The organism is Bifidobacterium sp. M0399 (assembly GCF_016100595.1).
GTDB classification, from domain to species: Bacteria; Actinomycetota; Actinomycetes; order Actinomycetales; family Bifidobacteriaceae; genus Bombiscardovia; species Bombiscardovia polysaccharolytica.
This window is the reverse complement of record NZ_JACFSD010000001.1, coordinates 633,636-748,204: the sequence shown is the minus strand read 5'-3', so window position 1 is coordinate 748,204 and position 114,569 is coordinate 633,636. Positions and strand designations below refer to the sequence as shown.

The window sequence follows — 114,569 nt, the reverse complement described above, 5'->3', positions numbered from 1 at the left end:
CGACGAGGGGCACATCGCTGGAATCTCGGCGGGGGGCATGCCCAAGCGGGTCAAGTGCCTGCATGCTCTGACCGCACAGTCTCTGGTTATGGGCCTTGGGGTTAATCCTTTGGGCGACCGTGCTCTTGGTTTGGTGCGTCAAGTATTCGATCCCCAGGTCTGCAGGTGCGTTCGGCCTTGGACTGAGGCATACCGAGAAGAGAACCGATGAAGGGGGTTTTATGGATCAGGTAACGGTGGCGGGTGTGGATTGCGGCACTAACTCCATACGTCTGCTGATTGCCCAGGTGGACCGGCAGGGGCTCCATCCGGTGGCCCCCAGACTGATGCGGGTCATCCGGCTGGGGGAGGGCGTGGACCGCAATCACCGCTTCTCCGACCAAGCTCTGGAGCGCGCCTTTGAGGCTTGTTGGCTCTTCGCCCAGCAGCTGCAGGAGCATCCGGTAGATGGACTGCGCTTTGTGGCTACTTCAGCCACCAGGGATGCCGACAACCGAGAAAAATTCGAGGCGGGAGTGCGCTCCATCCTAGGGGTCACGCCCGAGGTCATCAGCGGCTCCCAGGAGGCCTCGCTGAGCTTTCTGGGAGCGGTCAGCGTGCTGGAGCAGCGAGGCGGCGCCGACATGCCCCCTGCGCCATACCTGGTGGTCGACCTGGGTGGCGGCTCCACCGAGCTGGTCCTGGGCGGGGACGGCAGCGATTTGCCTGTTGACCATGTCAGGGCCTCCTACTCCATGAACATCGGCTCCGTGCGGATGACTGAGCGCCATCTGCTGAACGATCCTCCCAGCCAGGAGCAGATTGACCAGGCGCTTGAGGATGTTGACGGCTGGATCGACCGGGCCTTCGACCAGGTCCCTGTAGCCGGAGTAGGCAGTGTGATCGGAGTCTCCGGCACGGTCACCACCATGAGCGCCTTGGCCCTGGGGTGCGAGGTCTACAATCGCCATGCCGTCGATGGTCAGTCCATTTCGGTTGATGCGGCCTGCCGGGTTGATGACCGGGTGCTGAACATGAGCCGGCAGGAGCGTAGGGAGCTCAAGGCCATCCATCCTGGGCGTGTGGATGTGATTGGCGGCGGCGCCCTGATCTGGAGCCGCCTGTTGGAGCGTCTGGGCCAGGCCAGCCCGAGTGCGTTGGCTTCGGGAACCTATGTGGCCAGCGAGCATGGCCTCCTGGACGGCCTGGTCCTGGACTACGGTCGGACCCTCCTGCGCGAATGATATACTAAGGCGTTATGGGTCATGGCCCCGGTGGCGAAATGGTATACGCATCGGACTTAAAATCCGCCGCCTTCACCGGCTTGTGGGTTCGATTCCCACCCGGGGCACCAAGGCCTCATCGGCTTGGACGGCAGTGTCGCGACTTGTCACCCGGCCGACGAACCGATACTCTGGTACGCAAGAAAACTAAAGGAGTTGTCATGAGTGACCAATCCATGCCCGAGGTGAACGCCGAATTCGGCGCCACGCCGACCATAACCTTTCATGGTTCGGCGCCCAGCGGGCTGCGCGCCGTGGAGCTGGTCGAGGGGGACGGGCCAGTCGTCCGCAAGGGTGATACCGTCACCGTCAACTATCACGGTGTAGTTTGGGGTTCCGATCAGGTCTTCGACTCCAGCTTCCAGCGTCATCAGCCAGCCAGCTTCGGCATTGGCGTGGGGCAGGTCATTCGCGGCTGGGACCAGACGGTGCCCGGCCACAACGTGGGGTCCAGGTTGGTGGTCTCCATTCCGCCGGAGTACGGATATGGTCGTCAGGGGATGCCCCAGGCGGGCATCGGCGGCGACGATACCCTGGTTTTCGTGATCGACATCATATCGACACGGTAGACAAGGGTCTCCAGGCGCCGGTGAGGGCCGGCGCCTTTTTCATACCCTTGACTTTGCAGTTCAGGTCGGGCCACGAGACAAGTGCATTAAACAAGGAGGAATCACATGGCTGAGGAAAAGACGATTCTGCTGACACAGGCCGCTTACGACAAGCTGAAGGAGGAGCTTGACCACCGTCAGGGCGAGTACCGCGACGAGATTACCGAACGTATCGCGGCGGCTCGGGCCGAGGGTGATCTGAGCGAGAACGGCGGCTACCAGGCTGCCCGCGAGGAGCAGGGCAAAAACGAGGGGCGAATAAACGAGCTGATCGTCAAGCTTCGCAACGCCAAGATCCTCAAGGCTCCTAAGGCTGGCACGGTGGGCAACGGATCCCTGGTGACCTTGACCATGGCCGGCAACGAAATGGTCTATGTGCTGGGTTCCAGGGATTTGACCGTGGCCACCGACTATGATGTCATCAGCCCCGAGTCGCCTATCGGCGCGGCCCTCATGGGCGCCAAGAAAGGCCAGACCGTGACTTACAAGGCTCCCAATGGCAAGGATATCTCGGTCACCGTCAAGGATGCCCAGCCCCTCAAGTAGCGGGACGGCCCCTCACCGTCCCAGCTCGGCCTGAATGAAGCCGCTCCCCGCCATTGTCGACGGGGGGCGGCTTCGTCTTTGAATGAGTGCTCTGTGAATGACTGTTCGACTCTTGCGATAGGCCGATGGTCTTAGTTGAATGGTCTTTGTGATGAAAAGGCTATGGGGCTGGCGAGTCACTCAGCGTAGGTTGCAGACAACTAGATAAATGGCCACGATGTGGCAGGCGTAACCGATGACCGTGCCGCAGTGGAAGATCTCATGGAAGCCGAAAACCCGGGGCCAGGGGTCCGGCCGACGCAGACCGTAGACAATCGCCCCCAGAATGTAGGCCAGTCCGCCGGCCACGATCAGCCAAACCACCGGCGGACCGGCCATGGGGGAGTCCCAGAAGAGTTTCAGAAAGCCCACTCCCGAGACTCCGAAGACCACGTAGACAAGGGTGTAGAGCCAGCGGGGAGCATCGATCCAGAAGACGTGGACGATCATGGCCACCAGGCTGGCCCCCCACATGCCCAGGATGATGACCCGCCGCCAGAAGGGGTCCAGTGCAAAGGAAATCGGCGTGTAGGTGCCGGCGATGAGCAGGAAGATGTTGACGTGGTCCAGGCGGCGCAGAACGTCCGTGGTCCCCGGGGTCCAGTCGCCCAGATGGTAGAGGGCCGAGTTGCCGAAGAGGGCCAGTGAGGCGACCATGAAGACCGCACATGCCAGCTTGAGGCCAGTGCTGTGGGCCAAACAGATCAGCACGATGCCGGCGGCCAGGGCCAGCGGGGCGGCCACGGCGTGAATCCAGCCACGCAACAGGGGCTTGGGGCGGCCGTGCACATCCAGGCGGACCTTGCGTTCGATCTCCATGTCGGGGATGCCCTCGATTCGTGAGGCTTTGATCTCGGCCTTGGCCATGATCCGTGCAGCCTTGGCCTTGGCTTTGGCGCGCACCGCATCGGCCTTGGCCTGCAGATGGGCCTCATGGGCCACCTCTGCGTCCCTGCGCAGGTAGGTCAGCTCCTGGCGGCGCTGCTGGCGACGGCGCTCGAGATCAGGATCGACCTCCTGGTCCTCAGGCGGTCTGCCGTCCTCGCTGGTCCTGGTTGCCATGGCCCTCCCTTGGCCCCTTGACTGGTCCGGGCCTGTCGGGTCCGGTAGCCGGGGCGAAACATCCGTGAACCACCCTACCCCAGACCCGTGTATTGGACGCGCATGTCATCATCGCCCTGGGCATGACCCGCCTATCTGCTTCCGCGGGCCCTTTGTATGATGGAGGACATGGCTGATTTTTCCGAGATTCTGGCATCCTGCGACGACTGCAATGAGGAGGACCGCGAGTGGCTCCACCACCTGGTGGCCGACTGGCAGGTCATCGCCGATTTAAGCTTTGCAGACCTGCTGCTCCTGCTGCGTACCGGCGAGGGGGAGTTCACTGTGGCTGAGCAGTGCCGGCCCTCAACGGTCATGTCTTTGCGCACCGAAGATGTGGTCGGAGAGCATTTCCCGACCGATCGCAGCGAGGAGCTGGAGGCGGCCATGCAGTCCAAGGGGGTGCTGCGATCCAACAAGCTGCGGACCATCGGCCGCGCCACGGTCTGCGATGTCTATGCCCCTATCCGTCACCAGGGCAAAACCCTGGGCTTGGTGGTCCGCGAGACCAACATGGCCACGCGCGAGTCCAATGGCCGTTACGAGAGTGAGAGCATCAACGCGGGCAAGGAACTTTTCGAAATGATCACCCGCGGCGAGTTCCCATACGCGGATTCGGTGCTCAACCAGCGGCACAACGCCAGGGTGGCCGACGGTTTCTTTGTGTTGACGGCAAGCGGCGTAGTGCGTTATGCCTCACCCAACGCCATCAGCTGCTTCCGCCGACTGGGCTCAGTGGAGACCATGATTGGCCAGTACCTGAGCGAGATTGGCACCTCCCTGCTCAAGGAGAACGATCCCGTGCCCGACTCTTTGCCGTTGGTCTTATCGGGCAAGGCGGCTGTGGACTCGGAACTAGATGCCAACGGGTCGGCAGTCTCCATGCGCTCCCTGCCCTTGTACGGCAAGCAGGGCAGGACCGGCGCCATCGTTCTCTGCCGGGACGTGACCGAACTGCGCCGCCGGGAGAAGGAGCTGCAGACCAAGGATGCCACCATCTCCGAGATTCATCACCGCGTCAAGAACAACCTTCAGGCCGTGTCAGCCCTGCTGCGACTGCAGGCCAGGCGCACCAAGTCAGACGAGGTCCGCAAGGAGCTGGAGGAGGCTCAGCGCCGCGTCCAGACCATTGCCGTGGTTCACGAGGGCCTCAGCCAGACCGCTGACGAGATTGTGGACTTCGATAAGGTGATTGCCAACCTGCTGAAGATGAGCGTGGACCTGGCCACCACCAGCGACCAGCACATCACCATCTCCTACGTGGGCAAGTTCGGGATGATGCCAGCCCAGGATGCAACACCCTTGTCCCTGGTGCTGACCGAGCTGGTCAACAATGCTGTCGAACACGGTTTTGAGGGCCGTGACGAGGGGCATATCACCATATCGGTAGGCCGGGGGGGCAACAACCTGAATGTGGTGGTCGAGGATGACGGCAACGGCTACAGCACCGAGTCGGATCAGGGACAGGCTCGGTCCACCGGGTCCGGGCTGGGCACGCAGATCATCAATACCTTCGTCACCAACGACTTCGGCGGTACGGTCAAGTGGGAGCCACGCCGGGATGGGGGCACCCGGGTGGTCATCAACATCAAGTTGCGCGTGGCGCAGGACGTTTGATATCCCGAAAACCTATTAGCGAGGGGTGCTTTTCAGGAAAAGAAAGGGGCGGTGGCATCCAAGCCATCGCCCCTCAACTGTTCGGTGCAATCGGGAAGGAATCAGGACTGCATCTGCATGGCCTGGGACCTGCGCGCACGCATGGCCCGACGCTTGAGAGCCCTGCGTTCGTCCTCGCTCAGTCCGCCCCAGACGCCGTAATCCTGATTGGTGTCCAGGGCGCACTTCAGACAGGCGTCAATGACCTTGCAGGTCCGGCAGACAGCCTTGGCCTCCTCGATCTGCTGATAGGCTGCACCTGTGTTGCCGACAGGGAAGAACAGCTCAGGGTCCTTGTCACGGCAAGCAGCCTTGGCGCGCCAATCAAACGCATTACTCATCTACCTAAGCCTCCAAGAAGTTTTTATCTGTGCTTTATCACTACCCTATGCAAGATAAGCACGATGGGTGACTTTTTTCAAGGGTGCATTTGTTTTACGGCTAAAGAGAACACCTGTAGCGGAATGGCGTGACCCGCCTCCAGAACCAGACACCGTCCAGGAATGGCGCTGGCCCGGGTGGATAGGGCGGCCAGCTGATCGCCGGGGATGCCAGCCGCCAGATCGGCCCCCCGTTCGCCACAGGGGAACACCAGACGACGGCTGAAACGCTCAGGTCTGCGCAGGGCACTGGCCGCATCCACAGCTAGAATCACCGTGGTTCCCTCCTGTCCCAAAGCCTCCTGCAAGAGCGGGGACAATGGATCCCGGCAGAGCGGATCCAGCAGGTCTTGGGCATCGTCAACAATCCAGACCAGCCCCCGGTTGCCACGTTGATGACCTTTGGGCGTTGTCGGCACCGGACCTGTCGAGTCCTGGCTGCTGTAGCCCTGGCCTGTTCGCCGCGTGATGCGCAAATCAAAGCTGGGTTCTGGTCGGGCTCCCGGCTTCATCAGGGTAAGCAGGGAACGAAACAGTAGGGCTAGAAGGGTGCTCTTTCCTCGGCCTGGCGGTCCAATCACAGCCGTATGACCTTTGAGGGGCAGGTGGTAGAGGTGCAGCAGGACCCCGTCGTCGGTGCGCCCCAAAGGTATCAGGGGCCGCCCTGATTGCCAAAGAATCTTTCCGCAGGCCGGATCACGCTCTGGCAGGGGAGGAGAGAAGAGCGGTGCTGGCGGTCGGCTGCCGCAGAAGCGACTGGCTTTGATGATCTGTTCCACCAGGGTTTGTGGGTCAGCTGCTGGGCAGGTGCGGAAGGCCTGGGGGCCCCGACCTTGCTCCAGGAAGCCCAGACCTGGACAGGCAGGGTCAATCGCCGTGGCGCAGGAGGACCCCAGCAACTCTTTGGACTGCAGGGGGTCGCGCACGCGCAGACATATGCCCAGGTTCATGTTGGCACGCATCTGGGCGCTGACCTGCCCCATGGTTTGCTGGGTGCAGGCCACTAGGTTCATACCCAGGGACCTGCCCTGAGATGCCAGGGCGGTCAGTTTGTCCAGATAGTCGGGCAGGAGTTGGCGCAGGGCCTGGAACTCGTCAATGACCACCACCAGGCGCGCTGGTGGATCGGACATCAGGGCAGTGTCTTCCACCCCTGCTCTGGCAACCAGGCGCTGACGGCGCTCCAATTCCCGCTGAAGGCCGTTCAGCGCCCGTACGGCCTGGTCCAGATCCAAATTGGTCACGCAGCCCACGGTGTGTGGCAGTCGGGCCAACAGGCCGAAGCCGGCACCGCCCTTGAAGTCCAGCAGGACCAGATTGAGCCGGTCTGGAGGCTGACTGGCAGCCAGGGCCAGACACCAGGTCTGAAGAAAAACCGACTTGCCTGATCCCGTTGTACCTGCCACCAGGGCGTGGGGTCCGTCACGCGGCAGATCGATGACCAGCGGTCTGTGATCGGGACGGGCACCGATGACTGCCGGCGCTGTCTTCCCTGATGCGGCAAGCCAGGCATGAACGATGCTCTGCCAGAGCAGACCATGTGCTTCCGAAGCCGCTGATCCCAACAGCCGGGACTCCAGCCGAGGGCCTGGGTCGGAGGCCAGCTGAGCCAAGTCCTGCCGTGTCTGGTCCTCTGTGCTTGTCGATAGGGAAGCACGATTCGATGCTATGCCGTATTCCAATTGTGCGTGGGCGGGGAGAGATGACGGTGGCTGTTGATGCGCTCGCAGCAGGCTCAAAAGCAGCATGGCCAGGGTACCTGTCAGGCTGGGCAACAAGAGAAAAAGCAATATCCAGCGGCCCTGGCCGACTGCGTACCAGATCATGCCCGCCTGGGCCAGGGCCGGAGCCGCTTGGGCGACCAGGGTCAGAATGACCTGGATCCTTCTCTTTTTGGCCTTTCGCTCTTTGAGACTGGCAGAGTGCCAATCGCCTGCAACCTGGTTAGAGACTTTCGGCCCGGCTGCTGATATCGGAAATGCAGCTGCTGATGAATTGGCCTTTATCATGTCTTCAGCATGAAGGGCCCGGCTGGGGAGTGCCAGGGCAAATCTGGCATGTGGTCGAATGTGGAATCTGGCTGGGATAGGCGGACGGTGCTACATGCCGCCGACGGTTCCGGGGGCATGACTGCCCTGCGCAAGCTTGTTGAACAGATCGGTGTTGCGGGCTTGATCCAGCAGAACGGTGGAACCGAGACCCCAGCCCGGATAGTAGTCAGGATCCGCCCAGTAGACGCTTCCGGTGATGCCTTTGCTGCTGCTGGCACTGCGGAAGGCCAGGACCATGCGCACAAGGTCTATGGGGTTGGTCCGCTCATCCACCACCAAGGCATCCAGACCCGCCGAAAGGACCTTTCCGGCCGTCGACGGGTTGAGTATGACCGAGGGCTGGAGCGCCTTGGCAGTGATGGCTGAGATGGCCTGACGCTGGCGTTCGGCACGCCCGAAGTCCCCCTTGGGATCCGAGTAGCGCATACGGGTGAAGGCCAGAGCCATGCCGCCGTCAGCCTGATGACAGCCACGGGACCAGACCATGCCTGAGTTGGGGTCGTTGACGTCTGCGTCGTAGCAAAGCCTGACACCGCCCAGAGCGTCGACCACCTTACTGAGGCCTCCAAACCGGATCAAGGCCACGTGATCGACCTTATGGCCGGTGATGTCCTCAATCTGGCCGGTCAGGGCCCGGTAGCCCGATGTGTAGGCCACGGCGTTGATTTTCATGTAATCCCCGTCCTGCTTGACCAGGGAATCCCGGGGGATTGAAATCAAGGAGGCGGCTCCATGCCGGGGCTTGGTCAGTACCAGGATGGTGTCGGTGCGGAAGCCGGTGATGCTGGCATCCTGTCCGGCCCCCGGAGAACCGTCTCGCTGGTCCGATCCCAGAAGGAGCCATGTGGTGGCCTCTGAACCAGGGGCTTCGGTCAGCATTTTGTCGCGGGTAAGCTTGCCATTGATCCAGAACCATCCTCCACCCGCCAGTACGACCAGTGCCAGCAGCAGGACCAAAAGCAGAATGGTTATAAATCTGCGCAAGGGGTGTTTGTGGACGAGGGCAGTGCCATTGCGCATGTTTCGACTGCTTCTGTTGCTCCAGTCGTTTCCAACAGGTGCAGCCGTGGCCCTTGGCGGGGGTGTGGTCTTCGATGATCCGCTGGTGCGTCTGGCCTTCCGGGCCCCGCTGGTCTGTGCCGGCTGATGCCCAGTCCCGGAGGAGGGGGAAAAGCTGGGAGGCGTCTGGCTACGGCTGTGTCTAGCCTCGGTACCCGGGGTTCCGAGGTCGGCCGCCGGGCGATGATGACCGGAGGGCATGAAGCTAGGAGGCTCCTGTCCCTGTCCGCCTTGGTCTGATCCAGTCCGCATACCCTTAACCTCCGTAGCTTTGACCGACTAGGTAAGCAATAGCATGCTTGAACGACCCAGCGGCTTAATCGGCTATCTCTGCGCCGGAACCGCACAGACCGTAGCGAACAGGTAGCGGTCCGCCATACCGATGTACTGTCCGGTGTTTGCATCCCTGATGGTTCCGTCGTCCGGATCGACGATTCCGCCCGTGTTCGGATCTATCAGGGTCTTGTCAGGCATGGTGATCAGTCCAGTGCGGGGACTGGGCTTGGGTGGAGCAGCGGCGGACGCAGATGGGGATTGGGTGCCGTCCTCTGTGTCAGAGCCGTTGCCCGCTGTCTGAGTAGCACCCTGTGTGTTTTGGACACTCTGGGCATCCTGATCATTACTGGCCTGCTTGTCTGATGAAGATGCTGACTTTGCAGCCTCATTGGCCTGGGTCAAAGGCTTCCCTTCTCGGAGCAGTTGCCAGATAGTGTCGGCCTCATCCGTCCATACCACTCGGTAATTGTCCTGGGACCATTCCTCGACAGGTATGGTACGGGCGTAGATATGTTTGGTGTCTATGTGCTTGAGCGAATTGCCCAGACCCAGCAGGGTCTGGAAGTTGCCCAGGCCCTCGCTCAGCTGCAGGGTGGACATGGAGGTGGTGGCCAGACGGTAGGCCTTGGGCAGGTCGGAATAGATATTGACGGTCTTGGCTTCGTTGACCAGACTCTTGATCAGATACTGCTGGCGGGTGGTGCGCATAATGTCCGACCCGTCGGCGGCGGTTCCATGGCGCATGCGAGCGTACTCGGTGGCTTGGGTTCCGTCCAGATGCCGCAGGCCGCGCTTCAGGTTGATGCCGGTATAGCCGTCCCAGGTATCCTTGGGGATGCACACGTCGACCCCGCCCAGGGCGTCGATGATGGACTTGAAACCGTTGAAGTCAGCCACCGCAAACTGTTGAATGTCCAAGCCGGTCAGTGAGCGGACCGCAGCCAGAGAGCAGCTGGCGGCCGAATTCACATCGCCGCCCTGGCTGTAGCCTTCGGCGAAGATGGAGTTGAACATGACCTGGCGGCGGGCCGGAATGGTTTCCCCCTTGCTGGTGGTGCAGGCCGGGGCGTTCACGATGGAGTCCCTGGGAATGGAGACCACATTCACGTAGGAACGGTCTGCGGCGATCTGGACCACCATGGCCGTGTCCGACTGGTGATTCTCCTCTAGGCCGTCGCCGCTGCCGCCCACATCGGCATTGCCCTTGCCGTCCCGGGTGTCCTGTCCCAGGACCAGGACGTTCAGGGTTTTGCCTTTGTAGATGTCTTCCGGGGCCTTGTTGCTTTGAGCAAGGGTGACGGGCTCCAGCACGTGCATGTGACCGTTGATGTCGGTCCAGAAGGCCGCCACTGTCGAGGCTACGAAACAAAGAATGAAGGTAAGGGCCAGACAGATGCCCGTGCGCAGACGGTGGCTGTTGCGAAACCCACCGCTGTGCTGGGGCTTGCCGTTCCTGCCCGCCTTGATGTTGGGCAGACCCATCTTTCTGGTTGGGGACGTCAATGGTTATGCCTTCCTCATCGGCTGTCGCTGTAGGGGTCATTCCGGCGGGAAGAACCGGGATGACGGTAAAGCGTGCTTGAACCAGTCATAGTATAGTCTGACCCTCATCCGCAGCTCCTCTTCGGGCGATATGGCCTCCTCTACGTGTTGCTCAGTTGCGCTTGCAGGCATGTAGGGGTTGACAGAAGACCTCCGTAGCGGCTGTAATAAAAGTGTGTAAACACACTAGGGACTGGGGGGTCGCTATGAGTGGTTTTATAGACACTCGATACAGCAGTACAACTAAAAACAGGCTGACGCCGCTGATGCAATGGTTCGAGGTCAACATCGGACCATCCTGGCGGAGCGAGGCGCTCTGTGCACAGACAGACCCGGAAGCATTCTTCCCAGGCAAGGGAGGCTCCACTCAGGAAGCCAAGCGGGTCTGCGCCGACTGCACCGTCCGAAAGCAGTGCTTGGACTGGGCGGTCGAACACGACGAACGCTTTGGCATCTGGGGCGGCATGAGTGAACGGGAGCGCCGCCGTTACAAGAAGAGGATGCGCGCGCAGCATCAGGTCTGAATCGCCGCAGGTGCCCGAGCGAGGCATCCGGTGACCTCGATTGCGTAGACTGGAACGCATGAGTTTCGTCGCGCCTCAAGCCCAGGATGTCCGGCAGGTCCTCTCTGCAGTTATGAACGCATGTTCGCCTGCTGCCAGCCCTCATGTGGAGGATGCCGTGGCGGCGGTGATCACGGTCGAGCATGACCTGACTTACCTGTCTGATACCCTGCGTGCCCTCTTGCGACAGAGCCTCTTGCCTAGGGTCATAGTTATCGCGGACTGCTCGGGGGTCACTGTGGAGCCTCTCTATGCGCAGTTCCCGGTGGACGGGCCAGCGCGGGTGGAAGTGCAGGTGGTTCGCGCCAAAGGCGCCTCTTCCTTCGGCGATGCCGTGGACAAGGCACTTGGCTATGCCCGTCTGCCTGGTCGAATCCGTGCCCTTTGGCTTCTGCACGACGACTGCCGTCCGATGGATGAGCATTGCCTAGACAGGCTGGTGGACACCTGGCACAGCAATCCCACTGCTTCCCTGTTGGGCGCCAAGCAGTATGACTGGCAGGGCGAGGGACTGCGGGATGTGGGTCGGTATGCCTACCATCACCGAACGGTGAGCCTGGTAGTGGACAGCGAGCCCGACCAGGAGCAGTATGACGCACGCCAGGATGTTTTCGCGGTGAGTCTGGCTGGTGCCCTGGTGCCCATGCAGACTATGAAGGATCTGGGTGGACCAGGTGCCTGGGCTGGAACTTTCGGCCAAGCCGACGACCTTTGCCGCCGCATCTGCCTGTCAGGGGGGCGCGTGGTAGTGGTGCCCAGTGTCCGGATGGCCCATGCCAGCGCACGGATGAGCGGATTGCGCGACCGGAATGGGCGGCCGGTGCAGCCCGACCGTCCCTTGGATGCCTCTATGGGGCCCATACTGGCTCGGGAGCGTTACCTGCTGACTGACTTTGCCTTGCCCTGGTGGCCGCTGGTCTGGCTCTGGCGAGTTCTGGTGGCACTGTGGCTCATGGCCCTTGATCTCATCGGCAAACGGCCCTACAGGGCCCTGTGCCGTCTGTGTGCGCCCTGGCGGATTCTGACCCGTCCTGCGGCCTTGCTGACCATGCGTCGCCGTCTGACTTCCGCCTGCCATGGTAGTCCACGCCGATTGAACATTCTTCAGGCCAACAGTCAGCAGATCCGGCAGTGGCGGCAGCGCAGGCAAGCTTTCCGTGATCAGCAGGAACATCCCATGCTCAGCCACCTGGCCCTGGCTCATTTGCGCCAGCAGTTCCTGCGTCGCCTGGCCTGGGCATCGGGGATGACCATAGCAGTCTTGGTGGCTCTGGTGGCCACTCACTGGCCACTCTGCCGAGCCATTTTCTCAGGAGGTGCCATCCACGCGCCCTTCCTGCCCTCGTCAGGAGCCGACTGGTCCCGCCTGCTGGCGGCGGCCACCACCTCCTGGTCCTGGGCCGGGGGCGTGGGACAGCCTGCAGTTCCTGCCCCCTTCCTCCTGGTGCTCCTGCCCTTCGCCCTGTTGACTGGCGGTCATGTGGCCCAGGCCATGGCCTTGATGCTCCTGGCTGAAACGGGACTGGCCGCTCTGTCTTTCTGGGCCCTGGCCGGCGTGGTCACCAGGTCCAATCCCATCCGCTTCCTGCTGGGGCTGCTCTGGACTTGTCTGGCATTCGCCCTGGGCATAGTGGATGGTCTGCAGTTGCCCATGCTGACGGTCATGGCCTTCATGCCTGCCGCCTTTGCCTTCGTTTTCAAGGCCGTGGGGCTGTATCAGACCGAGGCTCCCGTGCACCCCAAGGCTTCGGTGCAGCAGGCGGCTCTGGCCTCCATCTGCTTCCTGCCGGTCCTGGTAGCCGAACCTCAGCTCATATTGGCCATGATTCCGCTCTTCATCATGGCAATCTGCCTGGTGTCATCCCATCGGATAATGCTGTTGCTGATGCCCCTGCCTTCGGTGCTGGCCCTGGCGCCAACCCTGGTCAACTCCCTGCATCATGCCAAGGACGGGCTTTGGAGGCAACTTTTCGCAGATCTGATGGTGCCCTCGGTGGATCTGACCGGTCAGCCTCGAACCGGGAGCCTGGGGGAACTGCTGGCCCGCCTGTTGGGCCTGGATGCTTCGGCCCTATGGCCCACCAGGTGGCGACCTGAACTCTGGCGTCCTGCCACGCTGGCCTGCTGTCTGCTGGCGGTGGTCCTCCTGGCCTTTGTTACCTTGATTGTGCCTCGGGTGCTCAAGGCGGCCAGGATTCTTTGGATCACGGTCCTGTTGGGCCTGGTTCTGGCGCTGGTCTCGCAGGCGGTCTGCACTGGCCTGGATGAGACCGGTCCAGTGGCTGGTTCAGTCCTGCCCGGCATGATGATGGCATTCATGGGTCTTCTGGCCTGCCTGGGTCTGCTGGCTGGCAGGGCTGTACGCCCCTTCTCGCCTCTTGCTCCCGGGCATGATTCGGCCCCTGCCAACGATGCCGATCGTCCGCCCCTGCCTCCTGCGCAATCCTCTTCAACCTCTGCAATTCCAATCAACGGTGGCGGACGTGTTTTCAGGCTCTTGCTGGTCCTGGTCCTGGGCCTAGTCACTGTGGGTGTAGCAGTGAACGGTCTCGCGGTGCCTGTCGGCGGCCCCTTATCGGCTGACGGCCGACAGCTTCCGGCTGTGGCGGTGGACTACCTGGAGAAGAATCCATCCCATCGGGTGCTGGTGCTGACATCGCCCTCCCATGGTCGCGTGGCCTACACCGGTCTGCACACCTCACGAGGAGAGCTAATTGATGCCTCACCTGCCCTGCGCGTCCAGAGGGTGAATGGCATTCAGCTGGCAGGCGAGGATGTCCTCTCGCATTCAGCAGCTGCTCTGATGGCCAAAGCTGACTCAAAAGCCGTAGCTGCGGTGACTGACCTGGGTTTCGGCGGTATCTATGTGCCAGTCGATCGTTCCGGATCAGCTGGTTTGGGGTCCACGCCCAACGATGACCTGGTGTCCAACATCACCGCCAGCGATGGTGCCCAGCAAGTGGTGGCCAATGCACAGGGAACCTATTTCCGTTTGAACTCACAGTCCGGCAAGGACGTGGGCGTTGACATGACTGGTGTCACACGAGCAGAGGCCAGCACTTGGAGGCGGGTCTGGCTGTGGACCCTGGGCCTGGTCCTGCTGGGATACTGCCTGGTGGCTCTGCCGCGTCCGGGCTACTTTGGAGGGGAGCAGCTATGAGTGCACGAAGCAAGGGATCCCTGGTGGCCGCTCTGGTCACGGCGCCCCTGGTGGCGGTCCTGATTGCCGTTCTGCTGATCTGGGCACCTCCAGCCTCATTGGCTGATGGTGCCCGAGGATCTACAGCCGTTTCCAGCCGGGTCAGTCAGCGAGAGGCAGCGGCCTACTGCCCGGCTCGAATGACGGTAGCGGACGAGGATAAGGTCGGTGATGACCAGTTCAAGGCATCGGAGGGCGATCTGAGCTCCCGCGTCACGGCCGCCGCCTTCGGATCCATTGGCAGTTCCAGCCTGACCCCAATGGGAAGTGGGCGACACACCACGTTGACTGATCCCGATCTCTTGGACGGGCAGAAAGTCATGGCCGCTTCGCTCGACCCCGGCGCTTCGGCCACTGCCTTCGATTCCCGGATGCTCAAGTCCCAGCCGGGTACGGGGGCTGCTGCCGGTATGGTCTCCTGGGCCACAAAGGGTGATCTTAGAGGAATCCAGGCGTTGGCTTGCCCCCGGGCCGTCATGGATGCCGACTTCCTGTTGCCCGCCACCAGCAGAGGGAATACCCAGCGGTTGGTGGTCTACAACCCGTCATCCAAGGCCACGGTGATCAGTCTCGAGGTCCAGGGTTCGCACTCCTCAGGTAGGCTGCCCCTGGAGACAAGCAAGACCATGACCGTGGCTCCTGGCGGCCATGCCTCATATGATCTGTCTGCGGCGGCTCCTGGTCAGCAGGCCATCTACGTCCGGGCTCGCAGCTCACAGGCTCCGGTAGCCATGTCGGTCTCCGTCAATGTTATGGCCGGACTTAATCCACGCGGGTCTGATCAGATGACTACATTGGCGGCTCCCGGCCGTGATCTGGTCATTCCCGGCCTGCGCGGGGCTGACCAGGCCACTCTGCTTCTACAGGGATCCCATGCCACGGCGGTGGACCTGTTCTGGGTGGATGAAGGCGGTCAGCAATCCTTGCGGCGGGTGGATCTGCGGGGCTCTCATGCCACGGCGGTGAATCTGGGTGGTGTGCCCGATGGCAAGCTGGCTCTGCAGGTGCATGCCGACCGGCCCGTCCGTGCAGTCCTGCAGGTGACAGGCCAGGGCAGCCAGGACCAGTCACAGTCCGACCTGGCTCTGATTCCCGCGGGGACTGCTGCTGCCTCCTCGGCCCTGACTATATCCCAGCCTGCCCAGGCCGCGCTGACGCTGGTCAATCCATCGACGAATCAGATCAAGGCCGAACTGGTTGGATTCGACGAGAAGGGCAACAAGCTGGGGGAGCGCTCGCTGACCATAGAAGCAGGTCGTGCCCATGAGCTTTCAACCCACGATTTGGGCGACCATGTGGCCGCCGTGCGGCTGAATGAGGCTTCCGAGCATGGCTCCTCCCGGTTGATCTGGAACGCACGCCTGAGTGTGGACGCGGTCAAACAGGCTGGCTTGGCTGGTCTGGCGATCATGACTCCTGACGGGCTCATGCCCACGACTACCGTGATCCGCTCCGGCCCAGACTCCACTGTCCTGCCCTAAGATTCGGCCCTCAGCGTCCCCACATGGGGTCGATCTCTTCGGGGTCACGCCCGTACAGGTCAGCCAGCTGCAGGACAAGCTCGTCGCGGATGATCAGCTCCAGCTCCGTGCGGTCTCGGGTCTTGCTCTGGATGGGCATTCGGTAGAGAACGATCCTGGCGGGGATGCCGCGGCCTGCCGGAAAACTGCGTGAGAAGAGGTCTGACTGGTCCTCCCATGGGGTGGGGTCGGAGGGCGGTACATCCTCGACCGCGAATTGGACGGGCTTGACCAGTTGTGGCCAGCCGGAGCCCAACCGCCGAATCTGGGCTGCGGTCAGATCGTCGAAGATCCCGCATCTGGTGCGATAGCGGGGCAGGCGGGTGCCGAAGGTGGGCCGACGAATCCCCCGGCCATGACTGTCCCTGTAGACGCTACGGGACCAAGGCGGCTGATCGTTGATCATGACACTCACCATAGCCCCCAACCCGGAGGCATTTTTCGATTCAGGGTGTCTTGTAGCATGGAGCGATGATCGACAAGCGGATGGGAGCAATCATGGCGGAGGATGGTGCGGTGAACGTGGCCTGGTGGGGCAGCCAAGACATAAGGTCCATCTGCGCACGGGCACGGGTGCTGGCCTTCGATCTGGACAACACCCTGGCGCTGTCCAAGACCCGCATGGACCAGACCATGGCTGTCCATTTCGCTGCCCTCACCCGGTTCCGGCCCGTGGCCATCGTCTCTGGCGGGCGGTTCAGCCAGTTCCGCGACCAGGTGTTGGATGCCCTGCCTGAGGATACCTGTTTCAATCAGCTGCATCTGATGCCCACCAGCGGCACCCGCTACTACCGCTGGCAAGATGGGAACTGGGATTGCGTTTATGCCCACGATCTGAGCACCCAGGACCGGCAGGCAGCCGAGGCCAGCCTGGAGCGCAGGGCCAAGCAGCTGGGAGACTGGGAGGAGCAGGTCTGGGGGCCGCGCATCGAGGATCGCGGCAGCCAGATAACCTTCTCCGCCCTGGGTCAGCAGGCCCCCGTCCAAGCCAAGGAGGCCTGGGATCCGGACAACAGCCGCAAGGATGCCCTAGCCCGGGCCGTGGCCGCAGACCTGCCCCACCTGCAGGTGCGATCCGGCGGCTCCACCAGCGTGGACATCTCAGCCAAGGGCATCGACAAGGCCTATGCTATGACCTCCCTGGCCAAGATACTGGGCGTGGATGTCGGTCAGATCGCCTTCGTGGGCGACCGGATGGATCCGGACGGCAACGATTATCCAGCTGCTATGGCCGGGGCCATGGCTCTGCGTGTGCATAATCCGGCCGATGCCCTGGACCTGATCCGGGCCCTGGAGGCAGATCTGGCCTGAAGCTGCTGAACCTGTCCGCAGACAATCCTGTGAACGGATGGTCTGTTCATGCACATGGCTCTGTCCTGCTTTCCTATCCTCAATGTTTGAGGGTTGACTAGGCGTTATGTGCAACCTTTCATTGGCATCCGGCCGGTTCCGACAGGCCGCTTGTACTGTCGCCTCAGCCTTGGCTAGCTCGGCGCTGGACTTGCTGGCTCCTCGATCCTGCGCCGGCTGTGATCGCCCCGATCTTCTGCTATGCCCCACTTGCAGATCCCTGCTCTTCCGGCCCCTGTCGGTGCCTGCGCCCGCCTATGCCATGGGCCTGGCTCTGGCCTGTGCTCCATATCGAGGACCTGTCAGGCGGATCATTCTAGCTTGGAAGGATCACGACAACCGGCCCTTGGACGCACCCTTGGGCCAGGTCATGGCCGATCTTGCTCCAGTCCTGGCCAGACTGATCGATCCTCTGCTCCGGTCCAAGCCTGCGAAGGCGATCCTGGTGGTTCCCGCTCCATCCTCGTCCGCATCCCTGCGCAGGCGGGGGAGGGTTCATCTTCAACCGATCCTTCTGTCTCTGGTCCAGGCCCTGCAGCAGCAGGGCCTGACTGCCCGTGTGGAACCGGCGCTGATCATGAACTCCGTCAGAACCAAGTCCGTCCAGGCGGGCGGCCGTCGGAACCGTTCACGTCGGCTGGCGGACCGGATCGCAATTGCGGATCCCCCACGCCTGGCTGGCCATCCCGTCCTGGTGGTGGACGACATCATCACCACAGGATCCACCATCCGCCAGTGCGCTTGTGCCCTGGAAACCGCAGGTGCCCTGCCGTTGGCTGCCTTAGCTCTAGCGGCCGTTTCTCCAGGCCATGAGGATCTCTAGCGGGCCTGGACCACGGCCATCTCATCCCAGCGGGTGGTGGACCGGGGGGAGAGCATGCCCCGGTTCATGGCCCAGTCGGCCCCTGTATCTTCGTCGCCTCGGCCCTTGCCGCGGATGCCTCCGTAGCCTACGCCTACCCGGAAGGGGCCGAAACGACGGGTGGCATCCTCTAGGACATCCCCCAGACCATGGGTGTCCCGGGCTGCGTCCAGGCCTTCCAGGGTGTGGAAGTGGTCGGCATCAGTCAGGTCCAACAGAACCACCCCGGCTCGGATCCAGCGGGCGTGCGGATCCACTCGACCCTTGAGCGCCCGGCTGGCTGCGCCGGCGATGACCAGGGGGTCGTCGCTGGGATCCTCCAGGACGACAGTCCGGCCGACTGCGCAGAACTGCTGGGGCGCATAGGGACTGGTGGAGCAGAAGACCCGCACCTTGCCGCACAGGCCGTGCTGTCGACGCAGACGGCGGCAGGCCTTCTGGGCATAGATGCTCAGCGCCTGGGCCAGAGTGGTGTAGCCCTCGATAGGGTGGGAGAACATGCGCGAGCACAGAATCTGATCGGTGCGCACACCCCTGGCGGCATCCGCCTCGGGTTCGATGCAGGGCCGTCCCCTCAATTCCAGGACAGTGCGTTGCAGCATGACGGAGAACCGGTGACGGATCAGCGAGGGATCGGCATCGCGCAGATCCAGAGCGGTGGTGATGCCCATGCCCATGAGCCTGCCTGTCAGCCGTCGGCCCACCCCCCAAACCTGGTCGACGGGCACTGATGCCAGAGCCTGGTCGCCATACTGGGCTTCCACCTGGCTCCAGAGGGTGATTCCCTCGGTCGAGGGATGGTCCTTGGCCCAGTGGTTGGCCACCTTGGCCAGGGTCTTGGTAGGCGCCACCCCCACGCTGACGGGAATGCCGGTGGACCGCAGGACTGCGGCACGCAGCTCCCGGCAGATCTCGACAGTGCGCTTGTCGTTCCAGATGCTGTCCATGAAGCACTCGTCGATGGAATAGACCTCCTGGTTGGGCAGGAAATGGGCCATGATGGCCATCATGCGCCGGGAGAGGCTGGCGTAGAGCTCATAGTTGGAACTGCGGGCTACCACCCCGTCCTGCAGGGCCCGTTCACGAATGGTGAACCAGGGTGTGCCGTTGGTGATGCCCAGGGCCTTGGCCGGGCGGTTGCGGGCCACTACGCAGCCGTCATTGTTGGACAGCACGACCACCGGGCGGTCAGCCAGGGAAGGGTTGAAGACGGCCTCGCAGGAGGCAAAGAAAGAATTGGCATCAGCCAGGACTACTCGGCCTGTCAGAGCGGTCCCGGGTGCAGGATCGGCCGGTTTTGGCGCGCTCATGCCGACCCCCAGCCCGTGGAAGGATAGGTGGGTTTTCGGCCCTGGCTTCCCGTACGCCTGCGTTCATGCAGGGTGTGTCCGGGATAGGTGACCTGAGGCAGGGGAGAGCCGCTCCGGGATTCGCCCTTGGTATCTACCCGCTGCCAGTGGTAGTTGCCGATGACCACCCCCCAGATGACCAGTTCCTCGCCCTCCTGGGGCATGAAGTCGGGGTAGGCGGGGTTCTCGGCCCGCAACATGGTCCGTCCCTTGTACCTGGCCAGCCGCTTGACCAGCAGCTCGTCGTCCAGGATGGCGATGACGATGTCCCCCTCACGTGGCTCTAGGGAACGGTCGACCACCAGCAGATCCCCATCGAAGATGCCGGCGCCGGTCATGGAATCGCCTGCCACATGGATGATGAAGGTGGCGTCGGGGTGGACGATGACGTTCTGATCGAAGCTGAAGTCGCCGCTGAAGTAGTCCTGAGCGACTGAGGGAAAGCCGGCGTGGACGGCCTCCAAGGCCTGGGGAACGGGACTGGGGCGCCTTCGGAAGAGGCTCAGGGCATCGACCCGGCACTCCGGCAGAGAAGCAGGGGCCGCCTCTGGCGACCCATGGATGGTAGCGACCATGGCACACCTCAAACTCGATGACATTCGAACAAATGTTCGATTTCATTATGAGTCGAAGTCCGCCTCCCAGTCAATGCGGCGCGTCGGATCAGTCGGAACGGCCCACGCCCTCCTCGTCCGCGTCCTCGTCGAGGTCGCGGTGATATCTGGGCAGGGTGATCTCGAAGTCCGCTCCGCGCGGATCGTCCACCACCTGCACCTGACCTCCATGCAGCTGGGCCGCCCAGCGCGCGATGGACAGTCCCAGCCCGGTGCCGCCCGACTCCGTGCCCGGCCCGGCCTTGCCTTTGACGAAACGCCGGAAGATATCGGTACGGGCCTCGGGAGGTATCTGCGAGCCGAAGTTGACCACGTTGGTGACTATGGTCTCCTGCTGCCGGTCCTCGTGGGCTTGGATCAGCACCGTGGTGCCGTCGGCCGAGTGCTTCAGGGCGTTGCTGATGACGTTGGTGAAGAGCTGGCGCAGCCGGTCCTGGTCGCCCTCCATTCTCAGGCCCTTCTCCAGGTCCACCTGGATGTCGTGGGCGTGCCCGGCATCGGCTATGGCTAGGGGCTGAAGGGTCTCGTCGATGAAGTCCCCGAAGTCGAAGTCCTCGATCTGCAGGCTGGCGGCCCCGGCCTCCATCCTCGACAGGTCCAACAGGAAGGCGATCAGGTCGGACAGACGATGGGTCTGCTCCAGAATTCCCTCCAGGTTGGCTGGTGTGGGCTCGGTCACCCCGTCCGCCATGTTCTCCACCATGGCCTGCAGGGCCGAGACCGGGGTACGCAGCTCGTGACTGACATTGGCCACCATGTCCCGGCGCATCTGGTCGGCGTGCTGGAGCTCCTCGGCCATCTCGTTGAAGGACTGGGCCAGGAGCCCCACCTCGTCATGGCTGGTCGTGGTGGCGTGGACCCGGACCGTGTAGTCCCCGTCGGCCATGGCCTCGGCAGCATCCCGCATCTGCCGCAGGGGGGCGGTGAGTCCTCGGGAGAAGAAATAGGTGATTCCCAAGGCCACCACCAGGGTCAGCGGCATGGCAATCCAGCCGCTCCAGCCCATCTTCAGCAGGAACCAGGCCATGACGAAGGCGATGGCTGTGGAGATGATGATCAGAACGCTCAGCTCCACCTTCAATGAGGCGAAGGATCCGATGGGCCGTTCGCGGTCCACCCGTGCACTCAGACTGGGTCCCTTGCGCCGGCTCCTGCCGTCCTTGCTCATGGTGTGCATCCGCGGCCGTTACCGCTGGTCCTGGTCCTGATCCTCGGGCGGCTCGAAGGCGTAGCCCACTCCATGCACGGTGCGGATCATCTGCGAGCCCAGCTTGTGACGCAGGGCCTTGACGTGGGAATCCACCGTCCTGGTGCCCGAGGCATCCACCCAGTCCCAGACCTCCTCCAGCAGCTTCTCGCGGGTGAGTACGGACTTGGGTCGGCGGGCCAGCGTGGCCAGCAGGTCGAATTCGGTGGGGGTCAGATGGATCTGCTCCCCGCGTAGGGTCACGATGCGCTGGGCCGGGTCGATGACCAGGGATCCAAAATCCAGCACCTTCTCGTTCTCGGAGTTCTTGGCGATGACCTTGGCCCGCTCCACCCGGCGCAGGAGGGCCTTGCAGCGGGCGATCAGCTCGCGCATGGAGAAGGGCTTGGTCATATAGTCGTCGGCACCGGCGCCCAGACCGGTCACCTTGTCGGCCTCATCGTCCCGGGCGGTCAGAATCAGCACCGGCACCGGCCGCTCGGCCACGATCCTCTTGGTGGCCTCCAGTCCGTCCATGACGGGCAGCATGATATCCATGATGACCAGGTCGGGTTTGATCTGGGATGCGGCCTGCACGGCGCTGGCACCGTCCGAGGCCACCCGTGCCGTCCACCCTTCGGCGGTGATGCGCTGGGCGATGGCGGTGGCCAGGGTGGGTTCGTCCTCAACCACCAGGATGGTGCTGGGTGTAGTGTAGCGGCTTGTGTTTTTGATCATGCCTACCTCTGTCTTCGATCACTGATCCGCAAAACGATGCTCGTCATGCGGGGTGGAGCCTTGTCGGCATTCGTTCCACCACCGTCGTTTCTTCCAGAATAGTCTTCAGAGTCTCCAGGGGAAGTGTGCTCGCAGAGAATCGCGTCGTCGTCGAGTCCCCGTCGGCAAGTCCATGCGCAATGGCATTATTATATGGTATTTTCTCGACTCGTTCTGGAGGGCATATGGGTTACAAGGTCGGTGACATGGTCGTCTATCCGCGTCATGGGGCCGCCAGAGTGGATGCCATCACCGAACGGACCGTCAAGGGTGTCACTCGCAAGTACCTGCAGCTGTCCGTGCTCTCCTCGGATGGGCTGGTCATCAACGTCCCCGTCGAGAACGCGGCCAAGGTGGGCGTCAGGGACATCGTCGACGCCAAGGCGGTGGCCAAGGTCTTCGAGATCCTGCGCACTCCGGTGGTCGAGGAGAAGGAGATGAACTGGTCCCGCCGCTACAAGCTGAACGTAGAGAAGATCGCCACCGGCGAGGTCAACAAGATCGCCGAGGTGGTGCGGGACCTTTCCCAACGCGACGTGGACGAGCACGGGCTGTCGGCGGGCGAGAAGCGGATGCTGATCAAGGCCCGCAAGATCCTGACCTCCGAGATCGCCCTGTCCGAGAATCTGGACGAGGATGAGGCCCAGCGTCTGCTGGACGTCAATCTGGGCTATGCGGAGCCCATGCCCGGTGACGACAAGCACCATACCAAGTCTCCCAAGGAGCCAGCTTCCAAGACTCTGGCACGGGTGGCCCAGGAGGCTGCCAAGACCAAGGGCAAGGGCAAGACTAAGGGCAAGCGCTGAGGCCGGAGCCGGCCATGGATCATCCAAGCATCGGACTGGGTTTTGATGCCCATCGCTTCGATCCGACTGGTGAACGCCCCCTCTGGCTGGCCTGCCTGTCCTGGAATGATGGAACCCCTGGACTGCTGGGCGATTCTGACGGTGATGCAGCTGCCCATGCCCTGATTGATGCCATCCTGTCAGCTGCTGACTTGGGCGATATAGGCACCTTGTTCGGCCTAGGAGCACAGGCTCCTGGAGCGGGCATGCATGGGGTAGCCATGTTGGAGAAGACCATGACCTGCCTGCATGAGCACGGTCGCAGGTTGCTCAATGCTTCCGTGGTTATCGTCGGCCAGCGCCCCAGACTTTCTTCTCGTCGTCACCTGGCGCAGCAGGCCATGAGCCAGGCAGTTGGCGCACCGGTTCGGCTGACCGCCACCACTACTGATGGCATGGGTTTTACTGGTCACAACGAGGGCATCGCCGTCATGGCCACCGCGCTGGTGGGCTGACTGGCATCAGGCACGCAGGGCTGCCCATCCCCTGGCCAGAGCCCAAAAGAGGGTGGATAGGGTCACGATGATGAAGCTTGGCGGGGCTGGCACCATGGCCGAAATCACCAGGCCTCCCCAGATGGAAGCCAGGCAGATCAGTCCCGACAGAAGCATGGCCCTCAAGGGAGAGGCCACCAGGATGTTGGCCGTGGCCGCTGGGGTGACGACCAGAGCGAAGATGAGCAGGGTCCCCACTGCTGGCACGGCGATGGTGATAACCCCGGCCATGATGGCCATGAAGGTTAGGTTCATCAGCCCGATAGGCACGCCGCGAGCCTGGGCCACCTGCTCGTCCAGGGAGCTGAAAAGCAGGGGCCGGTAGATCAGAGCCAGCAGGATTAGCAGGGCTGCGTCGAAGATTATGAAGCCGATGACCTGCCCTCGGGTGATGGTCAGGATGGATCCGAAGAGGATGGCCTGCATCTGCTGGGAGGCCGAACTGGACATCCTGGCGAAGAAGAGCCCCAGACCAGTGGCGAAGGCCAGGACCGTGCCCGTGGCGATTTCCCTCTGGGAGGCCCGCTTGCCCAGGGCGCCGATGACCAGCGCCCCGCCCAGGGCGAACAGGCCCATGCCGGCAGAGACCGGCAGCCCAAGCAGGACGGCCCCCGTGGCGCCTGGCAACCCGATGTGGGCCAGGGCATGGGCGGCGAAGGTGGAGTGTCTGGCGATGGTGAAGTAGCCCATGGCTCCGGCGGCCACAGCGATGCACAGACCAGCCACCATGGCGTTGCGCATGAAGGGAGCGGCGAGGATCTCCATCCAATGGGGATCGAAGACTTGTGTGGTCATGAGGTCCTTTCCCGGTCCGTCCCATGCAGGCGGGCCACCTGGCTGGGTTGGTAGCGATTGTGGACGGGTCCGATCGGCTCGTCCATGTCGGGGGCTACGAACATGTCCCCCTGGGGTGTGGTGACCACCTCCACCTTGGTGCCATAGAGGTGGGTGAGCAGGTCCGAGTCCAGCACGTCGTCCATGCGGGCGTAGTGGGGGTGCCCGTCCAGCAGGTAGACCGCCCCGGTCAGTACCGGCAGCAGCATGTTCAGGTCATGGGCCACCACTTGGATGGTCATGCCCAGACGGCTGTTGAGCTGTGCCAGCAGGTGGACGGTGGCGCGCTGCCCGGCCAGATCCAGATTGGCCAGGGGCTCGTCCAGCATGAGCAGATCAGGATCGCAGACCAGGGCCTGGGCGATTGCCACCCGCTGGCGCAGGCCGCCGGAGAGCTGCGACAGGCGCAGGTGGGCCCTGTCCTCCACGCCGACGAAGCGCATGGCCTTTCTGGCGCGCTCGCGGTCCTGCCGGGTGACGGGGTGGATGCCGAAGCGGGTGCCGGTCAGCCCCAGCAGTACGGACTGCTCAGCCGTCAGGTTGGAGTCGATATCCGACGTATAGCTCTGGGGTACGTAGCCGATGTGGTCGTTGGCTTGGCCGGCCGGCTGCCCCAGGACCTGCAGGCTGCCGGCATCCAGGGGGAGCAAGCCCAGCTCGGCCTGCATCATGCTGGTTTTGCCGGTGCCGTTGGTGCCCACGATGGCGGTTACGGTCCCCGATGGAATGGCGAAGGTTCCCTCCGACCAGATCAGCCGCCCGGATCGGCGGATGGCGGCATGGTCGAAGACAATGCAGGCCTGCGTGGATGTTCTATCCGTGTCCGTATCCATGGCGTCCTTCCCACAGGCATCCAAATTGGTGATCCTGCTCTTATTGAGCATGATTCTCATTATGGTGGGGAAGGGGACAGCGCGCAACTTCGTCAGCCAAGTCCTCCCGGACCGGCCCTTGGACAGTGGTTCCAGTCGGGGAGGAATCTGCGCTAGGCTGGCTCAGACAACTTTGACAAGGGTTTGCGCCCGCTTGGATGATGGAGACGTATTGACGGCAGTGAAACTAGACGGAAAGGCGGCGGCTGCAGAACTCAAGGAGGACCTGCGCGCTCGTGTGGCTAGGCTGACGGCCATGGGGCGCATTCCTGGCCTGGGGACCATCCTGGTAGGGGAAGATCCCGGTTCGCTCAAGTATGTGGAGGGCAAGCACCGGGACTGCAGCCAGGTGGGCATCCGGTCCATCCGAGTGGATCTGCCCGCCGATGCCGGCAAAGATCGGATTCTAGCTGCAGTGGATCAGCTCAACCAGGATCCTGACTGCACCGGCTACATTGTCCAGTTGCCCCTGCCCGATGGAGTGGACCCCACTGAGATCATCGAGCGCATCGATCCGGCCAAGGACGCCGACGGCATGCATCCTTACAATCTGGGCCAGCTGGTTCTGCATGCCGACGGCCGGGTGCGGACCCCTCTGCCCTGCACCCCGCGGGGGGTCCTGTACCTGCTGGACCATTACGGGATTGACCTAGCCGGCAAGGAGGTCTGCGTGCTGGGCCGAGGATTGACTGTGGGTCGCACCATCGGACTGCTCCTGACCAACCGCGGGGTGGATGCCACCGTGACCCTCTGCCATACCCGCACCAAGGATATTGATGCCCATCTGCGCAGGGCTGATGTGATCATTGCAGCCGTGGGTCAAGCCGGGCTGGTTGGCCCAGACCAGGTTCGCCAAGGTACCGTCCTGGTGGATGTAGGCGTCTCCCGGATTTGGGATCAGCAGGAGAAGCGCTGGCGGATCAAGGGCGACATCGATCCGGCCGCAAGGCTGTCTGCAGCTGCCTATACGCCAAATCCCGGCGGTGTGGGGCCCATGACCCGGGCTATGCTCTTGGTCAATGTTGTCGATTCCGCTGAGCGAGCCGCAGGAATCCCTGTGCGCGACACGCCCGAGGCTCCCCGGCGACAATGACCGCGGTGTCTCCTATCATGGGGAATGTTCACGCCTGCCGGCGGGAACGCATAACTCAATAACGGTAAAAATATCCACCAACTATACAAGAAACAATTTAATTAATGGCAGAGAATAACAAGGAAGTCCCTCAGGTCGCGGTCAATGACATCGGATCCGAGGAAGACTTCATCAAGGCAGTCGATTCCACCATCAAGAACTTCGACGATGGGGATCTGGTCGAGGGGACGGTCGTTAAGATCGACCATGACGAGGTTCTGCTGGACATCGGCTACAAGACCGAGGGCGTGATTCCCTCCCGCGAGCTTTCCATCAAGAAGGATGTCGATCCCGACGATGTGGTCCAGGTCGGTGACACCATTGAGGCTCTGGTCGTCACCAAGGAGGACAAGGAAGGCCGTCTGATCCTGTCCAAGAAGCGCGCCCAGTACGAGCGTGCCTGGGGCGACATCGAGAAGATCAAGGATGCTGACGGCGTCGTCGAGGGCACCGTTATCGAGGCCGTCAAGGGCGGACTCATCGTCGACATCGGCCTGCGCGGCTTCCTGCCCGCATCCCTGGTCGAGATGCGCCGCGTTCGCGACCTGTCTCCCTACATCGGCCAGAAGATCAAGGCCAAGATCCTGGAGCTGGACAAGAACCGCAACAATGTGGTCCTCTCCCGCCGCCAGTACCTGGAGGAGACCCAGTCCGAGGTGCGTGAGACCTTCATGGCCCAGCTCAAGAAGGGCCAGATCCGCGAGGGCACGGTCAGCTCCATCGTCAACTTCGGCGCCTTTGTCGACTTGGGCGGCGTGGACGGCCTGATCCACGTTTCCGAGCTCTCCTGGAAGCACATCGATCACCCCAGCGAGGTCGTCAAGGTGGGCGACAAGGTCACCGTCGAGGTGCTGGATGTCGATATGGACCGTGAGCGTATCTCGCTGTCCCTCAAGGCCACCCAGGAAGACCCCTGGCAGCGCTTCGCCCGGACCCATGTGCCCGGACAGATCGTCAAGGGCAAAGTCACCAAGATTGTGCAGTTCGGCGTCTTCGTTTCCGTCGAGGACGGCATCGAGGGCCTGGTTCACATCTCCGAGCTGGCCAACCGCCACGTGGAGAACCCAGAGACCGTGGTCAAGCAGGGTGAGGAGATCTTCGTCAAGGTTATTGACGTCGATCTGGATCGCCGCCGCATCTCACTGTCCCTCAAGCAGGCCGACGACTCTGTCGACCCGACTTCCGAGGACTTCGACCCGGCCATCTACGGCATGCCTGCCGAATATGACGAGGACGGCAACTACAAGTACCCCGAGGGTTTCGATCCCGAGAGCAACGAGTGGATCGCCGGCTACGAGAAGCAGCGGGAGGAGTGGGAGTCCCAGTATGCGGCCGCCCACGACCTCTGGGAGCAGCACAAGGCTTTCGTGGCCAAGGAGTTGGAGAACGCCGAGGCTTCGGCCGCCGAGGACAGCCGGTCCTCCCAGGCGCCCGCCGCCGGTTCCCACTCCCACCGTCAGAGCTCTGAGGAGACCACCAACTACAGCTCGGAGTCCAGCTCCGAGGGCACTTTGGCCTCCGACGATCAGCTGGCCGCCCTGCGCGAGCAGCTGCTCAAGGAAAAGAAGTGAGCATTAAGTAGTGAATGGAGGGGTCCGGCCTCGGTCGGGTCCCTCCATTTGTATGTGTTGCCATCAGCATTGCCTGGGAGGTCTGGATGATACGTGTGGGATTGACCGGGGGGATTGCGGCCGGCAAGAGCACGGTGGCGGCTCGGCTGGCTCGGAACGGGGCCAGGGTCATCGACTACGACAGGCTCTCCCACGAGGTCATCGCTCCGGGCGGACCTGGGGTAGGGCCGGTCCTCGAGCGGTTCGGAGCAGACTGCGGGGATGGCCATGGGGGAGTGGACAGGTCAGCCTTGGCTGCGCGGGTCTTCGGAGGAGCGACGGCCGACCGGGACCGCAAGGATTTGGACGACCTCATCCATCCGCTGGTCTATGACCTGGCCGCCAAAGCCGAGCGGCCCTGGCTGGAGGGTTCCGAGGTGGTGGTGCATGAGGTGCCCCTGCTGACCGAGGTGCGCTCAGCCATACCGTTTCACTTTGACAAGATTCTGCTGGTGGAAGCCCCCAGTCAGGTGAGGATTGCGCGCATGGTGAATCAGCGGCATATGTCTCAGAGTCAGGCTGTTGAGCGCATTGGCTCACAGACCAACAGCAGTGCGCGGCGCGCTCAGGCCGACCTGCTGGTGGACGGGTCACAGCCTATCGAACAAATGTTCGAGTCTGTTGATAGGATATATGGAGAGCTGAAATCCTTGGCCCAGGGTTCCTCGCACAGTAACTGACGGGCCTTGGCGAATGACGCATCCTGGAAGGGAGTTTCATGGGGTTCAACATAGAGCGGACCGATAAGCCCTTCGTGGTCAAGTCTCCCTACAAGCCCTCCGGCGACCAGCCAGAGGCTATCGAGGAGCTGGCTACACGGATTGAGAATGGCGAGAACGATGTGGTGCTCATGGGCGCCACCGGCACCGGCAAGACCGCGACCACGGCCTGGCTGATTGAGCGCCTGCAGCGGCCCACTCTGATTCTGGAGCCCAACAAGACCCTGGCCGCCCAGCTATGCGCCGAGTTCCGCGAGCTCATGCCCGACAATGCGGTCTCCTACTTCGTCTCCTACTACGACTACTACCAGCCTGAGGCCTACATTCCCCAGACGGACACCTACATCGAGAAGGATTCCAACATCAACGACGATGTGGAGCGGCTCCGGCACGCCGCCACTGCCAACTTGCTGACTAGGCGCGACTGCGTGGTGGTGGCCACCGTCTCCTGCATCTACGGCTTGGGCACGCCCGAGGAGTACGCCGGCCGCATGCTCTTTCTGCACGAGGGGGACCGGATCAACCGGGACGACCTGCTGCGCAAGTTCGTGGACATGCAGTACAAGCGCAACGACATCGCCTTCACCCGAGGCACCTTCCGAGTGCGCGGCGACACGGTTGAGATTATCCCCGTCTATGAGGAGCTGGCCGTCCGCATCGAATTCTTTGGCGATGAGATCGACCGCATCTCCACCCTGCACCCGCTGACCGGGGACGAAATCGCCCATGAGACCTCAGTGCACATCTTCCCCGCTTCCCACTATGTGGCCGGTCCCGAACGGATGGAGCGCGCCCTGAAGACTATCAAGGAGGAGTTGGACTGGCGTGTGGGCCAACTGCGCAAGCAGGGCAAGGAGCTGGAGGCCCAGAGGCTGACCATGCGCACCACCTACGACCTGGAGATGCTCACCCAGATTGGCACTTGCTCCGGAGTGGAGAACTACTCCCGTCACTTCGACGGGCGCGAACCTGGTACGCCGCCTCACACCTTGCTGGACTTCTTCCCTGACGACTTCCTGCTGGTCATCGACGAGTCCCATGTGACCGTCCCCCAGATCGGAGCCATGTACGAGGGGGATGCCAGCCGCAAGCGGACTCTGGTGGAGCACGGCTTCCGCTTGCCTTCGGCCATGGACAACCGTCCGCTGAAGTGGCCTGAGTTTCTGGACAAGGTGGGCCAGACGGTCTACCTGTCGGCAACGCCAGGCGACTATGAGATGGGCCTGTCCGACGGGGTGGTAGAGCAGGTCATACGGCCCACAGGCCTGCTGGATCCCGAGGTGGAGGTTAGGCCTGTCAAGGGCCAGGTGGATGATCTCCTGGACGAAATCAAGACAAGGGTGGATCGCCACGAGCGGGTTCTGGTAACCACGCTGACCAAGAAGATGGCCGAGGATCTGACCGATTACCTACTTGAGCGCGACATCAAAGTGGAATACTTGCACTCTGACGTGGACACCCTCAGGCGGGTGGAGCTCCTGCGGGAGCTGCGCGAGGGCAAGATCGACGTCATCGTGGGCATCAACCTCCTACGCGAGGGACTGGACCTGCCTGAGGTCTCCTTGGTGGCCATTCTGGATGCGGACAAGGAGGGCTTCCTGCGCTCATACCGCTCACTGATCCAAACCATCGGCCGTGCGGCCAGGAACGTGTCCGGCAAGGTCATCATGTACGCCGACGAGGTCACCGACTCCATGGACAAGGCCATCAGCGAGACCAATCGTCGTCGGGCCAAGCAGATCGCCTACAACAAGGAACATGGCGTGGATCCCAAGCCATTGATCAAGAAGATCAGCGATGTCAACGACATGCTGGCCAAGGAGGACGTGGATACCCAGACCCTGCTGGCAGGAGGCTACCGCAACGCCAACAAGGCTGGCAATTCCCACCTGGGCGTTCCCCTCTACGACAAGGAGGAGGCCGACAAGCGGCACCAGGAGATTCTCCAGGCTGGTCTGCCGGCGCAGGATCTTGCCGACCTGATTCGTCAGCTGAGCGACCAGATGCACACGGCTGCGCAACAGCTGCAGTTCGAGCTTGCAGCCCGTCTGCGCGACGAAATCAAGGATCTGAAGAAGGAGCTGAGGCAGATGACCGAGGCCAAAAAATAAGTTTAGCCTTAGCCTTGGTCCATGGCTTTTGGTCCGACCAGGCCATGCTTCAAGATTGTGACAATGAATGAGGAATCATAGGCCCGATCCTGCGGAACACCGCTTGCAAGGATGTTCTGATGGGCGGGCCGGGAAGATGAGCACGTCATATCTTGCCACTAGAGTCAGGTGATATGTCCGAGACACCTCTGCCGTTCATGGTTGTGAGCCTGGTTGTGCTGGCCCTCTTCTTCGTGGTCGATCTTCTGGTGATCGGACGGCGACCACACGTGCCTTCCACCGGCGAGTGCGTGCGGCACATTGCCTTCTTCGTGGTTATGGCCTTGATTTTTGGTGCGCTGATCTGGAAGGTGGCTGGGTCCAAGCCGGCCATCGAGTTCTACTCGGGCTGGCTGACCGAGTACTCGCTCAGCATCGACAACCTCTTCGTCTTCGTCATCATCATGAGCAATTTTGCCGTGCCCTTGCGTCTTCAGCGCTATGTGCTCAGCATCGGCATTACTATCGCCCTACTGCTGCGCGGCGTCTTCATCCTGGCCGGAACGGCACTAATTACCCGCTTCACTTGGGTATTCTTCATCTTCGGCTTCTTTCTGCTCTATACCGCCTGGAACATGGTCTCCAGCCGCGGCAAGCAGGAGGAGTACCACGAGAACGGGCTGATCAGGATCCTGCGCCGGGTCATCCCCATCACCAGCCACTATGACGGTGAGCATCTGCGGACCACCTTTGAGGGCAAGCGCTACTTCACGCCCATGCTGGTGGTTTTCCTGGCCATTGGCACTACAGATGTTATGTTCGCCTTCGACTCCATTCCGGCCATCTTCGGACTGACCAAGGATCCCTTCATCGTTTTCACCTCCAATGTCTTCGCCCTGCTGGGCCTTCAGCAGCTTTACTTCCTGCTTGGATCCCTGCTCGACAAGCTGGAGTATCTGCCCCTTGGGCTGGCTGTGGTTCTGGCCTTCATCGGAGTAAAGCTGATCATGGAGGCTCTGCACGGCAACACCCTGCCTTTCATCAACGGCGGGCGGTCCTTGACTGCCGTGCCGGAGATACCGACCTGGGTGTCCCTGCTGGTCATCGTCCTGGCCATCGGTATATCCGCACTGGCGTCAGTGCTCAAGAGTCGCCATCAGTCCTTTGAATCAGCTGCACAGGGAGTAAGGTAATTAACAATCCCCTGAGCCACTAGGGTTGTTAGCGCTAACGGGAAATACTGGTTCCCATCATGCTAAGTCTGTACAATAGAACGGTAAGTAAGAAAAAGAACAGGCAGGTAGCATATGCGCAAAGCCAAGATCGTCGATACCATCGGGCCGGCTTCGGAGTCGCTGGAGAACATCACCAAGCTGGTCAGGGCCGGCATGGATGTGGCCAGGCTCAACCGGTCCCACGGCACTCCCGAAGATCACCTCAAGGTTTATAACAACGTGCGTCAGGCCAGCAAGGAGACTGGACGCAACGTGGCGGCCCTGGTCGATTTGCAGGGTCCTAAGATTCGTTGCGGCTGGTTCAAGAAGAACGAGCAGGGCGAAGACAAGGTCTTCCTCAAGGAGGGCCAGGAGTTCACCATCACCACCGATGATGTCGAGGGTGACGAACACATGACCTCCACCACCTTCAAGGGTCTGCCCGGTGACTGCCATCCCGGCGATCCCATTCTGATTGATGACGGCAAGGTCCGTCTGGAGGTCACCAAGGTCGAGGGCAACCAGGTTCACACCAAGGTGGTCGTGGCTGGTCCGGTCTCCTCCCACAAGGGCATCAACCTACCCGGCGTGGCCGTGAGCCTACCGGCATTGACCCCCAAGGACGAGGAGGACTTGCGCTGGGGCATCCGCACCGGTGCCGACATCATTGCCATGTCTTTCGTCCGCTTCGCCACCGACATCGACCGCGCCCATGAGATCATGGACGAGGAGGGTCGCCGCATCCCCATCGTGGCCAAGATCGAAAAGCCCCAGGCGGTTGAGAACCTGGAGGAGATCGTCAAAGCCTTCGACGGCATCATGGTAGCCCGCGGCGACATGGCTGTGGAGATGCCGTTCGAGCAGGTTCCCCTGGTGACCAAGCGCTGCATCGAGCTGGCCCGTCAGTACGCCAAGCCGGTCATCGTCGCTACTGAGGTTCTGGGATCCATGGTTCATTCGCCCATCCCCAGCCGCGCCGAGGCCTCCGACTGCGCCAATGCCGTCCTTGACGGTGCCGACGCCACCATGACCTCCAACGAGACCGCCGTGGGCGACTACCCCGACACCACGGTCTCTACAATGGCCCGGATCTCTGAGTACGCCACCACCCACGGGTTTGATCGTATCCCGGATATGCACAACCTGGACATGTCCAACTCGGGTGCTGTCTCTTCCGCTGCCGTGGACCTGGCTGACAAGATCAACGCCAAGGCCATCGTGGCCTTCACTCAGACCGGCAACACCGTGCACCGCGTCTCCCGCGAGCGTCCGGCCGCCCCCATCTATGCGCTGACCACCGATGAGCACACTTATCATTGGCTGGCACTGAGCTGGGGCACCGAGGCCTTCATGTGTGAGCAGGACTACCACGACTTCAACCGTGCAGGCCTCATGGCCTTCGTGGACTCCACTTTGAAGAAGCAGGGCAAGGTCTCCGACGGCGACTGCCTGGTGGTGCTCAGTAGCGCCCAAGGCGAGTATGAGCCGGGAAACACCGACTGCATCTACGTCCACACAGTTGGCGCCAACGACTGATCTCCGGACTGTTGCCTGACTGCCGTCTGAGTCAGCCAGGCAGCTGGACCTTTAGAGTCATTCGATGCTGACACAGCAAAGAACCGGTGGTCTTTCCCCGCCTAACAAGGTAGGGGGAGAGGTCACCGGTTCGCTATGTGATTGCTCCTGTGCTAGTCGGCTCGCTGCTAAGGCGTTTAGGTAGCAGGCAATTGTCGCAGGAACAGCCTCAGTGCAGGTCGGACAGTCCGATTTTGGCTCGCAGGATGGCGATGGTGGTTTTAGCATCCAATATGGTCCCTGCGATCACCATGTCATAGGCCTCATCCACGGTGAAGAGCCGCACATTCTGGTGGGGAGTCTCTGGTGCCAGGCTGGAAGGTTGCACCGCTGTCAAGCCTTCGGCATAGAAGAGCGTGGTGTGTTGCGTGGAGAAGCTTGGAGTGTTGATGAACCTCGCGAACTGGTTGAAGGAGGCAGCCTTGTATCCGGCCTCTTCGCGCAGTCGTCTGGTAGCCACATCGATGGGGGCCTCCTTGTCGTTGAGCGGATGGCCGGCCGGCAGCTCAAGGGTCCAACGATGGGTGGGCAGACGGTACTGCTCGACCAGGGGTATCCTTCCATCGTCGGTGATGGCTAGGACGGCGATGGTGTCTCCATGCTTCTCGCTGACGATGCTGCGATCGAAGGTCTGATTGTCACTGGATTCAAAGGTGACCCTGTCGACGCTGAAGTAATGGCTGTCCATAATTTGCTTGCGGGCCTTTTCCTGGACGGGGGAGGTGCGCCAAGGATCGAACCGTCGATAGATCTGAGTGGTCATCATGCTCTCCTTCGACTGCTGATGTGCCTGTATACATAACTGTCTTCATTCTAAGGCAGATTCAACACGAATAACCTTGCGTCGTCGCCAAAGTATGGTAGATTCTCTGTGGTAACAAAAAGCCCCCGTATCCCAATTGGTAGAGGAAACGGCCTCAAAATCCGTGCAGTGTGAGTTCGAGTCTCACCGGGGGCACGATAAAGCGAACCCCATCCGTCACTCATCGGTTTTCGGTGGAGCCAGGATGGACTTTCAGGAAACGAGGTTGAAAGTGGCTTCAGAGAGTAAGAACCGCAGCGATTCCCCCGAAGGGCGGACCGTGGTTGTGGCGGAAGATGAGGCTTTGATCAGGCTCGATACCGTCGAAGCTCTCGAGGATGCCGGCTATGACGTGGTCGGCCAGGCAGCCAGCGGCCAGGAGGCCATTGATCTGACTCGTGAGCTGAGACCCGATGTAGTCGTTATGGACGTGAAGATGCCCGGCACCGACGGCATTACCGCCGCTACTGAGATCGGTAAGGAGAATCTGGCCCCGGTGGTTATGCTGACGGCGTTTTCTCAGCAGAGTCTGGTCGAGAAGGCGGCTGATGCTGGGGCTATGGCCTATGTGGTCAAGCCCTTCGCTCCGGAAAAGCTGCTTCCGGCCCTTGAGGTGGCCATTTCACGCTTCGATCAGATCAACGCCCTGAAGGACGAGGTAACCGACATGAAGGCCCGTTTCGAAGCCCGGAAGCGGGTGGACAGGGCCAAGGGCCTGCTCATGGAGAGCATGGGCATGACCGAGTCTGAGGCCTTCCGCTGGATCCAGAAGACATCCATGGACCGCAGGCTGACCATGCAGGAGGTGGCCGACGTGGTCATCAACAACGTGGCCAATCAGAACGATCGTTAGTCATTCTTATGGAAGACCAGACGAAGGAGCAGGACAAGGACGGCCGCACCCTGCTGGTCGTCGATGGACATTCGCTGGCCTTCCGGGCCTTCTATGCCCTTCCCGTCGAGAGCTTCACTACCTCGACGGGGCAACCCACCAACGCGGTATGGGGCTTTGCCACCATGCTGGCGGATGTAATGGCCAAGGAGAAGCCCACTCACATGGGCGTGGCCTTTGACGTCAAGGGCGGCACCTTCCGCAACGCAATGTTGCCCCAATACAAGGGCACCCGTGAAGCCGCTCCCAAGGAACTGCTGAGCCAGCTGCCTCTGATCCAGGACCTGCTTAAGGGCCTGGGCATCACCTATATCGAAAAGCCCGGTTACGAGGGCGACGATATCATCGGCACGCTGGCCACCATGGGGGAGCAGGCCGGGTTCAAGACCCTGGTCCTGTCGGGGGACAGGGATGCCTTTCAGCTAGTGGACGACGACATCACCGTGCTCTACCCAGGCCACCACTTCAAGAACCTCAAGCACATGACGCCCCAGGCCATCATGGATCGCTACAAGGTGACCCCGGAGCAGTATCCGGATCTGGCCGCCATGCGCGGCGAGGGGGCCGACAACATCCCTGGCGTGCCGGGTGTGGGCGACGGCTATGCCGCCAAGTGGATCAACAAGTACGGATCGTTGGATTCCATTCTGGAACACGCTGACGAAATCGGCGGCAAGAAGGGCCAGGCATTGGCGGAGAATGCCGACCAGGTGCGACTCAACCGGAAGGTCAATGCCCTGGTGCGCGACCTGGATCTGGGCGTGAAGGTGGAGGATCTGCGTTTCGGCACCATCCATACGGATCAGGTTCTGCCCATCTTTGAGCAGCTGCAGTTCGGCCCGCAGACCCGCAAGAAGATCCTGCGCGGATTCAACACGGTTGCCGATTACGATTACTCTCCAGCTTCAGCGCTGGTGGATGTCAGCAACAAGCAAGAGGAGTTCACGCAGCCCGAGCGTGATAAGGCGGAGTCCGCCGACCAGCTGCGGGACTGGTGTGAGAAGTATCTGCCGGATAAAGCCCTCTGCCGGCGCTCGGCAGACCATGTCAAGGCCATGGCCGATGCCCTGGACCAAATCAAAGACATCGGAGACTCCGACCAGAATGCCATGCGCTGCAGTGAAGCCATGAAAGAGCACTGGGTTCTTCACGCCATCGGCTGGGCCAAGCACGGCGACTACGGCCTGGAGGAACTGGCTGTTCTCTCCATGGATGGCCACGGCCTGGTCCTTATGGCGGAAGACATTGACGAAGCCATGCGTGAAGCCATCCAGGAGCTGATTGACCAGCGGATTGGGACCTGCGTGGTCCATGGTTACAAGGAGCATCTGCACTTCTTGGAGAGCCAGGGACTGCACATGCCCCTGCCCCTGTTCGATACCAAGCTGGCAGGCTATCTGGCTGAGCCTGATTTCCACGCTGACAATCTGGAACAGGCCGTAGCCCACTTCCTGGCCATCCCCGTAGAGGAGGAGCCTGAAGCCACACAGGGGGCCCTGGCCCTGGACGGGCGAGAGGATGAGGACGAGCGTCGGCGGGGGACTCGGATTCTTCGTCAGGCGCAATACGTCATGATGGTTTCCGAGCGCCTGCAGGAACTTATCGACGAGCGTCATCAGTACGGGCTGCTCCGCACCATAGAGTTGCCCACCTCCGCAGTCCTGGCGCAGATGGAGACCGAGGGCGCCAAGGTGGACGATGCCCGCCTGAAGGAGATGCACGACCGGTTCGCTGCAGAGGCCCGTCAGGCTCAGGAAATCGCTTGGGATAAGGCCGGCAGCCGTGTCAACCTGCAGAGCCCCAAGCAGCTTAGCAAGGTGCTCTTTGATGATATGGGCCTGGTGCCCACCCATAGGACTAAGACCGGTTCCTATTCCACCAACGTCTCGGTCCTGCAGGACTTGTATATAAAGTCGGTCAACAACGAACGGGCCAACGACTTCCTGGGCGCGCTCCTCAAGCATAGGGAGACCAACAAGCTCAAGCAGATCGTGCAAACCCTGCGCGAGGCTGTCAATCCCCGGGATGGACGGCTGCACACCACCTATGAGCAGACCGTGGCCGCCACTGGCCGGTTGAGCTCGGTTGATCCCAACTTGCAGAACATTCCCAACCGGGATGCCCGTGGGCGTGAGATTCGTTCGGCCTTCGTGCCTGGCAGCGGGTACGAGGCGCTACTTTCCTCGGACTACTCCCAGGTGGAGCTGCGGATCATGGCCCATCTTTCCGGAGACCAGGCCTTGATCGATGCCTTCAAGTCCGGCGCTGACTTCCACCGGTACGTGGCCAGCCTGGTCTACGACATCCCCATGGAGGAGGTCACCGGGGACCAGCGCTCCCATGTGAAGGCCATGAGCTATGGTCTGGCCTATGGACTGAGCACCTATGGCCTGGCCCAGCAGCTCAAGATTAGTCCGGCCGCGGCTGATGTGTTGCGCGCCAAGTACTTCGCCACCTTCGGCAAGGTCCATGAGTACTTGGAGTCCCTGGTGGCCGATGCCCGTGAGAAGGGTTACACCGAGACCATGTTCGGTCGTCGGCGCTACTTCCCGGGGCTGCGTTCCAAGCGCCGTCCCACCCGCGAAGCCGCCGAGAGGGCCGCTCTGAACGCGCCCATCCAGGGGTCAGCTGCCGATATCATGAAAATCGCCATGATCAAGGCCAGCCGTGCCTTGTCCGATCAGGGGCTGAAGAGCCGAATCTCCCTGCAGATCCACGATGAATTGCTGGTGGAGATCGCTCCCGGAGAGACCGACAAGGCCACCAAACTGGTCAAGGATTCCATGGAACATGCCGTTGAATTGGCCGTGCCCCTGGATGTGTCCACCGGCATTGGCCAGGATTGGGAGCTGGCCGCTCACTGAACTAACATGGGGTGGCTTGGGCCCAGCAGGATCCGAGGAGGGATCGTTATGTCTGATGGGCAAGATGAGGTTCAGAGGCCTTCGGTGCCCCTGGGCCAGGTTGTGGATCTGCTGGAGGGGCTTTACCCCTTGGAATACGCAGAGGACTGGGATTATCCTGGTCTGGTGGCGGGGGATCCGTCCTGGCCGGTCAGGCGGATTTGGTGCGCCGTAGACCCTCGGCCCGATGTGGTTCAGGAGGCTCTTGACCACAAGGCCGACCTGCTGATCACCCACCATCCGCTCTTCTTCAGGTCGGTCCATCAGGTTTCCGGCCAGGATTTTCGCGGGGATATGATAACCAGGCTGATTGAGGGCCGTTGTGGGCTCTGGGTTGGGCATACCAACGCTGATGCTGCTTACCGTGGCGTGGCCCAGGCCGCTGCCGATGTTCTTGACCTGCAGGAGGCGAGACCACTGGCTCCTCAGTCGGTCTCTAAACGCGATTTGCACGCTGATCAGGGGATCCAGGTAGGCCTGGGTCGTTGGGGACGGCTTCCTAAGCCCACACCATTTGAGGATTTGGTCCATACCATGGCGGACCTCCTGCCCAAGACGGCTCTGGGTGTTCAGGCGGTCGGTGTGCCCGAGGCCATGGTTTCCACGGTCGCCCTGCTGCCCGGCTCTGGGGACTCCGAGTTCGACCTGGTCCGGTCCACGGGGGCAGATGTCTACATCACCAGCGATTTGCGCCATCATCCAGCCACGGATGCCTACCAGCAGGCCCTTTATGAGGCCCGGATAGCGGGTCGTCCCAATCAGCCCAGACCCATGCTGATTAACACCCCGCACTCGGCCATCGAAAGTCTCTGGTTCCGCTACGCCAATGGAGACATTGCCCGGGCCCTGGAGATGGCTACTGGTGTTCGTCCACAGGTGGAGGTCTCATCGATCGTCACCGATCCTTGGACCATGGTGGTGCGCTGACGGCTGCGGGTTGATGATTGAGGAGGAATGATTGCATGAGCGATGAAGCACAGGATCTGCAGGCACGATTGGCCGCCAGACTGGCCGACCGGGATGGCCAGGGGGCCAAGGGCATCGATATGGACCGTGTACCCGAGCTGATGGATGATAGGGAGGTCTTCCGCGGCCCGATATTCGTTATCGACCAACAGCAGGTGGCCATGTTCAGGCGTGACGGTTCTAAGGAGACCATCGACAGACAGCTCATCCGTCACGCCCCCTGCGTGGTCATGCTGGTGCACGACTGCACTGCCGATGCTTATCTGCTGACCCGAGAGTACCGGGTGGGCGCCCAGGCCTACGTGTTCGGCCTGCCAGCCGGCTTCATCGACCCGGGCGAGAGCCCCGTCAAGGCCGTCCTGCGCGAGCTGCGTGAGGAGACCGGTTTGGTACCCGGGCCCGAGGGTGCTCCGGGCTCAGAAAGCCATCTAAATCCGGACAACGGCTGGATTGATGCCGCTCCCGATGTCTACTCCTCCCTGGGCATGAGCGACGAGCTCGGACATATCGTGGTCCTGCATTTGCGTCGCTGGCATCAGGGGCCAACCGACTTCGACCCGGGCGAGCACATCCAGTCGGCCTGGGTCTCCTGGCAGGAGCTCTGCGCAGCAGGAGTCGCCGATGCCAAGGCGGTGGTTGCCATTCAGCACGAGGCCATTCGTCGTCTGCAGAAGGATTAATGTCGAGGCATAAAGTTCATGATTGGTCAAGCAGAACATACCAGTGGTATGATAGCATTTTGCCGGACAAGATGGTCAGACCAGGATGGTCGGGCATTGATGCACTGACAGGAAGGGAAGCACCGCATGGGCACGCCGAAGGATCCCGAAGGGCATCGCAATCAGATCCTTGATGTAGCCCAGCGGCTCTTCCTGGAAAAGGGCTACGACGGAACCAGCATTCAGGACATTGTCGATGGTCTGGGTGGCATGACCAAGGGAGCTGTCTACTACCACTTTCCTTCCAAGACGGCCATTTTCCATGCGGTCACCGAGCGCATGGCTTCGTCCTCATCCCAGGGGGACTGGCTGGGGGAATGGCCCGGAAAAACAGGCCTTGACAAACTGCGCAACGAGCTGATTGCCTCCCTGTCGGCTTACTCGCGTCTCGATGTGACCTTTTCAGCCAGAACCCTGTTGAAGAGCCCCCGCATGGTCGGGGAGATGTACTTGAAATCCATGGACAGGATTGTGGACGTGATCACCCCCTACGTTCGTGAAGGCGTGGAGGACGGCTCCATTGCCCCCTGCAATCCCGAGGATCTGGCCCAGGTGCTCTATATCCTGGTCAACATGTGGATAGGGATCCGGTTCTCGACCATGACTCGGGATCAAGTGGTTTCCAAGTTCACTCTGTTGGCCGATATGCTCAAGGGGATCGGGGCACCGGTCATAGATGATCGGGTCATTCGCGCAGCCGTGCACTTGCATGCGCATCTGAAGAGCAATCCATTGACTGCCACTGGTGGGGAGTCCACTCAGGAGAAATCCGGCCAGGATCAGGATCACGAGGCCTCTCTGAGCCGAGAGATCTCTTAGGGCCTAGATGGCTCTGGCGATTAGCAAGATTCGGGTACTCAACGGGTGAATGGTTTTGTTTCCGCTAAACATACCATTGGTATTTTTGAAAGGAGTTTCATGAAAATTCTGGAGGCGGACGGTATCGTCCAAGTGTTTGAAGGCAGGGAGGTGCTGGCTGGACTGGACCTGTCATTGGAGCAGGGCGAGATTCTGGGCCTGTTGGGAGCCAACGGGGCTGGCAAGTCCACGCTGTTGAAGATTCTGACTGGAATGCAGAGACCTGCCGGCGGACGGGTCCGTTTTCTGGAGAAACCTCTCAGCGAAGGTTACCCGGGCAGTTTGGCAAGGATGGGGGTGTCCATCAATGAGCCCGTATTTTATGAGTCGCTCAGTGCCAGGCAGAACCTGGTGATCGACCAGTCCTACCATGCGTTGGCAAGCGGGGAGCATAGAGCCGTTGATCTCGCCGGAATCAGCCAACTCTTGGAGAACGTCGGATTGACTGCCGATTCAACCACGCCTGTTGGCAGATATTCCATGGGCATGAGGCAGAGGCTGGCCCTGGCAAGATGCATGGGCCATCATCCTGACCTTTACCTACTGGATGAGCCGCTCAACGGATTGGATCCTGTGGCCATCGGACAGCTGCGAAACAGCCTGCAAAGTCTGGCTGCCCAAGGCAGTGCGGTCCTCTTTTCCAGCCACATTCTCTCCGAGGTGCTGCACACTGCCGACCGTGTGATGGTGGTGGCGGACGGCAGGGTAAGTCTGCGGGCCAGCGTCTCGGAGCTCCTCAATAAGGGCCAAGAGGCCGCCGAGCAGACCCTGATCAATGCTATGGAGGGCTGATATGAAGACGCTGCTGCAATTGGAGCTGAAAAAGACGAGACTATGGCCCTGCATTTTCGCAGGACTGGCAGTGGTGGCCGCATCCTTGGCCCTGGGAGGCATGTTCCTGGCCATTGGCCACACGAGCGGGCGGTCTGATCCTCGGCTGTCCAGTCTGGCTTTCGTGTTGCAGATGGCCATGGTCATCCTTCTGGTGGGTTTCTCTTTGGTGGCCGCTGCCCTCTGCAACCTGGTCTTCATCGAACCCTATACAGGGAGGAATCTGACACTCACCCTGTCGTGCCCCATCTCGCGGGAACGAATCCTGCTGGCCAAACTGGTGTTCGTCGGCTTCTTCACGGCCCTGTCCTATCTGGCGGGGACGGCCGTTACCCTGACCGTCTTGCTGCTGGTCGACCGTCTTGTGGGTTCACTCGAAAAGGGTTCGCCAGTCAGCCTGTTCGGACAGGTTCTCTTCATGCTGGTCACCAGTCTCGCGGGACTGGTGGGGCTGGTCGGCATCGCCCTTTCCTTGGGCTTCTGGAAGCGCTCGCTGCCAATCATGTTTGGGGTCCTGCTCCTGCTGGACGCTTTGGTGGGCAACCTGCTTTCCCTTTCCCCACTGCTGTCTGCGCTGGTGCTTCTGATCATCTTTCTGACCTCCCTGCCGGCCTGGTGGTTGCTTCACCGGACTCTCATGAAGATCGAACTGCCCTGAACGGCTGCCGACCATGCAGGAACTTCTGAAGAACAAGCCTTTCGTGACCATGGTTCTGGCCAGTCTGTTTAATACGGTCGGGGGCGAGCTCTTCAACATCGTCTTCATTGTCTATGCCCAGACCATGCCCTTTGCCGGACTGGCCGTCTCCATAGCTTCAATGGCATGGGTGGCGCCAACGCTGACGGCCATCCTGACCGGATACTTGGCTGACAGGACCGCGCACAAGACACGGATGCAAGTGGTGATCAAGCTGATTCAGGTGTGTATTTACCTGGCTATGGCCATAACAATCGGCAGGTCCAAGAGTTTGCCCGTCTTTCTGCTGCTGGTAGCCATGGACATGGCATCTTCCATGCTGGAGGGATATGCAGGCAGTCTGTGGATGCCGGTCCTCAAACACCTGGTCCAGCCAGGCCAGCTCCATCAGGCGACCTCAATCACCTCCGCTGCATCCAATGTCGCGGCTGTCATCAGTGCAGGCGGAGGTGCAGTGTTGATCGCTATCCTGGGCAACAGATTCGCTGTATTCGCGCTGATCAATGCTGCCACCTTTCTGCTGGCGGGAATTCTGGTGGCCATTGGCTATAAGGCATTCGCCAGGGCGGAGGTCACAGGCAATGATTCATCTGTGGGCAAGCATGTGGGCCTGTCCTCCAGCCTCCGTATGGCCTTGGGGGAGTTTCGCAGCTCTACATTCCTGGTCCTGATGGTGGGCTTTGGCTGTCTGGTCAACCTTCTGGGGACGGCTCTGCAGCCCCTGCTCAATCTGGGGCTGATTTCCATGTCCGAGGTCTGGTGGGGAAGCTACGGTACAACCATAGCCGTAATCAACGGCATCTCCTCGCTGGGACTTATCCTTGGCGCACTCCTTGCCGCAGATCCGCTCAGGCGGCTGCCCATGGCCCATTTGCTGACCGGAGTCATGGCCGCAGCCGCCATGGTAGGGATCAACCTGGTATGGCTGCATATTCCTGCACTGCTGTTCCTCCCGCTCCTGGTCATGAACTATCTTTTGGGCAAGATCAACCCTCGGTTCATGACCATGCTCATCAGCACAGTGGGCGAGGACCACCTGGCTGCAACTATGGGAGTGGTACAGACTGTCATGATGATAGGGGCGCCTCTGGGGCAGATGATTTTTCTAACGCTGGGAAATCTGGTCGGTATCGCCATCACCATGTCGATTTATGCGAGTCTGACGGGCCTTCTGGCTCTGACGATTCTCCTTACAGGATTGGTGGGCATGAATGCCAAGGATCCGACTCCCGACATGGGCCAAAAGCAAAAGTCGGGCTAGCCGGATTTGAACCGGCGACATCCTGCACCCAAAGCAGGCGCGCTACCAAGCTGCGCTATAGCCCGGCGCCCATCAGTATCACCGTATGGGCACAATGTACCAATATAGCACAGGGTCGGATCCCCACTGGACCTCCAGGGGTGAGCAGGGAGCGGAAACAGCTCTGCGCCTGCGGTTACCATGGTGACCATGACAGTGGAAGAGACATGGGCGGCGCCGCAGGCGGGTGGTCCCTTGGATGCAACGGTGACCATACCGGGGAGCAAGTCCCTTTCGAACAGGTATCTGATTCTGGCGGCCCTGGGAAGTCGCCCTGTCAGGTTGACTGGTCTACTCAGGTCACGTGATACAGACCTGATGATTCAGGCTCTGGAGGCCCTCGGCGTGAGCTGTCGGGTTGACCCGAACAGTCCCACAGAAGTGGAAGTTGTTCCACCGGCAGGGGGACGTTTCCGTGGCGGCGCCCGGGTAGAATGCGGACTGGCTGGAACCGTTATGCGCTTCGTGCCGGGCCTGGCCATGCTGGCTGATGGCCCCACACACTTCGACGGGGACCAGCAGGCCTATCGGCGACCTATGAGGCCCCTGTTGGACGGCCTGATCCAGCTGGGAGCCAGGATCGAGTACCTGGGCCAGGAAGGCTTCCTGCCCTTTGTGCTCACGCCACCGGCTCACCTGGTTGGCAGCGAGGTGATCATAGACTCCTCGACATCCTCGCAGTTCATTTCCGGCCTCCTTTTGCTGGCTGCCAGGGCTGATGGCACCATGACCATCGTCCACTCTGGTCAGCATCTTCCCAGTCTTCCGCACATCGCCATGACTGTTGAGGACCTGCGTCAGGGCGGAGTCCAGGTTCAGGCCAATCCCGACCGTTGCAGGTGGAGTGTTGAAGGCAGGGGATCTGCTGGGACGCAGCTACCTGATCAGGTCCAGGTGGAGCCCGACCTGTCGAATGCGGCCCCCTTCCTGGGAGCGGCTCTGATAGGTGGCGGGCAAGTCAGCGTGCCCAACTGGCCAGATCGGACCACACAGCCAGGCGGCTTGCTGCCCAAGTATTTGGAGACCATGGGCGCGAAGGTAGACATGGTTCCCGACGGGCAGGGTAGCGCCACCTGCAGGGTGACCGGCGGGGAAGCCATACACGGACTCGGCGACTTCGATCTGTCTCCCGCTGGGGAGATCGTGCCCTCTATTGCAGCCATCCTGGTTTTTGCCGACAGGCCCAGTCGCCTGCACGGCATCGGCCACCTGCGTGGTCATGAGACCAACCGGCTGAAGGCGCTGGCCACGGAAATCACCAGAGTAGGAGGTCAAGCCCGCGAACTGGATGATGGCCTGGCCATTGAGCCCGTGCCGGCTCAGCGTATGCACGGGGTCGTCATGGAGACCTATGCCGACCATCGCATGGCTACTTTCGCCGCCATGATTGGTCTTAAGATACCTGGCATCCGGGTGCGCAACATCGGTACCACGGCCAAGACCATGCCTGACTTCCCGGGTATGTGGAAGCGGATGCTGGCAAACGAGGGTCAAGGCTAAACCAGAGCGATTCAAGCGAAAGGAGCCGTGTTATGAGCATCGAGGATGAAAGGCAGACCTGGCAGGAGGATCTGGATCTGGCCATCGCCATGGCCGATCAGGCAGATCAGGTCACCGTGGGCTACTTCAAGTCGCCAGATCTTAAGGTGGAACGCAAGGAGGACAATACCCCAGTCACCCAGGCCGACAAAGAGGCGGAGGCGGTGATTCGTCGCGTTTTGGCCCGAGCAAGGCCCAACGATACCATCTATGCTGAGGAGTTGGGAAAGCAGGAGTCCAACGGCAGACGGTGGATCATCGATCCGATTGACGGGACCAAGAACTATGTGCGCGGAGTCCCCGTCTGGGCGACTCTGATTGGCTTGGAGGTAGACCATCAGATGGTGGTCGGCGCGGTATCGGCCCCCATGCTGGGCACTCGCTGGTACGCTGCATGGGGTCAGGGAGCCCACATGGCGCGTCAGGGCGAAGCCCCCAAGGCCATCCACGTATCAAATGTGAACCGGATGGAAGACGCCTCCATGTCCATATCGTCGCTAACTGGGTGGAAAGCCATAGGACGTCGGGAGCGGCTTCTTGACTTGACCGATCGGATCTGGCGCCTGCGTGGTTTCGGCGACTTCTGGCAATACATGCTCTTGGCTCAGGGGGCAATAGACCTGGCGGCCGAGCCGGAGCTTGACCTCTATGACATGGGTGCGCTGGTTCCCATCGTGACCGAGGCAGGGGGCAGCTTCACTGACTTGGCAGGCAACCCGGGTCCTTGGGGTGGCAATGGTCTAGCCAGCAACGGTCTTTTGCACGAGGAGGCCTTGGCGGCCCTGGGGGATTGACATATCAAGAAGGTCGGTGACCACATACATTGCTGTGGTTACCGACCTTCTTCGTTCTTAAGACCAAGTTCTTAGAACCAAGACTCAATCACAATCATCTATCCTTCAACCATTAGTTAGATTGAGAGGATAAATAAAGTCAGTGGTCAGGCCTGGAACTTGTTACCGTAGGCATCGCCCTGGCTGGCGACGACCTCGGCTTGGCGGGCGATGGAAAGTTCTTCGTTGGTGGGGATGACGCAGACGGCGACTGTGCTGTCGGGGGTGGAGATAATCCGGGCCTCCTTGGAGCGCTGATCGTTCTTCTCCTGGTCCAGTTTCACGCCGAAGGGTTCCAACTGCTCGATGACACGGCGACGCACAATCTCGTCGTTTTCGCCTACGCCGGCCGTGAAGGTGATGGCGTCCAGGCCGCCCATCTGGGCCGTGTAGTTGCCGATGTAGCCGACAATGCGGTGGATGTAGATGTCCAGGGCCAGCTTGGCGTCCTCGTCGCCCTCGGCGATCAGCTTGTGAACCTCACGCATATCGCCATGGCCGGTCAGGCCGGTCATGCCGGAACGCTTGTTGAAGAGGGTGTCCAGCTCATCCACGCTCATGTGGGCGTTGCGAATCAGGTGGAAAACAACGGCAGGGTCAATGTCGCCGGTGCGGCCGCCCATGACTAGGCCCTCCAGTGGGGTCAGACCCATGGAGGTCTCGACGGGATGCCCGGAGACCTGCGCTGAAGCGGAAGCACCGTTGCCGATGTGTAGGACGATCTGCCGCAGACCTTCTGCAGGCTTGCCCAGCAGACCGGGAACCAGCTGGCCCACATACTGGTGGCTGGTGCCGTGGGCGCCGTAACGACGGATGTGGTACTGCTTGGCAATGTCCTTGTTGAGAGCGTAAGTGGAGGCCTTCTTGGGCAGTTCGAAGAAGAAGGAGGAGTCGAAGACGAAGACCTGCGGAGTCTGGGGCATCAGCCGGCTCATGACTTCGGCGCCCTCTGCCTCTGGTCCATTGTGCAGAGGGGCCAGCACAGCCAGATCCTTAACCTGACTCAGGGTCTTCTTAGTCAGGAGTGCAGGCTTGGGGAAGATGGCTCCACCCTGGACGACACGGTGGCCAACGGCGATGATGCCGGCCTTGTCCAAATCAGGACCATACTCCTTGAAGAAACCCAGGACACGCTTGAGCCCGACCTCATGATCGTGGATGGGCTCCTCAAGCTCGTGCTTTTCGCCGTTGACCTCGTGCTTGTAATGGCCGTCGGTGGGCTCGCCGATCTTCTCGACCAGACCCGAGGCCAGGCTCTGGCTGGTCTCCAGATCGACCAGCTGGTACTTGATCGAGCTTGAACCCGAATTGATGACTAGGACGGTTTTCGCCATTGGGGCATCCTCCTGATGTGCTTGTATAGAGCCTGCGCTCTTCAATCAGTCTTCAAGATTACTCGTCGGCCCTTACAAGGAGCGGTATATTGCCGGGCTGACATGATTTTGGGGCTGCTTCTGGATCCGTTTTGGAGGTAGGATCCAGTGGCAGCCCCAGAGGTTTATAGAGACGTTACAGGGACGGCGATCAGTCCTGGGCCTCGACGGCGGTCAGGGCTACAGTGTTGATGATGTCGGCAACCAAGGCGCCGCGTGAAAGGTCGTTTACCGGCTTATTCAGACCCTGTAGGACCGGTCCGATGGCCAGGGCGCCCGAGGTTCGCTGAACGGCCTTGTAGCCGATGTTGCCTGCGCTCAGGCTGGGGAAGACGAAGACGTTGACCTTTCCGGCAACCGGATCACCCTTGGCCTTGGTGGCTGCCACAGTGGGGGACCAGGCCGCGTCGAACTGGATGGGGCCCACGATGGGCAGGTCCGGCGCCTTCTCTTTGGCCAGGCGGGTGGCCTCTTCAACCAGGTCCACATCCGGGCCCTTGCCTGAGCCCAGCGTGGAGTAGGAGAGCATGCCCACGCGCGGGTCAACGCCAAAGGAGCGAGCGGTTTGGGCCGACTGGATGGCGATGTCGGCCAGTTGCTCGGACGATGGGTTGAGGTTGATGGCGCAGTCGGCAAAGACCGCCACATGGTCTGGGAAGCACATGAGGAAGGCTCCGGAGACCAGCGAGGCGCCCGGCTTGGTCTTGATCACCTGAAGAGCGGGACGGACCGTGTTGGCAGTGGAATTAATCGAGCCTGACACCAGGCCGTCGGCCTTGCCCAGCACCACCAGCATGGTGCCGAAGTAGGAAGGATCGGCCAACTGCTTGAGCGCCTGCTCCGGGGTAATGCCCTTCTTGGCGCGTAGCTGGCAGAGACGATCAACCATGGGAGCCAGCACCTGCTCGTCGTCCATGGTCTGGAAGGATGCCTTCTCCAGGTTGTTGAGGCCAAGCTCCTTGCCGCGCGCCAGAATGGAATCCTTGTCGCCCACGATGATCAGGTCAACGATGTTGCGCGCCAGCAAGTAGTCGGCCGCCTTGATGATGCGGTCCTCGCCGCCTTCGGGAAGGACAATGGTCTTCTTGTTGGCTTTGGCCTTGGCCAACAGATCGTTCTGGAAGGCTACAGGCGTGGTGGCCTTGGGGCTGGCGGCGTCGGCGGCCTTCAGCACCTGGTCGACGTCCACCTCCTGCTGGAATGTCTGGCTGGTGGCCTGGCGGGCCTGCTCGGCGGACGGATCCGTGTCGAAGTCCATCTTGGAGACGGTCCAGGTCGGCAGATCATACTTCTGGAAGGCCTGAGCAAGAGGCGCCTTCTGTTCAGGCTGGCATCCGGTGATGAAGACTCCGGCAAGCACAGCCCCCTGGGCCTCGATGGTCCGACGGCAGGCAGCCACGGTCTTCATGACCTGGCCGGGTTCCCTGCCGATGGTGCAGACGGCCAGCATGACCGGGGACCTCAGGTCGGCCGCGATCTGTGCATTCAGAGCAAACAGGCCGGGGTCGAAGAGTTTTGAGGCATCGCTGCCCACGATCAGGACGCGCTCTGGATGGGTGGCCTCCACCAGACCGTCATAAGCGTTGAGGACATCAGCCCGGGTCTGCATGGTGTCCTCAGTGGCGTGCCCAGGGCACTTGCCACGGCAGATCTCCGGATCCGTGCCGGGGAATGAACTGGCTGCAACCAGTTCCGGGGTCAATGGGTGCTTCCTGCAGGCGATTGGCCTGAATACGGCCGTTTTGGCTTTGGCACTTAAGGCCTTGGTCAGGCCGTAGGCCACGACATTGCGGCCGTTGGCGGCTTCTGGGCTGATGATGGTGATGCTTGCAAGACTCACTGTGTCTTCTCCTGTCCGGATGTGGTTGCCTTGATGACTGCTTTGTTCGCAACCTTGTCCAGTATACAGAAACCGCCCGCCATGCGGGCTGCGCATGACGGGCGGTTTCAGGGTCGGATCAGCGTATCACTCGTTGTCTCCGGCGGTCGCGGCGGTGGCGGAGATGGTCTCCTGGCCGGCGCGGTTGGCATCGGGCCAGACCCAATCGGTGTAATCGGGGTGGTCGTAGCCCTTGTCCACGGCGAACTGGAAGGCCTCGTCGCGGAACTTGGTCCACTTGTCGATCTGGTCGGCATACTTGCCGGCGTCCACCAGCTTCAGGGCGGAGGCGGCCAAGCACCAGCGATCCATGTTGTTGACGCGCACCATGTCGAACGGCGTGGTGGTGGAGCCCTGCTCCTCGTAGCCGTGCACGGAGAAGTTGTCGTGGTTGGGACGTCCGTGAATCAGGCGGTAGATGGAGCCGGGGTAGGCGTGGAAGGCGAACAAGACCGGCTTGTCCTTGCTGAAGAGCTCGGTGAACTCCTCGTCGGACAGGGCCTGATCATTCTCTTCGGCGTCCTGGATTTTCAGCAGATCAACCACGTTGACGAACTGGACCTTCACGCCCAGCTTCTGCAGCATGTCGTCGGCAGCCAGGGCCTCTTGGGTGGGGATGTCACCTGCAGTGGCGATGACCACATCAGCATCCTCGGCATCCTTGGCATTGGAGGCCCAATCCCAGCGGGCGGCACCCTTTTCCAGCTCGGCGGCGGCCTCGTCCACGCTCTGGTAGGTGGCGGCGGGCTGCTTGCCGGCGAAGATGGCGTTGATGCAGTTGGTCGACTTGTAGCAACGTTCGCCCACGTTTAGCAGCATGTTGGCATCGGCGGGGAAGTAGATGTTGACCACGTGATCGTTGTTGAAGTTCTTGTTCAGCAGGATGTCGACGAAGCCGGGATCCTGGTGGGAGAACCCGTTGTGATCCTGACGCCAGACGTGCGAGGTGACCAGGAGGTTCAGGCCGGCGATGGGCTTGCGCCACGGGATCTCGCGGACGGTGGCCTCCAGCCACTTGGCGTGCTGGTTGATCATGGAGTCGATGACGTGCACGAAGGACTCGTAGGAGCTCCAGATGCCGTGGCGTCCGGTCAGCAGGTAGCCCTCCAGGAAGCCTTCCATCTGGTGCTCGGAGAGCTGCTCGATGACCTGGCCGGTGTGGGCCATGTGCTCGTCGGTCAGCTCCGACAGGTAGTCGGCATCCCACTGCTTGTTGGTCACTTCGTAGGCGGCGGCCAGACGGTTGGAGGCCGTCTCGTCGGGCCCGAAGATACGGAAGTCGGTGGGGTTCTTGGCCAGCACGTCGCGGGTGTAGTAGCCCAGGACGCGGGTGGCCTCGGTGGCGCCCCAGCCGTGGCCGTGCTTCTTGATGTCGATCTCGTAGTCGTGGATGTCAGGCAGCTCCAGCGGCTTGAGCAGCCGGCCGCCGTTGGCGTTGGGGTTCTCGCCGATACGCAGGTCGCCCTTGGGCATGAAGCTGGTGACCTCGGGACGCAGGGCGCCCTTCTCGTCGAACAGCTCCTGGGGCTTGTAGGAGGCCAGCCAGTTCTTGAGGACCTGGAAGTGGGCCTCGGTGTCGCGGGCGGAGGTCAGCGGCACCTGGTGGGCGCGCCAGGATCCCTCGGTCTTCTTGCCGTCGATGAACTTGGGGCAGGTCCAGCCCTTGGGGGTGCGGAAGATGATCATGGGGTAGAAGGGACGGGTCATGTCGTCGGTTTCGGCCCGGGCCTTGATGTCGCAGATCTTGTCGAAGACGGTCTCCAGCATGTCCGCGAAGCGACGGTGGATGGACAGATGGTCCTCATCGTCGAACCCTGCGACGAACTCGAAGGGTTCGTAGCCCATGCCATGGAAGTACTCATGCAGCTCCTCGTCGGAGATGCGCGAAAGGATGGTCGGGTTGGCAATCTTGTAGCCGTTCAGGTGCAGGATGGGCAGGACGATGCCGTCGGTGCGTGGGTTGACCAGCTTGTTGGACTGCCAGCCGGTGGCCAGAGGGCCGGTCTCGGCTTCGCCGTCGCCCACGATGCAGGGCACGAAGAGGCTGGGGTTGTTCATAATGGCGCCGTAGGCGTGGGAGAGGGCGTAACCCAGTTCCCCGCCCTCGTGAATGGACCCGGGGGTCTCAGGCGCGAAGTGGGAGGGGATGCCTCCCGGGTAGGAGAACTGGCGGAAGAACTTCTGCAGGCCAGCCTCATCGTTGGTGATCTTGGGGTAGTACTCGCTGTAGGTGCCATCCAGGTAGGACTGCGAGGTACCGGCGGGGCCGCCATGGCCGGGGCCCATGATGATAACGGTGTTCTGCTGATGGTCGGCGATCAGACGGTTGATATGACCCAGCAGGAAGTTCAAGCCGGGGGTGGTGCCCCAGTGACCGACCAGACGATGCTTGACATCCTCCCGAGTGAAGGGCTCCTTCATCAGGGGGTTGCTGCGAAGATAAATCTGTCCGATGGAAAGATAGTTGGCCGCCCGCCAATACTTGTCGACGGCCTCGAGGGTCTCCTCGGCGATTGGGGTCTCCAGCTTCGCCCAAGGGGTGCCGATAACAGGATTCGTCATGTGTACTCCTGCACTTTAGTGCGATTGTTTATTTACTTCGGTTACGGGCTTGTGCAGTGTCATTTCAGGCATCTGCCGGGTCCGTACCCAATGCCTACATGGTACGTGAACGAGCAGACTTTTCTGAACGTTTTCTTGCAGTGTGTGTTCGCTCTTGTGAGAAAATGCGATGGAATTGTCTGCTTGCAGGCATGTATTTCCTCTGGGGGTGCGACCAGGCCGCAATGACGGTAGCATTGTCGAAAACTGCAACCATACTGGACTTGTCCGCGGGCGTTGAATCGTCGCTCTTGGACATCCGTTGCAGATATAGCTTACATATATATAAGGAGTCATATGGCACAGGGTCCCGTCCTGGTGGTCGATTTCGGTGCGCAGTACGCTCAGCTGATCGCTCGTCGAGTCAGGGAGGCAGGGGTCTACTCCGAGCTGGTGCCTCATTCGATGAGCCTGGAGCAGATGTTGGCCAAGGATCCCAAAGCGGTCATCCTCTCCGGCGGCCCGGCCTCCGTCTACGTGGATGGGGCGCCTACCATTGATAAGAGGATTTTCGAGTCGGGGGTGCCTGTGCTGGGCATCTGCTATGGCTTCCAGGTCATGGCTCATGAGCTGGGCGGCGAGGTGGACAAGGCGGCCCTGGGGGAGTATGGCAAGACCGAGGCCTTTATTGACAGTGCCAGGGGGATACTGCAGGATTCACCCACACGGCAGGATGTGTGGATGAGCCATGGTGTTGCCGTCAACCGTGCGCCTGAGGGCTTTGAGGTTTTGGCGCATACCGAGGGTGCTCCGGTGGCGGCCATGCAGGATCCTTCCAGGGGGCTGTACGGGGTCCAGTGGCATCCCGAGGTGACCAACACTCCTCTGGGGCAGGACCTGATCGACTGCTTCCTGCATCAGTGCGCCGGACTGCCGTCGGATTGGAACGCTTCGGGAATCATCGAGGAGCAGGTGGAGAAAATCCGTCGTACGGTGGGTGATGACCAGGTCATCTGCGGCCTGTCGGGCGGCGTTGATTCAGCCGTGGCGGCCGCCCTGGTCCATAGGGCCGTCGGCGACCAGCTGACCTGTGTCTTTGTTGATCATGGGCTCTTGCGCAAGGGGGAGGCCGAGCAGGTCAAGCATGATTTCGTGGCGGCCACTGGCATCAAACTGATTGCCGTGGATGCTTCGCAGGACTTCCTGAGTGCACTCAAGGGCGTTTCCGAGCCTGAGCGCAAGCGCAAGATCATTGGAGAGAAGTTCATCCGCACCTTTGAAAAGGCTCAGCGGCAGGTGATTGAGGAGGCCGGCAAGACCGGCAAGGAAGTCAAGTTCCTGGTGCAGGGCACACTCTACCCTGACGTGGTCGAGTCTGGCGGTGGAGACGGAGCGGCCAATATCAAGTCCCACCACAATGTGGGTGGTCTGCCCAAGGACGTCAAGTTCAAGCTGATCGAGCCCCTGCGCACTCTCTTTAAGGATGAGGTCCGGGCCATTGGCACCGAACTGGGCCTGCCTGATCAGATTGTCTGGCGTCAGCCCTTCCCGGGTCCTGGTCTGGGCATCCGCATCATTGGCGAAATCACCCGTGAACGCTTGGAGACTCTGCGTGAGGCTGATGCCATCGCCCGCGAGGAGCTGTCGCGAGCCGGACTGGATCGGCAGATATGGCAGTGCCCGGTGGTGCTGCTGGCCAATGTGCATTCGGTAGGTGTGCAGGGTGACGAACGCACCTATGGCTCGCCGATTGTGCTGCGTCCAGTTTCCTCTGAGGATGCCATGACCGCCGACTGGACACGTCTGCCCTATGACGTGCTGGCCACTATTTCTACACGCATCACCAACGAGTGCCCGGGCATCAACCGCGTGGTCCTGGATTGCACCTCGAAGCCTCCGGCAACCATCGAGTGGGAGTGAGTATCTGGGTCGACAAGCCATATGGCAATGTGTCAAAGACAGTATCGCTGGTCAGATGACTTGTCGGCCCATGTATTTGGTGCTTGGGCTATTAAATGTCAATGGTCGATAGAAGAACTCAGATGCTACAATTCGTTCTTTGTTGCTCGCTGATGGCCGCGTTGATCCGGTTGACCAACTCATGGGGATGTTCCACCCCGAGCACCAGTCGGTCATAGTGTTCGCCCTTGAGTTGGATGACTATGGGACTTTCCGGTCTGGTGACATTCCAGAATGTTATCTCCCCATGCTCGGTGAATGTACCGGCCCATTTACCGGGAACATGAAGGCCGAGTGCACGCCAGCCTTTGGCATCATCAAGAATGCCCGGATCCTCGCTCGCACCTAGAACATGCTCGATTGGCATCACTAATTTTCGCTTGAACGACCACATTTTATCTAAACCCTGTGGTTCAATCTCCAGTGTTCGCCCGACAATTGCCACCTTGTTGTTCATGACTTGTTTCTTTCATTATCAGACTGCAACTGAACATGTGCACGTTGCAGCAGCCTCTCGCCAAGGAGCGTGGCGACATTAACGGTGACGGCGTTGGTATCGCCTGATTCCGAGCAGGACAGCTTCACAAGGTAATCCCTGACCAGCCCACGAACCTCCAAATCATGATCTGACAGCTCCATGAGTGCCACCAATACCAGATTGAGCACTTTTGAATCGCGCGATTCAGAATCCGTTGCATCATGCAGCGCAGCTACGAACATGCCACGCTTGCTGCCGAACGCACCGTAGAGACTACCTCGGAGCAGACCCGTGGCCTTGACGAGAGCATCGATCGACGTGCCCTCATAGCCATGCTCCAAGAAAACCTCGCGGGCACGGGCAAGCACCTCATCATCATCGAAGCTTCTCTTGCGACCCATGCTCGCCAAGATAGCATTATTTGACTAAACAGTCAAGAATGATAAACGGTTTTTGTCCATCACTATCGTTCCTTCTTTTTGAAAGCTGTAGATGCTAGGAATAGTGATTTGCTGGCTAAACTGCCAGCAATGAACGCAAGAATTAAGACCATGAGGATGGCCTCCATCCGAGCATAAAATTGCGATAGGAGGAGTAATAACCAGCGTAATAGCTATGTATCTCAACTGGCACCACTTGCCATGAAGGACTGTCCATGATCTTTTTTTGATTGAATGTATAAGGAATACAAGTATCAGCTGGGTAGCCACGTGAATTGTTAAACTTGTATACGCAGTTTTTGAAAAACGGTTACAACCAGAAAGTTCTCGGTGTAAATACCACCCCTTCAATGCCGCTAACGATAATATTGCCAATCCAGATATCTATAAATGAAGGCGGAACCCGTTCCGCGTCTCTTCTTGGTTTCATTCGGCCCTCCTTTAATTACAAGAAAAGTTGGCAACCATTAACTTTTCCGGTGTCAGTGGTCATCAGAATTGCAAATACTCAGAACATAAATCAGCTGAAGTGCTCCCGTGCTACTCTGTCAATTCCAATTATTTCCAACAGGACTCTGAGGACATTTCCTCCAATCAGAGCTGCAGCATAACCGGATTGCAGTACCCATTTGTACTGGGAATTCCGTTCTAGACTTTGCGTAGTGTACTGATTCCGCTGACGATTTCAGAGACCTGGACGCCGTATTGGGTAACGATCAGTCTTATCTAAAATGAACCCTCCCAAATTAAACCTTGGTCGGATCTGGTTATTTGAAGGTCAGTTATAAGAGAATGTTGCGCTAGCTAAGAAGTTACCCAGTTTTCAGCGAAATGTGGAATGGTCCCGGGGTCAGCATTTTTAATCTCTGTTAAAAGCTGATCCAGTCAATCGGTCAATTGATCAAGTTCTGCAGTGCTGAGTGATGAACTATCTTCTCCTGTTTGAACCTGTTCGATCCTTGGCTTTTGCGCTGTTGTAGTGAGTTCGAAGGCGCCAGCTGTTCCAGTAACATCAACATCAGCCCCGCTGACACGCTTGCGTCCACTAGGGTCAGTAGCTTGTGTATTCTTTGACCGCATATCAATCTCCTTTGGTTGACATGTATACCAAACGACTTAGCCGTACATTAGCTATAGAAAACGAAAAGCCAGCATAATTGCTGATGAGATAAATACTGCGGGTAAGCACGCGATTACTCGAAGTCTTCTATAGCGCAATTGGAGAGCTCTTCACCGGCTCCGATTATTGCGATGGGCAAAGTTTTAACGAAGTAGTCCAAGACACGTCTGACCGAGATCTTCAGCAATCCACGCAGGCATTGCGGGAAGCACCATCAGCAATCATCAAGACCAGAGTATGGCCACACTGGTCTTACATCCGGTAAAAAGGGGAAGTCGGTTCATCGACACATAGCAGCGGAGAAAGCGGCAAGCATTATCTTGCTGGGGGAGAAGGTGTAGCTAAACAAAACAGTCCCAATCATGGTGAGCCCGATGTGTAGTAAATTAGATGACTTCGAGGCATACCCATATGTCCAGTATGTCCTATTCGCTTGAATGGGACGGGTGGGACTCACGGAATATTGCGATCGGTGTCCAGCAGACTCTTGATGCCTGTTCCATTTGCATTGCGTTCGATTCGGGAAGTTCTCGCGATCACTTGGGCAAGGTACACGGCTGATTTCAGGCTTAGACTCGGCTCTGCGCGCCTGAGTTCACGGATAAACACGACTTGATCCTTGCTAGGATCTATTTCCTCAGAAGTGGCGATGCTTTGAGCCCATTTCACTGCCGCAGCCATCGGGTCTTTGCAGTCAGCAAATATCATCGTGACTTCGATCCTCGGATTGTTGTCATTGGTTAAGCTCATGGCTTTTCCTCTCAAAGTTCCTGGTGCTCATTTTCTGGCCGCTGAAGTGCTGACCACTTCTAGCATACAGTGGCGAGAGTCGTCGTCACAGGAGCCGCCGAAACCCCAATGCAGAACTGACCTCACTCAACTGTGGGGGCGGTAAAGAATGAGACAATTGACGGTGTCGGCGAGAGCACCGGAGCGGTATCAAAATCCCTAAGCGTGAGTTCCGCAGGGGAGGCATAGGTCTAAGACTCTCGGCGTTCAATGAAGTGGTTGACATATTCGGTTCCTTCCGATTAATGCCAACGTTCTTGTTTTACTAATTTGTTTACTCATGTTGATTCAGGGGTCAGCAACCGTTAGCGATATTAGAAACAATGGATCCCATGATATTCGACACAGCTACTCCACAAGCTACGGAGGGCTTCCCGATAAGAGACAGAATCGCTGGCGTAGCTGACGTAGATCCTGGAGCATCTATTTCAGAAAGTGCTGGGAGGTCATATGGGGTAGCATACGTCAGGTACCCTGAGATGAGTGATTTCGTAGTCATCTGCATGTAAGCCAACATTCCTGTGGATTGGGTCGTAATGCAGGCCTACATTTATGGATATGCAAACGAGGCGGCCCATTACTATCTGCAATAAAACGGAGAGAATTATCAGATAAAAATTCAAATTCAAATGCTCAGTACAACAGCATCGCCTACGACTTAATTTCATAACAATTATATAACAACAGCATGCTGTCCAAACAGACCTCTGATTTCCATATGCGAGCATAAAGGGGCTGGTCGATTGCATCGAAGGCGAATTCAGGTTCGTCGGTGGGACACGGACGGAGGTCATGCCGCCGTACAGTACACATTCTCAGTGGTGTGGTCTCTTTGCCTTTCCTTAAAAGGCAAAATATTGGGAATTTTGATCCACATAAATTTAAACTTACAATCCTCATTATTTAATGTACGTTTGTACCCGACTAATCCCCTTTTCGATTTCCTTCCTTACCTACCTGACAATCTGCGGTAAATAGATTGACGTATAAAAAATTGTTTCACTTATTGTTTGATTGGTAATGTCCCCATTGAGAAACATGATTGTACCTCTAGAGGTGCATCTATTTGACTGTCCCTCTGAATTGTTTGCCGGGCGCTTGCCCAAGGGGCAAGGGTCCGGCAGTGAGCACCTAGTTAAGTGGGGATACAGTTAAGGGGTTTTAAGGAGTACAGCCGGCCTTGATTGAGGGCGTTCTGTATTCTGACAATTATTTTGGTGTAGCTCATCTTGCTTATTTTTTGTAACGTTCATTTGATCGGTGCCTTGAGCGAGCGTTTATATTCCTGCAGCCATTCCTTAGTCACTGGTTCGATTCGTGTTCCCCCCTTGCCGTCCGGATTGGCCATGAGTATGCGAATCTCCTCGCCTTTCCGGGCTGTACAGAAGGTGAACTCCACGTTGGTTGCCACCCCCCATTCCCCTCTTGTGTTGAGAGCAATCAGGGAGATCTCGCCGGCCTTGCTGTAGCGGTTCCTCAGGAGGTCGTCAAATTCGTAGACTGCAGAATCGCAGGCCTTTTGAGGGGTCAATCCGCTGCCCATCAGAGCGACGATCCGATAAGAGAGACATCCCTTCATGATGTCTTCTCCCAGCCCGGTGGCGGCCGCCCCTCCGATGGAGCTGTCCACATAGAAGCCCGAGCCGGGCAGGGGTGAATCGCCTACTCTGCCCGGTTCCTTCATGAAAAGCCCCGATGTTGATGTGCCAGCAGCCATCGAACCATGCGCGTCCAAGGAGATGGTCCCGACCGTATCGTGCCCTCGATAGGGGCCGGCGGACTCCGGTGTTGTGGTCTTGGCGGCTTCCAGCTCCCAACGTTTTCTTGCTCTGTCCGTCAGCATGTTGCGCATTTCGAACCCGTTGACCTGGGCGTAGCGGGTCGCACCCTGTCCGACTAGAAAGCTGCTGGTATGGCGTCGACTCAGTTGCCTTGCCACGGATATGGGGTGGAGTACATGCTGGATGCCGGCCACTGCGCCCAAGGCCATGCTGTTCCCGTCCATGAAAGCGGCATCCATCTCCATCTCGCCTTCCCGGTTCGGCAAGGCGCCATAACCGACGGAGGTGTAATCCGGGTTGGCCTCAACTTCTTGAATCAGCCTCTCGACAGCGTCGCCCGCCTGGCCGCCCTCTTCAAGACCGGAACTGGACTTGACCATACCTTCATAGGCCATCCGCCAGGTAGCAATAGATGCCCAAGTGGACTGATCGTGACTGGCTTTCTGCGGGGATGAATCACACATTTCCTTGTTTCTTTCTGTCGGTATGGTTGTTTGGCTCTTCCTGACCGGAACACGAATGCAGTTAGTGTGCCGATCCTCAGCCGTTCGTCGAATGATCAAGCTGATGGACCGTGCTCTTGAGAGCAAACTGTCAGTAGCGGGCTTGCCTTGCTCGCATGCAGACAGCAATGATGTCCTCTATCCTATTCTTGTCTGTTAATGACAGTTACTAAAGATACTTCTTGTTTTGTAGAATGTCATGTTTGTGCTCTTAATCGTTTGTCAGATATCAGTTTTGCATACATGCCATTAAGTCGCTTTAAAGACCGGATACTAATAATGTGCTCGCTAATCGCCCTATGGCAGATCTTGATAATTCATAGTAACATGAAGTCTTTGGCATGTATGATTCTGAATTAGGTATATACTGTTAACAAAACAGTACCTTTCGAAGTATTCATGACCAAGATGGTTCATGGAATCCGGTTGTTTTGCAGTATATGAGTGAAGGAATCGCTCCCCATCACGAATGGGGAATGTGCTGACAGTTCCGAGGAAGGAACCTTCATGGGGTCAAAAGAGGTACAGTGAACAGCAGTCCACCGATTTTGATGCTAGGCACCTTATCTACGTCATTTGAAGGCTTTGCAGCCAATACCACCGGGATCCTCGGCTCCCTGGTTACTCGTTACCTCTTTCCGGGTTTCGGTCAGGGTACTTGGCAAGAAAGACCCAGGTTTCATGATCATGTGTACAGGAGTCCGCTATGTGCGTATGGCTCTTTATGATACTTTCGTTGTCAAGAAGGGCAAGCTGACCATCTGAGGTCCGGTTCGAACAATTCGTGTTAATCAGCAGAAACAGAGGTAAGTAATGAGCAATACCGTGGAATGGTTCAAGCAAGCCAAGTATGGAATGATGATTCACTGGGGTCTCTATTCGCTCCTGGGAGGGGAGTACCAGGGAAAGTCGTCAAGCAACTACGCGGAGTGGATCCAATCCAAGCTCCAGATTCCCAACAAGGAGTACGAACGCCTGACCCAGGCCTTCAATCCCATCTACTTCGATGCCGATGCCATAGTCGATCTTGCAAAGCGTTGCGGCATGCAGTATCTGGTCGTCACAGCAAAGCACCACGACGGCTTCGCCATGTACCGATCCCTGGTAGATGCTTACAACGTCTATGACGCGACACCATTTCACCGGGATGTAATTGGCGAGTTGTCCCTGGCCTGCCGCAAGGCTGGCCTGCGATTTGGCCTTTACTATTCTCAAGATTTGGATTGGCATGAACCGGATGGCGGCGGATACCTCTCAAATGACATCGAGACGGCGGGCACCACCTGGGACAACAGCTGGGACTTTGTAGGGGAGAAGAACTACGACCGTGCGTTCAAGCACAAGATCATGCCGCAGATCGAAGAGATCATGAGCAACTACGGGGAAATATCGGTCGCCTGGTTCGACATGCCCATGACTCTCAGCGACGAGCAGAGTCAGACCATCTACGATACGGTCAAGCGCCTACAGCCCGACTGCCTGATTAATTCCAGACTTGGCAACGGTCGCTACGACTATGTCTCGTTGGGAGACAACGAGATCCCTGAGGATTCGGATGCCAGCGCCAAAGCCTCCTCGGAGGAAGATGTCGATTACAATTCCGTCGAAGGATTCAAACCCTCAAAGCTCGGCCTTTATGAGACCGCCGGAACCATCAACGATTCCTGGGGATTCTCATACCATGACCAGAACTGGAAGAGCCCGAAGACCATTCACGATTACAAGGCCCATCTGAACAAGTACGGCATCAACTACCTGCTCAATGTTGGTCTGGATGGACTGGGACGAGTCCCCATGGCGGCAGAGCAGGCGCTCCTAGGAGCTCAAGCTCTAGAGGCTTGAGGAGTCGGAATTCTGCCAATTGGCGAGGGACTCTGTGGTAAGGATGCTGATCCTGTCCCACGGAATCCCTTGCTGACTGTCTGCTTCATTGTGCATAGCTTGGCGGCTTTCAAAAGCGAGCTTTTTGTATTCAGCAGCAGTGAATCTAAGAAGCTGTGGACCGGTTCATCTGAATGAACATGCCCTAAATGCCTTTATTCCTTTGAAACTCGACGGTGGGGTATCGTTTGATACCTTTTTTATTGTCTACAAGTCCTTAGCATGGACCATCAGATAGTCCCATGCACGGGTGGGGAGCAGAGCATGAAGGGCGACCAGAGGCTTGGCGCCGAAGCCCAGAAGGTAACGTGGACGGGGATGGCGTACTGTCGAGGCACGTACGATGGTCTTGGCGATGGTTGATGGTTGGGTCAAATGTTTGCTGGAGTACAGTTTGCGCAACCCTGCAGCAGCTCGGGATCCTGAGTCTTGATAGGCACTCTTCCGAGTAACCGTCTGGAGATGGTCGGCGGCGATTGCGCCCCAGTTGGTGGCAATGGCTCCGGGCTCGATCAGGACCACGTCGATGCCGAAGGGACGCATTTCCATGCGCAGGGCGTCGCTGAAGGCTTCAAGGGCATACTTGGTGGCATGGTACCAGGCACCCATATAGGTGACCATCCGGCCAGCCATGGATGATGTGTTCACGATCCGGCCGCTTCTGGCTCGGCGCATGGCGGGCAGTACCAGCTGGGTTAAGCGGGCAAGGCCGAAGAGGTTGACCTCAAATTGTCGTCGGACCTCTTCGATGGGGACCTGTTCGACCGGGCCATAGGAGCCATATCCGGCGTTGTTGATCAGCAGGTCGACGCGTTTTTCCTTCTGCAGAATTCGTGCGACAGCCTTCTCAATGGATGCAGAATCAGTCAGGTCCATCTGCACAGCCGTCACCCCCTTGTCGCCAAGCGGCTCCAGCCGTTGAACGCGTCGTCCTGCTGCATACACTCGGTATCCATGCTCTGCGAGCATTCGAGTGGTTTCATACCCAATGCCGCTGGTGGCCCCTGTGACCAGTGCAACTCGAATGGTCATTTCCTCACCCCTTTTGGCCGACACATCCAAGAATTCTGTCTCTTGCCTGTCTTTGAGGCAAAGTATATGACAGAGATCTCAATGCAGGGACGCAACAGTCGGATAAGGCGAATCTCGCGTCCGAGTTTGGTAGTGCGACACAACTTTGACAAGACTTTTACCCGAATTCGTTCTTGCCGAGCATAGTTTACAGACCGTAGTGAAGAGATAGGACCCAGGATGCAAACGACCAATGCTTCGGTACGGGATGAGCTTGTATGGGAAGGGGTATCTGAATGTGTTGATTACGGATTCGCAGGCTGCGGCTTGCGAGAGACTCCCAAGGGAGCCTTAAGATAAATCTCTGAAATTTCGAGATTAGTCTGGTCTGTCTTGTCATAGGCACGTTTATTTTGGATGCTTATCGCGTCCGCAAAATGGAAGCGCTTGGTCAAATAATGGTCGCGTTTATAAGATTGCTGGAACTTCGCTGTATTTTAGAAATAATGCTGATTGTAGATTCCGCAGGAGGTTTCAGCATGCAGGGCACACGATTTACCTATTGGTGGCACGGATTCGATCTGTGACGCCGCGTGCCTTGTAGGAACGGTTGCATGGATCGGAACCCACCGGCCCTGCAGTCGTCGACAGCATTTCCCATGTATCGTCACCGCATAGTCGGTAGGGCAGCACCAGCGACAATGGTTGTAGTAACCGCATGGGAAAGGACAAGCCAATGACATTGGCGGATCATATGAATGCCAGGGTCAAAGCTCTGGCGCCGAGCGACATACTCGAATTCAACAAGGAGATCGCCGGAATAGACGGCATCGTGAAGCTGACCCTGGGGGAGCCTGACTTCTTCACCCCCGAGCACGTCAAGCAGGCGGGCATTCAGGCCATCCAAGACAACCACAGTCATTACACCGAAAGTCGCGGTATGCCCAGCCTTCGCAAGGCGGCTGCCGACTATCTTCAGGCCAAGTATGGACTCGACTACGACCCTGACACACAGATGGTGATAACGGCCGGGGCCACCGGAGGCATCTTCTCGGGCCTGACCGCCATGATCAACCCGGGTGATACGGTCATTCTGCCCACGCCCATCTTCCCGCTCTACATCCCCATTGCCCAGCTGAGCGGCGCCAAGACCGTCTTTGTCGACACCTCCGACGACGGCTTCATTCTCAAGCCGGACAAGCTGGAGGCCGCCATCGAAAACAGCGATGGTCCGGTCAAGGCCCTGGTACTCAACTATCCGACCAATCCCACCGGGGTGACCTATGCCCGCCAGGATCTGGAGGCTCTGGCCCAGGTGGCGCGCAAGCACGGCTTCTTCGTGCTCAGCGATGAGATCTACGCCGAGCTGACCTACCAGGATACTCACGTGTCCATGGGCACTATCCTGCCCGAGCAGACAGTCGTTCTTGGCGGGGTTTCAAAGTCCCATGCCATGACTGGATGGCGTGTCGGCATCGCAGCTGGCCCCGCCGACGTTATTGATCAGATCAGCAAGGTTAACGAGTTCACTATTACCTCGGTGACCACCAACGCACAGTATGCGGCCCAGGAGGCTCTGACCAAGGGTATGAATGACACGGACCCGATGCGCGAAGCCTATCGCAAGCGGCGGGACTATCTGGTCAAGGCCCTGCCCGAGGTCGGTCTGGATGTCATTGATCCCAAGGGCGCCTTCTATATCTTCGCCCGGCTGCCCGAGGGCATGCGCGACAGCTGGAGCTTCGTCTATGACCTGGCTCGCAAGGCCAAGGTGGCGGTAATCCCCGGGGCAAGCTTTGGACCCGGGGGCGAGGGCTACATCCGCATCTCCTACGCTGCCTCCATGGAGGACCTGCACACTGCCGTGGAGCGGATCGGCGACTATATGCGCGCTCAAAATCGCAGCTGATTGCTCTAGCGATTCATCCGGGAACCAACAAATAACCATCAATGAAGACTGTTGCAAAGGACAGGAAAAATGACCAGCATTCTTATGTATTCAGTACGTCCCGACGAGCAGGAGGCCATCCAGGCCTGGGCGCAAGCCAATGACATTCAAGTGGATACCACTGATCACGATCTGGGGATGAAGACTGTTGACATGATCAAGGGATACGACGGAATCGTCATCCAGCAGCACGCTGCCTTGCCCGAGCCTGAGCTCTACCAGCGGCTCAAGGAGTATGGTCTCAAGCAACTCACTTTGCGGATCACCGGGTATGACATCGTCAACCTGCAGGCCGCTCGGGAGAACGGGTTGGTCGTCACCAACGTACCTGCCTACTCGCCCCGGTCGGTCTCCGAACTGGTTCTGGCCCAGGTCATGCGTCTGGTTCGGCATCTGGGGGAGGCCAGCGCTCGCGAGGCCAAGGACGACTATACATGGGCTGGGCTTCAGGCCCACGAGATCCATAACCTGACTGTGGGGATCATCGGCGCCGGCAAGATCGGATCAGCCGTGGCCAGAATCTTCCGGGCCCTGGGCTCCACCGTCATCGCCAACGATCCGGTTCACCGCCCCGAGCTGGCAGACACACTTGATTACGTGGATTTGCCCACCCTTTTGAAACGGGCCGACATCGTCACTGTTCATACGCCGCTGGACGATACCACCCATCATCTGATCAACGCGCAGGCCCTGGAAGCCATGAAGCCCTCGGCCTTCCTGATCAACGCCGCCCGAGGCCCCATTGTGGACACCCCGGCCCTGATCAAGGCCCTGCAGACCAAGTCCATTGCCGGTGCCGCCATCGACACCATCGAGGGGGAGGCCGGCATCTTCGAAAATGATTTGAGCGGAACCAAAGTCGACAACCAGGCACTGGAGACCCTCAAGGCCATGCCCAATGTGGAGGTCTCGCCCCACATCGGCTTCTACACCGATGCCGCCGTGACCGCCATGGTCGACATCTCGCTGAACGACGTGAAGACCATTCTGGAGGGCGGCACCAGCGAGCATCAGGTTGACTGACGCTATTGTTCCTGCGACCCGGACCGGGCGCCGACCTGCTCAGGCTGGATTCTGAGCAAAGGTGATGGTGCCCTGGTCTGGGTCCATGCTTTCCACGATGGCCAGGGACTTAAGGTTGTAGCCCTCTTCGCGCAGAGTGCGGCCGCCCTCCTGGAATCCCTTCTCCACGGCGATGCCGATGCCCTCGATGACGACCTTGGCGTCATGGCAGATGTTGATCAGACCGTGCAGGGCGTTGCCCTTGGCAAGGAAGTCGTCAAGGATCAGTACATGCTCGCCTTCCTTGAGGAAGCGCTTGGCCACGATGACGGGGTACTCACGCTGCTTGGTGAAGGAGTAGATGCGGGCTGTGTACTGGTCGCCGTCAAGGTTGATGGACTGGGTCTTCTTGGCGAAGACCACCGGCACGTCCCCGAAGTGGCGGGCGGCCAGGCAGGCGATGCCGATTCCGGATGCCTCGATGGTCAGAATCTTGTCGATCTGGTGTCCAGCGAACAGGCGGGCCCATTCAGCGCCCATGTGGTCGAAGAGCCGCACGTCGCACTGATGGTTGAGGAAGGCGTCCACCTTGAGTACATTGCCAGGCTTGACCGTGCCCTGGCGGCGGATTCGCTCCTCAAGTTCCTGCATGTCATCGTCCTTGTCGTCATGAATGCGGGGCCCCTATGGTCCCGACGGATAGACACCAAGATAACCCGGTTCTGGGACTGTTGTCCGTCGCCCTGATCCGCCAGGTTTCACCTCCAGCGGATTGGAGTGTCTTCCTGGCGTGTCAGCCCGTCAATCCGCGGATTCAAGGCCCTGACTGTTACAGTGAAAATTGACCGCAATGGTCACGCATCGTCACGGTGCGTTCAAGGACCTAAGGAGGACCATATGGGGATTCTGGATGATGCAAAGGATGCCATGAAGTCTGCCGGCGAGAAGATTTCCGATGTCGCTGGCGATGTCAAGGACACCGTTATGGACAAGGCATCCGATGCCAAGGACGCCGTTGCCGATAAGATGGGCGACGCCAAGGACGCTGCCCAGGACAAGATGGGCGACGCCAAGGACGCCGCCTCCGACAAGATGGACCAGGCCAAGGCCGATGCCAAGGTCGGCAAGGCCAAGGCTGAGCAGGGCGCCACCGAGGCTGTCAACAACGCCAAGGACCAAGTGCGCAACTGACTGGGTCATCTCGACTTCCCCGACTAAATCCCGTTCGCTTTCCCTATCTAAGGCGGACGGGGTCTTTTATGTCTGCCGGTATGTCTGCGGCTAACCCTTGAGCCAAGATCGATGACACCGCTTTGTGGTAGAAATGGTTGTTTGCCGGGTGTGCGCCATCCGGCCTGTGACGGTGACCGAGACCAGATGGCAAGAGGTGGCTTGTGAACGAGGAACCGGACTTGATCCAGCGCAGCGCCAAGGAGCTGCTCAAGGGGCTCAACGATCGTCAGGCCGAGGCAGTGCAATACCAGGGGCCGGCCCTGCTGATCGGGGCAGGCGCAGGCTCAGGCAAGACCAGGGTGCTGACCCGCAGAATCGCCTGGATCCTCAGTCAGTTTGGTGCCTGGCCCAGTCAGATTCTGGCCATCACCTTCACCAACAAGGCGGCCTCCGAGATGCGCGAACGTCTGCGTAGGTTGATTGGGCCTGTGGCCGACCGCATGTGGGTGTCTACCTTCCATTCAGCCTGCGTACGTATTCTGAGGCGAGATGGCAAGGAGATCGGCTTACGGTCGGGCTTCACCATCTATGACACAGCCGATTCCGAGCGCCTGATCAAGCTGATCGGCAAGGATCTCAACATTGATCTGAAGCGCTACACCCCAAGAAACATTCTGAGCCACATATCTGACTACAAGAACAACCTGCAGGATTGGCGCACGCAGCTGCAGGAGTACGCCCCCGACTACCGGCCCGGTCAGCGCGGCCAGCAGATCACCGCCCGCTTCGGCAACGAGGAGGAGCTCTACTCCGTAATCTACGCCGAGTATGAGCATCGGCTGGCTCAGGCCAATGCTGTCGACTTCGACGATCTGATCGTACGTACGGTCCAGTTGCTCCAACAATCCCCAATGGTGGCGCAGTACTACCATCATCGTTTCCGCTACGTGCTGGTGGACGAGTACCAGGACACCAACCATGCCCAGTATGTACTCATGCGCGAGCTGGCCGGCGCCGATGCTGACAAGCAGGATCCCGCCTGGATTACCGTGGTGGGCGATTCGGATCAGTCCATCTATGCCTTCCGAGGGGCTGACATCAGCAACATCAGGGACTTTGAAAAGGACTTCCCCGGAGCCCGGACCATCCTCCTGGAGCAGAACTACCGTTCCACCCAGACCATTCTGGATGCGGCCAATGCCATCATTGTCAAGAACGAGGGCCGCAAGCCCAAGAAACTCTGGACTGCCCTGGGCAAGGGTGAGCCCATCGTGGGCTATGCAGCCGACAACGCCCAGCAGGAGGCCGCCTGGATTGCCACCGAGATCGCCCGGTTGCGCAGCGAGGAGGGCATTCCCTACTCCGACATGGCCATCATGTACCGGGCCAACGCCCAGTCCCGCGCCCTGGAAGAGGGGTTGATCAATGCCGGCCTGCCTTATCAGCTGGTGGGTGGGACCCGCTTCTATGAGCGTAAGGAGATCAAGGACGCCCTGGCATACCTGCACGCCATCGCCAATCCCCAGGATGACGTGAACATGCGGCGGATACTCAACGTGCCCAAGCGGGGCCTGGCCGCACGTGCCGAGGCAGCGGCGACCTCCTATGCGGATCTGCATCAGGTCTCCTTCTGGGAGGGGGTGCAACATATAGAGGAGGTGCCCGGGGCTTCCACGCTGATGGTCAAGCGGATGAAGGCCTTCAGGGATCTGATCACCTCCTTGACCGGCTTTGCCGCAGAGCACGATACCAAGCCGTCTCAGATCGTCGAGAAGGTTCTGGAGGAGTCCGGCATGCTGGATGAGCTTCGCAAGTCGGTTGACCCGCAGGATGCCTCCCGGCTTGAGAACCTTGGCCAGTTGCAGTCCGTGGCCGCCGAGTTCGAGCAGAAGACTCCTGACGCTACCTTGGCAGGTTTCCTGGAGACCACAGCACTGGTGGCCGACTCGGACCAGCTGCCAGGCCTCGGCGACGACTCAGGCAAGGTGACGCTGATGACCCTACACACGGCCAAGGGCCTGGAGTATCCGGTGGTCTTCCTGACCGGCATGGAGCAGGGAACCTTCCCGCACTCCCGCTGTCTGGAAGATGCCGATGAGATGCAGGAAGAGCGTCGGCTGGCCTATGTGGGCGTGACTCGTGCCAAGCGGCGTCTCTACCTGACCCGGGCGGCCGTCCGCTCTCAGTGGGGGCAGGTCAATGAGATGCTGCCCAGCCAGTTCCTGGACGACATCCCTGACGAGTTGATCGACTGGAAGCGTCGACAGACAGGAAACGAGCGGATGCGCGCAGGTTGGGACCTGGGTGATGACGAGGACGAATTCGGTGGTTTCGAGGATGAAAGCGATGGCCGAGCGTTCGGTCATCGCTCATTCGGTGGGTTTGGCTCCGGATCCGGGTTTGGCTCTTCCCGCAGTGGGTATGGACGCTCGCGAACCTCCTCACAGCGTTCGTTTGGGTCATCAGGGTATGGCTCTCGCGGCTCCTCCTCAAGAAATGGAAGAGTCACGACCAGACGCAGCACAACAAGCTCATCGTCAACCTCACACGCTGGCAGGGCCTCAGCCCAACCAAAATCGAATGGCCTGTCCATTCAAGACTTTTCCCTGGGTGACAGGGTGGCCCACGACCAGTATGGCCTGGGCAAGGTTGTCGACATTCAGGACAAGGGGCACAACTCGGTCCTGACCGTGGACTTCGGTTCTGAGGGGACCAAGAGGCTGATGCTGCGCTTGGCACCAATCGAAAAGCTCTGAACGATCACGACTCGGAGCCTGTCCAGGGGGCGAGACCGCCGAACCTATGCGCTCATCTCTCTTGCAAGGATAGCCATTCTACGGCGAGCTGGGTCCGGTTGCCCAGGTTGGTCTTGGCTAGGATAGCGGAAATGTGATTGCGGACGGTGCCCTCGCTGAGATAGAGCCGCCTGGCGATGGCCTGATTATCGAGGCCATCGGCCACAAGAGCGACGATTTCACGTTCGCGGTCCGTCAGTGTTTGGAAGCGTCTGGGGCGAGGGTCGGCTGGATCTTTTTGCGTCTGCTCCTCTTGCTTGCCAAGTGAGAGATTAGCCACTGCTTCAGCGCCAAGAACCGTCTGACCAGCCATCACAGCTTGCAGGGCCGGCACCACTGAAGCCACGTCCTGCTTGATCACATAGCCCTTGGCACCCAAGGCCAGGGCGCGGAAAATATACTCCTTGTCCGCAAAGGTGGTCAGAAAGAGCACTCGTGCAGTCGAATCCATGGCGATGATGCGCTCCGCCGCCTCCAGGCCATCCATGCCAGGCATCTGCACATCAAGCAGCAGCACGTCAGGCCTCCCATCAGCTGCCTGGTAACAATCCAGGGTTGCCTGACCGTCATTGGCAGTCCAGAGCACGTCTGCAGCGCCGGTTGCCGTCAAAATTGTTGACAGGGACGAGCAGACGATCGGATCGTCATCAGCGATAGCGACTTTCATGCCATTACCTTCCTATCCTCTACGTGCTCAGTTGCACTGCGGTTGAACCAGGGCTCCTTTGGCAAGGATACGAAGACCTTCCATCCTTTTCGGTTGGGTCCGCTGTTGGTTGTGCCGCCCAGGGCTCTGGCCCTGGCCTCTATATCGGCCAGCCCCATGCCGCGCCGGAGCTCTGGTTTCTTATGACGCGAGCTGTCAGGTTGCGAGTGCTGAATTCCGCCGTCGTCTTGAACCACCATCTGCCAGAAGGCCGGTAGGTCGCGCAGAATGACCTGTGCCGACTTGGCCGAAGAGTGGCGGACCGTATTGGTAAGGGCCTCACGAACAATGCTGGCCAGGCAACGGCACACCGGTGCAGGCGCTGTCTTAATGCCGTTGTTCAGATCGACCTGTAGCCGCCCCATAGAAGCCTCGGAGCTGGCATCCTCCATCTGGGATGCGAAGTCGGTGCCCTCATCCTCCAAGTCATGCACCGAACGACGAATTGTGGTCATTGCTTCGTCTAAAGTCTTTCCGACACTATCAAAGACTTGCTCGGTACTCTGATCGCCTTTGCTCTGAGCAACCACCCGGCCAGCCTGGGTCTGCATGATGGCTCGAGTGAGTAGGTGGCCTACATTGTCATGAATATCTCGGGCAATCCGGGTCCGCTCGGTTAAGTGTGCCATCCGGGTCGCCTGGGCCCGCTCCTCGTCCAGGTCGTTGATGCGGCCATGCAGTTGGCGGATCCTGTAGCGCTCGGTGTCTTCAATCTGCCATACACGACCCTTAGCTACGGCCAAGTGCGCGCACGTCAGTCCGCCGCCTTGCGCCAGTGCTGAGGTCAATAAAGCCAGCAGGGCATAGCGTTGGGGGAGGCCTCTGAACTGTATGAGGTCGGCCATGCCAGGTATCAGCCAAAAGAATGCCGGCAGCAAGGCTAAGAGCAGCCTGGGCCAGACCAGCCCAGAGTCCTTGGTCTGGGGGACCTTCATACCGACTGACCCGGTAGCCGGGACCATGCTTCCGAGTCCGACCCCCGCCTCAAAAGCCAGCGCTGGCAAGAAGAAAAGCCAGTCTGGTATAAATGTTGCCAAAAGCGACACCAGAGCGCCACCCCACATGGAACCCGGCGCTGGCAACAGCCATTCGCACAGGGCTCCTGCGGCTACTGAGGCCAAGAGGCCTGCGATCAGGATTCCTGAAATCTCTGAACCATACCATGATCCGCATAAGGTCCCCAGACCAAGCAGGACCAGCCAGCCAGCTATCCTGCCCATGAATGTCTCCTCGCCCTGTTGCCCTATTGTCTCAAATAGTAATTGGCGGGCTACCCGTTCCTGAGCCTATCCGAAGGCAGGACTACCCATGACAAATGTCATTGGTCTGATTTGAGCATCCACAACATTGATGACGGCTGTCATGGTGTTGGGCCAGTTGTAGCTGGGATGATGGAATCATGAACAGTTCACGTGAGCAAGAGCCGGCCCTGAAGGTCAATGCATTGGTGAAGCGCTACGGTGACATGGTGGCCTTGGACCACTTCGACATGGAAGTCAATCGAGGCGAAGTTTTCGGACTGCTTGGTCCCAATGGTTCAGGCAAGTCAACCGCCATCAACTGCATACTGGCCCTGCTCAGCTTTGAATCGGGGACGGTTCGGATATTCGGGCATGAGATGACCCCGACCTCCTATGACCTCAAAAGTCATATCGGCGTGGTTCCTCAGAATGTGGCTGTTTTCAACGAACTGAACGTGCAGGAGAACATCGACTATTTTTGCTCCCTCTATGTGCCTAAGAAGGCCGACCGCAAGGAGCTGGTGGAACAGGCCATAGACTTCGTAGGGCTGGGCGACTTCCGCAGGTTCCGCCCCGGCAAGCTGTCGGGCGGTCTGTTGCGCAGGCTCAACATCGCCTGTGGCATCGCCCATCAGCCCGACCTCATCTTCTTTGACGAGCCCACCGTCGCCGTGGATCCCCAGAGCCGCAACGCCATCCTGGAAGGTATCGAGCGGCTGAACGCCCAGGGGGCCACCGTAGTTTACACCAGCCATTACATGGAGGAGGTGGAGCAGATTTGCACGCGCATCATGATCATGGACCACGGCCGACAGATTGCCCTAGGCACTGCTGAGGAGCTCAAGGGCATGGTCCAGGCCGGCGAGCAGGTCACTGTCGAGACACTGGATTTGAAGGAGTCTACACTGGCCAAGATCCGTGCTCTGCCTCTGGCCCAGTCCGTCGATTATGACGGCAAGGAATTGGTTATCCACTGCCGGCAGGGCGAGCACAACTTGCAGGATGTGCTGACGGTCCTGGAATCCACCCAGACCAGCTACGGCCACCTGACCAGCCGTCCGCCATCCCTGAACGACGTGTTTCTGGAACTGACCGGCAAGGAACTACGCGACTGAGCGCGGTCCCTAGGCTCAATTGCCGTAAGGAGCACATATCTATGTGGAACTCATTCCTGATCAACGTCAAGACCTCGATACGCAATACCTCCTCCCTCTTCTGGGTACTGGCCTTTCCAGTCATATTGGCCGCTCTGATGCTGGGCATCATGGGCAACCTGCAAGACGGTTACTCTGCCGAGGCGCAACATTTCGCCATAGTCTCTGACGCCAACTGGAAAGCCAGCCTGGGCGCTGACGAATTGGTTTCATCACTATCGAAGAAACCCAAGGCCGGGTCCGATGACACTCAGCTGCTTATCCCGACGACGGTGGCTTCCAGGGCCGAAGCAGACACACGTCTGGATAGTCAGAAGGACATCGGCTACCTGTACGCTGGTTCTGACGGACGGGTCAACATGGTCCTGTCCGATCGTGAAGCCGCCAACATCCAATCCGACTCAACTGCCTCAGAAGGCATAACGGTCTCCATTCTCTCCGCCTCGCTAGTCAGCTTCAATCAGGCCAACGCTGCAAGGTCAACCTTGGCCTTGCCAAATACTCAAATACTGCTGCAATCCGCCCGACAGACCTACACTAAGCAAATCCGTCTGACCCATATCAATCCTTCGATGACCGCACCTTACTTCTTTGCCGTGCTCGCTATGGCCTGCCTTATCGGCGCCAGCACCGCAGCAGAGATGATTGCCAGGACTCAGCCCAACCTTTCAGCCCTGGGAGCCCGACGGGCCAGTTCTCCCAGCTCCAAGTGGCGGCAGGCAGCGGGCGCCTTCCTGGCCTCCTGGCTCTTCTCCGCAGTCAGCCTTCTGGTCGCCTACATCTTCGTCCGCACAGTCTGCGGCGTGCAAACCGGTGGTCGTGACCCGATAGCCCTCATGGCCATCGCCGTGGGCACCTTTATGGCTACCGCTTTCGGCTCTATGATGGGAGCGATCCCTAAACTTTCCACCGAAACGAAGGTTGGCCTGGTCATAGGCATCGACTGCACGCTGAGTGCCTTTATCGGCCTCTACGGTAGCCTGGCTATGGACCTTAATAACGCCATCCAGGAGCATGCTCCGATCCTCCACCTGATCAACCCTGTCAAGCAGGTCTCCAACCTCTTCTACGACATCGTCTACTACGACAGCCTGGCACCCTTTGCCCGCACCTGCGGCATCCTGGCTATCATGGCCGCCATCTTCCTGGCCATTTGCGGTCTGTTCCTAAGGAAACAACGTTATGAATACTTGTAAAACAGCGCTGCGCGTCATCTGGGCGCATAAGTTCTACCTCCTCTTGTATCTGGTGGGCATGAGCCTCATCATGATTGTCATCGGTTCCACGAACATGCAGGCCGCGGTACGTGCCAATGCCTCAAGCTCGGTTGGTCGCTTTGAACCCGCGAAGGCGAAAATAGTCGTTATTAACAGGGACCACGGCAACCAGGTTGGTTGTGCGCTGGGCCAAGGTCTGGAGCGGTATCTGGGCAAGTCGGCCCAACTGGTGACAGTCGAAGATAGTCCCCAGGCCCTGCAGGATGCCAACGTATCCGGCAAAAGCGATTTGACCGTCATCATTCCAGCGGAATATGGCCAGCGCTTTCTTGATGCGCTTGAAAATACTGCTGCCCAAGCTCACAGCGGTAGCAAAGCCCCTGGTTTCCCTAAAGTTGAAACAGCTGCCTCCTATAATTCCAGCCGCGGCAGTTTGGCACAACTGCAGGTGGACAGTTATTTCGATGCTCTTCGTACTGCTCTGCTGCCAGATCTGGGCCAAAACGGTCCCATGGAGCTGCATTCGTCTGCTGCGATCAAGGATGCGGCTGCCTATGCAGTATCGCACTATGCCAGCAACCAGCCACATGTGGGCATCCATGCCAGCCCAAAGGATGATGACCATGGCGCCCTCTTGGAAGGTTTCGCCACCACCGTCGGCCTGGCTGCCTTTCCCTTGATGACAGCGCTGACGGTCTGTGTTGCTACGCTTTTCGGAGCCTTCAGCTCTCCCGACCGACATCGACGCCTGCTTGCCTCTCCAATGCGTTCAAGTAGCCTGAACGGACAGGAGCTCACGGCAGCCCTCATCCTCGCAGGCTTCTCCTGGATATATTACGTGGCACTCGTCGCCTTCAGCATGGCGGCGTCAGGGGTGTCTTTGGCTTCGCTTGGCTGGGGGAGGGTGCTGCTGAGCTTTTTCGTCATGCTGATATTCGCTGTGTCGGCGGCCTCCTTTGGATTCATGCTTGCTCAGTTCAATCCTTCCTCTTCTCTTATAAACTCGGTAGGGGTCATCTTCGGCTTGGTGGTTATGTTCACCTCCGGGTCAAGTTCGGGAGGCCCCCTGCCTCCGGTCATGCAGACCATCGGCAAATTGACTCCTGGCTGGTGGTACAACACCACTGTCCAATCAATCATGGATTCACGTGCAGCAGGTCTGACCTCTTGGGGTCTTCCGCTGATCGTGGTTGCCCTGTTCGCTCTGGCCTATGCCTGTGTCGGTCTCATGGTCTCACGCCTCACCCGCACTCGCGCCACCCTGGTCGCTCCTGTCAGTTCCGACCCAAGTATGATTGGGTAGTTTTCCTGCATTCATATCATCTTTCTGTCAACAGTTTTGCTTATGATAATCTACCAAATATTAAATTATTTTAGATAATAGAGTCGGCAGAGGTTTTCGATAGCGCCTAAACTAGATGCAGCATAACTGAAGAAGTAAACGATATGAACATACTCGTTATTCAAGGATCACCCTATGAAGGTAGTTTCAGCCATACCAACGCCCAGGCTTATGCACAAGCTGCCCGGCGTAAAGGCCACACGGTCGAAATGATCGACCTCAGCCAGGAAGACTTCGACCCGGTGCTTCGCTACGGCTATGTCAAGCACATGGAAGACGAATCAGCACCTAAGCGTTATCAAAGCATGGTCGCCCGAGCCGACCATCTGGTCTTTGTCTTCCCCATTTGGTGGGCAGGTGAACCGGCCATCCTCAAGGGCTGGTTAGATAGGGTACTCACGCCACAATTTGCATACCGGTATGAAAGCAGCCTTAAATCGGAGGGGCTGCTCAGAGGCAAGACGGCGCAAATTATCAGCAGCAGCCATGGGCCGGCCTTCGTCTCCAAGATGTATGGCTCAACCGTGACCCGATGGAAGTACTCCATCCTGAAATTCTGCGGTATCAAATTCACCGGGGCCAGCATTCTGGGCCGCATAGACTCGAAGGTTGATACACCTGAACGCCGCGAAGCCTTCACTCAGAAGATTTGCAAGACAGTACCCTCAACAAAGTAAGGCCTGTCAGCCTTATTGAGATGCTTATGTGTCTACGTCGCTAAGTAATGGACCTTTGGTCGCCAATGTCGAAAAGCGCCGGCGCGGCATTCAAAAAAGGGCATATGCCATGCCATTTATTCGTCCGGATTCATGGCAAGCCTGGCAATCACACATGTCAGCAGTGTCACCGTGACCACCCCAGCGATGATCAGGGTCATGGGGCAGTGGTCGATCAGCGGGCCGAAGGCGGCCTGTCCCAGTGGAATCGCGCACATGCATAGGCTGTTGGTCAGTCCTATCACCTTGCCTATCAGCCCTACAGGGGTATGAATCTGCTCATAGGAAAGGGAGGTGATGTTGACCGTCTGCACCACTCCCGCAGCCAGAGCCATGCACCCGGTGACCAGGGCGAAGAGGACACGAGTAGGCAAATGCAGAAGCAGCCCTGCGGCAATGGGCAGGAGGACCAGGGCGCTGCCCGAAAGCAGCATGGGTATCCGTTGCAGATAGAACCAGGTTGGGCGGATGGACACCAAGATGGCTCCAAGCAGGCTCCCGCAGGCCAGTATTCCTTCGGCCAGCCCCTGCATGGCATTGTTCAGACCCAGCGTACGAGTGACCATATATGGTAGTGCCACGTTGACGTAGGAGGCAAAGATCAAGTTGGCCGCCAGACTGAGTCCTATGACCACTTTGAGGTTGCCATGCCGGACCAGAAATTGTGCCGCAGCTTTGGTGTCCGCGACCAGATGGCTCACCAGTGCCCTCGGACCTTGGGAGGTGCCCTGTGCTGGTTCGGGAATCCTGACCGCAATTCTGATCCAGACGGCAGAAAGAAGACATACCAAGGCAGCAACCCCGACTACTTGCACGATTCCGAAGAAGCCCATGACCATGCCGGCCAATACTGGTCCGATCATTCCTACGAGGGAGATCGCCTGGGACACCAGGGCTGATGCGCGGGTCAGGTCTTTTCTGTCTACCAGGCAGTGGAGGGCTGCTTGCACCGTTGGGCTGTAACAGGCCCTATAGGCATTGACCAGCATCATGCAGGCCACGGTCAAAAAAACCGGGTCGATCTTGCGGCTGATCAGGATGTACAAGAGTGCTGTCAATGCCGACAGAACGTCCAGGACTGCCATGGTGGACTGCTTGTGCAACCGGTCGGCCAGAGCTCCGCCCAGGGGGGTCAGGAGAATGGATGGAAGGACTGCCAGAGCGGATGCCATGCCATAAAGTGATGCCGATCCTGAGATGTTGAGCAGGTGAAGTGGGAGGGCGAAGACCAAGCATGTTTGCCCTAGATTAGATAGAATCTCAGTCGTCAGAAGAGCAATGAATGGCAGTGTCAGCAGCCCCTTGCCCTTGGAGTGGCCCATGTTTGAGGTTTGGCCGCTAGCGGGCGGGTTCATATACTGCCTTCGCTTTCAGTCTTTTCCTTGTTGTTGCCTTTGGTGTCGGTACCGAAGGATGCCAGCGAGTCGGAGAATCCCTGGTCTTGCAGGGGGATACCCAAGCTTTGCATGATCGTGAAGAAACAGGCGGCTCTGGTGCGTAGTTCAGCCTGCCTACCACGGCGAAAGAAAGGCAGCAGCCACATGTTGGCCAGCAAGCGGAGAATCTCCGCGGCTTGTTTGACGTGGTCCACGTGCAGTGAGCCGTCCTGATTGCCTTGTTTCAAGAGATCGACAAAGTCGTCCCGCTCGTCCACCATGGCGGTGAATTCCATGCCGATCATCTTGGGATTAGCCTTTGGATTGAATTTGCGGAACATCAGCTCCGCGGCCTCCAGTCTCTTTTGCGCTCGCCCGGGGGAGAAGAGCGACTGCAGCTGCTCCAATGCCGTGCCTTGTTCCGTCCGGGGTCGGGTCTTGTCGGTTGTCTCGCTCATGGTCCTCATCAACCTATCGGCCACGGCATCAAAGAGGTCTTCCTTGGACTGGAAGTGATGGTAGACGGCTCCCTTGCTCAAGCCTCCGGTCGCATCGATGATGTCCTGCATGCTGGTTTTGTCGTAGCCCCGGCTGGTGAAGAGCCCGGTTGCGGCTTTGATGATTCGTTCCTGCGTCAGCTCAGGGTGTGCGTTGCGGGCCATGGTCGTTTTCCTTTCAGGTCGATGATGATGAGCCGTCGTCGATTGGATGGTGAGGCTGCCATTCCTGCGTCAATTTCATACCGACCGTTGGTATGAATATATCACAACACTCTCCTCTGGCAGGTCAGGCACATGTGGTTTAATAAACACTTGGTTTGCGCATTTGTGCGTGAATCTATCTGGAGTCTCAGCCCATCAATGGGTCGGCGGCCGCAAGGTCGTTCGTGCTTGGCACGGTGAAGCATTGGAGAGGCCTGACTCGACGGTTCCGGCCGTCTTCGTTCAGATAACGACAGAAGCAAGTAAGGATTGCATCAATGACTAACATTCAGCGTGCACGTCGGCAGGTCCGCCTGTCCCGTGCTCTGGGCATTGCCCTGACGCCCAAGGCCCAGCGCCTGTTCGAGAAGCGCCCCTATGGCCCCGGCGAGCACGGCCGCAGCCGTCGTCGCACCGAGTCCGATTACGCCGTTCGTCTGCGGGAGAAGCAGAGGCTGCGCGCCCAGTACGGCGTCTCTGAGAAGCAACTGCGTGCCGCCTATGAGCGGGGCACCCACGAGTCCGGCCAGACCGGTGCCGCAATGCTTCGCGAGCTGGAGTGCCGCCTGGATAACCTGGTCCTGCGCGCCGGCATCGCCCGCACCACCGCTCAGGCCCGTCAGTACGTGGTTCACCGCCACATCCTGGTCGACGGCAACATCGTGGACCGGCCCTCCTACAGGGTCAAGCCCGGCCAGACCATCCAGGTCAAGCCCAAGAGCCAGACCATGGTGCCCTTCCAGATCGCAGCAGAAGGCGTCCACCGGGATGTGCTGCCAGCAGTCCCCGGCTACCTGGACGTGGACCTGGCCTCCCTGAAGGCCAGTCTGGTCCGCAAGCCCGAGCCGGAGGAGATTCCGGTTCAGATTAACATCCAGTACGTGGTCGAGTTCTACGCTCGCTGACCGCCAGCAACTTTGGGGCCCCGGTTTGTCCGGGGCCCTTTGCATACCAAAATCTGCCGCTTCTGCCGAAGCATGGGTGGGATAATAGAGGCATGTTGCTCCATCTGTATGCTGTCCGCCATGGACAGACCTATTTCAATCGCTACAACCGTCTCCAGGGATGGTCCAACTCGCCGCTGACTTCATCGGGGCTGCAGGATGCCGACCGTGCAGGCCACAAATTGAGCCAGGTGAGCTTTGCGGCCGCCTACTGCTCGGACACCACACGCGCCCAAGAGACAGTCCACAGGATCCTGGACAAGAACCAGTCGGAGAAGAAGCCTGAGCCGGTCAGTGACAGCCACTTCCGTGAGCAGTTCTACGGCTATTTCGAGGGACAGGACATGGCCATGGCCTGGTGGGCTGCAGGCGCGCCTCATGGGGCTGGCACCTATCAGCAGATCGTGGACCGTTTCGGCCTGGCAGCCACCAGGGACTTCCTCAAGGAGGCAGATCCCTTTGGCGATGCCGAGTCCGACAACGAGTATTGGACGCGGATTGCCGGCGGATTCGCCCTGATTGCCTCCGGCCAGCACCTGAAGAATGACGACCGCGTCCTACTGATCTCGCACGGCAACACACTGCTTAGTTTGGTCAACCGCTTCGGCGGGGGCAGATATGACACCAGCAGCCGCCCAAGCAATGGAAGCGTCACCATATTCGACTTCGATACGGATGCCCCTTTTGAGCGGGCCCTGCAGGTACGGTCCTTCAATCGCTGAACCGGCTTCAACAGGCCGGTCATGTCCTGGACTGATAGACGGCGCGTGCTAGCGTTGTCCCCAGTATCGTACCAATGGAAGAGAGGTAGCAGATGGACGTAGGACAGATTGCCGGCCTGATAGCGGCTATTGCCTTCGCTATCCTGGCGGGGTTTCTGATCTATCCCCTGATTCGTCTGGGGAAGCTCTTCGATCAGCTGGCGCAGACCATCAAGCAGACGGGCGATCATGTGGTGCCCACCCTGGACGAGTCCACCAGCACGGTCACTCAACTCAACCAGACTCTGACTGACGTCAATCGCATCTCCGCAGCGGCCTCAACCACTGCAGGCAACGTCGGTGCTCTAACCGATCTGTACGGATCAATGCTGGGCAAGCCGGTCATCAAAGTAGCAGCCTTCCTATATGCCTTGCGCAAGACGATTTCGTCATTCCTTTCAGGAGGCCGTGACAACGCTGGAGTCCAGTCCTCAACAGCCAAAAAGGCCAATGACGGCCAAGGGAACGAGGGGAGGACCCGCTGATGTTCAAACGGATCTTCTGGCTGGGGTTGGGCGTGACAACAGGCGTGGTCCTGGTGACCAAGGCTGAGGCCTATGTGAGGGCCAATACCCCCAAGCGTGCCCGGGAATTCGTTCTGGGCGAGGACCAGGACCAGGTGGCCTCTCGGACCTTGTCCGGACTGGTGCGCCAATTCACCCAGACAATGCATCAGCGGCAGGACGAGCTGGACCGCCGCTATCTGGACCGTTTCCAGGGCTGAGCCTGGGGCGGACAGACCAGGACAGATGCACCTGGTCGGTGTAAAATCACCATATTCAGCTATGAGTCCGGAGTGCGGGCGACCTGCTCGTGCCCCGGACAACCGAGTCATTTGGACAACCCGCAAGCCCGTCGGCGTTCACCGGGTCTGAAGGAGCAGAAGCAGCATGCGCACATCGGAAATCGCCAAGCGTTTCCTCGATTATTTCCAGGGCAAGGATCATCTGGTGGTCCCATCCGCATCCCTGATCTCGCCCAATCCCACCACGCTCTTCACCATCGCCGGCATGGTCCCCTTCATCCCCTACCTGTTGGGGGAACAGACCCCGCCCAAGAGCCGGATGGCCAGCAACCAGAAGTGCGTGCGCACTCTGGACATCGACGAGGTGGGTAAGACCACCCGTCACGGCACCTTCTTCCAGATGCTGGGCAACTTCTCCTTTGGGGACTACTTCAAGGAGGAGGCCATCCACTACGCCTGGGACCTGCTGACCAAGCCCCAGGACCAGGGCGGCTACGGCTTCGACCCCGATACGATCTGGGTGACCACCTACACCGACGATGACGAGGCTCGCTCCCTATGGAAAAACGAGGGCTTCGACCCCGAGCACATGGAAATTTTGGGCATGGAGGACAACTTCTGGACCACCGGCGGCCCCGGCCCTGGCGGCCCTTGCTCTGAAATCTATGTGGACCGTGGGCCTGCTTATGGCAAGGAGGGCGGCCCCTCGGCCGATGAGAACCGGTACATCGAAATATGGGATCTGGTCTTCGAGAACTACGAGGTGGACAACGTCCGCTCCAAGACCGACCTGCACATCGTGGGCGAGCTGGAGCACAAGAACATCGACACCGGCGCCGGATTGGAGCGCCTGGCCTACCTGCTTCAGGGCAAGCAGAACATCTACGAGACCGACGAGGTCTATCCCGTCATCCAGGCGGCCGAAGGTCTGTCCGCTCGGCACTACGGCGATGACGCCCAGGATGACGTGCGCTTCCGTGTGGTGGCTGACCATGTTCGCTCGGCTTTGATGATCATGAGCGACGGCGTCCGTCCCAGCAACGTCGGCCGTGGCTATGTGCTGCGTCGTCTGCTGCGCCGGACCATCCGCTCCATGAAGATGCTGGGCGTGGACCAGGAGGTTCTGCCCCAGCTCTTCCCGGTCTCCAAGGAGGCCATGGCTCCCAGCTACCCAGAGCTCAACGACACCTTCTCCGAGGTGGCCGAATCGGCCTATGGCGAGGAGCTGGCCTTCCGCCGGACCCTGGACAAGGGGACCACCATTTTGGATACGGCCGTCAACAAGGCCAAGAGCGGGAAGGGCGACCCCGAGGTTTCGGGCAAGGATGCCTTTACCCTGCATGACACTTACGGCTTCCCCATCGAGCTGACCCTGGAGATGGCTGCCGAGCAGGGTGTCAAGGTGGACCAGGACGAGTTCCGAAAGCTCATGAATGAGCAGAAGTCCAGGGCCCGCGCCGATGCCATGAAGAAGCGGCACAACGTCGATCTGAGTGTCTACGACGATATGCGCAAGAGTCTGGACGAGCCTCAGGTCTTCCTGGGCTACACCGACTTCTCCAGCCGCTCGACCGTCCTGGGCATCATCCAGGAGGGCAAGGGGGCGGTTCCGGCTGTCAAGGCACCTGCTCAGGTTGAGGTTATTCTGGACCGCTCGCCCTTCTACGCCGAGGCCGGCGGCCAGCTGGCCGACCAGGGTGAGATATTGACCGACGATGGAGCCGTCCTGGAGGTGGACGACGTGCAAAAGCCCATCAAAGGGCTGACCATCCACCGCTGCCGGCTGACTGAAGGAACGCTGATCCTGCAGGCCAAGGTCACGGCCACCATCGACCGGAACCGGCGCGGCGCCATCGCCCGCTCGCACACCGCCACGCACATGGTCCATAAGGCTCTGCGAGAGGAACTGGGTCCCCAGGCCACGCAGCGCGGTTCCGAGGATGCACCCAACAGGCTGCGTTTCGACTTCCAATGGTCGCAAGCTCCCAGCCGCCAGGCCATGGATGCGGTGGAATCCCGTGTCAACGACCGCCTGCGGGACAACCTGGCCGTGACCGCGCAGGAGATGAAGTATGACGATGCCATCGCCCTGGGCGCCATGCATCTGTTCGGGGAGAAGTACGGCGACGTGGTCCGTGTGGTCTCCATTGGCGAGGACGGCTGGAGCCGTGAGCTCTGCGGGGGAACCCATGTGGATCACGTGGGCAAGATCGGTGCGGTCTCCATCATGTCCGAAGCCTCGGTGGGTACCGGTGTTCGTCGTGTGGATGCCGTGGTGGGCCAGGGCGCTTACGAGTACAACGCCCGTGAGCACGCCCTGGTCTCTCAGCTTTCCGACAAGCTCAACGCCCGCCCTGACGAGCTTGAGTCAAGGATTTCGGCCCTGCTGGCCAAGCTCAAGGAGTCCGACCGCCGACTGGCGGCCACCTATGAGCAGCAGATGGCCCAGGCTGTGCCCGAACTGGCCAACCAGGCCTTGCATGCCCCGGGCGAGGTCAAGGTTGCATCCCGGAACATGGGACATTTCGGCTCGGTCGATGCTCTGCGCAAGACGGTGACCGACCTGCGGGCCCGCATGGGCGAGGAGTACCCGGTTGTGGTCGCACTGGCCGGTGTAAGCGAGGATGGCAAGCCCGTCATCTTCGTAGCCACCAACCAGGCGGCCCGTGACCGCGGTCTCAGGGCCGGCGATTTGGTCAGGACGGCTTCCAAGGTCCTGGGAGGCGGCGGTGGGGGCAAGCCTGACTTTGCCCAGGGTGGCGGCCAGGATGCCTCGGCCATCGATCGGGCCTTGAAAGCCCTGAGTGATCAGGTCCAAGAAGGCTGAGCTTCCCGTGGGATCACAGACAGCCGTGTGGCTGGGGGTGGATCTTGGTGAGGCCAGGGTGGGTCTGGCCCTGTCGGACCCGGAGCTGACCCTGGCCTTTCCCGCTGGCAACATCAAGGTTCAGGGCGACTACTTCCAAGCCCTGGACCAGGTGGAAGACCTGATTATGGACAAGTGTGTTTCCAAGGTTGTAGTCGGACACCCCTTGCTTCTGAGCGGCCAGGCTGGTCGCAGCGCAAAAAAGGCGGCCCGTTGGGTGCGTGCATTGACTGGACGCCTGCAGGAGGCCGCCCAGGATGCCGACATTGCCCCTGAGCAGCTGCCCAGTGTAGTATTGCGAGACGAACGACTGACGACCGTCAGCGCCCATCGTCAGCTATATGATGCCCGCGTGGACGGGCGAAGACATCGTCCCGTGGTCGATCAGCAGTCCGCTGTTGTGCTGTTGCAGTCGGCCCTGGACGACCAACGTGCCGACAAGGAGTGCTAATTGGCCGACGACATGCAGGAATTCTTCCAGAACAAAGTTCAGTGGGTTACCGATGGGCAGGCCCCGGTTTCCGCCATGCCGCCGCGTCCTCCTCATTCGCGCCGTGAAATGCGCCGTCGGCGCGAAAGGCGCAAGCATCGCAAGCAGATCATGATCGTTATCATCGCCCTGGCTGTTGTGCTGGCCACCTCATGCGTAGTGATTCTGGTAGGCGGGCTGCGTCATGGCGCCCCTAGGATCGTAGCCACCAAGGAGGTCGCCCCTGACTATCCAGGTCCCGGCGGACAGCCGCTGGAGTTTACTGTCGAGAGCGGTCAGGGTGCTGATCAGGTGGGTGCCAATTTGGTCAAGGCCGGGGTGGTCAAGTCCACGGCAGCCTTCCTGCACGCCATCACCAGTACCCAGTCCGAATCCAGGCTTCTGCCCGGCGTTTTCGATCTGCGTTTGCGGATGAAGGCCTCGGATGTGGTTGCCATTCTGACTGACAGCAGCAAGGCTGGAGGCTTCCTGCAGGTGCGGGCCGGCGAACGGGTCCGCGACGTGGTCGCCCGGGCCGCCCAGCTTTCCGGTGTTCCGCAGAGCGAATTCGACACCCTGATTCAAGCCAAGGGCGAGGGCATCCTGCCCCAGGAGGCACAGGGCAACTTCGAGGGGTGGCTGCAACCTGGCGAGTACGACGTGCGCAAAGCCGGGTCGGCCAAGGCCATTTTGAGCAATCTGGTGTCCAAGCGAATCGAGCACCTGGACCAGTTGGGCGTGCCCGGTGGTCAGGATCGGCAGACCATACTCAATACGGCCTCCATCACCGAGGCCGAGGTCAACAAGTCGGAATACTACAGCAAGGTGGCCCGGGTCATAGAAAACCGATTGGCCAAGGGGATGCCCTTGGGCATGGACAGCACCGTGGCATACTCCAACAATGTCTCCGCCTTGAAGCTGACCGATGCCATGTTGAAGAACGCCGATGACCCCTACAACACCAGGGTCCATCCGGGTCTGCCTCCAGGCCCCATCGGCAGCCCTGGGGATGAGGCCATCCAAGCAGTCATGCACCCTGAGTCGGGCGACTGGCTCTATTTCGTCACTGTGAACATGGATACAGGAGAGACCAGGTTCAGCGACAACCAGGATCAGTTCAACCGGGATGTCAAGGAGTACAAGGCCTGGGAGTCCCAGCACAACCAGCAGGGCGAGTAGCGCTTTTTCCCTGGATTTCAAGGTCTCAATTGTCAACTAGATGCATACGGCATTAGAAGGCATTGATTATTAAGGCCGTTACCGCTGCGGCGAGGATGATCGGGACATAGGCCAGCGAGAGTGGGGTGTTTGTTCTGTCTGATCTGCGGCGGCGTGCCAACCAGACCAAAGCCAGTGCGACCAGTCCCAGCAGCCCCATCATCAACCACCAAACCAGGATGGTTGTCCATCCCAGAACTGACAGGCTCAGGGCGACCAGACCCGTGGCGGTCACGTCGCCCAGCCCCAAGGCACCGGGTCGGACCAGGGCCAGCAGAAACTGAAGGCCTGCAGAGGCCAGAGTCAGCAGCAGGCACTGCGTGAGCAGCATCATCCGACCCCGGATTAGCGCAAAGACCAGCAGGACCACGGTCTGCAATACCAGTCCCACGAGCACCAGAAGACGTGGGACTCGCCGGGTGCGGATATCGATCAGGGCCAGGAGGAGGGCGATCAGCAGTCCCGGCGCTGGGATGAGGTAGACCATCTTCTAAGATAATCATACGTAGCCCTAACCTGGCAAACGAGGAACGAACGAGGAGCTTGAATATGTTGCGCTGGCAGACGGCAGGGGAATCCCATGGAGAGGCCCTAGTGGCCATGTTGGAGGGTCTGCCCGCCGGGGTTGCCGTGTCCACCAAGGATATTGAATCAGCCCTGGCTCGCCGACGGTTGGGCTATGGTCGCGGGGCCAGGATGGGCTTTGAGCAGGACCGGGTGCGACTGTTGACCGGTGTCAGGCATGGACGGACGCTCGGTTCGCCAGTGGCCATCGAGATCGGTAACACTGAGTGGCCCAAGTGGGAGCAGGTGATGAGTGTGGACGAGCTGCCTGCCGATCAGGAGCCTCCGGCCACCGGTCGTAATGCACCACTGACCAGGCCCAGGCCCGGCCACGCCGATCTGACCGGTATGCGCAAGTATGGGTTTACAGATGCGCGTCCGGTACTTGAGCGTTCCTCGGCCAGGGAGACTGCCTCCCGGGTTGCTCTGGGATCGGTGGCTGCCGACTTCCTGCAGCAAGCCTTGGGCATACGAACTGTCTCCCATGTCATCTCTATAGCCGGTGTCGGCTTGGAGGGTCATGAAGTCACGCCCGGCCCAGAGGACGCACCCGCCTTGGATGCCTCGCCGGTCAGGACTCTGGACAAGGACGCTGAGAAGCGGATGATGGCCAGAATCGATCAGATCAAGAAGGACGGCGACACCGCTGGTGGGGTCTTCGAGGTCATCGCTTATGGCGTGCCTGCGGGCTTGGGCACTTATGTGGAGGACGACCGGCGTTTGGATGCGGCCCTGGCCAGCGCCTTCATGGGCATTCAGGCCATCAAGGGCGTGGAGATCGGCGACGGATTCAGCGAGGCTGATCGTCCAGGATCGCAGGCCCATGACGAAATGGAGCCCGGTCCTGACGGCACCATTCGCAGGCTCAGCAACCATGCAGGCGGTCTGGAGGGTGGCACGTCCAATGGCCAGCCCATTAGGGTGAGGGCCGCCATGAAGCCCATCTCCTCGGTGCCGCGGGCTCTGCGTACGGTGGATGTGGCCACCGGACTGCCTGCCCAGGCCATCCATCAGCGTTCCGACGTGACCGCCGTGCCTGCCGCTGCAGTGATCGGCGAAGCTATGATGAACCTGACCCTGGCGCGATTCGCTTTGGAGAAGTTCGGCGGCGACTCGCTCGAAGAGGTTCGGCGCAATGCCCAGGCCTACCTTCAGTCCTGGCCCGAGCATCTGCGGTGAGGGGCGGTCTTGCATGATTGAAAGCAACAGCATGCCCAAGGCCGTCGTCATCGGCATGCCCGGTGCGGGCAAGACCCGTCTGGGCAGGGAGACAGCCACCCTGATCAAGGCGCCCTTCCGGGACACGGACCAGTGCATTGAGGAAGAGGCAGGCCAATCGGTCAGTGAGATCTTTGACGCTCAGGGCGAGCAGGCTTTCCGAGACATGGAGACCGGGGTGATCCTGGACCTGCTGAAGGACTTTTCCGGTGGAATCCTGTCCTTGGGAGGAGGTGCTCCAATGAGCACCGAGGTCTTTCAGGCGCTGCAGGAATATCGGCGGGCAGGCGGAGCTGTGGTCTACCTGCAGATCGACCCGGAGGAGGGGGTCAGTCGGGCGGTTCGGTCGGATCATCGCCCCCTTCTTCGCGGTGCCGCATCGGAGCGCTGGATGGCCCTCTATCGTGAGCGCCGCAGCGTCTACCAGGAGCTGGCCACCATCACCCTCAAATCCAGGAACACCACCCCCCGGGCCCTGGCCCGTCGTCTGGCCGATGCCTTGACTGAGCGGGTGGTTCACGTAAGCGGTCCCGACCCCTACGATGTCAGGATCGGTGCAGGAGTGACCGGGCGGTTGCATGAGATGCTTGGAGACCAGGCCATGCGCGTGGCCCTGATTCACACCCAGCCCGTCCAGCGCCATTCGGACCATGCCCGTGCCCTCCTCCGTCAGGCCGGGTATCAAGTGGTGGATCTGACCATTCCCGATGCGGAGGCCGGCAAGACCATTCAGGTCAGCCAGGGGATCTGGGAGCGCCTGGCCACCGAGGGTTTCACCCGTTCCGACGCGGTTGTAGGACTAGGTGGGGGAGCGGCTACAGACCAAGCTGGGTTCATCGCTGCCACCTGGATGCGAGGTATCCGTTATGTGAACTGTCCGACCTCTCTGCTGGCCATGGTCGATGCCTCTACCGGAGGCAAAACCGGCATCAACCTGGAGCAGGGCAAGAATCTGGTCGGCAGCTTCTATACCCCTGCCGGTGTCCTGGCTGATCTGCGAACCCTGCGGACCCTGCCCAATGAGATTTTTGTAGAGGGCCTGGGCGAGGTGGCCAAGTCTGGTTTCATCATGGACGGCGGCATTCTGAGTGAACTTGAGGAGCGGGCCGACTCCCTTCGTTCCTTCGATGGGCAGGAGTCCGACCAGTGGTTGGGCACGGTGGTCCAGGATCTGATTGAACGCACCGTAGAGGTCAAGGCCCGGCATGTCTCAGTGGACCTCAAGGAATCCGGCTTGCGGGAGTTCCTCAACTATGGTCACACCCTGGGCCACGCCATCGAGAAGATTGAACACTTCACCTGGCGGCATGGTCAGGCCGTGTCCGTGGGCATGGTCTTCGCAGCCGAGTTGGCCAGGATCACCGGCCACCTGGATCAGGATGCGGTCGACTACCACCGGCAGCTTCTTTCCTCCCTAGGCTTGCGAACCTGGTGGAATGGGGGAGACTTCGACCAGGTACTGGCGCTCATGCACAGGGACAAAAAGGCCCGCGGCAACAAGTTGCGGTTTATCATTCTTGATGGTTTGGGCGAACCCACCCACCTGGACGACCCGCCGGTTTCGGCGCTCAAGGAGGCCTTCCAGGCCATACGCAAGGAGGAATGACAGATGGCGGATGCCGACAAGGGTAGGCAGACGGTTCTGGTGGTCAACGGACCCAACCTGGGTCGGCTGGGAGTGCGCGACCCTGATGTTTACGGTCGTCAGGATCTGGCTACTCTGACCCGTGACTGCGAAGACTGGGGTCAGCAACTGGGTCTGGATGTCCAGGTGTTGCAATCGGACGACGAAGGCCAGGTCATTCGCTGGATGCATCAGGCCGTGGACCAAGGCAGCGCAGTGGTGCTCAACCCGGCGGCTTTCACCCACTACAGCTACGGGCTTGCCGATGCCGCCGTTCAGGTCACCCAAGCAGGGTTGCCGCTGATGGAGGTTCATATTTCCAATCCTTCGTCCAGGGAGGCCTTCCGCCGACGCAGCGTCATCTCACCGGTGGCCACCGGCACCATCACCGGCATGGGCTTCTATGGCTATCGGCTTGCCCTGGAAGCTGTGGCCCATCTGTTGGAGAGCGCATGAGTGAGAGCGGAGAGACCGGCAAGAAACTCTCCGCACCGCCCAAGGCCATCCTTGTCCACGGCGCCAGGGTCCACAACCTGCGCAATCTGGATGTCGACATTCCTTTGAATCACTTGGTGGGCATTGCCGGGGTCTCGGGCTCCGGCAAGTCCTCCCTGGCTCTGGGGGTCCTCTACGCCGAGGGGTCCCGGCGTTATTTGGAATCCTTATCCACCTACACCAGGAGGCGGATGACCCAGGCCCAACGCCCCCAGGTGGACTCGGTGCGCTTTCTGCCGCCGGCTTTAGCTCTGCGTCAACGGCCGGGCGTGGGAGGCATGCGCTCCACTTTCGGCACCGCCACCGAGCTGCTCAATGTACTTCGGCTGATGTTCTCACGGCTGGCCAGCCATGTCTGCCCCAATGGCCATCGCCAGGAGCCCACCCTGGCTGTGGCAGCCGAGATACCCATCGCCTGCCCTACTTGCGGTGCTAAAGTGGAGCCTCCCAGCGCTGAGGAGCTGGCCTTCAACTCTCTGGGAGCCTGCCCTACCTGCCAGGGGACCGGGACCGTGCGCGAGGTGGACGATGCCACCCTGGTTCCCGATGGCAGTCTGACTATCGACCAGGGTGCCGTGGTGCCTTGGCGAACCTTCGGTTTCAACGTCCAGCCAGACATCGTCCGCGAGTTCGGAGTCCGTACCGACGTACCTTGGCGGGACCTGACCGATCGGGAGCGGAAGATCGTTTTCGAAGGGCCGGCTGAGAAGAAGCACATCACCATCACTTCGGTCAAGGGGGTTCACGAGCTGGACTTCACTTTCCGCAACGCACGCTTGACCGTGACCGAGGAGCTCAAGAGGGCTAATGATGACAAGCGACTGGCCAAGGTGGCCAAGTTTCTGACTGAGCGGACCTGCCCGGACTGCAAGGGTACCCGGCTCAACCAGCGAGCGCGTCTGCCTGAGATCAATGGGGACAATCTGGCCACGGTTACCTCCTGGCCTCTGGACAAGGTGCTGGGCTGGGGTCGAAAGTTGCCGCCCACGCTGCCTGAACCCATGCAGCCCATGGCTTCGGCCCTCTGCAGGACCCTGGACGAGATGGGCAGGCGGTTGATTCAGTTGGGACTGAGCTACCTGACCTTGGACCGCTCCAGCGCATCCCTGTCCACAGGTGAGAGGCAGCGGGCCCAGCTAGCCAGGGCGGTGCGCAATGAGACCACAGGCGTGCTCTATGTGCTGGACGAGCCCTCGACCGGTCTGCATCCTGCCAACCTGGAGGGGCTTATAGGGGTCATGCGCGACCTGCTGGCTGATGGCAATTCGGTGGTTTTCGTCGACCACGATGTCAAGGTCCTAGAATCAGCCGATTATCTGATCGAAATGGGTCCCGGGGCAGGGGAGCGCGGCGGCAAGATCCTGGCCCAGGGAGCTCCTGAACGGATCGCTGCGAATCCGGACTCGCGCATCGCAGGTTTTCTGGATGGACGCGAACCTGTTCTGGTACGGGACCGTCACCCTATGCCGGCAGGAGATGGATGGATTCGCATGCAGTCAGGACTCATTCACACGGTCCGCCCTCTGGATCTGGCCATTCCTCGTGGGTGCATGACGGCTGTTACCGGCGTATCCGGCTCAGGCAAGACCACCATGATCCTGGAGTCCTTGGTCCCGGCCCTGCAGGCTTGCATCCAGGGCGACCCCATGCCCAAACATGTGCACAGTCTGGACCCAGCCGGCATCGACAGGGTTCGTCTGGTGGATTCCTCGCCCATCGGCATCAACGTGCGCTCCACGGTGGCCACCTACTCAGGGCTCATGGACCGGTTGCGCCGCCTCTTCGCGGCCACTGACCAGGCGAAAAAGGACAAGCTGGGCATCTCAGCATTCTCATACAACACAGGATCACTGCGCTGTCCCCAGTGCGACGGAACCGGCCAGATCAGCCTGGACGTGCAGTTCCTGCCCGACATCCCCATCACTTGCCCCAGCTGTCAGAGTCGTCGATATCGTCCGGAGGCCGAGCATTACCGTCTGTCCACACCGGCACACCCCAAGCCGCTGAGCCTGCCCGATCTGCTGGCCATGGAGGTGGGCCGGGCGCTGGAGGTCTTTGCGCAGGGCCGCGAGTACACGGCCATTCGCCGAGGCTTGCAGACTTTGAAGGACTTGGGTCTGGACTACTTGACACTGGGAGAGGACACTCCCTCCCTGTCTGGCGGGGAGGCCCAGCGGCTGAAGCTGTCCAACGAATTGGGCCGCAGGCAGAATGGTTCCATGTTCGTCTTGGACGAGCCCACTACAGGTCTGCATCCCTTGGATGTGCGCGTCCTGATTGGAGTGCTGGAGCGTCTGGTCAGCAAGGGGGCCACAGTGGTGTTCATCGAGCACGATCTGGACATGATCGCCAACGCCGACCATGTGGTCGATATGGGTCCGGGCGGCGGCGATCGTGGCGGAAGAATCGTAGCTCAGGGCGACCCTGAATCTGTGGCCCGCAACCCTGATTCAGTGACCGGTCGCTACCTGGCTGACCACCTGCATCTCAGCCGTCCCTGAAACCTTCCGTACTCCTCGAGTGTTGGCTGGTTTCTGGTCGCTCCTGCCTGATAGGCTGAAGTTCCATGGTCAGAGAACATGGAAATTCGCAAGGGCATATCACCAAACACATTTTCGTCACCGGCGGCGTGGTCTCTTCACTGGGTAAGGGACTGACCGCATCATCTCTGGGCCGACTGCTGAGAAGCCGCGGAATCCGCGTTCTTCAACAGAAGCTGGATCCCTACATCAACGTCGATCCGGGGACCATGAACCCCTTCCAACACGGCGAAGTTTACGTGACCGAGGATGGGGCCGAAACCGATCTGGACATCGGCCACTATGAGCGTTTCACCGATGTCTTCCTCTCCCAGAAGGCCAACGTGACCACCGGTCAGATTTACCAGTCTGTTCTCCGCAAGGAGCGGGCGGGGGAATACCTGGGCCAGTGCGTCCAGGTCATTCCCCATGTGACCAACGAAATCAAGAGCCGCATGCGGGCCCAGGCCAACGACGATGTGGACGTGATCATCACCGAGATCGGCGGGACTGTGGGCGACATCGAGTCTCAGCCCTTCATGGAAGCCGCCCGCGAGGTGCGTCGGGACATCGGCCCGGACAACTGCATGTTCGTCCATGTCTCCCTGGTGCCCTACGTGGCCGCCGCCCACGAGCTCAAGACCAAGCCCACCCAGCACTCGGTCATGGCCCTGCGCCAGCTGGGCATCGCCCCCGATGCCCTGGTGCTGCGCTCCGACCGGCCGCTCAACCAGGGCATCAAGGACAAGATCTCCCTCATGTGCGACGTGGATGCCGAGGGCGTGGTCAACTGCGTGGATGCGCCCAGCATCTACGACGTGCCCAAGATCCTCTATAAGGAGGGTCTGGATACCTACGTTGTACGTAAGCTGGGGTTGCCCTTCCACGACGTCGACTGGAACGAGTGGGAGGACCTGCTGGACCGAGTCCACAATCCCCGTACCAAGGTGGCCATCGCCATCGTGGGCAAGTACATCGACCTGCCTGACGCCTACCTGTCGGTTATCGAGGCGCTGAAGGCCGGCGGCTTCGCCAACCGTTCCCAGGTCCAGGTCAAGCTGGTGGCAGCCGACACCTGCGAGACCATGGATGGTGCCCGCAAGGCCCTGGAGGGTGTGGACGGAATCGTGGTCCCCGGCGGCTTCGGCATCCGCGGCATCGAGGGCAAGATTGGCGCCCTTCGCTACGCCCGCGAGACTGGCCTGCCTGCCCTGGGACTCTGCCTGGGTCTGCAGTCCATGGTCATCGAGTTCGCCCGCCACGTCCTGGGGCTGGAGGACGCCAACTCCTCGGAGTTCGAGCCTGACTGCGAAAACCCGGTCATCGCCACCATGGAGGAACAGAAGGATATCGTGGCCGGCCATGGCGATATGGGCCACACCATGCGGCTGGGCGCCTACCCGGCAGTGCTCAAGCCCGACTCCCTGGTGGCCCGGCTCTATGGCTCCACCGAGATCTCCGAGCGTCACCGCCACCGCTACGAGGTCAACGTGGCCTACAAGGAGCGGCTGGACAAGGCCGGCCTGCACATCTCGGGCACCAGCCCGGACGGGCAGCTGACCGAGTTCGTAGAGCTCTCCCAGGACCAGCATCCCTTCTACGTGGGCACCCAGGCTCACCCGGAGTTCAAGTCCCGGCCCACCAAGCCGCACCCCCTCTTCGCCGGCCTGGTCAAGGCCAGCCTGGAGCACGGAGGCCAGGAGGCCGCCTGAGGTCAATCCGTTTTCAAAAACGTTGACTATGATCGCCCGTTTCCCTCTTATGGGAAGCGGGCGATTGTCCGTATCGGTACTGTTGTCAAGAGGAAGGGCCGGATTCCTTAGAGAGCGTAAGCCGGGGTCTGGCGGTTCACTATGGTCCCGGTTATCCTGTAATGGTGTGAACGGCCGCATATGGCGGCCGTGCGTGTGTTAGGAGGTCTCAGCTCGTGGACAGCACCTCGCAGCGGACAGACACATCGCGGGATGTGGAAATGAGCCAGTACGTGGCCGACCGCTCCCGCGTCAACGAAGAAAAAATCAAAAAAGACGACCAGATCATCTCCGAGTTCGGCGACTATACCTATGGCTGGCACGACTCCGATGACGCCGGGCGCAATGCCCACAAGGGCATTGACGAGGATGTGGTCCGTGCCATCTCGGCCGACAAGGGCGAGCCTGATTGGATGCTGCAGATGCGTCTCAAGGGCTATCGGGCCTTCATGGAAAAGCCCATGCCCAAGTGGGGCGTGGATTTAAGCGGGTTCGATGCCGACGACTTCAAGTACTATGTCAAGCCTTTAAAGGAGCAGGCCAAGGACTGGAAGGACCTGCCCGACGACATCCGTACCACCTATGACCGGCTGGGCATCCCCGAGGCCGAGAAGAAGCGGCTGGTCTCCGGTGTTGCCGCCCAGTACGAGTCTGAGGTCATCTACAACTCCATTCGCGACGACTTGCGCAAACAAGGGGTCATCTTCCTGGATACGGACACGGCCTTGAAAGAGTACCCGGACCTCTTCCGCAAGTACTTCGCCACGGTCATCCCCCCGGACGACAACAAGTTCGCCGCACTGAACACGGCGGCCTGGTCGGGCGGATCCTTCGTCTACGTGCCCAAGGGCGTCCATGTGGACATCCCCCTGCAGGCCTACTTCCGTATCAACACACCCAACATGGGCCAGTTCGAGCGCACGCTGATCATTGCCGACGAGGGTTCCTACGTCCATTACGTGGAGGGCTGCACAGCACCCATTTACTCCACTGACTCTTTGCACGCGGCCAACGTGGAGATTGTGGTCGAACCTCATGCACGTGTGCGCTACACCACGGTCCAGAACTGGTCCAACAACGTTTACAACCTGGTCACTCAGCGTGCCTATGTGCGCGAGGGCGGCACCATGGAGTGGGTGGACGGCAACATCGGGTCCAAGGCGACCATGAAATATCCGGCCTGCATCCTGGCCGAGCCCTACGCCAAGGCCGAGACCCTCTCCCTGGGCTTCGCCGGCAAGGGGCAGTACCAGGACACGGGCGCCAAGATGATTCACCTGGCACCCCATACCTCATCCACCATCGTCTCCAAGTCCATCTCCCGCAACGGGGGAAGGGCCGCTTACCGAGGCCTGGTCAAGATCATCAAAGGCGCCGAGAAGTCCTCTTCTTCGGTGGTCTGCGACGCCTTGCTGGTGGACGACTACTCTCGTTCGGATACCTACCCGCACGTGGATGTTCGCGAGGACGACGTTTCCATGGCTCATGAGGCCACCGTCTCCAAGGTCTCCGAGGACCAGCTCTTCTATCTGATGAGCCGCGGCCTGGAGGAGAAGGAGGCCATGGGCATGATCGTGCGGGGGTTCGTGGAGCCCATTTCCCGGCAGCTGCCCATGGAGTACGCGTTGGAGCTTAACCGCTTGGTCGAATTGCAGATGGAGGGTTCGGTAGGCTGATGTCACAAAACAGCGAAATAACCATTCCGCATGCGGATCCCAAGGATCCCTATGCTTTCCCGGCCACCATGCCGTCCAGTGCCGACAAGGAGCCACGTTCCTTCAACCCTGATGACTTTCTCATGCCTACCCGCAAGCAGGATGATTGGCGGTTCACCCCCATCGACCGGATGGAGGAGTTCTTCACTGTCTTCAAGCCCAGCGGTCTGACCAAGGTCTCAGTCACCATGATCGACGGGTCCGAACCGCCCGCGGATCAGGTCAGCTTCAGCCAAATTCCTATGGATCAGGCTCCCTGCGGCACCGTCCTCAAGCCCAGCGACCGAGCGGCAGCCGTGGAGTGGGCGAGCGGTAAGCAGGCGACTGTGGTCAACCTCAAGGGCACGCTGGATCAGCCTGTGCTGGTCCGTGTCAACGGTGGCGGCCCCGAACTCGATGCTTTCCACTTGGTGATCAAGGCCGAAGCGGGCACCAAGGCCGATCTGGTGGTCGAGCACCAGGGCCAGGCACGTCTGGCTGAGGGGGTTGAAATCGACATCGGTGACAATTCGCAGATGTCGACCACCTTCATTCAGGAGTGGGACAAGGGCAGCAAGCATGTAGGCAACCACCGCATTCATCTGGGCGCCGAGGCCTCCCTGCGCCACTCTGTGGTCAGTCTGGGCGGCGATGTCGTGCGGCTGCGCATGGACCAGGACTTCGGCGGCGAGCAGGGCGACCTGAACATGCTGGGCATCTACTTCGTCGATCCCGGCCAGCACATGGAGCACCGGACCATGGTGGTGCACAACCATCCCAATTGCAAGTCCCGTGTGGTCTACAAGGGTGCCTTGGACGGAATCGGCGCGCACACCACCTGGGTGGGCAACGCGCTCATTCAGCCGACTGCGCCTGGAACCGACTCATACGAGCTCAACCGGAACCTGGTTCTGACCCCTGGGGCCATCGCCGATTCCGAGCCCAACCTGGAGATCGAGAACGGCGACATCATCGGGGCAGGCCATGCGAGTTCGGTCGGACGCTTCGACGACGAGGAGCTCTTCTACTTGCAGTCCCGCGGCATTCCCGAGCAGGAAGCCCGCAAGCTGGTGGTTCGAGGCTTCTTCGGTGAACTGGTGGAGGAGATTGACGTCCCCAGCGTCTCCGGGCACCTGATGGGGGTCATCGACCGCAGGCTGGCGGCCGGCGAGGATCAAGAGATGCAGCACGTTTTGGAGGAGAACTGACATGTCCACATTGGAAATCAAGGATCTGCACGTCTCGGTGGAGACCAAGGAGGGTCGCAAGCAGATCCTCAAGGGGGCCACGCTGACCGTCCACTCCGGTGAGACCCACGCCATCATGGGGCCCAACGGGTCGGGCAAGTCCACCCTGGCCTACACCCTGGCCGGGCATCCCAAGTACGAGGTGGATTCAGGCCAGGCCCTGCTGGATGGGCAAGATCTGCTCAAGATGACCCCAGACGAGCGAGCCAAGGCCGGGCTCTTCTTGGCCATGCAGTACCCGGTCGAGGTGCCCGGTGTATCCATGACCAACTTCCTGCGTACCGCCAAGACCGAGGTCGACGGCAAGGCCCCGGCCATCCGTCAGTGGACCAAGGATCTGAATGAAGCCATGAAGCGGCTACGCATGGATCCCAAGTTTGCCCAGCGCTCGGTCAACGAGGGCTTCTCAGGCGGCGAGAAGAAGCGTGCCGAGGTCCTGCAGCTGGAGCTGCTCAAGCCTAAGTTCGCCATCCTGGACGAAACCGACTCCGGTCTGGACGTGGATGCCCTGCGCATCGTCTCCGAAGGGGTCAACAGGGCCAAGGAGAATACCGGCATGGGTGTGCTCATGGTTACCCACTACACCAGGATTCTCAAGTACATCAAGCCTGACATCGTCCACGTTTTCGCAGATGGCCGCTTTGTGAAGACCGGTGGCCCTGAGCTGGCCGACACCCTGGAGGAGACCGGGTACGACCAGTACCTGCCCGAGGGCGCCGACTCTGAATCAGCCCTGGCCTGAGGATAAGAGAAGAGGTCCGCAATGGTCATTGATGACAGCATTCGACAGCAGTTTCCGATTCTGGACCAGCAGGTGCATGGCCACCCTCTGGTCTATCTGGATTCGGCTGCCACTGCCCAGAAACCCCTGGCGGTCATCGATGCCGTTCGGGACTTCTACCTGAAGGACAATGCCGGGGTGCACAGGGGCGCCCACGAACTGGCCGCCCGCAGCACCGTGGCTTTCGAGCACGCGCGCTCACGTGTGGCTGCCCTGGTCGGCGCAGAAGGCCAGGAGGGCAGCGAGGAGATTGTCGTCACCGCCGGGGCCACGGCTGCTCTGAACCTGCTCGCCACCGCCTTCGGCAACGCCAGTCTGGGTCGCGGAGGCAAGGCGGCGCGTCGATTTGCGCTGAAGCCCGGGGATGAAGTCGTGGTCAGCAAGGCCGAGCACCACTCGGTCCTGCTGCCCTTCCAGGAGCTCTGCTATCGGACCGGAGCAGTCCTCAAGTACTTTGATCTGGACCCTGAAGGCCGTGTTCTGGCCGATACCGCCGACCAGGTCATTACCGAGCGAACCAAGGTGGTCGCCGTCACCCACGTCAGCAATGTGACTGGTGCCATCACTGACATAAAGCCCATCGTCCGCCGTGCCCATCAGGTGGGTGCCCTGGTGGTGCTTGACGTTTGCCAGTCGGTGCCTCATCTGCCTGTGGATCTGCACGCCATGGATGTGGACTTCGCTGCCTGGAGCGCCCACAAGATGTATGGCCCGACCGGTGTGGGCTTCCTCTATGGCCGTAGGGAACTCCTGGAGGCCCTGCCTCCGGCATCATTCGGCGGTTCCATGGTGGAGTTGGCCTATCTGGATCGTCCTGCCAGCTATATGGATCCCCCGGCTCGGTTCGAGGCCGGTACACAGCCGGTGGCACAGATGATCGGGGCCGGAGTAGCCGCCGATTGGCTGATGGATTTGGGCATGGATAAGGTGGCCGAACATGAGAAGGCCATCACCGCCGGTCTGTTGAGGCTGGGGGAGTTGGACGGAGTGCGCATCCTAGGTCCGACCACACCAGAGGACCGGATCGGCACGGTCGCTTTCGACGTTCAGGGAGTCCATCCCCACGACGTAGGCCAGTATGTGGATTCGCGTGGTATTGCCATCCGCGTAGGGCACCACTGCGCTCAGCCGGTGCATCGTCACTTTGGCCTGATGGCCTCCAACCGGGCCTCTACCGGCGTCTACAATACTGTGGCCGACACGGATGCCCTGCTGGATGCCGTCTCCGGCGTTCGCGGCTTCTTCAAAGTAGGCTGAGGGTCTTCACCGGCGGCACATTGACGGTTTTAGCAAAGACTTACTGGTAGGTTTAAGGACATGGCGGATTTCGGGATGGATGACGAAGAACTGGAGCAGATGTACCAGGAGGTGATTCTGGACGCAGCCCGTGATCCTCACGGGCGCGTAGGGGATCAGGCTGATGGGGGAGAAGACTCCGATGGCGACGGCGTGACCATCCGGGTGGAGCACGAGGCCTGCCTGGCTGCCGAGTCCCATCAGTTCAACCCCACCTGCGGGGACCAGGCCACCATCCATGTGGAAGTGGCGCCTGGCGAGCAGGGCGGCCCCGACCTCATCCAGCGAATCGTCTGGCAGGGTTCGGGTTGTTCCATCAGCCAGGCCAGTCTGTCCATCATGGTGGATCTGGTCCAGGGGCAGACTGTTGATCATGCCATGGACCTGGCTGCTGACTTCCGCAGGCTCATGGAATCTCGCGGAGCCGGACTTGAGGATGAGCAGGCCCAGGACGCTCTTGGCGATGCCATGGTCTTCCAGGGTGTGTCCAAGTACCCCATGCGAATCAAGTGCGCTCTACTGGGCTGGGAAGGCATGAAGGCCTCGGTAGCCCAAGCCCTGTCAGCTGGACGTGAGGGCAGCGAAGGTGAGAAGGAGGAGCAGGTATGAGCGGCAATACGAATCTGGTTCCCGAGCCACAGGACTCCATTCTGGCCTCGGTTGGCAGAGCCATCAGTGATCCTGGCACGGCGCAGGCGCTGGCCAGCAATCCCTTGGGCGCGGAGACAGTCCTGAAATCGGCCGAGGGCACTTCCATGCGTAAGGTCGATGGCCGGGAGGATAAGAAGTCCGATTCGGCCAAGTCTGACGATAAGCCTGTTGACACAGCTACCCCTGAAGCTTCCACTGAAGGTGCGTCGGCTGGACAGGGTTCGAATGTAGAATCCGCGGAAAGTGTGTCAGCCACCAATGGTGAGAAGCCTGCGGATCAGAATGCCGCTGATGCCGAGGCTGCTGCTGAGGAGGCCATCCCTCTGAAGGCAGTTGACGACATCGGCCGGGCCACTGCAGAGGATGTCAGGGAGGCCCTGCACCAGGTCATCGATCCCGAGTTGGGTATTGATGTGGTCGATCTGGGCTTGGTCTATGGCATTGAAATCGACGAACTGGGACGGGCCATCATCACCATGACCCTGACCACGCCGGCCTGCCCGTTGACTGACCTGATCGAGGATCAGTGTGCCAGCGTCCTGGCGGGCCTGGTCGAGGAGTTCCGCATCGATTGGACCTGGTCGCCACGTTGGACCCTGGACATGATCACCCCTGAGGGTCGTGAACAATTGGCCGCCATCGGCTTCAACTTCGAGAACATGCCCACCTATCAGTGAGACCATCCGCCCGGTAGATGGTTTCGGGTCCTCCCATGTGAATATACTGATGATTCCGGTCCGCCGTGACCGGCACGGCGCACGAGAGAAAGCACAGTGAAATGGCATTGTCCATGGGCTGGAAACTGCACGGCGACGGGAAAACATTAGCTCCGGGCGAAGTGGTGGAACCCGATGAGCGACTCACATGGCCACGTACGGCTGGCATCGGTGCGCAGCATGTCATTGCCATGTTCGGCTCCACTTTCCTGGTTCCCATTCTGACTGGATTCGACCCCTCCACCACCCTCTTCTTCACGGCCATGTCCACGGCCCTCTTCCTGCTGATCAACCGCAACCGTCTGCCCTCCTACCTGGGCAGCTCCTTCGGCTTCATCGCCCCGGTCCTGGCAGTGACCACCGCCCACAAGGGTCTGGCTGTGGCCTCCTTCGGGATCATGGTCACCGGCGCCCTGCTCTTCCTGATTGGTCTGATCGTCCACTTCGCAGGTTCGCGATGGATCGATATGATTATGCCCCCGGTGGTCAACGGTGCCATCGTCGCCATCATCGGCTTCAACCTGGCCCCCTCGGCCTGGAAGAACTTCAAGTCGGCCCCGCTGACCGCCCTGATCACCCTGGTGGCTGTTATGCTGATAGCCGTCCTCTTCAAGGGCCTGATCGGCCGTCTCAACATCCTTTTGGGCGTCATTGTCGGCTACATCTTCGCAGTCACCCAGGGCCAGGTGGACTTCGCTGCTGTGGAAAAGGCTGCCTGGTTCGGTCTACCTCACTTCCACACTCCTCAGGCCGACCCATCTGTCTTGGCCATGTTCATCCCCGTGGTGCTGGTCCTGGTGGCCGAGAACATCGGTCACGTCAAGTCGGTGGCCCTGATGACCGGCCGAGATTATGACGATCAGATCGGAACCGCCCTGATGGCCGACGGACTGGGCACTACGCTTGCCGGGCTGGGTGGAGGCTCGGGCACCACTACTTACGCAGAGAACATCGGCGTCATGGCCGCCACCAAGGTCTACTCCACGGCCGCCTACTGGTGTGCCGCCATCTTTGCCTTCCTGCTCTCCCTGTGCCCCAAGTTCGGGGCCATTATCAACACCATTCCCACCGGCGTTCTGGGCGGGGTCACCACCATGCTCTATGGCATGATCGGCATGCTGGGCATCCGTATCTGGGTGGAGAACAAGGTGGACTTCGGCAAGTCCGTCAACATGACTGTGGGTGCCGTCGTCATGATCGTGGGCATCGCGGACTTCACCTTCGCGGTGGCCGGAGTCAGCTTCAACGGCATCGCCATCGGCTCGGTTGCCACCCTCATCATGTACCACGGTTTGAAGGCCATCGGCCGCTGGCGGGGGACCATCGACCCTGACGACTACATCCATGAGGATTCGCAGGCTGTCTCAAAAGAGGGCTGATTGCGTAGGGTCATCCGTTTTCCTTGGTCGCCTCATGTTCGGATGTTGTCTGTGATCAGGCATCGCCTGATGCCAAGGGTCGTCTGATGTCAAAGATTGTCTGGTACTAAGTGCTCGACCCGGCCATGGAGTGAAGCGACTGAGGCACCATGAATCTGCTATGTAGTACGGGCTCGATTTACAAGCTCAGTCAGTCGCTTAGTGGGTTCAGTTGGTTGCCAGACATCAGTTGGCTGCCAGAGATCAGTTGGTCGGCTCGGTCAGTTTGTTAACGAGCTCAACTGGCTGGCTGGGCTTAGTTGCCAGACTTGGTTCAGCCAGCATGCTTGGGTCTGGTCGCGTAAAAGGCCACGGCACTTGAGGCTGCTACATTCAGGCTGTCCACCTCGTGGCTCATGGGGATGCGCACGGTCAGGTCCGCCCGGGCGATGGTCCTGTGGCTCAGCCCGTCGCCTTCGGTACCGAATATCAGGGCCAGGCGATCGATCTGGTCAGTCCCTGGTCCTAGGCGTTCAGCCAATTCATCCAGGCTGATGGCATCCCGGTTCAGGGCCATGGCCGCCGTGGTGAAGCCGAGATCATGGAGTTGGCGCATGCCTTGGTTGGGCCAGGCGTGGACGTCGTCGCCGCCAATCCTGGTCCAGGGAACCTGAAAGACCGTGCCCATTGAGACCCGTGCGGCCCTGCGGTAAAGGGGATCGGAGCAGGAGGGGGTGACCAGGACCGCATCCACCTGCAGGGCTGCCGCAGAACGCATCAGGGCGCCGATGTTGGTGTGATCAACGATGTTCTCCATGACGGCCACCCGCTTTGCCGAGCGGCAGATCTGCTCTACTGTAGGCAGAGGCCAGCGTCGCATGGCGGCCAGCGCGCCCCGATGCAGCCGGTACCCGGTTATGGTCTTGAGCTGAGCAGGACTGGCCACGTAGATGGGAACGTTGGGTCCAAAGGCTGCGTCCACCTGGTCGAACATGGAGCTCATTCCCTCAAGCCAAGGCTCCTCGACCAGGAAGGAAATGGGCTCAACCCCGGCATCCAGGGCACGGGCGATGACCTTGGGGGACTCGGCGATGAACAGACCCTTGGCTGGTTCCAGACGATTGCGCAACTGCGGCTCGGTCAGCCTGGTGTAGGCCTCGATTCTGTCGTCCTCGATGCAGTCGATTCTCACCTTCAGCACGCCTGCCATACCTCCTTCTGGTTCTGACAACAGCATAGGCGGCGCGACCGAAAACCAAGTCTTGATCATTTCGGTGAAGAAGTCAGACGACAAGTCAAAAAGAGCCGTATGGATCAGCTGCCTGAATCAAAGCCACGATTCCAGCCATACATGGATTTACGAATTCTATATGTGACACTGATTCTCAGCAAATATATAAATTAGAAAAGATACGAACCTCAGCAGTCACCAACGACGTGGAATCGAGTGTCCGGAACGGGAGTTGAACCCGTACGCCTGTATATATATAGGCACTAGCACCTCAAGCTAGCGCGTCTACCATTCCGCCACCCGGACAGGTGCGTAATCGCAACGGAAATAATCATAGCATCTCAGGCGGCATTGCGCACTGGTCGATTGGGGGAGCGTGTCGTCGTAGGCGAGTGCTTTTCGGCAGCGGGCTGTAGCCTAACACCATGACCGCACCCCTCTTCCTGCTGGATCCCGACCATGATGATTCCCCATTGGCCAGTGATGAGCTCCATACAGGCTGGCGCCTGACCCTGCCCGAGCACATCCGTCGCCATGCCCTGGGCTCCATGAGGCTGAAGAACGGGGACCAGCTGGATCTTTCAGACGGAGATGGACTGCGCATCAGCGCCCTGGTCAGGGATGCATCGACCGGCTTGGTGGAGGTCACCACTGTAGGACGCCAGGCACCTCCCGAGAAGGAATTGATTCTTGTTCAGGCTCTGGCTAAGGGCGGTAGGGACGAGCAGGCCATCGACATGGCTACCCAGATCGGGGTGGATCAGGTCATGCCCTGGCAGGCTGACCGGTCCATAGCCAAATGGCGGCCCGGCCGCAACGACCGGCACTGGCAGACCACCTTGGACGCGGCTACCGAACAGAGCCGAAGGTCCTACCGTCCTCGACTGCTGGACAAGGTGGACAGTCATGGTCTCGCATCTTGGTGCCGGAAGGCGACCGATCAGGGACGTCTGGTCCTGGTACTGCACCAGGATGCCGACCTTGGATGGGATGCGGTCCGCAAACGCGTAAATAAGCTGCCGTCGGGCTCGTCGGTTGCCATAGTTGTGGGGCCCGAAGGAGGCATTGCCGATCAGGAGATTCAGGGCATGATGAGGCAGGGGGCCCTACCGGTCCGGCTGGGGGGCAACATCCTCCGTGCCGCTTTGGCCGGACCTGTGGCCTTGACCCTTCTGGCGGACATGCTGGGTCGTTGGCAGTCAGAAGCCCCTGAGCTCAGCGCATGAAGTCGCGCGCAATATACGACCTCGACAATAAGATGGGTAACAGCGAAAACGCCAAAAAGCCATGTCGGCAAACGGTAAGGAGTGGTCATGAGCGATGACGATCGACAGGAGGACTGCATTTTCTGCAAAATCGTGGCAGGGGAGGTCCCCAGTGAAAAGGTCTATGAGGATGAGACCGTCTACGCTTTCAAGGATGCCAACCCCAAGGCCGCCGTCCATGTCCTGATCGTCCCGCGTCACCACTACGCGTCCGTGGCTGAATTGGCCAAGGCCGATCCCAACACCCTGGCCCACATCGTCCAGGTGGCGCAGCAGATCGCCGACCAGGATTTCCACGGAGCCTACCGGCTGATCTTCAACACGGGGGAGGATGCCGGCCAATCGGTCTTTCATGTCCACGCCCACGTCCTGACCGGACAGGTGCTGCCCGAGTGAAGCCCATGTTCACCATCGTCATCGTGCAGGAAGGGAATCCGTGGCGGTAACTACGCGAACCCTGGAGATTCCGGAGGGAATCGACCCGGTTCAGGTGTTGGGGCCGGAAGACGCAGTCATTGACAGGATCGAGCATGCCTTCCCGGCAGTGTCTATCCTGGTTCGTGGCAACCGGATTATGCTGCGGGCTCAGGACCGGCAGGGCGACGTTGAGGCGGCACAGATCAGGGATCTACTGACCGAACTCATGCAGAACGCCGATCAGGTTCCCGTGGATGCCGATCAGGTGGGGCGAATACTGGACCACCGTCGTTTGGGGAACGCCGACGCAGCCGATTACTCCCATCCGGAAGAGCAGAAAATTACAGACCGCAATACTCAGGATCGCAATACGATAAACCATACTTCTGTAGACCGCGATTATGGGCAGACAGCTATGGCAGAGTCGGAGCGGAACAACGCTCTGGAAGGCATTGACCAACCACGTCAGGCAGCCCCAGCTGCAGTTCGCCGCCGCCCTCTGACCCAGGCTTCCAAGGGTCCGATCAGGCCCAAGACCGCTGGCCAGTCCGCCTATGTGGCCGCCATTGAAACGCATACCATCACTTTCGGCATTGGTCCGGCCGGCACCGGCAAGACCTATTTGGCAGTGGCCAAGGCCGTTCAGGAATTCCGGGCCGGCCGCATCGGCCGCATCATCCTGACCCGGCCTGCTGTGGAGGCGGGAGAGAGCCTGGGCTTTCTGCCTGGCACCCTCAATGAGAAGGTCGACCCCTATCTGCGGCCCCTCTACGATGCCCTGGCCGACATGCTGGGCACTTCGCGGCTCCACCGCCTTCTGGCCGATGAGACCATTGAAGTGGCCCCGCTGGCCTACATGCGGGGGCGCACCCTGAACGATGCCTTCGTCATCCTGGACGAAGCGCAGAACACCACCCGCAGGCAGATGAAGATGTTCCTGACCCGCTTGGGCTTCAACACCAAGATGGTCATCACCGGCGACGTCACCCAGGTGGATTTGGGTGGGCCTGCGTCTGGTCTGGCCACTATCGAACAGGTTCTGCACGGCATCGACGATATTGCCTTCGTGCACCTGCAGGCGGCCGATGTGGTGCGCAATCGGCTGGTCGGGCAGATTGTCCGGGCCTACGACCGCGCCGATCAAGCCCGCAGCCGGAGACGGGAGCAGGCATGAGCGTTGAAGTGACCAACGAGACCCAATGGCTGATCGATGCCAAAACCTTCTCCGATCTGGGAGTGTGGGTGCTGGACCAGATGCGGGTGAGCACCCAGTCCGACATGACTATCATCTTCAACGATCCCGAGCCCATGGCGGTGCTGCACGAGCGCTGGATGAACCTGGTCGGCCCTACTGATGTCATGAGCTTCCCTATGGACGAGCTGCGTCCCGGCGACGAGAACCATCGGCAGGAGGGCATCCTGGGCGACATCGTCATCTGCCCCTGGGTGGCGGCACAGCAGGCTCTGGCTGCCGGTCATTCCACCATGGAGGAGATGCTGCTGCTGGCGATTCACGGCACCCTGCATCTGCTTGGATACGACCACGCCAGCAGGGAGCAGGAGGCGCAGATGTTCGGACTGCAGCGCCAGCTGCTGCTGACCTTCCTGGCCTTGCGCCAGGGGCCCATTGCGAATGCCGCGCTGCCGGCCGGAGCCACCAATGCTTTGGAGATCTATGAGCGGTACGGCCGTGGTGCCTCTCAGAGAGGCAAATCTCATGAATGAGCGGACCATAGCCGCCATGGTGGTCATGGCTTTGGCCATCATCGCCTTGGTCATACTCTCCCTGGCGCTGGCCGAGGCCCAGGGGGCGCTCAACAGAGTGACCCGATCCAGTCTCAACAATTTGATTTTGGGCCTGCAGACCGACCAGGAACTCAGCCAGTTCTCCAGGATGAAGCGAATCGACCGCATTCATCGGGCCCAGAACCTAATCTCCCAGCGGCAGGTGACTGGAAGCGCCTGTGCCTTTTTCCGCATCATCTGTGACATCATGGTCGGCGTCCTGGTGGCCTGCATGGCTGCTCTTGGTGGCATGCCTCTCTGGGAGCAGCTGCTGTGCGGAGTGGTCATGGCCATCCTGGTGGCTGCCATCTCCGTCACCCTGGGCCCTCGTGGTCGTTCCCGTCAGCCCATGGAAGCGTTGCTCAAACACGTGCGCCTGGTCGGGATGGCTGTTCTGTTGACCCCCTTCAAGCGTCGACGGCAGGCTGAAGCCAGTGCCCGCAAAAACCTTCGCGGCGAACTTTCCGACGACGAGGAACTGGAGAAGATCCAGATCGAACAGGGTCGGGCCATGGTCGACCAGCTGGTGGAGGCCGGTGCCTTTGATCCCGAGATCTCCGAGATGTTGAAGAATGTGCTGACACTATCGACTACGCTGACACGCGAAATCATGGTTCCTCGCACCGACATGATCTGCATCTCCAAGGATGCCAGTTTGGATTCGGCTCTGAAGCTCTTCTCCCGGTCGGGATTCTCCCGTATTCCCGCCATTGGTGAAGACGTGGATGACCTGGTCGGTATCGTCTATTTGAAGGACGTGGTCCGTGCCCTGGCCTTCAACCGCAAGGGTGACAGATCAGTTGCCTCCATCATCCGTCGTCCCGTTCTGGTGCCAGAGTCCAAGCCCGTGGACGACCTCTTCCACTACATGCAACGCTCACGCCACCACCTGGCTGTGGTTGTGGACGAGTACGGGGGCATAGCCGGTTTGGTCACCATTGAGGATGCCATCGAGCAGATCGTGGGCGAGCTGGAGGATGAGCACGACCGGGTCCAGCACGACGAGCCCAAGCAGATCGGCCCGCATACTTGGCAGCTGCCGGTCCGCACGCCTATCGCCGACCTGGAGGAGCTCTACGAGATCACCATTGATGAAGATGACGTAGATACGGTCTACGGTTTGTTGACCAAGCTGCTGGGCTCCGTGCCAGTTTCAGGCTCATCGGCGGTGACCCGAGGAATAAGATTGACCGCCGGCGAGGCGGTCGGCCGTCGCAAGAAGATCGCCACCATCGTGGTCGAGCCAGCCAACGGATCCAACATCGCCCTGGACCTGGAAGACGGTGCTGAGCAAGGAGACGAACAGGCCGACAGGGATCAATCCGAGCAGGACAGTCAGGAGAATTCATGACCAAGGAAGAACAGAGCGAGGGCAAGGCACCGGTCCACCGATCGGGTTTCGTGGCGGTAGTGGGCCGACCCAATGTGGGCAAGTCCACGCTCATGAACGCCCTGGTAGGCAGGCCCATCGCCATAGCTTCCTCAAGGCCAGAGACTACCCGCAAGGCCATTCGGGGGATAATGACCCGCCCCGAGGCCCAGGTGGTCTTGGTGGACACCCCAGGCATCCATCGCCCGCGTACCTTGTTGGGCCAACGGCTCAACGACGTGGTGGAGGCATCCCTGTCGGACGTGGATGCCATTGCGTTCCTGCTGCCCGCAGACCAGGCCATCGGTCCAGGCGACCGTCGCATTCTCAGCCGGTTGCGGTCCGATTTCGCCCATAAGGACAAGGACGGCAAGTGGATTTGGCGAAAGCCTCTGATCGCCGTAGTGACGAAGATCGACCAGCTGAGCAAAAGCCAGCTGGTGGACAAGCTCCTGCAGATCGGGGCCTTCGCCGACTTCTCCCAGATTGTTCCGGTCAGCGCCCTGGAGGCTGACAACGTGGACGAGGTGGCCAAGGTTCTAATGGATGTCATGCCCGAAGGCCCTCAGCTCTACCCTGACGACCAGCTGACCGAGGAGCGTCCCGAGGACATGATTGCTGAGCTGGTTCGCGGAGCCTACCTGGAGGAGCTCAACGACGAGCTGCCCCACTCCCTGGCAGTTCGTGTGGAGTCAATCGATCCGGATCCAGAGGGCGGGCGCGACACGGTCCATATAGGCATTTATGTAGAGCGTGACTCCCAGAAGCCCATCGTCATCGGGCGGGGGGCTGAGCACCTGGTGCGCGTGAAGAAGAAGTTGCGCACCGCCGTCAACCGGACCATGGGTCGCAAGGTCCGGTTGGATTTGCACGTCAAGGTCGCCCGCAACTGGCAGACTGACCCCAAGCAGTTGGAGCGCCTGGGGTTCTGATCGTGTTCAGCGGCGGGGTGCCGGGGTGCGCTTGGCCGTATACATCCGGGTGTTCAGCAGGTCAGCGTAGCGCTCGATGACCTTGGGCCGAATCACCTTCATGGATGGTGTCATCAGACCATTGTCCTGGGTGAACTCCTCGGGCAGGATGATAAACTTGCGCACCGACTCGGCCCGGGAGACGCCCTCGTTGGCCCGGTCCACATACTCCTGGACCTCGGCCCGGACCACAGCGTTCTGTGCTGCCTCCTGAAGGGACATGTTGCGATCCAGACCCTTGGAGGCCAGCCAGGGACGCAGGGCTGTTTCGTTCAGGGTGACCAGGGCTGAGATGAAGGGGCGCTTGTCGCCCAGAACCAGGGCCTGGGAGACAATTTCGGAGCGCTCGATGACCTCCTCGATGGGCCTGGGGGAGACGTTCTTGCCGCCGGCCGTGATGATCAGGTCCTTCTTGCGCCCGGTCAGGAAGAGGAACCCGTCTCGGGAGAGCCGTCCCAGGTCGCCGGTGGCGTACCAGCCGTCCTCTGTGAAGGAATCGCGGGTGGCCTCCTCATTCTTGTGGTAGCGGTGGAATACACAGATGCCCTTGATCTGCACCTCGCTGTCCGAGGCGATGCGGATGGTGAATCCTGGGAAGGGGATGCCCACCGAGCCCCGGTGGTAGGGGGTGCCCAGGGGGTTGAAGGCGCAGGGTGCAGTGGTCTCGGTCAGGCCGTAGCCCTCATAGACCGGAACATTGGCGCCGCGGAAGAACCCCAGCAGCTCCGGGTCCAGGGGAGCTCCTCCGGAGACAATCCACTTGGCCCGCCCGCCCAGGACCTGGCGCAGAGAAGAATAGACCAGCGGGTCATATACGGCTCTCCGCAGGGCGCTGCGCCTGGTCGGCCATCCCTGACGGGAGATGTCCTCCATGTATGTGCGTGCAGCCCGGGCCGCCCCGTTGAAGATCCTGCCCTTGATGCCGTGCCCGGCCTTCTGGGATGCGGCGTTGTAGACCTTCTCGAAGACCCTGGGCACGCCGATGATGACCGTTGGCTTGGACTCCTGCAGATCGGACAGCAGGGTAGCCAGACCAGAGGAGATGTAGACGTGCATGGTCCCGTAGACGACCCCGTAGCTGATGGCCCGAGCAAACGTGTGGGCTTGGGGCAGGAAGAGCAGGATGGATCCATCCGGGTCGTGGGTCAGATTGGGAATGAAAGCGTTCAGGTTTCTGGCCAGCTGGCAGTAGTGCTCATGGGTCATCTCTACGCCTTTGGGCGCCGCAGTGGAACCAGAGGTGTAGACGATGGAGCAGAGGTCGGTCTTGTGGATGGAGTTGATCCGCTCGTCAAGCTCGGCGTCGCTGACCGATTCCCCATAGGCCTGCAGTTCCTGCAGGGCCCCGGATTCCAGGCAGGCGATCCGCTCCAGGGTGGGGCACTCCTTGTCGGCCCCCTCGGCCTTGGCGCGCATCTCTGTGGTCTGCACCACCAGTAGCCTGGCATCGGAGTTGTTGACGATGAATCGGATTTGCTCGGACGAGTCGGTGTCGTAGATGGTGGCGATGACCCCGCCAATGGAGAGGACCGCGGCATCCACGATGTCCCACTCATAGCTGGTCCTGCACATGAAGGCCACGGCATCGCCCTTCTTCAGCCCGTAGTGCATGAAGCCCTTGGCGGTGGTCCTGATGTCGTGCAGAATCTCGCGGCCGGTCCGGTAGGTCCAGCTGCCGTTCTCCACAAAGTGCAGAACCGGCTGGTCAGGAGTGCGGCGGGCCCGATCAGCGTAGATGTCGTAGACGGTCATGTCGTCTGGCACTGGACCCATACCGGCGGTGGTGGCCGAAAGCAGTCCCGAGGCTGGATCCATGCGCGTGGTGGTGGCGTAGTCAGCTGACCAGAAATGCGTATTGGGCAGGGCGAGGGCTTCCTGGGCGGCGCCTGATGGATCCGCAGCCTCCTCGCCCGTCGGTCCCTCCCCATGACCCACCTGGTGTGCCACAAAAGATTTGACCGATGCTAGTAACGACACGTTGTCTCCTTCAATAATCGCGGGATATGTCCAGAATAGCCGTTTACTTGGAGAAGGGCGGGCCCGGTGCTAAAGTAGGCACGTTGCTTTGGCGAGGGAGGCTTTCATGGCCTCCGTTATCGACTCGGCTGGATCATCGGCGGCCTTTTCTTTTGGGCGGTCCGGAATCCGACGCGGCGATGCGCCAGGACCGGCCCAGGTCGGTCTTGAGGAACCACTCAAGGAAGGAAGCCAACATGGCTAACACAATTAAGCTCGAGGGCGAAGTCCGCGACCAATTTGGCAAGGGGGCGGCACGCCGCATGCGCGTGGCCCAGCAGATCCCCGCCACCATCTACGCCGGCGGCGCCCAGCCCGACTACATCAAGCTGCCCATGCGCGAGACAACTTTAGCTCTGCGTCGCGCCAACGCCCTCTTCTCCATCAGCTTCGGCGGGCAGACCAAGACGGCGGTGGTCAAGGACGTGCAGCGCAACCCGGTCAAGCGCCAGGTAGAGCACATCGACTTCTATGAGGTCCGCGCCGGCGAGAAGGTCACCGTGGAGGTGCCTGTCTTCGTCAGCGGCGAGACCAAGGGCGCTGCCGTGGCCTTGGTCGACACCCAGAACCTGCAGGTCCGCGCCGACGTTTCCAACCTGCCCGAGCGCATCGATATCAGTGTTGAGGGCCTGGCAGAGGGCGACAAGATCCTGGCCAAGGACATCAAGCTGCCCGAAGGCTCCGAGCTGATCATCGACGATATGGAGGAATCCATCGTCTCCGTCGAGATCCCCAAGGAGGAGAGCCTGGAGACCCCCACCGAGGAAACCGGACAGACCGAGGCGGAAGCTGCCCCGGAGGCCGACGAACAGAGCGAGTGAACCAAGAGGTTCGATCTGCAAGGCCGTGGGATCATCACGATCCTGCGGCCTTTTTGCCTATAACGGTCACTATGCGAAATACGCTGAACGGGCCAGGGTCTGCCTATGCGATAGTTCGGGTACCGGGCATCGCCATAAGCATAGCGCCCGAGCAACCAATACAGTAGCAAGAAGAAGTGGTAGATAATGGCAGAGCAATCACATCACGACCCGAAGGCACTCAATGAGTTGGCGGACGCTTTCAAGGTCATTCCCAACGATCATCCCGCCTCTGACGAGGAGCGTGCCCGGCTGATTGATAAGCCTGCCTTCGGCCAGCTCTTCTCAGACAACATGGCCCACATGGGATGGACTTCAAACGACGGCTGGAAGGACCGCAGGGTTGAGCCTTACGGACCGCTCAGCCTGGATCCGGGCGCCTCGGTGCTTCACTATGCCCAGGAGGCCTTTGAGGGGCTCAAAGCTTACTACCATGACGACGGCTCCATCTGGCTCTTCCGGCCCGATGCCAATGCTCAGCGCTTCTACAATTCCGCCAAGCGTCTGGCCCTGCCTCCGCTCGAGCCCGATGACTTCCTGGGATCGGTCGCGGCCTTGGTCCGCCGTGACGCGGCCTGGGTGCCCAAGCGTCGTGAGTATACGCTCTATATGCGCCCCTATATGTTCGCCTCCGAGCCTTTCCTGGGTGTGCGCGCTCCACATGCGGTGGATTATTGCGTCATCGCCTCGCCCTCGGGACCCTACTTCGCCGGAGGTGTCAAGCCGGTCAGCATCTGGGTGGAAGACAAGTGGTTCCGCACCGGCCCCGGCGGCACCGGCTTCGCCAAGTGCGGCGGCAACTATGCGGCATCCCTGCTGGGTGAGAACCGCGGTGCTGAGCACGGATGCGAGCAGGTCTGCTTCGTCGACGCAGCCACCAAGACCTACCTGGAGGAGCTTGGCGGCATGAACATGTTCACCGTCCACAAGGACGGACACCTGGAGACCCCTAGCCTGACCGGAACCATTCTGCCCGGCGTCACCCGCAACTCCCTGATCACCCTGGCCCAGGACCACGGCCGTGACGTGGTTGAGACCATGATCCGTCTGGACACGCTGCTGGACGACATCCGCTCCGGCGAGGTCACCGAGGTGTTTGCCTGCGGGACCGCCGCCATAATCACACCGATCGGGCGCTTCAAGTCTGAGAACTTCGACGTTGAGGTGGCCGATGGTGGTTCAGGCAAGGTTACTATGGACTTCCGCAACGAGCTCCTGGGCATCCAGCTGGGCGAGATCGAGGATCCGCACGACTGGATGTGGAAGGTCTGTTGAGCGCTGACTCCATTACTGCCTGATAGGTCTTGAAAGGAAAGCGGCTTCAGGGTGATATTCCGCCTTGGGTCGCTTTCTCTCATGTTTGTGGCCTTGTGCACATCACCGGCCTGTTCTGCTGTGTGTTTGGCTAATCTATAGACGGACCTGAGTGCGGGACGAGTTCGGGAGGAGAGGCGCGTGATGAAGACGGCCTTGGAGGGGAACCTGATCTTCATGGTCATCGAGTACCTGGGCATCCTAAGTTGCGGTCTTTCAGGCGGTCTGGCTGCTGTGCGCAAGGGCTATGATATCATCGCCATTCTGCTGGTTTCGTGGATCAGCGCCTTGGGCGGCGGGGTGGTCCGTGATGTCCTGCTGGGTCAAGTGCCACCCAGCGGCATCACCGATAAGGGCTCGGTCATCGTTACCCTGGCATCCGGCCTGGTCGTAGCTGTCGCTCATCCTGAAATCAGTAGGATGACCTGGTCCATGCTGGTCACCGATGCCATGGCCCTGGGGTCTTTCGCTGTCAACGGGACCGCCAAGGCTTTGATGTGTGGAACCGGGGGCATGACGGCCATCTTTATGGGCATGGCCACGGCCCTGGTAGGCGGCCTGCTGCGAGACATCCTTCTCAACCAGGTGCCTGCGGTCATCCAGGACCAGCATTGGTACGCTCTGCCTTCCCTGATCGGTTGCCTGCTGACCCTAGCCTCCACGCGCGCCCAGCAGCACGGGCTCTATCCGGCACGGGTCGACATGGCTCTGGACCTGGCCATCGTGGCCCTGGTGGTCGTCCTGCGCATCATCTCGGTGAAATTCGACATTCTGGTGCCTGGGGCAGTGGACCGGCGCTCGGCCCGGCTGCCGCTCAACGATGCCCAGCTGGCCAGGGCCATCCGTCATCTGATGCGCGGCCGGTCGAATATCAGCGTCACCATCAAGCACACCGACGAGGATACCGGTGAGAATCCGGATGCGAATTCGGGTATCAAAAAGGGCCGGTGATCCAAGCGCTTGGATCACCGGCCCTTTGGGGCACCCGGTTCAGAGGGCGTTGACGGCGTTGGCCAGACCGGACTTGCGGTTGGCGGCCTGGTTGCGGTGGATTACACCCTTTCCTGCAGCCTTGTCCAGACGACGGGCGGCCACCTGGTAAGCAGCCTGAGCGGCCTCCTTGTCACCGGCATCCACGGCATTACGCACGGAACGCACTGAGGTCTTGATTGCGCTCTTGACCTCCTTGTTGCGCAGGTGCGCCTTTTCGTTGGTGATGACCCGCTTCTTCTGCGACTTGATGTTTGCCAATGTTGCTCCAAACGATGAATGTATCTGTACAGACAACCCACCATAATAGCACCCGACCGGGAGAAGAATCCTCTTGGAGCGGGCGCTTCGGCCCAGGGCATCGTCTAGAATCGTTAGACCAGACATACGTGTGAGGAGAGCAGACCGGTGCAGGAAGCCAAGAACCAACCAGGATTCACCGACCAATCGCTGATCCGCAACTTCTGCATCATCGCCCACATCGATCACGGAAAATCCACGGTGGCCGACCGGATTCTGCAGCTGAGCGGAATCGTGCCCAAGCGCGAGATGCACGATCGGTTCCTAGACAGGATGGACATCGAGCAGGAGCGCGGGATCACCATCAAATCCCAGGCAGTTCGCCTGCCCTGGGTCAAGGACGGCATCGAATATACCCTGGGAATGATTGACACTCCCGGTCATGTGGACTTTACCTACGAGGTCTCCCGGGCCCTGGAAGCCTGCGAGGGCGCGGTACTGCTGGTGGACGCCACCCAGGGCATTGAGGCACAGACCCTCTCCAACCTGTATATGGCCCTGGAGGATGATCTGACCATTATCCCTGTCCTCAACAAAATCGACCTACCCTCGGCCGAGCCGGACAAGCATGCCGAGGAGATTGCCAACCTGATCGGTTGCTCAACGGACGAGGTGCTCCGGGTGTCGGGCAAGACCGGCCAAGGTATCCGCGAACTGGTGGACCGGATCGTGGACCAAGTGCCAGCCCCTAAGGGGGATCCCAAGGCCCCGGCCCGGGCTCTGATTTTCGACTCGGTCTATGACTCCTACCGGGGAATCGTCACCTATATCAGGATGGTGGATGGTGAACTCAAGGAGCGCCAGAAGATTCGGATGATGGGCCGGGGGACCGTGCATGACCCCATCGAGTTGGGTGTCATCAGCCCCGACATGACCCCCACCAAGGCCCTGGGCGCCGGTGAGGTCGGCTACGTCATCACCGGCGTCAAGGATGTCAGCCAGTCCAAGGTGGGCGACACAGTCACCACCGAGGCAAATCCCGCCAAGGAGCCCCTGCCCGGCTATCAGGACCCCCAGCCCATGGTCTATTCCGGGCTCTTCCCCATCGACAACGCCCAGTTCCCCGAGCTGCGCGACGCCCTGGACAAGCTCAAGCTCAACGATGCGGCCCTGGTCTACGAGCCAGAGACCTCGGTGGCCCTGGGCTTCGGCTTCCGCTGTGGCTTCCTTGGGCTGTTGCACATGGAGATCGTCACCGAGCGTCTGAGCAGGGAGTTCGGCATGGACCTGATCGCTACGGCCCCCAACGTCACCTATCAGGTCACCATGGAGGACGGCAGCGAGCACACGGTGACCAACCCCAGCGAGTTCCCCGATGGCAAGGTTCGTCAGATTCTGGAACCCGTTGTCAGCGCCGATATCATCACCCCCAAGGAGTTCATTGGACCGGTCATGGAGCTCTGCCAGGACCATCGCGGGCAGATGGGGACCATGGAGTACCTGAGTCCCGAGCGCGTCGAGATGCACTACAAGATGCCCTTGGCCGAGATCGTCTTCGACTTCTTCGACCAGCTGAAGAGTCGAACCAAGGGCTACGCTAGCCTTGACTATCAGCCCGACGGGACCCAGTCCGCCGACCTGGTCAAGGTGGACATCCTCATCCAGGGGGAGAAGATTGATGCCTTCTCGGCAATCGTCCACAAGGACAAGGCATACGCCTACGGGGTGATGATGACCAAGAAGCTGCGCAAGCTGATTCCCCGCCAGCAGTTCGAGATCCCCATACAGGCGGCCATAGGGTCCCGGATCATCGCCCGGGAGACCATCAGCGCTCTGCGCAAGGATGTGCTGGCAAAGTGCTATGGGGGCGACATCACCCGCAAGCGCAAGCTGCTGGAGAAGCAGAAGGCCGGCAAGAAGCGCATGAAGATGCTGGGACATGTCGAGGTGCCCCAAGAGGCCTTCATCGCCGCCCTGAGCACGGGCCAGGCCCAGGATCGGGACACCAAGGACAAAATCCGGGCCGCCGCTAAGAAGGAGGGCTGAACGGGTGGGATCCTACCAGGTCTACATCCATGTGCCCTTCTGCATGCGCCGCTGCGGCTACTGCGACTTCAACACCTATACGGCCCGTGACCTGGGCGGTGGCGCCAGCCGTGAGCATTACGCCGACCTGGCCATCCAGGAGATGCGCATGGTTCGCGACTGGCAGACCTCTAGGGGGCTGATAGAGCCGCCCGTGTCCACCATCTTCTTCGGTGGAGGTACCCCGACCATCCTGCCGGCCCAGGATCTGGTGCGCATGGTCGAGGCCGTAGCCGACCTCTGGGGCCTGTCCTCCGGGGCCGAGATCACCACCGAGGCCAATCCTGACACTGTGGATCGGACCTACCTGAAGCAGTT

General features: G+C 60.1%; 99 protein-coding genes and 4 tRNA genes (2 of these 103 cut by a window edge). 70 read left to right on the top strand and 33 right to left on the bottom strand.

All coding sequences use genetic code 11. The features are described 5' to 3' along the window. From H3V09_RS03050 to H3V09_RS03030, 5 genes are all read left to right on the top strand, one after another. A protein-coding gene (locus H3V09_RS03050) for a DUF501 domain-containing protein (protein ID WP_198190888.1) crosses the window boundary here: on the top strand, nucleotides 1-211 show its 3' end. The gene continues 518 nt to the left of window position 1, outside the view; only the last 211 of its 729 coding nucleotides appear in the window; its start codon lies beyond the left edge, outside the window; it ends in the stop codon at nucleotides 209-211. Nucleotides 212-221: 10 nt separating this feature from the next. Continuing rightward, nucleotides 222-1,223: a Ppx/GppA phosphatase family protein gene (locus H3V09_RS03045; RefSeq protein WP_198190887.1), complete on the top strand. Its 1,002-nt coding sequence runs from the start codon at nucleotides 222-224 to the stop codon at nucleotides 1,221-1,223. A gap of 24 nt (nucleotides 1,224-1,247) precedes the next feature. Next, nucleotides 1,248-1,333 (top strand) — tRNA-Leu (locus tag H3V09_RS03040). Between the two features lie 90 nt (nucleotides 1,334-1,423). Beyond that, a complete protein-coding gene (locus H3V09_RS03035; RefSeq protein ID WP_046323026.1) occupies nucleotides 1,424-1,831 on the top strand; it encodes an FKBP-type peptidyl-prolyl cis-trans isomerase in 408 nt (135 codons plus the stop codon). 105 nt (nucleotides 1,832-1,936) lie between these two features. Beyond that, entirely contained in the window at nucleotides 1,937-2,416 is a 480-nt protein-coding gene (locus tag H3V09_RS03030) for a GreA/GreB family elongation factor (RefSeq protein ID WP_024627331.1), read from the top strand. A 180-nt stretch (nucleotides 2,417-2,596) separates the two neighbouring features. On the opposite strand, the gene trhA is transcribed toward H3V09_RS03030, so the two are convergent. After that, the gene (trhA, locus tag H3V09_RS03025) at nucleotides 2,597-3,517 is read right to left on the bottom strand and encodes a PAQR family membrane homeostasis protein TrhA (protein WP_198190886.1); all 921 of its coding nucleotides are present in this window, start codon (nucleotides 3,515-3,517) and stop codon (nucleotides 2,597-2,599) included. A 168-nt stretch (nucleotides 3,518-3,685) separates the two neighbouring features. Between trhA and H3V09_RS03020 the strand changes: the two genes are divergently transcribed. After that, the gene (locus H3V09_RS03020; protein WP_046323025.1) at nucleotides 3,686-5,173 is read left to right on the top strand and encodes a sensor histidine kinase; all 1,488 of its coding nucleotides are present in this window, start codon (nucleotides 3,686-3,688) and stop codon (nucleotides 5,171-5,173) included. Between the two features lie 101 nt (nucleotides 5,174-5,274). On the opposite strand, the gene H3V09_RS03015 is transcribed toward H3V09_RS03020, so the two are convergent. The 4 genes from H3V09_RS03015 to H3V09_RS03000 form a co-directional block, all read right to left on the bottom strand. Further along, a complete protein-coding gene (locus H3V09_RS03015) occupies nucleotides 5,275-5,553 on the bottom strand; it encodes a WhiB family transcriptional regulator (RefSeq protein ID WP_015021978.1) in 279 nt (92 codons plus the stop codon). 77 nt (nucleotides 5,554-5,630) lie between these two features. Then, nucleotides 5,631-7,601, bottom strand: a complete 1,971-nt coding sequence (locus H3V09_RS03010; protein WP_198190885.1) for an FtsK/SpoIIIE domain-containing protein — start codon at nucleotides 7,599-7,601, stop codon at nucleotides 5,631-5,633. Between the two features lie 90 nt (nucleotides 7,602-7,691). Next, a complete protein-coding gene (locus tag H3V09_RS03005) occupies nucleotides 7,692-8,663 on the bottom strand; it encodes an LCP family protein (protein WP_232339345.1) in 972 nt (323 codons plus the stop codon). Nucleotides 8,664-9,026: 363 nt separating this feature from the next. Beyond that, on the bottom strand, nucleotides 9,027-10,481 hold the full coding sequence (locus H3V09_RS03000) for an LCP family protein (protein ID WP_198190884.1): 1,455 nt from the start codon (nucleotides 10,479-10,481) through the stop codon (nucleotides 9,027-9,029). 305 nt (nucleotides 10,482-10,786) lie between these two features. On the opposite strand from H3V09_RS03000, the gene H3V09_RS02995 reads away from it, so the two are divergent. The 3 genes from H3V09_RS02995 (at nucleotide 10,787) to H3V09_RS02985 (ending at nucleotide 15,763) form a co-directional block, all read left to right on the top strand. Continuing rightward, nucleotides 10,787-11,044, top strand: a complete 258-nt coding sequence (locus tag H3V09_RS02995) for a WhiB family transcriptional regulator (protein ID WP_046323023.1) — start codon at nucleotides 10,787-10,789, stop codon at nucleotides 11,042-11,044. 112 nt (nucleotides 11,045-11,156) lie between these two features. Next, the gene (locus H3V09_RS02990; RefSeq protein ID WP_198190883.1) at nucleotides 11,157-14,243 is read left to right on the top strand and encodes a glycosyltransferase family 2 protein; all 3,087 of its coding nucleotides are present in this window, start codon (nucleotides 11,157-11,159) and stop codon (nucleotides 14,241-14,243) included. Next, entirely contained in the window at nucleotides 14,240-15,763 is a 1,524-nt protein-coding gene (locus H3V09_RS02985; RefSeq protein ID WP_198190882.1) for a DUF5719 family protein, read from the top strand. The genes H3V09_RS02990 and H3V09_RS02985 overlap by 4 nt, the downstream gene beginning before the upstream one ends. A gap of 10 nt (nucleotides 15,764-15,773) precedes the next feature. Here H3V09_RS02985 and H3V09_RS02980 read toward each other — a convergent pair whose 3' ends face one another. Beyond that, complete coding sequence (locus tag H3V09_RS02980) at nucleotides 15,774-16,208, bottom strand: metallopeptidase family protein (protein ID WP_198190881.1); 435 nt, start codon at nucleotides 16,206-16,208, stop codon at nucleotides 15,774-15,776. A 65-nt stretch (nucleotides 16,209-16,273) separates the two neighbouring features. On the opposite strand from H3V09_RS02980, the gene H3V09_RS02975 reads away from it, so the two are divergent. Both H3V09_RS02975 and H3V09_RS02970 read left to right on the top strand, forming a co-directional pair. Then, complete coding sequence (locus tag H3V09_RS02975) at nucleotides 16,274-17,113, top strand: HAD-IIB family hydrolase (protein WP_415873493.1); 840 nt, start codon at nucleotides 16,274-16,276, stop codon at nucleotides 17,111-17,113. A 106-nt stretch (nucleotides 17,114-17,219) separates the two neighbouring features. Then, the gene (locus H3V09_RS02970) at nucleotides 17,220-17,975 is read left to right on the top strand and encodes a ComF family protein (RefSeq protein WP_052733326.1); all 756 of its coding nucleotides are present in this window, start codon (nucleotides 17,220-17,222) and stop codon (nucleotides 17,973-17,975) included. Here H3V09_RS02970 and H3V09_RS02965 read toward each other — a convergent pair. The 4 genes from H3V09_RS02965 to H3V09_RS02950 form a co-directional block, all read right to left on the bottom strand. Further along, nucleotides 17,972-19,324: a Y-family DNA polymerase gene (locus H3V09_RS02965; RefSeq protein ID WP_198190880.1), complete on the bottom strand. Its 1,353-nt coding sequence runs from the start codon at nucleotides 19,322-19,324 to the stop codon at nucleotides 17,972-17,974. The genes H3V09_RS02970 and H3V09_RS02965 overlap by 4 nt on opposite strands. Then, nucleotides 19,321-19,938, bottom strand: a complete 618-nt coding sequence (locus tag H3V09_RS02960; protein ID WP_198190879.1) for a LexA family protein — start codon at nucleotides 19,936-19,938, stop codon at nucleotides 19,321-19,323. The genes H3V09_RS02965 and H3V09_RS02960 overlap by 4 nt, the downstream gene beginning before the upstream one ends. 88 nt (nucleotides 19,939-20,026) lie before the next feature. Continuing rightward, complete coding sequence (locus tag H3V09_RS02955; RefSeq protein ID WP_198191125.1) at nucleotides 20,027-21,145, bottom strand: sensor histidine kinase; 1,119 nt, start codon at nucleotides 21,143-21,145, stop codon at nucleotides 20,027-20,029. An 18-nt stretch (nucleotides 21,146-21,163) separates the two neighbouring features. Beyond that, entirely contained in the window at nucleotides 21,164-21,901 is a 738-nt protein-coding gene (locus H3V09_RS02950; protein WP_046323019.1) for a response regulator transcription factor, read from the bottom strand. Nucleotides 21,902-22,125: 224 nt separating this feature from the next. Here H3V09_RS02950 and H3V09_RS02945 point away from each other — a divergent pair, with 224 nt between their 5' ends. Both H3V09_RS02945 and H3V09_RS02940 read left to right on the top strand, forming a co-directional pair. Then, nucleotides 22,126-22,746 carry a CarD family transcriptional regulator gene (locus H3V09_RS02945; RefSeq protein WP_046323018.1) on the top strand — a complete coding sequence of 207 codons (621 nt, stop codon included), beginning with the start codon at nucleotides 22,126-22,128 and terminating at the stop codon, nucleotides 22,744-22,746. Between the two features lie 14 nt (nucleotides 22,747-22,760). Continuing rightward, nucleotides 22,761-23,240, top strand: coding sequence for a 2-C-methyl-D-erythritol 2,4-cyclodiphosphate synthase (locus H3V09_RS02940; protein WP_046323017.1), 480 nt, complete (start codon nucleotides 22,761-22,763; stop codon nucleotides 23,238-23,240). Nucleotides 23,241-23,246: 6 nt separating this feature from the next. Here H3V09_RS02940 and H3V09_RS02935 read toward each other — a convergent pair whose 3' ends face one another. Both H3V09_RS02935 and H3V09_RS02930 read right to left on the bottom strand, forming a co-directional pair. After that, nucleotides 23,247-24,074, bottom strand: coding sequence for a metal ABC transporter permease (locus H3V09_RS02935; RefSeq protein ID WP_046323016.1), 828 nt, complete (start codon nucleotides 24,072-24,074; stop codon nucleotides 23,247-23,249). Next, the gene (locus H3V09_RS02930) at nucleotides 24,071-24,946 is read right to left on the bottom strand and encodes an ABC transporter ATP-binding protein (RefSeq protein WP_121913132.1); all 876 of its coding nucleotides are present in this window, start codon (nucleotides 24,944-24,946) and stop codon (nucleotides 24,071-24,073) included. Before H3V09_RS02930 ends, H3V09_RS02935 begins: the two co-directional genes overlap by 4 nt. A gap of 211 nt (nucleotides 24,947-25,157) precedes the next feature. On the opposite strand from H3V09_RS02930, the gene H3V09_RS02925 reads away from it, so the two are divergent. The 6 genes from H3V09_RS02925 to pyk all read left to right on the top strand — a co-directional run bounded on the left by H3V09_RS02925 (nucleotide 25,158) and on the right by pyk (nucleotide 33,286). Then, complete coding sequence (locus tag H3V09_RS02925; protein WP_198190878.1) at nucleotides 25,158-26,078, top strand: bifunctional methylenetetrahydrofolate dehydrogenase/methenyltetrahydrofolate cyclohydrolase; 921 nt, start codon at nucleotides 25,158-25,160, stop codon at nucleotides 26,076-26,078. Nucleotides 26,079-26,182: 104 nt separating this feature from the next. Continuing rightward, complete coding sequence (rpsA, locus tag H3V09_RS02920) at nucleotides 26,183-27,688, top strand: 30S ribosomal protein S1 (protein ID WP_046323014.1); 1,506 nt, start codon at nucleotides 26,183-26,185, stop codon at nucleotides 27,686-27,688. An 86-nt stretch (nucleotides 27,689-27,774) separates the two neighbouring features. Next, entirely contained in the window at nucleotides 27,775-28,407 is a 633-nt protein-coding gene (gene coaE, locus H3V09_RS02915; protein ID WP_198190877.1) for a dephospho-CoA kinase, read from the top strand. A 38-nt stretch (nucleotides 28,408-28,445) separates the two neighbouring features. Beyond that, nucleotides 28,446-30,557 carry an excinuclease ABC subunit UvrB gene (gene uvrB, locus H3V09_RS02910; RefSeq protein ID WP_046323013.1) on the top strand — a complete coding sequence of 704 codons (2,112 nt, stop codon included), beginning with the start codon at nucleotides 28,446-28,448 and terminating at the stop codon, nucleotides 30,555-30,557. Nucleotides 30,558-30,730: 173 nt separating this feature from the next. Beyond that, nucleotides 30,731-31,729, top strand: coding sequence for a TerC family protein (locus tag H3V09_RS02905; RefSeq protein ID WP_046323012.1), 999 nt, complete (start codon nucleotides 30,731-30,733; stop codon nucleotides 31,727-31,729). Between the two features lie 114 nt (nucleotides 31,730-31,843). Beyond that, a complete protein-coding gene (gene pyk, locus H3V09_RS02900) occupies nucleotides 31,844-33,286 on the top strand; it encodes a pyruvate kinase (RefSeq protein WP_046323011.1) in 1,443 nt (480 codons plus the stop codon). Between the two features lie 208 nt (nucleotides 33,287-33,494). Here pyk and H3V09_RS02895 read toward each other — a convergent pair whose 3' ends face one another. After that, entirely contained in the window at nucleotides 33,495-34,088 is a 594-nt protein-coding gene (locus H3V09_RS02895; RefSeq protein ID WP_046323781.1) for an NUDIX domain-containing protein, read from the bottom strand. 121 nt (nucleotides 34,089-34,209) lie between these two features. Here H3V09_RS02895 and H3V09_RS02890 point away from each other — a divergent pair. The 9 genes from H3V09_RS02890 (at nucleotide 34,210) to H3V09_RS02850 (ending at nucleotide 43,254) form a co-directional block, all read left to right on the top strand. Continuing rightward, nucleotides 34,210-34,283, top strand: a tRNA-Leu gene (locus H3V09_RS02890). A 49-nt stretch (nucleotides 34,284-34,332) separates the two neighbouring features. Continuing rightward, nucleotides 34,333-34,980 carry an ANTAR domain-containing response regulator gene (locus H3V09_RS02885; protein ID WP_015021953.1) on the top strand — a complete coding sequence of 216 codons (648 nt, stop codon included), beginning with the start codon at nucleotides 34,333-34,335 and terminating at the stop codon, nucleotides 34,978-34,980. A gap of 8 nt (nucleotides 34,981-34,988) precedes the next feature. Continuing rightward, the gene (gene polA / locus H3V09_RS02880; protein ID WP_198190876.1) at nucleotides 34,989-37,883 is read left to right on the top strand and encodes a DNA polymerase I; all 2,895 of its coding nucleotides are present in this window, start codon (nucleotides 34,989-34,991) and stop codon (nucleotides 37,881-37,883) included. A 48-nt stretch (nucleotides 37,884-37,931) separates the two neighbouring features. Next, nucleotides 37,932-38,849, top strand: coding sequence for a Nif3-like dinuclear metal center hexameric protein (locus tag H3V09_RS02875; RefSeq protein WP_232339343.1), 918 nt, complete (start codon nucleotides 37,932-37,934; stop codon nucleotides 38,847-38,849). Between the two features lie 35 nt (nucleotides 38,850-38,884). After that, complete coding sequence (locus H3V09_RS02870) at nucleotides 38,885-39,568, top strand: NUDIX hydrolase (RefSeq protein ID WP_198190875.1); 684 nt, start codon at nucleotides 38,885-38,887, stop codon at nucleotides 39,566-39,568. 126 nt (nucleotides 39,569-39,694) lie between these two features. After that, a complete protein-coding gene (locus tag H3V09_RS02865; RefSeq protein WP_198190874.1) occupies nucleotides 39,695-40,426 on the top strand; it encodes a TetR/AcrR family transcriptional regulator in 732 nt (243 codons plus the stop codon). Between the two features lie 99 nt (nucleotides 40,427-40,525). Beyond that, nucleotides 40,526-41,257, top strand: a complete 732-nt coding sequence (locus H3V09_RS02860) for an ABC transporter ATP-binding protein (RefSeq protein WP_198190873.1) — start codon at nucleotides 40,526-40,528, stop codon at nucleotides 41,255-41,257. Nucleotide 41,258: 1 nt separating this feature from the next. Further along, a complete protein-coding gene (locus H3V09_RS02855) occupies nucleotides 41,259-41,954 on the top strand; it encodes an ABC transporter permease (protein WP_198190872.1) in 696 nt (231 codons plus the stop codon). Nucleotides 41,955-41,967: 13 nt separating this feature from the next. Continuing rightward, nucleotides 41,968-43,254 (top strand): MFS transporter, encoded by a 1,287-nt coding sequence (locus tag H3V09_RS02850; protein ID WP_198190871.1) that lies wholly within the window; start codon nucleotides 41,968-41,970, stop codon nucleotides 43,252-43,254. On the opposite strand, the gene H3V09_RS02845 is transcribed toward H3V09_RS02850, so the two are convergent. Continuing rightward, nucleotides 43,246-43,319 (bottom strand) — tRNA-Pro (locus tag H3V09_RS02845). The two genes, H3V09_RS02850 and H3V09_RS02845, sit on opposite strands and share 9 nt — an antisense overlap. A 115-nt stretch (nucleotides 43,320-43,434) precedes the next feature. Here H3V09_RS02845 and aroA point away from each other — a divergent pair. Next, a complete protein-coding gene (aroA, locus tag H3V09_RS02840; RefSeq protein WP_198190870.1) occupies nucleotides 43,435-44,793 on the top strand; it encodes a 3-phosphoshikimate 1-carboxyvinyltransferase in 1,359 nt (452 codons plus the stop codon). Nucleotides 44,794-44,825: 32 nt separating this feature from the next. Beyond that, nucleotides 44,826-45,626 (top strand): histidinol-phosphatase, encoded by an 801-nt coding sequence (gene hisN, locus H3V09_RS02835; protein ID WP_198190869.1) that lies wholly within the window; start codon nucleotides 44,826-44,828, stop codon nucleotides 45,624-45,626. Between the two features lie 146 nt (nucleotides 45,627-45,772). Here the strand turns inward: hisN and H3V09_RS02830 are convergent, their stop codons facing one another. The 3 genes from H3V09_RS02830 to H3V09_RS02820 form a co-directional block, all read right to left on the bottom strand. After that, entirely contained in the window at nucleotides 45,773-46,999 is a 1,227-nt protein-coding gene (locus H3V09_RS02830; RefSeq protein WP_046323002.1) for an acetate/propionate family kinase, read from the bottom strand. A gap of 190 nt (nucleotides 47,000-47,189) precedes the next feature. Further along, nucleotides 47,190-48,878, bottom strand: coding sequence for a phosphate acetyltransferase (gene pta, locus H3V09_RS02825; protein ID WP_332460984.1), 1,689 nt, complete (start codon nucleotides 48,876-48,878; stop codon nucleotides 47,190-47,192). A gap of 126 nt (nucleotides 48,879-49,004) precedes the next feature. After that, nucleotides 49,005-51,479 (bottom strand): phosphoketolase, encoded by a 2,475-nt coding sequence (locus H3V09_RS02820; protein WP_198190867.1) that lies wholly within the window; start codon nucleotides 51,477-51,479, stop codon nucleotides 49,005-49,007. Between the two features lie 336 nt (nucleotides 51,480-51,815). On the opposite strand from H3V09_RS02820, the gene guaA reads away from it, so the two are divergent. Then, the gene (gene guaA, locus H3V09_RS02815) at nucleotides 51,816-53,378 is read left to right on the top strand and encodes a glutamine-hydrolyzing GMP synthase (protein WP_198190866.1); all 1,563 of its coding nucleotides are present in this window, start codon (nucleotides 51,816-51,818) and stop codon (nucleotides 53,376-53,378) included. A gap of 118 nt (nucleotides 53,379-53,496) precedes the next feature. Here the strand turns inward: guaA and H3V09_RS02810 are convergent, their stop codons facing one another. The 5 genes from H3V09_RS02810 to H3V09_RS02790 all read right to left on the bottom strand — a co-directional run bounded on the left by H3V09_RS02810 (nucleotide 53,497) and on the right by H3V09_RS02790 (nucleotide 58,489). Beyond that, entirely contained in the window at nucleotides 53,497-53,874 is a 378-nt protein-coding gene (locus H3V09_RS02810; RefSeq protein WP_046322998.1) for a hypothetical protein, read from the bottom strand. Next, complete coding sequence (locus H3V09_RS02805; RefSeq protein WP_198190865.1) at nucleotides 53,871-54,296, bottom strand: helix-turn-helix domain-containing protein; 426 nt, start codon at nucleotides 54,294-54,296, stop codon at nucleotides 53,871-53,873. The genes H3V09_RS02810 and H3V09_RS02805 overlap by 4 nt, the downstream gene beginning before the upstream one ends. Before the next feature lie 924 nt (nucleotides 54,297-55,220). Beyond that, entirely contained in the window at nucleotides 55,221-55,415 is a 195-nt protein-coding gene (locus tag H3V09_RS02800) for a hypothetical protein (protein WP_198190864.1), read from the bottom strand. A gap of 493 nt (nucleotides 55,416-55,908) precedes the next feature. Then, on the bottom strand, nucleotides 55,909-56,205 hold the full coding sequence (locus H3V09_RS02795; RefSeq protein WP_198190863.1) for a hypothetical protein: 297 nt from the start codon (nucleotides 56,203-56,205) through the stop codon (nucleotides 55,909-55,911). A 1,288-nt stretch (nucleotides 56,206-57,493) separates the two neighbouring features. Continuing rightward, entirely contained in the window at nucleotides 57,494-58,489 is a 996-nt protein-coding gene (locus H3V09_RS02790) for a N(4)-(beta-N-acetylglucosaminyl)-L-asparaginase (RefSeq protein WP_198199027.1), read from the bottom strand. 852 nt (nucleotides 58,490-59,341) lie between these two features. Between H3V09_RS02790 and H3V09_RS02785 the strand changes: the two genes are divergently transcribed. Next, complete coding sequence (locus tag H3V09_RS02785) at nucleotides 59,342-60,370, top strand: alpha-L-fucosidase (RefSeq protein WP_198190861.1); 1,029 nt, start codon at nucleotides 59,342-59,344, stop codon at nucleotides 60,368-60,370. Between the two features lie 246 nt (nucleotides 60,371-60,616). On the opposite strand, the gene H3V09_RS02780 is transcribed toward H3V09_RS02785, so the two are convergent. Further along, nucleotides 60,617-61,441: an oxidoreductase gene (locus tag H3V09_RS02780; RefSeq protein WP_198190860.1), complete on the bottom strand. Its 825-nt coding sequence runs from the start codon at nucleotides 61,439-61,441 to the stop codon at nucleotides 60,617-60,619. A 715-nt stretch (nucleotides 61,442-62,156) separates the two neighbouring features. On the opposite strand from H3V09_RS02780, the gene H3V09_RS02775 reads away from it, so the two are divergent. Beyond that, the gene (locus H3V09_RS02775) at nucleotides 62,157-63,329 is read left to right on the top strand and encodes an aminotransferase class I/II-fold pyridoxal phosphate-dependent enzyme (protein WP_198190859.1); all 1,173 of its coding nucleotides are present in this window, start codon (nucleotides 62,157-62,159) and stop codon (nucleotides 63,327-63,329) included. A 69-nt stretch (nucleotides 63,330-63,398) separates the two neighbouring features. Continuing rightward, the gene (locus tag H3V09_RS02770; protein ID WP_198190858.1) at nucleotides 63,399-64,391 is read left to right on the top strand and encodes a D-2-hydroxyacid dehydrogenase; all 993 of its coding nucleotides are present in this window, start codon (nucleotides 63,399-63,401) and stop codon (nucleotides 64,389-64,391) included. 39 nt (nucleotides 64,392-64,430) lie between these two features. Here H3V09_RS02770 and H3V09_RS02765 read toward each other — a convergent pair whose 3' ends face one another. Beyond that, the gene (locus H3V09_RS02765; protein WP_121913463.1) at nucleotides 64,431-65,021 is read right to left on the bottom strand and encodes a xanthine phosphoribosyltransferase; all 591 of its coding nucleotides are present in this window, start codon (nucleotides 65,019-65,021) and stop codon (nucleotides 64,431-64,433) included. Nucleotides 65,022-65,267: 246 nt separating this feature from the next. On the opposite strand from H3V09_RS02765, the gene H3V09_RS02760 reads away from it, so the two are divergent. After that, complete coding sequence (locus tag H3V09_RS02760; RefSeq protein WP_045924523.1) at nucleotides 65,268-65,561, top strand: hypothetical protein; 294 nt, start codon at nucleotides 65,268-65,270, stop codon at nucleotides 65,559-65,561. Between the two features lie 203 nt (nucleotides 65,562-65,764). Further along, the gene (locus H3V09_RS02755; protein WP_198190857.1) at nucleotides 65,765-68,299 is read left to right on the top strand and encodes a UvrD-helicase domain-containing protein; all 2,535 of its coding nucleotides are present in this window, start codon (nucleotides 65,765-65,767) and stop codon (nucleotides 68,297-68,299) included. 52 nt (nucleotides 68,300-68,351) lie between these two features. Here the strand turns inward: H3V09_RS02755 and H3V09_RS02750 are convergent, their stop codons facing one another. Together H3V09_RS02750 and H3V09_RS02745 are read right to left on the bottom strand one after the other, a co-directional pair. Then, complete coding sequence (locus H3V09_RS02750) at nucleotides 68,352-69,005, bottom strand: response regulator transcription factor (protein WP_198190856.1); 654 nt, start codon at nucleotides 69,003-69,005, stop codon at nucleotides 68,352-68,354. Beyond that, the gene (locus tag H3V09_RS02745) at nucleotides 69,002-70,264 is read right to left on the bottom strand and encodes a histidine kinase (protein WP_198190855.1); all 1,263 of its coding nucleotides are present in this window, start codon (nucleotides 70,262-70,264) and stop codon (nucleotides 69,002-69,004) included. Before H3V09_RS02745 ends, H3V09_RS02750 begins: the two co-directional genes overlap by 4 nt. Before the next feature lie 179 nt (nucleotides 70,265-70,443). Between H3V09_RS02745 and H3V09_RS02740 the strand changes: the two genes are divergently transcribed. From H3V09_RS02740 to H3V09_RS02725, 4 genes are all read left to right on the top strand, one after another. Beyond that, complete coding sequence (locus H3V09_RS02740) at nucleotides 70,444-71,400, top strand: ABC transporter ATP-binding protein (protein WP_198190854.1); 957 nt, start codon at nucleotides 70,444-70,446, stop codon at nucleotides 71,398-71,400. Nucleotides 71,401-71,441: 41 nt separating this feature from the next. Then, nucleotides 71,442-72,635, top strand: coding sequence for an ABC transporter permease (locus H3V09_RS02735; protein ID WP_198190853.1), 1,194 nt, complete (start codon nucleotides 71,442-71,444; stop codon nucleotides 72,633-72,635). Beyond that, complete coding sequence (locus H3V09_RS02730) at nucleotides 72,622-73,959, top strand: ABC transporter permease (RefSeq protein ID WP_198190852.1); 1,338 nt, start codon at nucleotides 72,622-72,624, stop codon at nucleotides 73,957-73,959. Before H3V09_RS02735 ends, H3V09_RS02730 begins: the two co-directional genes overlap by 14 nt. Before the next feature lie 143 nt (nucleotides 73,960-74,102). Beyond that, nucleotides 74,103-74,675 (top strand): NAD(P)H-dependent oxidoreductase, encoded by a 573-nt coding sequence (locus H3V09_RS02725; protein ID WP_144177169.1) that lies wholly within the window; start codon nucleotides 74,103-74,105, stop codon nucleotides 74,673-74,675. Between the two features lie 116 nt (nucleotides 74,676-74,791). On the opposite strand, the gene H3V09_RS02720 is transcribed toward H3V09_RS02725, so the two are convergent. Together H3V09_RS02720 and H3V09_RS02715 are read right to left on the bottom strand one after the other, a co-directional pair. Continuing rightward, the gene (locus tag H3V09_RS02720) at nucleotides 74,792-76,069 is read right to left on the bottom strand and encodes an MFS transporter (protein WP_198190851.1); all 1,278 of its coding nucleotides are present in this window, start codon (nucleotides 76,067-76,069) and stop codon (nucleotides 74,792-74,794) included. After that, nucleotides 76,066-76,752, bottom strand: a complete 687-nt coding sequence (locus H3V09_RS02715; RefSeq protein WP_198190850.1) for a TetR/AcrR family transcriptional regulator — start codon at nucleotides 76,750-76,752, stop codon at nucleotides 76,066-76,068. The genes H3V09_RS02720 and H3V09_RS02715 overlap by 4 nt, the downstream gene beginning before the upstream one ends. 317 nt (nucleotides 76,753-77,069) lie before the next feature. Between H3V09_RS02715 and rpsD the strand changes: the two genes are divergently transcribed. The 7 genes from rpsD (at nucleotide 77,070) to mltG (ending at nucleotide 83,755) form a co-directional block, all read left to right on the top strand. After that, entirely contained in the window at nucleotides 77,070-77,696 is a 627-nt protein-coding gene (gene rpsD / locus H3V09_RS02710) for a 30S ribosomal protein S4 (protein WP_015021916.1), read from the top strand. Between the two features lie 92 nt (nucleotides 77,697-77,788). Further along, a complete protein-coding gene (locus H3V09_RS02705; protein ID WP_198190849.1) occupies nucleotides 77,789-78,457 on the top strand; it encodes a histidine phosphatase family protein in 669 nt (222 codons plus the stop codon). A 92-nt stretch (nucleotides 78,458-78,549) separates the two neighbouring features. Next, nucleotides 78,550-78,981, top strand: a complete 432-nt coding sequence (locus H3V09_RS02700) for a DUF948 domain-containing protein (protein ID WP_198190848.1) — start codon at nucleotides 78,550-78,552, stop codon at nucleotides 78,979-78,981. After that, nucleotides 78,981-79,220, top strand: a complete 240-nt coding sequence (locus H3V09_RS02695; protein WP_046322979.1) for a hypothetical protein — start codon at nucleotides 78,981-78,983, stop codon at nucleotides 79,218-79,220. The genes H3V09_RS02700 and H3V09_RS02695 overlap by 1 nt, the downstream gene beginning before the upstream one ends. 166 nt (nucleotides 79,221-79,386) lie before the next feature. Next, the gene (gene alaS, locus H3V09_RS02690; RefSeq protein WP_198190847.1) at nucleotides 79,387-82,068 is read left to right on the top strand and encodes an alanine--tRNA ligase; all 2,682 of its coding nucleotides are present in this window, start codon (nucleotides 79,387-79,389) and stop codon (nucleotides 82,066-82,068) included. A gap of 7 nt (nucleotides 82,069-82,075) precedes the next feature. Next, entirely contained in the window at nucleotides 82,076-82,558 is a 483-nt protein-coding gene (gene ruvX, locus H3V09_RS02685; protein ID WP_082097851.1) for a Holliday junction resolvase RuvX, read from the top strand. Next, the gene (mltG, locus tag H3V09_RS02680; RefSeq protein ID WP_232339342.1) at nucleotides 82,559-83,755 is read left to right on the top strand and encodes an endolytic transglycosylase MltG; all 1,197 of its coding nucleotides are present in this window, start codon (nucleotides 82,559-82,561) and stop codon (nucleotides 83,753-83,755) included. Nucleotides 83,756-83,807: 52 nt separating this feature from the next. Here mltG and H3V09_RS02675 read toward each other — a convergent pair whose 3' ends face one another. Next, a complete protein-coding gene (locus tag H3V09_RS02675; RefSeq protein ID WP_046322976.1) occupies nucleotides 83,808-84,281 on the bottom strand; it encodes a prepilin peptidase in 474 nt (157 codons plus the stop codon). 62 nt (nucleotides 84,282-84,343) lie between these two features. Here H3V09_RS02675 and aroC point away from each other — a divergent pair, with 62 nt between their 5' ends. The 12 genes from aroC (at nucleotide 84,344) to H3V09_RS02615 (ending at nucleotide 99,729) form a co-directional block, all read left to right on the top strand. Further along, a complete protein-coding gene (aroC, locus tag H3V09_RS02670) occupies nucleotides 84,344-85,537 on the top strand; it encodes a chorismate synthase (RefSeq protein WP_046322975.1) in 1,194 nt (397 codons plus the stop codon). 13 nt (nucleotides 85,538-85,550) lie between these two features. Beyond that, nucleotides 85,551-87,182: a bifunctional shikimate kinase/3-dehydroquinate synthase gene (locus H3V09_RS02665; protein ID WP_198190846.1), complete on the top strand. Its 1,632-nt coding sequence runs from the start codon at nucleotides 85,551-85,553 to the stop codon at nucleotides 87,180-87,182. Between the two features lie 3 nt (nucleotides 87,183-87,185). Then, entirely contained in the window at nucleotides 87,186-87,656 is a 471-nt protein-coding gene (aroQ, locus tag H3V09_RS02660; RefSeq protein WP_198190845.1) for a type II 3-dehydroquinate dehydratase, read from the top strand. Next, on the top strand, nucleotides 87,653-90,196 hold the full coding sequence (locus tag H3V09_RS02655; RefSeq protein ID WP_198190844.1) for an excinuclease ABC subunit UvrA: 2,544 nt from the start codon (nucleotides 87,653-87,655) through the stop codon (nucleotides 90,194-90,196). The genes aroQ and H3V09_RS02655 overlap by 4 nt, the downstream gene beginning before the upstream one ends. Nucleotides 90,197-90,261: 65 nt before the next feature. After that, nucleotides 90,262-91,926: a CTP synthase gene (locus tag H3V09_RS02650; RefSeq protein WP_198190843.1), complete on the top strand. Its 1,665-nt coding sequence runs from the start codon at nucleotides 90,262-90,264 to the stop codon at nucleotides 91,924-91,926. A 260-nt stretch (nucleotides 91,927-92,186) separates the two neighbouring features. Beyond that, nucleotides 92,187-93,641 (top strand): Fe-S cluster assembly protein SufB, encoded by a 1,455-nt coding sequence (gene sufB / locus H3V09_RS02645; protein ID WP_081581024.1) that lies wholly within the window; start codon nucleotides 92,187-92,189, stop codon nucleotides 93,639-93,641. Further along, the gene (gene sufD, locus H3V09_RS02640) at nucleotides 93,641-94,867 is read left to right on the top strand and encodes a Fe-S cluster assembly protein SufD (protein ID WP_198190842.1); all 1,227 of its coding nucleotides are present in this window, start codon (nucleotides 93,641-93,643) and stop codon (nucleotides 94,865-94,867) included. The genes sufB and sufD overlap by 1 nt, the downstream gene beginning before the upstream one ends. A gap of 1 nt (nucleotide 94,868) precedes the next feature. Continuing rightward, nucleotides 94,869-95,648: a Fe-S cluster assembly ATPase SufC gene (gene sufC / locus H3V09_RS02635; protein ID WP_029678566.1), complete on the top strand. Its 780-nt coding sequence runs from the start codon at nucleotides 94,869-94,871 to the stop codon at nucleotides 95,646-95,648. A gap of 21 nt (nucleotides 95,649-95,669) precedes the next feature. After that, complete coding sequence (locus H3V09_RS02630) at nucleotides 95,670-96,944, top strand: SufS family cysteine desulfurase (RefSeq protein WP_046322969.1); 1,275 nt, start codon at nucleotides 95,670-95,672, stop codon at nucleotides 96,942-96,944. A 60-nt stretch (nucleotides 96,945-97,004) separates the two neighbouring features. Continuing rightward, nucleotides 97,005-97,592, top strand: a complete 588-nt coding sequence (sufU, locus tag H3V09_RS02625) for a Fe-S cluster assembly sulfur transfer protein SufU (RefSeq protein WP_046322968.1) — start codon at nucleotides 97,005-97,007, stop codon at nucleotides 97,590-97,592. Next, nucleotides 97,589-98,311 (top strand): metal-sulfur cluster assembly factor, encoded by a 723-nt coding sequence (locus H3V09_RS09105; RefSeq protein ID WP_046322967.1) that lies wholly within the window; start codon nucleotides 97,589-97,591, stop codon nucleotides 98,309-98,311. The genes sufU and H3V09_RS09105 overlap by 4 nt, the downstream gene beginning before the upstream one ends. A gap of 101 nt (nucleotides 98,312-98,412) precedes the next feature. Next, entirely contained in the window at nucleotides 98,413-99,729 is a 1,317-nt protein-coding gene (locus H3V09_RS02615) for a uracil-xanthine permease family protein (protein ID WP_110417249.1), read from the top strand. A gap of 313 nt (nucleotides 99,730-100,042) precedes the next feature. On the opposite strand, the gene H3V09_RS02610 is transcribed toward H3V09_RS02615, so the two are convergent. Both H3V09_RS02610 and H3V09_RS02605 read right to left on the bottom strand, forming a co-directional pair. Then, nucleotides 100,043-100,918 (bottom strand): TrmH family RNA methyltransferase, encoded by an 876-nt coding sequence (locus tag H3V09_RS02610; RefSeq protein WP_232339341.1) that lies wholly within the window; start codon nucleotides 100,916-100,918, stop codon nucleotides 100,043-100,045. A 238-nt stretch (nucleotides 100,919-101,156) separates the two neighbouring features. Further along, a tRNA-Leu gene (locus H3V09_RS02605) sits at nucleotides 101,157-101,245 on the bottom strand. A 119-nt stretch (nucleotides 101,246-101,364) separates the two neighbouring features. On the opposite strand from H3V09_RS02605, the gene H3V09_RS02600 reads away from it, so the two are divergent. The 6 genes from H3V09_RS02600 to era all read left to right on the top strand — a co-directional run bounded on the left by H3V09_RS02600 (nucleotide 101,365) and on the right by era (nucleotide 106,707). Then, nucleotides 101,365-102,165: a 16S rRNA (uracil(1498)-N(3))-methyltransferase gene (locus tag H3V09_RS02600; RefSeq protein WP_046322964.1), complete on the top strand. Its 801-nt coding sequence runs from the start codon at nucleotides 101,365-101,367 to the stop codon at nucleotides 102,163-102,165. An 87-nt stretch (nucleotides 102,166-102,252) separates the two neighbouring features. Next, nucleotides 102,253-102,600, top strand: coding sequence for a histidine triad nucleotide-binding protein (locus tag H3V09_RS02595; RefSeq protein ID WP_046322963.1), 348 nt, complete (start codon nucleotides 102,253-102,255; stop codon nucleotides 102,598-102,600). A gap of 40 nt (nucleotides 102,601-102,640) precedes the next feature. Then, a complete protein-coding gene (locus H3V09_RS02590; RefSeq protein ID WP_046322962.1) occupies nucleotides 102,641-103,795 on the top strand; it encodes a PhoH family protein in 1,155 nt (384 codons plus the stop codon). Continuing rightward, nucleotides 103,792-104,346, top strand: coding sequence for an rRNA maturation RNase YbeY (gene ybeY / locus H3V09_RS02585; RefSeq protein ID WP_046322961.1), 555 nt, complete (start codon nucleotides 103,792-103,794; stop codon nucleotides 104,344-104,346). Before H3V09_RS02590 ends, ybeY begins: the two co-directional genes overlap by 4 nt. After that, nucleotides 104,339-105,757, top strand: coding sequence for a hemolysin family protein (locus H3V09_RS02580; RefSeq protein ID WP_046322960.1), 1,419 nt, complete (start codon nucleotides 104,339-104,341; stop codon nucleotides 105,755-105,757). The genes ybeY and H3V09_RS02580 overlap by 8 nt, the downstream gene beginning before the upstream one ends. Next, complete coding sequence (era, locus tag H3V09_RS02575) at nucleotides 105,754-106,707, top strand: GTPase Era (protein WP_046322959.1); 954 nt, start codon at nucleotides 105,754-105,756, stop codon at nucleotides 106,705-106,707. Before H3V09_RS02580 ends, era begins: the two co-directional genes overlap by 4 nt. A 6-nt stretch (nucleotides 106,708-106,713) precedes the next feature. Here era and H3V09_RS02570 read toward each other — a convergent pair whose 3' ends face one another. Continuing rightward, complete coding sequence (locus tag H3V09_RS02570; protein WP_198190841.1) at nucleotides 106,714-108,723, bottom strand: AMP-dependent synthetase/ligase; 2,010 nt, start codon at nucleotides 108,721-108,723, stop codon at nucleotides 106,714-106,716. A gap of 236 nt (nucleotides 108,724-108,959) precedes the next feature. Between H3V09_RS02570 and H3V09_RS02565 the strand changes: the two genes are divergently transcribed. The 3 genes from H3V09_RS02565 (at nucleotide 108,960) to H3V09_RS02555 (ending at nucleotide 111,887) form a co-directional block, all read left to right on the top strand. Next, nucleotides 108,960-109,583 (top strand): 50S ribosomal protein L25/general stress protein Ctc, encoded by a 624-nt coding sequence (locus H3V09_RS02565; RefSeq protein WP_110425283.1) that lies wholly within the window; start codon nucleotides 108,960-108,962, stop codon nucleotides 109,581-109,583. A gap of 186 nt (nucleotides 109,584-109,769) precedes the next feature. After that, complete coding sequence (locus H3V09_RS02560) at nucleotides 109,770-110,897, top strand: branched-chain amino acid aminotransferase (protein WP_046322956.1); 1,128 nt, start codon at nucleotides 109,770-109,772, stop codon at nucleotides 110,895-110,897. A gap of 183 nt (nucleotides 110,898-111,080) precedes the next feature. Further along, entirely contained in the window at nucleotides 111,081-111,887 is an 807-nt protein-coding gene (locus tag H3V09_RS02555; protein WP_198191121.1) for a trimeric intracellular cation channel family protein, read from the top strand. Nucleotides 111,888-111,926: 39 nt separating this feature from the next. Here the strand turns inward: H3V09_RS02555 and rpsT are convergent, their stop codons facing one another. Continuing rightward, nucleotides 111,927-112,187: a 30S ribosomal protein S20 gene (gene rpsT / locus H3V09_RS02550; RefSeq protein ID WP_046322954.1), complete on the bottom strand. Its 261-nt coding sequence runs from the start codon at nucleotides 112,185-112,187 to the stop codon at nucleotides 111,927-111,929. 147 nt (nucleotides 112,188-112,334) lie between these two features. On the opposite strand from rpsT, the gene lepA reads away from it, so the two are divergent. Both lepA and hemW read left to right on the top strand, forming a co-directional pair. Then, the gene (gene lepA, locus H3V09_RS02545) at nucleotides 112,335-114,212 is read left to right on the top strand and encodes a translation elongation factor 4 (RefSeq protein ID WP_198190840.1); all 1,878 of its coding nucleotides are present in this window, start codon (nucleotides 112,335-112,337) and stop codon (nucleotides 114,210-114,212) included. A 4-nt stretch (nucleotides 114,213-114,216) separates the two neighbouring features. Continuing rightward, nucleotides 114,217-114,569, top strand: partial view of a radical SAM family heme chaperone HemW gene (gene hemW / locus H3V09_RS02540; protein WP_198190839.1) — the beginning only. Its footprint extends 991 nt past the window's final position; only the first 353 of its 1,344 coding nucleotides appear in the window; it begins with the start codon at nucleotides 114,217-114,219; its stop codon lies off the right edge, out of view.

What these genes read in the sequence shown, in the direction of transcription:
- H3V09_RS03045 (WP_198190887.1), top strand. Translation starts at nt 222, where the DNA reads ATGGATCAGGTAACGGTGGCGGGTGTGGATTGCGGCACTAACTCCATA.
- H3V09_RS03035 (WP_046323026.1), top strand. Translation starts at nt 1,424, where the DNA reads ATGAGTGACCAATCCATGCCCGAGGTGAACGCCGAATTCGGCGCCACG.
- H3V09_RS03030 (WP_024627331.1), top strand. Translation starts at nt 1,937, where the DNA reads ATGGCTGAGGAAAAGACGATTCTGCTGACACAGGCCGCTTACGACAAG.
- trhA (WP_198190886.1), bottom strand. Translation starts at nt 3,517, where the DNA reads ATGGCAACCAGGACCAGCGAGGACGGCAGACCGCCTGAGGACCAGGAG.
- H3V09_RS03020 (WP_046323025.1), top strand. Translation starts at nt 3,686, where the DNA reads ATGGCTGATTTTTCCGAGATTCTGGCATCCTGCGACGACTGCAATGAG.
- H3V09_RS03015 (WP_015021978.1), bottom strand. Translation starts at nt 5,553, where the DNA reads ATGAGTAATGCGTTTGATTGGCGCGCCAAGGCTGCTTGCCGTGACAAG.
- H3V09_RS03010 (WP_198190885.1), bottom strand. Translation starts at nt 7,601, where the DNA reads ATGATAAAGGCCAATTCATCAGCAGCTGCATTTCCGATATCAGCAGCC.
- H3V09_RS03005 (WP_232339345.1), bottom strand. Translation starts at nt 8,663, where the DNA reads ATGCGCAATGGCACTGCCCTCGTCCACAAACACCCCTTGCGCAGATTT.
- H3V09_RS02995 (WP_046323023.1), top strand. Translation starts at nt 10,787, where the DNA reads ATGCAATGGTTCGAGGTCAACATCGGACCATCCTGGCGGAGCGAGGCG.
- H3V09_RS02990 (WP_198190883.1), top strand. Translation starts at nt 11,157, where the DNA reads ATGAACGCATGTTCGCCTGCTGCCAGCCCTCATGTGGAGGATGCCGTG.
- H3V09_RS02985 (WP_198190882.1), top strand. Translation starts at nt 14,240, where the DNA reads ATGAGTGCACGAAGCAAGGGATCCCTGGTGGCCGCTCTGGTCACGGCG.
- H3V09_RS02980 (WP_198190881.1), bottom strand. Translation starts at nt 16,208, where the DNA reads ATGATCAACGATCAGCCGCCTTGGTCCCGTAGCGTCTACAGGGACAGT.
- H3V09_RS02975 (WP_415873493.1), top strand. Translation starts at nt 16,274, where the DNA reads ATGATCGACAAGCGGATGGGAGCAATCATGGCGGAGGATGGTGCGGTG.
- H3V09_RS02970 (WP_052733326.1), top strand. Translation starts at nt 17,220, where the DNA reads ATGTGCAACCTTTCATTGGCATCCGGCCGGTTCCGACAGGCCGCTTGT.
- H3V09_RS02965 (WP_198190880.1), bottom strand. Translation starts at nt 19,324, where the DNA reads ATGAGCGCGCCAAAACCGGCCGATCCTGCACCCGGGACCGCTCTGACA.
- H3V09_RS02960 (WP_198190879.1), bottom strand. Translation starts at nt 19,938, where the DNA reads ATGGTCGCTACCATCCATGGGTCGCCAGAGGCGGCCCCTGCTTCTCTG.
- H3V09_RS02955 (WP_198191125.1), bottom strand. Translation starts at nt 21,145, where the DNA reads ATGAGCAAGGACGGCAGGAGCCGGCGCAAGGGACCCAGTCTGAGTGCA.
- H3V09_RS02950 (WP_046323019.1), bottom strand. Translation starts at nt 21,901, where the DNA reads ATGATCAAAAACACAAGCCGCTACACTACACCCAGCACCATCCTGGTG.
- H3V09_RS02945 (WP_046323018.1), top strand. Translation starts at nt 22,126, where the DNA reads ATGGGTTACAAGGTCGGTGACATGGTCGTCTATCCGCGTCATGGGGCC.
- H3V09_RS02940 (WP_046323017.1), top strand. Translation starts at nt 22,761, where the DNA reads ATGGATCATCCAAGCATCGGACTGGGTTTTGATGCCCATCGCTTCGAT.
- H3V09_RS02935 (WP_046323016.1), bottom strand. Translation starts at nt 24,074, where the DNA reads ATGACCACACAAGTCTTCGATCCCCATTGGATGGAGATCCTCGCCGCT.
- H3V09_RS02930 (WP_121913132.1), bottom strand. Translation starts at nt 24,946, where the DNA reads ATGGATACGGACACGGATAGAACATCCACGCAGGCCTGCATTGTCTTC.
- rpsA (WP_046323014.1), top strand. Translation starts at nt 26,183, where the DNA reads ATGGCAGAGAATAACAAGGAAGTCCCTCAGGTCGCGGTCAATGACATC.
- coaE (WP_198190877.1), top strand. Translation starts at nt 27,775, where the DNA reads ATGATACGTGTGGGATTGACCGGGGGGATTGCGGCCGGCAAGAGCACG.
- uvrB (WP_046323013.1), top strand. Translation starts at nt 28,446, where the DNA reads ATGGGGTTCAACATAGAGCGGACCGATAAGCCCTTCGTGGTCAAGTCT.
- H3V09_RS02905 (WP_046323012.1), top strand. Translation starts at nt 30,731, where the DNA reads ATGTCCGAGACACCTCTGCCGTTCATGGTTGTGAGCCTGGTTGTGCTG.
- pyk (WP_046323011.1), top strand. Translation starts at nt 31,844, where the DNA reads ATGCGCAAAGCCAAGATCGTCGATACCATCGGGCCGGCTTCGGAGTCG.
- H3V09_RS02895 (WP_046323781.1), bottom strand. Translation starts at nt 34,088, where the DNA reads ATGACCACTCAGATCTATCGACGGTTCGATCCTTGGCGCACCTCCCCC.
- H3V09_RS02885 (WP_015021953.1), top strand. Translation starts at nt 34,333, where the DNA reads ATGGACTTTCAGGAAACGAGGTTGAAAGTGGCTTCAGAGAGTAAGAAC.
- polA (WP_198190876.1), top strand. Translation starts at nt 34,989, where the DNA reads ATGGAAGACCAGACGAAGGAGCAGGACAAGGACGGCCGCACCCTGCTG.
- H3V09_RS02875 (WP_232339343.1), top strand. Translation starts at nt 37,932, where the DNA reads ATGTCTGATGGGCAAGATGAGGTTCAGAGGCCTTCGGTGCCCCTGGGC.
- H3V09_RS02870 (WP_198190875.1), top strand. Translation starts at nt 38,885, where the DNA reads ATGAGCGATGAAGCACAGGATCTGCAGGCACGATTGGCCGCCAGACTG.
- H3V09_RS02865 (WP_198190874.1), top strand. Translation starts at nt 39,695, where the DNA reads ATGGGCACGCCGAAGGATCCCGAAGGGCATCGCAATCAGATCCTTGAT.
- H3V09_RS02860 (WP_198190873.1), top strand. Translation starts at nt 40,526, where the DNA reads ATGAAAATTCTGGAGGCGGACGGTATCGTCCAAGTGTTTGAAGGCAGG.
- H3V09_RS02855 (WP_198190872.1), top strand. Translation starts at nt 41,259, where the DNA reads ATGAAGACGCTGCTGCAATTGGAGCTGAAAAAGACGAGACTATGGCCC.
- H3V09_RS02850 (WP_198190871.1), top strand. Translation starts at nt 41,968, where the DNA reads ATGCAGGAACTTCTGAAGAACAAGCCTTTCGTGACCATGGTTCTGGCC.
- aroA (WP_198190870.1), top strand. Translation starts at nt 43,435, where the DNA reads ATGGTGACCATGACAGTGGAAGAGACATGGGCGGCGCCGCAGGCGGGT.
- hisN (WP_198190869.1), top strand. Translation starts at nt 44,826, where the DNA reads ATGAGCATCGAGGATGAAAGGCAGACCTGGCAGGAGGATCTGGATCTG.
- H3V09_RS02830 (WP_046323002.1), bottom strand. Translation starts at nt 46,999, where the DNA reads ATGGCGAAAACCGTCCTAGTCATCAATTCGGGTTCAAGCTCGATCAAG.
- H3V09_RS02820 (WP_198190867.1), bottom strand. Translation starts at nt 51,479, where the DNA reads ATGACGAATCCTGTTATCGGCACCCCTTGGGCGAAGCTGGAGACCCCA.
- guaA (WP_198190866.1), top strand. Translation starts at nt 51,816, where the DNA reads ATGGCACAGGGTCCCGTCCTGGTGGTCGATTTCGGTGCGCAGTACGCT.
- H3V09_RS02810 (WP_046322998.1), bottom strand. Translation starts at nt 53,874, where the DNA reads ATGAACAACAAGGTGGCAATTGTCGGGCGAACACTGGAGATTGAACCA.
- H3V09_RS02805 (WP_198190865.1), bottom strand. Translation starts at nt 54,296, where the DNA reads ATGGGTCGCAAGAGAAGCTTCGATGATGATGAGGTGCTTGCCCGTGCC.
- H3V09_RS02800 (WP_198190864.1), bottom strand. Translation starts at nt 55,415, where the DNA reads ATGCGGTCAAAGAATACACAAGCTACTGACCCTAGTGGACGCAAGCGT.
- H3V09_RS02795 (WP_198190863.1), bottom strand. Translation starts at nt 56,205, where the DNA reads ATGAGCTTAACCAATGACAACAATCCGAGGATCGAAGTCACGATGATA.
- H3V09_RS02790 (WP_198199027.1), bottom strand. Translation starts at nt 58,489, where the DNA reads ATGTGTGATTCATCCCCGCAGAAAGCCAGTCACGATCAGTCCACTTGG.
- H3V09_RS02785 (WP_198190861.1), top strand. Translation starts at nt 59,342, where the DNA reads ATGAGCAATACCGTGGAATGGTTCAAGCAAGCCAAGTATGGAATGATG.
- H3V09_RS02780 (WP_198190860.1), bottom strand. Translation starts at nt 61,441, where the DNA reads ATGACCATTCGAGTTGCACTGGTCACAGGGGCCACCAGCGGCATTGGG.
- H3V09_RS02775 (WP_198190859.1), top strand. Translation starts at nt 62,157, where the DNA reads ATGACATTGGCGGATCATATGAATGCCAGGGTCAAAGCTCTGGCGCCG.
- H3V09_RS02770 (WP_198190858.1), top strand. Translation starts at nt 63,399, where the DNA reads ATGACCAGCATTCTTATGTATTCAGTACGTCCCGACGAGCAGGAGGCC.
- H3V09_RS02765 (WP_121913463.1), bottom strand. Translation starts at nt 65,021, where the DNA reads ATGCAGGAACTTGAGGAGCGAATCCGCCGCCAGGGCACGGTCAAGCCT.
- H3V09_RS02760 (WP_045924523.1), top strand. Translation starts at nt 65,268, where the DNA reads ATGGGGATTCTGGATGATGCAAAGGATGCCATGAAGTCTGCCGGCGAG.
- H3V09_RS02750 (WP_198190856.1), bottom strand. Translation starts at nt 69,005, where the DNA reads ATGAAAGTCGCTATCGCTGATGACGATCCGATCGTCTGCTCGTCCCTG.
- H3V09_RS02745 (WP_198190855.1), bottom strand. Translation starts at nt 70,264, where the DNA reads ATGGGCAGGATAGCTGGCTGGCTGGTCCTGCTTGGTCTGGGGACCTTA.
- H3V09_RS02740 (WP_198190854.1), top strand. Translation starts at nt 70,444, where the DNA reads ATGAACAGTTCACGTGAGCAAGAGCCGGCCCTGAAGGTCAATGCATTG.
- H3V09_RS02735 (WP_198190853.1), top strand. Translation starts at nt 71,442, where the DNA reads ATGTGGAACTCATTCCTGATCAACGTCAAGACCTCGATACGCAATACC.
- H3V09_RS02730 (WP_198190852.1), top strand. Translation starts at nt 72,622, where the DNA reads ATGAATACTTGTAAAACAGCGCTGCGCGTCATCTGGGCGCATAAGTTC.
- H3V09_RS02725 (WP_144177169.1), top strand. Translation starts at nt 74,103, where the DNA reads ATGAACATACTCGTTATTCAAGGATCACCCTATGAAGGTAGTTTCAGC.
- H3V09_RS02720 (WP_198190851.1), bottom strand. Translation starts at nt 76,069, where the DNA reads ATGAACCCGCCCGCTAGCGGCCAAACCTCAAACATGGGCCACTCCAAG.
- H3V09_RS02715 (WP_198190850.1), bottom strand. Translation starts at nt 76,752, where the DNA reads ATGGCCCGCAACGCACACCCTGAGCTGACGCAGGAACGAATCATCAAA.
- rpsD (WP_015021916.1), top strand. Translation starts at nt 77,070, where the DNA reads ATGACTAACATTCAGCGTGCACGTCGGCAGGTCCGCCTGTCCCGTGCT.
- H3V09_RS02705 (WP_198190849.1), top strand. Translation starts at nt 77,789, where the DNA reads ATGTTGCTCCATCTGTATGCTGTCCGCCATGGACAGACCTATTTCAAT.
- H3V09_RS02700 (WP_198190848.1), top strand. Translation starts at nt 78,550, where the DNA reads ATGGACGTAGGACAGATTGCCGGCCTGATAGCGGCTATTGCCTTCGCT.
- H3V09_RS02695 (WP_046322979.1), top strand. Translation starts at nt 78,981, where the DNA reads ATGTTCAAACGGATCTTCTGGCTGGGGTTGGGCGTGACAACAGGCGTG.
- alaS (WP_198190847.1), top strand. Translation starts at nt 79,387, where the DNA reads ATGCGCACATCGGAAATCGCCAAGCGTTTCCTCGATTATTTCCAGGGC.
- H3V09_RS02675 (WP_046322976.1), bottom strand. Translation starts at nt 84,281, where the DNA reads ATGGTCTACCTCATCCCAGCGCCGGGACTGCTGATCGCCCTCCTCCTG.
- aroC (WP_046322975.1), top strand. Translation starts at nt 84,344, where the DNA reads ATGTTGCGCTGGCAGACGGCAGGGGAATCCCATGGAGAGGCCCTAGTG.
- H3V09_RS02665 (WP_198190846.1), top strand. Translation starts at nt 85,551, where the DNA reads ATGATTGAAAGCAACAGCATGCCCAAGGCCGTCGTCATCGGCATGCCC.
- aroQ (WP_198190845.1), top strand. Translation starts at nt 87,186, where the DNA reads ATGGCGGATGCCGACAAGGGTAGGCAGACGGTTCTGGTGGTCAACGGA.
- H3V09_RS02655 (WP_198190844.1), top strand. Translation starts at nt 87,653, where the DNA reads ATGAGTGAGAGCGGAGAGACCGGCAAGAAACTCTCCGCACCGCCCAAG.
- H3V09_RS02650 (WP_198190843.1), top strand. Translation starts at nt 90,262, where the DNA reads ATGGTCAGAGAACATGGAAATTCGCAAGGGCATATCACCAAACACATT.
- sufB (WP_081581024.1), top strand. Translation starts at nt 92,187, where the DNA reads ATGAGCCAGTACGTGGCCGACCGCTCCCGCGTCAACGAAGAAAAAATC.
- sufD (WP_198190842.1), top strand. Translation starts at nt 93,641, where the DNA reads ATGTCACAAAACAGCGAAATAACCATTCCGCATGCGGATCCCAAGGAT.
- sufC (WP_029678566.1), top strand. Translation starts at nt 94,869, where the DNA reads ATGTCCACATTGGAAATCAAGGATCTGCACGTCTCGGTGGAGACCAAG.
- H3V09_RS02630 (WP_046322969.1), top strand. Translation starts at nt 95,670, where the DNA reads ATGGTCATTGATGACAGCATTCGACAGCAGTTTCCGATTCTGGACCAG.
- sufU (WP_046322968.1), top strand. Translation starts at nt 97,005, where the DNA reads ATGGCGGATTTCGGGATGGATGACGAAGAACTGGAGCAGATGTACCAG.
- H3V09_RS09105 (WP_046322967.1), top strand. Translation starts at nt 97,589, where the DNA reads ATGAGCGGCAATACGAATCTGGTTCCCGAGCCACAGGACTCCATTCTG.
- H3V09_RS02615 (WP_110417249.1), top strand. Translation starts at nt 98,413, where the DNA reads ATGGCATTGTCCATGGGCTGGAAACTGCACGGCGACGGGAAAACATTA.
- H3V09_RS02610 (WP_232339341.1), bottom strand. Translation starts at nt 100,918, where the DNA reads ATGGCAGGCGTGCTGAAGGTGAGAATCGACTGCATCGAGGACGACAGA.
- H3V09_RS02600 (WP_046322964.1), top strand. Translation starts at nt 101,365, where the DNA reads ATGACCGCACCCCTCTTCCTGCTGGATCCCGACCATGATGATTCCCCA.
- H3V09_RS02595 (WP_046322963.1), top strand. Translation starts at nt 102,253, where the DNA reads ATGAGCGATGACGATCGACAGGAGGACTGCATTTTCTGCAAAATCGTG.
- ybeY (WP_046322961.1), top strand. Translation starts at nt 103,792, where the DNA reads ATGAGCGTTGAAGTGACCAACGAGACCCAATGGCTGATCGATGCCAAA.
- H3V09_RS02580 (WP_046322960.1), top strand. Translation starts at nt 104,339, where the DNA reads ATGAATGAGCGGACCATAGCCGCCATGGTGGTCATGGCTTTGGCCATC.
- era (WP_046322959.1), top strand. Translation starts at nt 105,754, where the DNA reads ATGACCAAGGAAGAACAGAGCGAGGGCAAGGCACCGGTCCACCGATCG.
- H3V09_RS02565 (WP_110425283.1), top strand. Translation starts at nt 108,960, where the DNA reads ATGGCTAACACAATTAAGCTCGAGGGCGAAGTCCGCGACCAATTTGGC.
- H3V09_RS02560 (WP_046322956.1), top strand. Translation starts at nt 109,770, where the DNA reads ATGGCAGAGCAATCACATCACGACCCGAAGGCACTCAATGAGTTGGCG.
- H3V09_RS02555 (WP_198191121.1), top strand. Translation starts at nt 111,081, where the DNA reads ATGAAGACGGCCTTGGAGGGGAACCTGATCTTCATGGTCATCGAGTAC.